We start from the raw sequence: 107318 nt of genomic DNA, 5'->3' as shown, positions 1-107318 counted from the left end.
TCGACCAGCGGCAGAAATTCTGACGGGGCGATGATCCCGCGCTCGGGGTGGTGCCAGCGGGCCAAAGCCTCAAATCCGCTGATCTCACCGGTATCGGTGGACAGTTGCGGCTGAAACCACGGGCGGATCTGCCCCTCATCCAGCGCATGTTCCAGACCGGCGCGCAATGCGGCGCGGTCAGCGCGGCGGCGGGCCATATCGGGCTGATAAGCGCGGATTGCGGCGGGACCATTGCGCAGCGCCTCATCCGCCGCGGCCTGAGCCGCATCGAGCAAAGGGCCGCCCAGCGGGGCGGGGGCACGATCTGCCAGACAGAACCCGACCGACAGGGACGGATACACCGTCATGTCATCCACCGCCAAAGGCGCGCTGACTGCCGACTGCAACCGCACCGCCATCTGTACCGCCGCTTCCAGATCAAACCGGCGCACCGGACCCAGGCTGACGGCAAAGCCATGGCCTGCCAGCCGCGCCACTACGTCGCCTTCGCGCAGCGACAGGCCCAGCCGTTCCCCCGTGCGCATCATCACACGGTCAAAGGCCAGCCGGCCGTGCCGGTCCACCAGCATGTCCAGTTCATCGAACATCAACACGAAACACGCCGTGGTGCGGCCATGGATCGCCACACCGGCAAGCACCTGATCAAGATTGGCGACAAACCGCGCCTCGGTCGCGAATCCATCATAGCCGGGCGCAAGGTCGGGCACGCGCGACCGCATCCGGCGCAGCCCGATCAAGGCAAAGGCCACCGGTACAGCGATGGCCAGCGTCAGCAAGGCCACCTCCCCCCCGAACCAGAAGGCGGCAACGGAAACGGCAGGCAACAAAACCAGACCATCCCCCCCTGACACCCGGCGCAGCAGAGCCCGGACCGAAAATCTGGCTGAGGAAGTCCTGTTCATGGTGCCCCCGTCGTAACGTGGGCCCGTCACCCTCGTCCACTCAGGCTAGGCGGCCAAGGGTATCCGAATGCTTAATCCAAATCCCGAAGTTGCGGAAGATTTTCTGCATTTGTTCCTGCCTGCTGCATCAAGCCGGCAAAATCGAACAGGCCGGGGTCAGCCAGATGCGAGGGGCGCACATTCATCAGCGACCGGAACATCACCTGCCGCCGCCCCGGCACCCGCGCCTCCCATTCATCAAGCAGCTTTTTCACCTGCGCGCGCTGCAACCCTTCCTGCGAGCCGCACAGATCGCAGGGAATGATCGGATAGCCCATGGCCCGGGCAAAACGGTCACAATCCGCCTCGGCGACAAAGGCGAGGGGCCGGGCAACGAACAGATCGCCATCCTCATTCAGCAGACGCGGCGGCATCGAGGCCAGACGCCCGCCATGAAACAGGTTCATGAAGAAGGTCTCAAGAATATCATCGCGGTGATGACCCAGAACGACGGTCGAGCACCCCTCTTCCCGCGCGATGCGGTACAGGTTTCCGCGTCGTAGCCGCGAGCACAGACTGCACATCGTGCCGCCCGGCTTGATCTTGTCGATCACCACCGAATAGGTGTCCTGATATTCGATCCGGTGCTCCACCCCCATGCGGGTCAGAAATTCCGGCAAGACGGTGGCGGGAAAGCCGGGCTGGCCCTGATCCAGATTACAGGCCAAGAGGTCCACCGGCAGCAGCCCGCGCCATTTCAGCTCGTGCAGCACTGCCAGCAGCGTGTAGCTGTCCTTGCCGCCCGACAGGCAGATCAGCCAACGCTCTCCCGGTTTGGCCATGCCATAGGTGTCAATCGCTTCGCGCGCCTGTTGCACCAGCCGCTTGCGCAGCTTGCGGAACTCCAGCCCTTTGGGCGCGCCGTAAAACAGCGGGTGAATGTCGTCGGCATCGTCAAGCATGCTGGCCTCCGCAGGGTTGCCCGGATATGCGGCCCAAGGGGTCGCGCGTCAAGCGGTCCCGCTGGCCGCGCCGCGCAACCAGCGACCACAAGCGGGGGATGCTGCCGGTCAGACATGCTGCGCGCCGTTCACCTCGATCTCGGCGCCCGAGATATAGCTCGACTGGTCCGAGCACAGGAACCAGATCACATCGGCCACCTCTTTCGGCTGACCCAGACGCTGCATCGGCAGCTTTTCGACAATCTTGTCGGTGCCCGGTGACAGGATCGCGGTCTCGACCTCGCCCGGCGCAATCGCGTTGACCCGCACCCCCAAGGGCCCGAAATCATGCGCCATCTCGCGCGTCAGGGCGGCGAGGGCCGCCTTTGACGTGGCATAGGCCGCGCCCGCAAACGGATGCACCCGCACCCCGGCGATTGAGGTCACGTTGACCACCGATCCCTTGGCCGCCGCCAGCTCATCCTTGAGCCCCCGCGCCATGATGACGGAAGAGAAGAAGTTGACATGAAACACCTGACCCCAGGTCCGCAGATCGGTGTCCAGGGTGTTCAGCCGCGCGCCATCCGGCCCTTTGGGGCTGATCCCGGCGTTGTTGACCAGCGCATCCAGCCGGCCGTTGATCTTGCTCTTGATGGTCTCGATCGCCGCGATGGTCTTGTTCGGGTCGGACAGATCAATCTGGATATGGTTCTCTTCGCCCCCCGGCCAGGGACAGCGCGCATCAAACGGCTGGCGTGAGCAGGTCAGCACCCGCCAGCCCTCGGCTGAAAACCGCTTGACCGTGGCATGCCCGATCCCGCGCGATGCGCCGGTCAGGACGATGGTTTTCGGTTCGGACATGGCTGTCTCCTTGAGTTGAACAAACCCTACGCTTACGGTCGGGAAAGACAAGCCGGGACACGGCGCTTGGCAGGTGGAGCCAAAGACGCTACCAACCACGCAACCCCGGAGGCCCCATGAAACAGCAGACCCTGACCATGCAAGATGCCCTGAACACCGCCAAGATGCTGTCCGAAGCCCTGCCCTATCTGCAACGCTACGCCGACTCGGTCGTGGTGGTGAAGTTCGGCGGCAATGCCATGGGCGATGATGCCGCCATGGCCGAATTCGCCCGCGACATCGTGCTGATGCGTCAGGTGGGCGTGAACCCGGTCGTGGTGCATGGCGGCGGGCCGATGATCAACGACATGCTGAACAAGCTGGGCATCAAGTCTGAATTCGTGCGCGGCAAGCGGGTGACCGACAAGGCCACCGTGCAGGTGGTCGAGATGATCCTGTCGGGTCTGGTCAACAAGCGCATCGTGCAGGCGATCATGGATGCCGGTGGCCGCGCCGTCGGCATTTCCGGCAAGGATGACGACCTGATGGTGTGTGAGGCCGATGACCCGGAGCTGGGCTTTGTCGGCCGTCCGGTCGAGATGAACGTGCAGGTGCTGCGCGATCTGTACAACGCCGGGATCATCCCGGTGATCGCGCCAGTGGGCACCGGCATGGCCGATAACGAGACCTTCAACGTCAACGGCGATACCGCTGCCGGGGCGATTGCCGGCGCGTTGCAGGCCGACCGCCTGCTGCTGCTGACCGATGTGCAGGGTGTCAAGAATGCGGCGGGCGAGGTGATGACCCAGATCACCCCGGACGAGATCCGGCAGATGACGGCGGATGGCGTGATTTCGGGCGGGATGATCCCCAAGACCGAAACCGCGCTGCTGGCGATCGAACAGGGCACGCGGGCGGTGACCATTCTGGATGGCCGCATCCCGAACGCCTGCCTGCTGGAGTTGTTCACCGATCACGGCGCGGGCAGCCAGATCCGATCAACCGAACCGCGGGTGAAACCGCTGGTGCGACGGTGATCTGACCGTTGCTTTGGGGGCTGTCGCGGGACGCCTCCGGCGGGAGTATTTAGGAAGCAGCAAATGCCAGAGCCGAGCCCTGACCTTCTGACCGCATTGCTGGAACCGCACTGCCTGGAAGTTCTGGGCGGGTTTGACTGTACGGGCGAGCCGGGGTTTCCGGCCTGGGCGCGGACCCTGATCCTGCTGGGGCCGCGCGAGCCGGGGTTCTGGCCGCACCTGAAGGCGCAGCCGGAATGGGGCGGCCCTGATCCGGTCGACCGTTGGTCGCGGCGGGTGATCGGGCGGCTGGCCTGTGATCTGGATGGCAAGGCGCGGTTTCCCTTTGGCGGGCCGCCCTGGCACCCGTTTTATGGCTGGGCCTTGCGGACCGGGCGGATCTGGGAAAGCCCGGTCAGGGTTCTGGTGCATGACACACAGGGGCTGCTGGTCAGCATGCGGGGGGCACTGATCGTGCCGCAGGCGCTGGACTGTGGTGCTGCGTCCCGCCCCTGTGACAGCTGTGCGCAGCCCTGTGTCACGGCCTGCCCGGTCGGCGCGCTGTCCGTGGGTGGCTATGACGTGGCGGCCTGCCACGCATTTCTGGATCAGCCCGATGGCGCCGATTGTCTGGCAGCGGGGTGCAGGGTTCGGCGCGCTTGCCCGGTGTCGCAAGGCTATGCAAGACTTGCCGAACAGTCGGCCTATCACATGGGGCGATTCCACAGGGCGGGATAACCGCCTGTATTCGGGGGGAGTAGGAATGAAGCGCCTGATCTTGACGCGGCATGCGAAATCGAGCTGGGATGATCCTCTGACGCCGGACCATGACCGCCCTCTGAACGAACGGGGCCGGGCGGCGGCGGCGGATCTGGGGCAATGGCTGGCGAGCCGGGGCTATGTGCCCGGACAGGTGCTGTGCTCGGACAGCTTGCGGACCCGCAAGACCTGGGCCGGGATCGCGCCCGCGCTGCCGGGGACGCCGGAGCCGGAGCTGAAGCCTGCGCTCTATCATGCCGGGGCGGAGGTGATGCTGGCGGTGCTGCGCCATGCGACGGCGGATACGGTGATGATGGTCGGGCATAACCCCGGCATCGCGGAATTTGCGGCGCGGATCGTGGCGCATGCCCCGGTCAATCCGGAGTTCAGCCGCTATCCGACCGGGGCGACGCTGGTGGTCGACTTTGTGGCCGACACCTGGGCGGATGTGGGCTTCGGGCAGGGGGTGGTGGATGATTTCATCGTTCCGCGCGAGATCATGGCCTGACAGCTGCCCATGGGTTTCCCCCTGTGTTACACGGGCGGGAAGCCCATGAAATCAAGGGCTTGACCCTGTGGGATTTACCAATTCTTAACGGTTTCCCGCACAGAGCCACCCTTTGGGCACCGCTTGCGGCGGTGCCCGGTTTCAGGCATGACGCATGATCAGGATCTAAAACAAGGCGACAGCCCATGGACTACGCGAAATCAGGCAACCCGAAACTGAGCAAGGATCAGGGCCGCCAGAAAGACCCCAGCGCCAAGCCGGGCAAGGAATTGAAGGCCAAGGCCCCGACCAAGACCCCGAACCTGCGGCCCAGCAAGGAAGAACTGCTGGAGCGGATGAAGGCCAAGGCGGCGGGCAAGACTGAGGAATAAGTCCCTGCCCTGCTGCCCCTGCCGAAGCGGGGGTTTGTGACGCGAGGAACAGGGCTGATGCGGTATGACTCCTATATCATCTGCACCGCGCCGCGCAGCGGCAGCACATTGCTGTGCAGGCTGCTGACCGATTGCGGCGTGGCCGGGCGGCCAGACTCCTATTTCTACGAGCCCTCGGTTGCAGACTGGATGGAAGAGCTCGGCATTCCACCGGGCAACCTGCCGGAAACCGAGGCGATCCGGGCGGTGATTGCCGCCGCGATGGTCAGGGGGCGCGGCACAACCCCGCTCTTTGGTCTGCGCCAGCAACGGTCTGGCTTTGGGTTTCTGTGTGACAAGCTGCGGCAAGTCAGCCCGGCGGGCCTGTCCGACAGGCACTGTCTGGAGCACGTGTTTGGCCGCATTCTTTTTATCCACCTGTCCCGCGAAGACAAGCTGGCGCAGGCGGTTTCGCTGATCAAGGCAGAGCAATCGGGCCTGTGGCATGTTGCGGCGGACGGATCGGAACTGGAGCGGTCGGCACCGCATCAACCGCCGGTCTATGATGCGAGAGCGATCAGAACACAGATCGACGCCCTTACGGAGCAGGATGCCGGCTGGCGCGACTGGTTTACGCAGCAGGGGATTGCCCCGCTGCGCCTGACGTATGACGCGCTGTCTGCGGCCCCGGTTGATACGCTGCGCAGCGTGTTGACGGCGCTTGGACTGGACCCGGCCCACGCCGATCCGGTCCGGCCCGGTGTGCGGAAGCTGGCGGATCGGGTAAGTGAGGACTGGATCGCGCGGTTTCGGGCTGAGGAACGCTTTCGGGATCAGTCATAAGGCGACAGGTTCTGGACTTAGCGCAATCAGGCAGCCCGAAACGACTCAAGGATCAGGGCCGCCAGAAAGACCGCAGCGCCAAGCCGGGCCAAGAGCTGAAGGCCAAGGCGGCGGACAAGAGCGCCGGATAAGGCGCTTGCGACCGGCAAGGCGTCGGCCGGCGTCGGCCCCTGATCATGCAAAGATCAGTGCGATCTGGTCATCGTTCAGCAGCGTCCACTGACCGGGCGCCAGGCTGTCCGGCAGGGCCAGAGCCCCCAGGCTTATCCGGTGCAGGTCTTCAACGTGGTTTCCGGTGGCGGCGAACATGCGGCGCACCTGATGATAGCGGCCTTCGGTCACCGTCAGCAGCGCCTCGGTCTCCGAGATCACTTGCAGCTGCGCCGGAGCCAGCGGCTTTGCTTCGCCTTCCAGCATCAGTTCCCCTGACGCGAACAGCGCGGCTTCCGTCCCGTTCAGCGGGCGGGCCAGCCGGGCGCGATAGGTTTTTGCGACATGGCGGCGCGGGCTGATCACGCGGTGCAGCAGCGCGCCGTCATCGGTCAGCAGAAGCAGGCCCGATGTCTGCTTGTCGAGCCGACCGATGGTGGAAATCGCCGGGCTGCGCTGCCGCCAGCGGGGCGGCAGGATGTCATAGACCAGCGGACCCGCCTCTTTGTGCGAACAGGTCATGCCCAGAGGTTTGTGTAGCAGGATGACCAGACCCACAACCGGATCAATCGGTTGACCGTCGATCTGCATGCGGGTGGGCAGATCGGGGGTCACGCGGATGCGCGCGGACGCGTCTGACAGTACAGCCCCGTCCAGCGTGATGCGCCCGCCCTTGGCCAGTTGCGCCATTTCGCTGCGCGAGCCATAGCCCATGGAGGACAAAAGCCTGTCCACGCGGGAGGTCGGGGGGGTGGCCATGTGCTGTTTGCCTTCCGGAACGGTCATGACCCCAGTTTTCAGACCGGCCGCGCTTGCACAAGATGCAAAAAGGGCCCCGGAGGGCCCCTTTCCGAAACATCCGGCGCGGATCAGTGTCCGAGGATCTGCGACAGGAACAGTTTTGTCCGGTCCGATTGCGGGTTGTTGAAGAACTCTTTGGGGGAGTTCTGTTCGACAATCTGGCCTTGATCCATGAAGATCACCCGGTTCGCCACCGCCTGCGCAAACCCCATCTCGTGGGTGACGCAGAGCATGGTCATGCCCTCTTCGGCCAGTTCGATCATGGTGTCGAGCACCTCTTTGATCATCTCGGGGTCGAGGGCGGAGGTGGGTTCGTCGAACAGCATGATGCGCGGTTTCATGCACAGCGAGCGCGCAATGGCCACGCGCTGTTGCTGGCCGCCCGACAACTGGCCGGGGTATTTGTTGGCCTGCTCGGGGATTTTCACCTTGCGCAGGTAGTGCATCGCCACCTCGATCGCTTCGGCTTTCGGGGTCTTGCGGACCCAGATCGGGGCGAGCGTCAGGTTTTCCAGAATGGTCAGATGCGGGAACAGGTTGAAGTGCTGGAACACCATGCCAACCTCGGACCGGACCTTGTCGATGTTTTTCAGGTCAGAGGTCAGTTCGGTGCCATCCACGATGATCTGGCCCTGCTGGTGTTCCTCCAACCGGTTGATGCAGCGGATCAGGGTGGATTTGCCCGACCCGGAGGGGCCGCAGATCACGATCCGCTCCCCCCGGTTGACGGTCATGTTGATGTCGCGCAGCACGTGAAAGGTGCCGTACCACTTGTTCATCTGGCTGATCTGGATGGCGACTTCGTTGCTGACCTGCATGTGGCTGCGGTCAATTTCGCGCGCGATGGCTTCGGACATGTTCCGGCTCCCTTAGCGATGATCGGTTTTCAGCTTGGATTCCAGGTACATCGAGTACCGGGACATGCCAAAGCAGAAGAGGAAAAAGATGGCGCCGACAAAGATGTAGGGTTCCCAATAGATCCCCTTCCAGTCGGTGGAGGCGCGGACGGCGTCGGTGATGCCCTTGAGCGGGTCCAAGAGGCCGACGAAGACAACGAGGGTGGTGTCCTTGAACAGGCCGATGAAGGTGGAGACGATGCCGGGGATCGAGATTTTCAGCGCCTGCGGCATGATGATCAGGCGCTGCGCCTTCCAGTAATCCAGCCCCAGAGCGTCGGCGGCTTCATACTGGCCGCGTGGCAGGGCGGCGAGACCGCCGCGCACCACTTCGGCGATGTAGGCGGCGGCGAACAGCACCACCATGATGATGACGCGCAGGATGATGTCGAAATCAGTGCCCGGCGGCAGGAAGTAGTTCAAGAGCAGCGAGGCGGTGAACAGCAGGGTGATCAGCGGCACACCGCGGATGAACTCGATGAAGCCGACCGACAGTTTGTTGACAATGAACATGTCGGACTGGCGGCCAAGCGCCAACATCACGCCAAGCGGCAGCGAAAAGGCGATGCCGGTGAAGCCGATGGTGAAGGCGAGGACAAAGCCGCCGAACTCACGTGAGCGCACACCTTGCAGCGCAATCGGGATGATGGATTGCAGCGCATCAGCGACAGGACCAGCGAGGAACAGCCACCACAGCACCGGGGCCAGCACGGCGGCGATGGTGGCGAGGATGGTTCCGGCGACGGGTTGCACCAGTTTGGCCGCAAAATAGCCGATGGCGAAACCGGCAAGCGCGGACACCGGCACCCAGACCGAGCCGCCCCACAACAGCCAGAAGCCCACCGCCGGGTAGACCAGCGAGAACCACAGCATCTTGCGCGGAAGCTTGTCAAACAGCACCGGCGCCACGGCGACGCACAGCAGGGCAAAGGCCAGAACCGGGCGCCAGTACAGGTGCGACGGGTAGAAGCCGAACAGGTATTGCGGCCAGCGTTCGCGGATCACCGCCCAGCAGGCGCCGGTTTGTCCGTCACCCCAACGCTCGGCGATGATCTGACGGCATTGGGACAGGCTGCCCGCGTTCCAGACCGAGCGGGACAGCCAGGGCGCGATGCCGACGATGATGTAGGCGACGACAGCGATGCCCAGAATGGTCAGGATGCCGTTGAGGACGGACGAGAACAGGTTCTCGCGCACCCATTTGACCGCGCCCGCTTCGGTGATCGGGGGCGATTGTTCGGGCAGCATTTCGGTGCGGACGAAGGTGCTGGTACTGGTGTTCATCTCAGCGCTCCTTCAGCTTGACGGAATTGTTGTAGACGTTCATCGCAGACGAGATCAGCAGGCTGATGATCAGGTAGATCAGCATCAACAGCATCATCGCCTCCAGCCCGCGCCCGGTCTGGTTCAGCGTGATGCCGCCCAGCGTGCCGCGCAGGTCCATGTAGCCGACGGCGATGGCCAGCGACGAGTTCTTGGTCAGGTTCAGGTATTGCGAGATCAGCGGCGGGATGATGACCCGCAGCGCCTGCGGCAGGATGATCAGGTTCATCGTGCGGCCGGGGCGCAGGCCGAGGGCAAAAGCGGCCTCGGACTGCCCGCGTGAGATGGCGTTGATCCCGGCGCGGACGATTTCGGCGATGAAAGCCGCCGTATACAGCGTCAGCGCCAGCCACAGCGCCACCAGCGAGTTCGACACCTGCAAGCCGCCGGTGAAGTTGAAGCCTTGCAGCGAGGGGCTGTCGATGTGGGTGCCAAGCGCCAGAAACACCACAATGATCGGCCCGAACAGCGCCAGAAGTGACTGCCACCAGGTGGTTGGGCGCAGGCCGGTGGCCTCTTGGATCCGGGTGGCGCGGCGCAGGATGGTGCGGTTGATCAGGAAACCGCCGACCAGAGCCGCGACGATCAGCGCAAGGTCAAGGTTCAGCCACAGCGGGCCCAGGGGCAGCCAGCCCAGCGAGCGGTCAAAGATCAGCCAGGGAATGGCGGTGTAGCGGTTGGTAAAGGCCACCGTGTCAAACAGCACCATAGACGCCGCCGGAGTGTCGCCGCGAAAGGCGTTCGGGGCGGGCAGCGCCTCGGTAAAGACGGTGTAGATCATGAGGATCCACAACAAGAGCGGGATGTTGCGGAAAACCTCGACGTAGATTGTCATCAGCCGGGCGATCACCCAGTTTTTCGACAGCCGCAGCACCCCGGCGATCACGCCCACCACCGTCGCCGCGATACAGCCCAGAACGGCGATCAGCAGCGTGTTGAGCAGACCGACCAGCGTGGCGCGGGCGTGGCTGCTGTCGTTGGTGTAGTCCACCAGCGTCTGGTTGATGTCGTAACCTGCCCGGTTCCACAGGAACCCGAACGAGATGCCACGCCCCAGCGCATCAAGGTTGCGCAACAGGTTGTCGATGAGCCAGGCAGCCCCCAACATCACCAGCATGAGCACAACGATCTGAATGGTTATGGAACGGTAGCGGGTGTCATAGATTAGCATCCCGAGCCGAAAGCCAGCTTTCGGTTCTTCCGTGACTACGGCCATTTATTTTCCCCTGAAGTCCGCGCGCCCCCGGGCTTTGCCCTTATGTGTGGGGGTGTTCCCCCGACGCTGCGGATAACCCTGTTCTCTATTTGGAAGGGGCGCGCCTTGCTGGCGCGCCCCGGTCGTTTCAGCCGATCAACGGAACGGCGGGGTGTAGAGCAGACCGCCCTGGGTCCACTGGGCGTTCAGACCGCGCGCCAGACCGATCGGGGTCGATTCCCCGATGGTGGCCGCAAAGATCTCGCCATAGTTGCCACCGGCTTTGATCGCGTTCTTCGCCCATTCGGCGTCAAGCCCGATCATCGCGCCCAGATTGTCCGACGAGCCCAGCAAACGCTGCACTTCCGGGTTCTGCGACGAGGTCGCCAGTTCGTCGATGTTTGCCGAGGTGATGCCGAATTCTTCAGCAGCAACCAGAGCGTTCATCGTCCAGCGGATCACGTCGCCCCAGGCGCTGTCGCCGTGGCGCACTGCAGGCCCAAGCGGTTCTTTGGAGATGATTTCCGGCAGGATGATGTGGTTTTCCGGATCGGCAAATGCCGCACGGGTGGCAGCCAGACCCGAAGCATCGGTGGTGTATGCGTCGCAAGCGCCAGCCAGATACTGCTGTTCGCCTTCGGCGTTGGTTTCGATCGGAACCGCCGTATAGGTCATGTTGTTGGCTTTGAAGTAGTCAGCCAGGTTCAATTCCGTGGTGGTGCCGGTCTGGATGCAGATCGTGGCGCCGTTCAGCTCTTTTGCCGAAGACACGCCCAGATCGGTGCGGACCATGAAGCCCTGACCGTCATAGTAGTTCACGCCGACAAAATCCATTTTCAGGTCGGTATCGCGTGAGAAGGTCCAGGTGGTGTTCCGGATCAGAAAGTCGATCTTGCCCGAAGTCAGCTGTTCAAAGCGGTCCGACGAGGTGGTGGGGATATAGACCACTTTCGACGCATCGCCAAAGATCGCGCCGGCGACGGCTTTGCACAGGGCAACGTCAAAGCCCTGCCAGTTGCCGCTTGCATCCGGGGCGGCAAAGCCGACCAGCCCGGTGTTGACGCCGCAGTTCAGTTCGCCACGGGCCTTGACGGTATCAAGCGTCGAGGTGCCCTGCGCCAGTGCCATGCCTGCGAACAGGGTGGTGGCCGCGAGGGTGCCGAGGAATACGGATTGTTTCATTCTTACCTCATCCTGAGTTGTCGGCCTTGTGCCGACGTTTTTTATGCCCCGAGGCCGGTTGATGGGCGGGCGGGGACGAAACTAGTGGAGGTGAGCCTCTCCCAGTCAGGACAGTTTCCTCCGAAGCGGTTTGAAAGGTCAAGCATATCACATAAAATTGCCTAAATTCTTTGCATTCAGGCAGTTTAGAGGCTGTCACGGGCAAGTTGGCATCGTACCGCCTGCGTTTTGAGCAGGATTGTTACCCGCACAATGCAAAGAATCGCTCTGCGGTCAGGAACGCGTCGCGGCGCAGCGCCTCCAGCCGGGCGGCATCTTCGTCCTCACCCCAAAGCTCGTTTTGCCACGCCTCATCGATTCGGCTCAGGGCAAAGGCTTCGGCGCCGGAAAGCCTGCGTCGAGTCACAGCAAGCCCCAAAATCAGTGAACCGGAAATGGCAACAAGGTCATGCAGCGCCGCCAGCTGGAACGGGCTGTGCGCGGCCACATGCGCCCGCAGGGTCGTCAGCGAGACGGCGGGCTGCGGCACCGGGATCACCCCTTGGGTCACGACAAGCGGCGCGTCCAGCGTGTCGCGCGCCCAGTCAAGCAGCGGGGTCCATCGCGCGGCTTGCCGGTCGATCAGCGGCTGCGGACTGGTGGCGTGATAGCACAGCAGGTCGGTGGTGCCGTAATTGGCAATCTCGTCCACCACGCCGTCGATCTGCGGGGCCACCTTGTCGATGGCAGAGTTCGCAGCGCGGGTCAGCGGCATGGTGTCCGGCTTGATCAGCCCCTGCTGCTGGTCCCACTCGGCGGCGATCTCCTGCGCCATCGCAAACGTGGGCAGCACCAGCGGCTGCTTGGCCGGGGTCTTCACCGCCCGGGCATCGAGCCGGACGGTAAAGCCGCCGTCACACGGCTCTGGCTGCGCCGATTTCCAGAACCGCTTTGCCGCCCAGGCGCTCACCGCAGGCTCTCAAACGGGTCGGCGGGTACGTCTTTTTCGTTCCAGTCCAACAGCTTCCATGTCCGCGCCATGTGTTCGGGCAAGGGTGCGGTAAAGGTCATCATTTCCTTGGTGATCGGGTGCTGGACCGACAGGCTGCGGGCATGCAGGTGCATTTTCTTGGACATCTCGCCCCCCGCCTGCGCGCCCCAGCCATCGCCCATGTTTTCCTGCGCGGTGCTGCCGTATTTGCCATCACCGATGATCGGATGGCCCAGTTCGGCCAGATGCGCGCGCAACTGGTGGGTGCGGCCCGTCACCGGCTCCAGCGCCATCCAGCTCATCCGGGTGCCGAGGAACCAGAGCGTGAAAAAGTCGGTGTGGGCGCGTTTGGCATCGGGGAACTCGGCCATCTTGGCGGGATGGATGCAGAGCATCTTTTCGCCCTCGCCGCCGCGCCCGCCACCGGGGGCCTTCAGCAGCCCATATTTGATGCTGCCCTGACGCGGGTGCGGAACGCCCGCGACCAGCGCCCAATAGATCTTGCGGGTGTTGCGATGGCGCAGCGCCTCGGACAGCGCCCGCGCCACCCGGTCGGTGCGCGCCAGCATCAAGAGGCCCGAGGTGTCCTTGTCCAGCCGGTGCACCAGTTTGGGCTTTTCCTTGTAGCCGAACTTCAGCGCCTCGGCCAAGCCATCCACATGCCGGTCGCCCTGCCCCGAGCCGCCTTGCGACGGCAGGCCGGCGGGTTTGTTCAGGATGATGATATGCTCATCCTTCCACAACACCGCGTTCTGGATCAGCTTGGTATCCGCCGCCGAGATCCGGCTTTCGGGCGAGCGGCTGGGCGCTTCGGTATCGGGCAAGGGCGGCACGCGGATGGTCTGGCCGGGGGCGATGCGATCGGCCGCTTTCGCCCGCGCGCCATCGACCCGGATCTGCCCGGTGCGGCACATCTTTTCGACATGGCCTTGGGTCAGCTGCGGAAAGCGCCGCTTGAACCACCTGTCCAGCCGCTGTTCACCCTCATCTTCAGACACCGTCAGGTTCAGTACGCCACTCATGTCAAAGACCTTGCAAGTTGGAGGCCCGCCAGAAGTGCGGCAAGCGAGAGAAAGACTGAGGCCCCGACATAGCCCAGCGAAAGCCAGCTTTGCCCACGCTCCCACAGGGTAACGGTGTCGAGCGAAAAGGCCGAAAATGTGGTGAAACCGCCAAGGATGCCGGTCATCAGAAACGGCGCAAAGCGCATGCCGCCCTTTTCCGCCAGCATTACGACCAGAATGCCCATCAGGAATGATCCCGCAATATTCACCGCCAGCGTACCATAGGGAAAGCCCGGCCCAAACAGCCGCATGCTGGCGACATTCACCAGATAGCGCAGGCAAGCGCCAATGGCCCCACCAAGGGCAACATGAGACAGGGTCAGGATCATTCCCCGGTCTTTGCGTGTGTTGGGCGGAATTGTCAACGTGCGCTCACGAGCCGGAGCTTGCCTGAACACCGCTTGTCCGTTCATCTTGGCAAAAATACTCCCGCCGGAGGCACCCACGGCTGCGGCGCGCGCAGCGCTAACCGCCCTGCCGTTTTGCCCGCAGTTTGGCAAAATACTCTACCCGTTTTTTCAGCTCGCGCTCATACCCGCGTTCGGGCGGCAGGTAGAACACCGGGCGTTTCATGCCCTCGGGGAAGTAGTCCTGCCCGGAAAACCCGTCCTCGGCCTCATGGTCATAGGCGTAGCCCGCGCCATAACCGATATCCTTCATCATCTTCGTCGGCGCGTTCAGAATGTGGCGCGGCGGCATCTGGCTGCCGGTGTCACGGGCACTGGCGCGGGCGGCCTTGTAGGCGACATAGACCGCATTCGATTTCGGGGCGAGCGCGAGGTAGACCACCGCATTGGCCAGCGCCAGCTCTCCCTCGGGGCTGCCCAGCCGCTCGTAGGTGTTCCACGCGTCCAGACAGACCGAATGCGCCTGCGGCTCAGCCAGCCCGATATCCTCGACCGCCATCCGGGTCAGACGGCGGGCCAGAAAGCGCGGGTCTTCGCCGCCCTCCAGCATCCGGGCGAACCAGTAGAGCGCTGCATCGGGGTCTGATCCACGCACGGATTTGTGCAGGGCAGAGATCAGGTTGTAATGCTCTTCGCCCGATTTGTCGTATTTGGCGGCACGGCGCATCAGGCGTGTGGCCAGCTGATCGCGGTCAATCGGTTTGTCGATGCGCCACGCCGCCACCTGCTCGGTCAGGTTCAGGAGCGCGCGGCCATCGCCATCGGCCATTTCCAACAGCGCCTCACGCGCCTCACCGGTCAGCGGCAGGGTGCGGCCAAGTTCCATCTCGGCGCGCTGCATCATCCGTTCCAGATCGGCGAGGTTCAGCCGCTCCAGCACGATGACCTGCGCCCGGGACAGAAGCGCTGCGTTCAGCTCGAAACTGGGGTTTTCGGTGGTGGCCCCGACCAGAAGGATGGTGCCATCCTCCATATGCGGCAGAAAGCCGTCTTGCTGCGCCTTGTTGAAGCGATGGATTTCATCAACAAACAGCAGCGTGCCCTGCCCGTTTTGCCGCCGGATTTTGGCGGATTCGAACACTTTGCGCAATTCCGGCACGCCGGTGAAAATGGCGGATATCTGGACAAACGCCAGATCGGTCTCGCGCGCCAGCAATCGCGCGATGGTGGTCTTGCCGACGCCGGGCGGCCCCCACAGGATCAGCGACGACAGCGACTTTGCCGCCAGCATCGCCCCCAGCGGCCCCTCGGGGCCCAGCACATGCGCCTGCCCGATCACCTCGGCCAGCGTTTGCGGGCGCAGACGGTCGGCCAAGGGCCGGGGGCCTTCGGCTTTGGGGGTTGCGCTTGCGGTGTCAAACAGGTCTGCCATGGGTCTACGTTACGCCGCTGCGCCCCCAAGAGCTAGAGGCGGAAGCGCAGCCGCACGATCTGGCCGCCCCGGTTCACGTCGATGGCCCAGCGGCGGGTCTGCTCTTGCGCCGCTGCGGCCACATCCTGTGGGGCGGCGACCGGGCGGCCATTGATTGCCAGCAGCACATCGCCGGAGCGCAGGCCGATCTGCGCGGCCAGGTCCTGAGCGGCGGTCACCACCACGCCCTCCGCCTCGGTCGCAAGCCCGATCTCGGCGCTGAGGGCCGGGTTGATCCGGGCGACACTCAGCCCGCGCAGCGCCACCGGGTCGGTGATGGAGACGGGATCGCGCGGCGGGCTGTCCGGCGGGGCAATCAGGGTGACATCAACGGTCGAGGTGCCATCCTCGTCCAGATAGGTCACCGGCACCGTGGCCCCGATGCCAAGTGCTGACAGACGAAAGATCATTTCCTGCGGGGTGTTGGTCGGCTCGCCCGCGACCGACAGCACCACATCACCGGGGCGCAGACCTGCCTTGCCGAACGGGCTGTCGGGGTGCAGATCGACCAGCAGCACCCCGTCAGGCCGCGGCAGGTTCATCGCCGCCGCCAGCCCGGCATCCACCGCTTGCCCCTGCACGCCCGCCCAGGGCCGTTCAAACCGCGCGCCGCCCGCGACGGCCTGCGCCACCACGGTCTGCACCAGATTGGCGGGGATCGCAAAGCCGATGCCGTTGGAGCCACCCGAACGGGTCAGGATCGCGGTGTTGATGCCGACCAGCCTGCCTTTCATATCCACCAGCGCGCCACCGGAATTGCCCGGATTGATCGCCGCATCGGTCTGAATGAAATAGCCGCGCCCCAGTTCGACCGAGCTGCGCGCCAGACCCGAGACGATGCCGGAAGACACGGTCTGCCCCACCCCGAACGGATTGCCGATCGCCAGCACCAGATCGCCGACCTCGACCTCATCAGAGTTGCGGAACTCCAGCGCGGGCAGATCTTCGGCGTCCTGCAGGCGCAGGATGGCCAGATCGCTTTCCTCATCGCCCAGGATCAGCTCGGCGGCATATTCGCGGCGGTCGTTCAGCACGACGCGGATTTCGGTCGCCTGACCGACCACATGGTAATTCGACACCACGATGCCATCGGCGGACACAATCACCCCGGAGCCGAGCGAATTCTGCACCCGGGGCTGGGACTGGCCGTAGCCGCTGAAGAACTGGTCAAAGAACGGATCGCCGGCAAACGGCGACAGCTGTTCCTCGACCACCCGGCTGGCGTAGATGTTCACCACTGCCGGGGCGGTCGATTTGACCACCGGGGCAAAGCTGAGGCTGATTTCGGCAGTTGATGCCGGGGGGCGGGTCTCGGTCTGGGCGGCGAGCGGGGTGGCACAGAGAAGGCTCAGGGGCAGGATCACGGCGACAAGGCGGAGCATGGGGCATCCCTTTGTGGTGGTGCATCTGGATATGGCAAAGCGAACCACAGTTTCAACCAGCCCCCTCGCGCAAGACAAAGCCCGCCGCTGTTTCCAGGGCGGGCTGTGCCGTAAACTTGGCCGGAAGGCCGGGCTTATTCTGCCTCGAACGCTTCGGTGCGGGCGTGGTCGGCGGCACCCTTGGCATTCGGATCGCGGTCAACGAACTCGATGATCGCCATCGGCGCCATGTCGCCATAGCGGAAGCCCGCTTTCAGCACGCGCACATAACCGCCCTGACGGTCCTTGTAGCGGGGGCCGAGGATTTCGAACAGGCGCGCGGTGTGCATGTCCTGCTTGAGCTGCGAATGCGCCTGACGGCGGGCGTGCAGATCGCCGCGCTTTGCCAGCGTGATCAGCTTTTCGATGATCGGACGCAGTTCTTTGGCTTTCGGCAGGGTGGTCTTGATCTGCTCGTGTTCAATCAGCGAACCGGCCATGTTGGCGAACATCGCTTTGCGGTGTTCGTGGGTCCGGTTCAGTTTGCGGTAGCCGTTTGAGTGACGCATGGAAATCTCCTGATCGCGTGTTTTGCTTTGTCCGGTGCGGCCTACGTGCGGCTGCACTCACCTTGGGGCTTGTGGCCCAGTTGTTCCCCGGCGGTCCGGGCATTTGTGGTTGGGGGGCATCGCTGCCCCCCGTATTCTTAGAACTGGTCCTCGAAGCGCTTGGCCAGATCTTCGATGTTCTCTGGCGGCCAGTCTTCGACTTCCATGCCCAGATGCAGACCCATGCCCGACAGCACTTCCTTGATTTCGTTCAAGGACTTGCGGCCGAAGTTCGGGGTGCGGAGCATTTCGGCTTCGGTTTTCTGGATCAGATCGCCGATATAGACGATGTTGTCGTTCTTCAGGCAGTTGGCCGAGCGGACCGAAAGTTCCAGCTCGTCGACTTTCTTCAAGAGCAGCGGGTTGAATTCCAGACCCGCATCGACTTCGCCCAGTTTCGCCGATTCTGGCTCGTCGAAGTTGACGAAGATCGACAGTTGGTCTTGCAGGATGCGCGCGGCATAGGCCACGGCGTCATCCGGCGTAAGGCTGCCGTCGGTTTCAACCTTCATCGTCAGCTTGTCATAGTCCAGCACCTGGCCCTCACGGGTGGGCTGCACTTCGTAGCTGACTTTTTTCACCGGCGAATAGATCGCATCAATCGGGATCAGCCCGATCGGCGCGTCTTCGGGGCGGTTCTTGTCGGCGCTGACATAGCCTTTGCCGGTGTTGACGGTCAGTTCCATGAACACATCCGCACCATCATCAAGATGGCAGATCACGTGTTCACGGTTCAGAATCTCGATGCCGTTTGACTCCGAGATATCCGCCGCCGTCACAACGCCCGGCCCCTTGGCCGAGATCGACAGGCGTTTCGGCCCTTCGACATCCATCTTGATGGACACGCCTTTGAGGTTCAGCACGATGTCGGTCACGTCTTCGCGCACGCCAGCGACGCTGGAAAACTCGTGCAGCACGTTGTCGATCTGCACCGAGGTGATGGCCGCGCCCTGCAGGCTCGACATCAGCACGCGGCGCAGGGCATTGCCCAGCGTCAGACCAAAGCCGCGCTCCAGCGGTTCGGCGATCACGGTCGCCACGCGCGCCGCATCCGATCCCGGTTTTACAACCAGTTGGGTCGGTTTGATCAGTTCTTGCCAGTTCTTATGGATCATGCTGTCGCCTCCATCCTTGTCCCATTGCCCATGTCCAGCAAGCGGTGGGACGCCCGAGGGTCCTTAAATGCCGAAATCGGGCCGTGCGATGTCGCACGGCCCGACAGTATATCTGCCGATCAGACGCGGCGGCGCTTTGGCGGGCGGCAGCCGTTGTGCGCCAGCGGAGTCACGTCGCGGATCGAGGTGATGTTCAGGCCAACAGCCGCCAGCGCGCGCAGCGCCGATTCGCGGCCCGAACCCGGACCCTGCACTTCGACTTCAACAGTCTTCATGCCATGTTCCTGAGCTTTGCGGGCGGCATCTTCGGCAGCCATCTGAGCGGCATAAGGCGTCGACTTGCGCGAGCCTTTGAAGCCCATGGTGCCCGAGGACGACCACGAAATCGCATTGCCCTGAACATCGGAGATCAGGATCTTGGTGTTGTTGAACGAAGAGTTCACATGAACCACGCCAGCGGCGATGTTCTTGCGCTCTTTTTTCTTGGTGCGGGATGCTTTGGTATCGCGTGCCATATCGGAATGCTCCCCTTACTTCTTCTTGCCAGCGATGGCTTTTGCGGGGCCCTTGCGGGTGCGAGCATTGGTATGGGTACGCTGACCGCGGACCGGCAGGCCCTTGCGGTGACGCAGGCCGCGGTAGCAGCCAAGGTCCATCAGACGCTTGATGTTCATCGAGGTTTCGCGACGCAGGTCACCTTCGACGGTGAAGTTCGCGTCGATGAATTCGCGGATCGCCAGCACTTCAGCATCCGACAGTTCATTGACGCGACGGGCGCGGTCGATGTTCAGCGAAGAGCAGATGGCTTCGGCGTTGGTCGGGCCAATACCGGTGATGTAGGTCAGGGCGATCGGAACCCGTTTCTGGGTCGGAATGTTAACGCCAGCAATACGTGCCAAACGTGTGTCCTTTTCAATGTTGCGGTTCCGTGGTGCCAGAACCTTTTTTCACAACTCCGCCAAGGCACTGTGCCCTGATGGTGCTTTTCCCGAAAATGGGAAGCCCGGCACGATTCCATGCCGGGACGCTGTGCTTTATGGGCAAATGCCGCGCCCGTCAAGGGCAGCGGCGGTGTTTTTACCGTTTGTCAAGAATTTTCGCGATATCCGCGCTGACCCTGTCCATGTCGGCCAGACCGTCCACCGTGGTCAGGTTGCCCTTGGCGTAATAGTAGCCGGTCAGGGGGGCAGTGTTCTTGTAATACTCGCGCAGACGCACCTCGAATACCTCGGGGGTGTCGTCGCGCCGCACCGGCTGGCCATTGGCGCGGGCCTCTTCGGCGCGCTTGACGATCCGTCCCACGAGGGCTGCATCATCAACCACCAGCTCGATCACCGCGTCCAGGGTCAGCCCCTTTTTCGCCAGCAGCACCGCCAGAGCATCAGCCTGTTTCAGCGTGCGGGGAAAGCCGTCAAAGATGAAGCCGCCGGTGGCGCCCTTGGTCAGCTTTTCCTCGATCAGACCAATCACGATCTCATCGGTGACCAGCGACCCACGTTCCATCACCTCGGCAACCCGCAGGCCCATTTCGGTGCCGCTGGTCTTTGCCTCGCGCAGCATGTCGCCGGTCGAAAGCTGGACCATGCCCCGCCCCTCTTCCAGCCGCTTGGCCTGCGTTCCTTTACCGGCCCCCGGGGGCCCCAGAAGAATGATGTTTGCCATGTGTCAGCGCCGTGTCGGGGTCTTGGGCGTGGTCTTTTTACGACCGCGCAGTTGCGATTTCTCGATCAGGCCTTCGTATTGATGCGCCAACAAATGCGACTGCACCTGATTGATCGTATCCATCGTCACCGACACCACGATCAGCACCGAGGTGCCGCCGAAGTAAAAGGTAAAGCCGAACTGGTTGCGCAGGATTTCGGGCAGCAGACAGACCGCAGCGAGATAGGCCGAGCCGAGCACCAGAATGCGGGTGACCACATATTCCAGATACTCTTCAGTCTTTTTGCCGGGACGGATGCCGGGGATGAACCCGTTCTGGTTCTTCAGGTTATCCGCCACATCCTCGACCTTGAAGGCGACGTTGTAGGTATAGAAATAGCTGAAGAACACGATCATGCCGGTAAAAAACAGCAGATACAGCGGCTGACCGGGGCCGAAATAGGCCAGAATGGTCGACATCACCGGGCCGGTCTGCTGACCCGAAAAGGTGGAAATCGTGACCGGCAGCAACAGCAGGGACGAGGCAAAAATCGCCGGGATCACGCCCGCCGGGTTCACCTTGACCGGCAGGTGGCTGGACCCGCCGTCATAGACCTTCATGCCGACCTGACGCCGGGGGTACTGGATATGGATCTTGCGCAGCGCGCGTTCCATGAACACCACAAAGGCGATCACGGCGATCACCATCACGATCACCCCGATGATGACCGCAGGCGAGATCGCGCCGGACCGGCCCTGGCTCAGGAACTGGGCGATGGCGGCAGGCAGTTCGGCGACGATGCCGACAAAGATGATCAGCGAGATGCCGTTGCCGATGCCGCGCGCGGTGATCTGCTCACCGATCCACATCAGGAACATGGTGCCGCCGACCAGCGTGATCATGCAGGCCGCCTTGAAGAACAGGCCCGGATCATGGGCCAGACCACCCGCCTCAAGACTGGCAGCGATGCCCCAGGCCTGAAACGTCGCCAGAAACACCGTGCCGTAGCGGGTGTACTGGTTGATCTTCTTGCGGCCCTGCTCGCCCTCTTTCTTCAGCTGCTCCAGCGCCGGCACCATGGCCGTCATCAGCTGCACGATGATCGAGGCCGAGATATAGGGCATGATCCCGAGGGCAAAAATACCCATCCGGCTGATCGCGCCGCCGGTGAACATGTTGAGAATGCCCCCGATCCCCGCACCGGCATCCTCCATGAAGGCGCGCAGTTGCACGCCATCAATGCCGGGCACCGGAATATAGGTGCCCAGGCGATAGACGATCAGCAGGCCGATGGTAAAAAAGATGCGTTGGCGCAAGTCGGTTGCCTTGCCAAGGGCGCCCCAGCTGAGGTTCGCCGCCATTTGCTCTGCAGCAGATGCCATGTCCGGTCTCTTTCAAAGACAGCGCCGCCAAACCGTTCTCCGGTCGGCGGCGCGGGAAAACTAAAGGTGATGTAAGCGGTCTGAAGGCCGCTCACAACTCCTATTTGGCTTACTCAGCCGCTGACGCCGGAAGGGTGATCGACCCGCCCGCCGCTTTGATGGCCTCAACAGCAGCTGCCGAGGCACCCGAAACCACCAGTTTCACAGCCGACTTGATCTCGCCCTTGTTCAGGATGCGGATGCCGTCACGCTTGTGGTTGGTCAGGCCAGCGGCCACCAGCATGTCTTCGGTCAGGTCAAGCTTGATGTCCAGCTTGCCGGATGCCACGAATTTCTCGATCAGGCCCAGGTTGACGACCGCGTATTCCTTGCGGTTCGGCTTGGTGAAGCCGCGCTTTGGCAGGCGGCGGTACAGCGGCATCTGGCCGCCTTCGTATCCACCGATCGCTACGCCCGAACGCGATTTCTGACCCTTGATACCACGGCCAGCGGTCTTGCCCTTGCCCGAACCGGGGCCACGGGCAACGCGCTTTTGTTTCTTGTTCGCGCCGTCATTGTCACGAAGTTCATTCAGTTTCATGTCGCACTCTCCATCGCCGGAACATCCCCGCCTGCGACGGGAGGGGACAACACGGCATTTCTTGTTGATTCTGCGGACCGCAAGCGGCCACGCGTTTTGATTCTGCAGCCCGCAAGGGGCCACCGGGGGCGTATAATGGCTGTGGGGGTGTTAGGCAAGGGGATTGGCCGGGCAAGAGCGGCGGGGTGAACCCCGCCCTACCGCCGCCCCCCAAAGCTGCGCATCCCTCGCCAGGTCAGGTGTAGGGCGGGGTTCACCCCGCCACCCTTCGTCATCCCCTACCCCGCCGCCGGATAACTGCCCGAGGCGTCGTGCTGTTCCTGTCCGGTCAGCGCCGGGGTAAAGACACAGATGATGCGCAGGTCGGTCTGGGCGCGCAGGAGATGCGCTTCGTGACGGTCCAGCACATAAACCGTGCCGGGACCAAGTGGAAAGACCTCGCCCGTGGCCACGTTCTGCACGCTGCCCTGCCCTTCGATCACATAGTTCGTCTCGACATGGTTCTTGTATTCCAGCACCTGCTCTGACCCCGCCTTGCAGATCGTGTCATGCAGGGAATAGCCAAGGCCGTCGGCGGCCAGCAGGATGCGGCGGCTTTCAAACGCCTCCCCTTTGACATGGGCGGCGGTGTCGAGGATGGAGGCGAGGGTGCGGACGATCATTCTGCGGTCCTTTCGGCAGGGGCTGCCGCACCCTAGCGGATCGCAGACGAAAGAAAACGCCCCGTGGTGTCCCACGGGGCGCTATTCAGTCGGTACGGCGGGGGTACCCCCGCCAGACCTCAGCCGCGCTCTTCGATGATCTTCACAAGATGCGAGATCTTGTTGACCATGCCGCGCACGGAAGGTGTGTCTTCCAGCTCACGGGTGCGGTTCATCTTGTTCAGGCCCAGACCCTTGAGGGTCGCGGTCTGAATGGCCGGGCGGCGGGCGGCGGACGCCACCTGCTGCACGACGATGGTTTTCTTGGTCTCGGTCATGATCAGGCCTCCACTGCTTCAGCTTCGGGCTTCTTCAGGATCTCGGCCACCTTTTTACCGCGACGTGCGGCAACCTGGCGGGGCGAGGTCTCTGCTTTCAGACCGTCGATGGTGGCGCGGATCATGTTGTAGGGGTTCTGCGAGCCGATCGACTTCGCAACAACGTCCTGGATCCCCAGCATTTCGAACACGGCGCGCATTGGACCACCGGCGATGATGCCGGTACCAGCCACTGCGGTCCGCATCACGACTTTTCCGGCGCCATGGCGGCCTTCCATGTCGTGGTGCAGGGTGCGGCTGTCCTTCAGCGGCACACGGATCATCTGGCGCTTGGCCTGTTCCGTCGCCTTGCGGATCGCCTCGGGCACTTCTTTCGCTTTGCCCTTGCCGAAGCCTACGCGACCACGCTGGTCGCCGACGACGACGAGTGCTGCAAAGCCAAAGCGCTTGCCGCCCTTGACGGTTTTCGAAACACGGTTGATCGCGACCAGACGGTCAGCGAATTCGGGCGTTTCCTCACGGGAGTCCTGACGACGATCTCCGCCGCGGCCCCGATTTTCACGTTCTGCCATATCCAAACTCCTCAGAACTTCAGGCCGCCTTCACGGGCAGCGTCGGCCAAAGCCTTGATCTTACCGTGAAAGAGGAAACCACCACGATCGAAATAGACGTCTTCGACCCCTGCCTTCTTCGCCCGCTCTGCAATCGCAGCGCCGATTTTGGCCGCAGCCTCGACGTTGTTCTTACCGATCAGACCCAGGTCTTTCTCCAACGTGGAGGCGGACGCAACGGTCACACCTTTCACATCGTCGATCAGCTGGGCGCTGATGTTCTTGGACGACCGATGCACGGACAGACGCAAGCGCCCGTTCGACATCGCCTTGATTTTGTTCCGGACGCGCAGGCGGCGCTTGAGGAACAGCTCTCTTTTGTTCAAAGCCATTTTGCCACCCTTACTTCTTCTTACCTTCTTTGCGGAAGATGAACTCACCCTTATAGCGGATGCCCTTGCCCTTGTACGGCTCGGGCTTGCGCCATTCGCGGATGTTTGCTGCGACCTGGCCAACGAGCTGCTGGTCGATCCCTTCCACAACGATTTCGGTTTGCTTCGGCGACGTGACGGTCACGCCAGCCGGAACGGCGAAGTTGACTTCGTGGCTATAGCCAAGCGACAGCTTCAGAACATTGCCGGCGACCGCAGCACGGTAACCAACGCCCTGAATCTCAAGCTCTTTCTTGAAGCCAGTGGTGACGCCCTGAACCAGGTTCTCCACCATCGACCGAGCCATGCCCCATTGCTGACGGGCGCGTTTCGAGGTGCCGCGAGGCGTCACCTTGATCTCTTCGCCGTCGATGGTGATGGTCACATCGTCGGTTGCGGTAAAGCTGCGGGTGCCTTTCGGCCCCTTCACTTCGACAGTCTGGCCGGACACCGACGCCGAGACGCCTTTGACCAGAGAGACGGGTTTCTTGCCGATACGAGACATTGCACCCTCCTCAGAATACGGTGCAGAGCACTTCGCCACCAACATTGGCGGAGCGTGCAGCTGCATCGGACATGACGCCTTTGGGCGTCGACACAATCGAAACACCCAGGCCATTACGGACCGAGGGGATTTCCTTGACGCCCATGTACACACGGCGGCCCGGCTTCGACACGCGTTTGATTTCGCGGATCACAGGGGTACCTTCGTAGTACTTGAGCGAGATCACGAATTCGCCCTGACCGTTGTCGGTCGGGTTCTTTTCGTAACCGCGGATGTAGCCCTCGGACAGGAGCACATCCAGCACCCGGCCGCGCAGCGTGGACGCTGGGGTCGAGACAGTGGATTTGCCGCGCATCTGAGAGTTACGGATACGGGTCAGCATATCGCCGATAGGATCATTCACAGGCATGTCTGCTCTCCCTTACCAGCTGGACTTGACCATGCCCGGGATCTGGCCAAACGAGGCCAGTTCACGCAGCATGATCCGCGACAGTTTCAGCTTGCGATAATACGCATGCGGGCGGCCCGTCAGCTGGCAGCGGTTGTGAAGCCGTGTTGCCGACGAGTTGCGGGGCAGTTGTGCCAGCTTCAGGGTCGCGCCGAAACGCTCTTCCATCGGCTTGGTTTGGTCTTCGATCACCGCTTTGAGCGTCGCACGCTTGGAAGCATATTGCTTCACCAGCTTGGCGCGCTTCACTTCGCGGTTCACCATGGATTTCTTTGCCATTACTCTGGTTCCTCGCGCTTACGACGTGAAGGGCATGTTGAAATGCTTCAACAGCGCCTTGGCTTCCGCATCGGTTTTCGCGTTCGTGCAGATGATGATGTCCATACCCAGAACTTCATCAACTTTATCGAAGTTGATTTCCGGGAACACGATGTGTTCTTTCAGGCCCATGGCGTAGTTGCCACGGCCGTCGAACGACGAGCCCTTGACGCCGCGGAAGTCGCGGACGCGGGGCAGAGCCACGTTGATCAGACGGTCCATGAATTCGTACATCTTGTCACCGCGCAGGGTGACTTTGCACCCGAGCGGCATCAGTTCCCGCACACGGAAGCCCGCGATGGACTTCTTGGCATGGGTGATGACAGCTTTCTGACCAGCGATCAGCGACAGCTCTTCAGCAGCCTGTTTCACCTTTTTGGTGTCTTTGACCGCTTCGCCGACACCCATGTTCAGGACGATCTTGTCCAGACGGGGGATCTGCATGTCGTTCTTGTACGCGAACTCTTCTTTCATCGCAGCGCGAATCCTGGAGCCGTACTCGCCTTTGAGGCGCGGTGTGTATTGAGCAGCGTCCAACATCAGATCGCATCCCCTGTGGTCTTGGCAAAACGCACCTTCTTGTCGCCGTCCATACGGAAGCCGACGCGGGTGGGTTTGCCGTCCTTGTCCACGATCGCCAGGTTCGACAGGTCGATCGGCATGGACTTGGCCACGCGACCGCCTTGCGATCCGGCGGATTGCTTGGTGTGACGGATGGCGACGTTGATACCTTCGACGACGGCTTTGTTGGCGGTCGGGTTCACAGAGGCGATTTCGCCCTGTTTGCCCTTGTCCTTGCCGGTCAGCACGATGACGGTGTCACCCTTTTTGAGTTTCGCAGCCATCAGAGCACCTCCGGAGCCAGCGAGATGATCTTCATGAAGTTCTTGGCGCGCAATTCACGGACAACCGGCCCGAAGATACGCGTGCCCACTGGTTCACCCTGGTTGTTCAGGATGACAGCGGCGTTGCGGTCAAAACGGATGGCGGTGCCGTCTTCACGACGAACCTCTTTGGCGGTGCGCACGACAACGGCTTTACGCACGTCGCCCTTTTTCACGCGGCCTTTTGGAATAGCTTCCTTGACCGACACCACGATGATGTCGCCCACGGATGCATAGCGGCGGTGTGAACCGCCCAGAACCTTGATGCACTGAACTCGGCGAGCGCCGGAGTTATCAGCAACATCCAGATTGGTCTGCATCTGGATCATTTGGTTTCTCCCGACCTTTGGGGACGGTCATGCAGATGACGCCCCAGGGTTTCGATTATCGCAAAACGAAAACTGCCCCGGCCTTAAGCCGAGACAACCACCGTCCAACGCTTGGTTTTCGAAATCGGCGCACATTCCTCGATACGGACGGTGTCACCAATCTTGAATTTGTTCTCTGCATCATGTGCGCGGTATTTTTTCGACTTACGCACAGTCTTTTGCAGCAGCGGGTGCTTGAAGCGACGCTCGACCAGAACCGTGATGGTCTGTTCGTTCTTGTCCGAGGTCACAACGCCTGAAAGGATACGCTTGGGCATGATAAACCTCTTACTTCGCCGCTTCGGCGGCTTTTTGGTTGAGAATGGTCAGAACGCGTGCTGCGTCACGACGCACAACGCGCATGCGCGCGGTGTTCTCAAGCTGGTTCGTGGCGGCTTGGAAGCGCAGGTTAAAGGCTTCCTTTTTCAGTGCAACGAGCTGGTCGCGCAGCTGATCAGGGGACTTGCCCCGGAGTTCGTCGGCTTTCATGCCGTATTCCTTTTTTCAATCACCAGAAGGCCCCGTTAAACGCAGGGTAACCTTTAACCCGGTGGATCAATGCAAAACCAACGATTCCGAGTCGCCCGGGAACCGCAGGATGCGTTCCATTACAGGCGTTGCACGGGCAGGGCAAGGGAAACTTGGGGGCGTTGCACCGAAAGACTCAAAGCGCGGCGGTGTGTGATCCCCAGCCGCAGATCTGCCTCCCCTGCTCTGCCGCAGCCCCTCACGATCCGCCCGCGCAACGCTGATGCCCGATGCCTCCCTCCCCCCTCGTGGGGGAGGGCCGGGGTGGGGGGGGCCGCGACGCCAGCCCCCGCAGCCTTCAGACCCGCTCGATCCCCAGCGCAATCCCCTGCCCGCCACCAATACACATGGTGATCAGCGCGGTGCGTTTGCCGCTGCGCTCCAGCTCGTACAGCGCCTTCACCACCAGCAGCGCCCCGGTCGCCCCCACCGGATGGCCCAGGGCAATCGCGCCGCCGTTCGGGTTCACACGGGCGGGGTCCAGCCCCAGCTCGCGGCTCACCGCAATGGCCTGCGCGGCAAAGGCCTCGTTCGACTCCACCACGTCGAAATCGCCCGGCTTCATCCCGAGCTTGGCGCACAGCGCCTCGACCGCCGGAACCGGGCCGATGCCCATCACCTTCGGGTCCACCCCGGCATGGGCATAGCCCATCACCCGTGCGCGTGGCTTTGCCCCCGGGAACAGCCCGCGCGACAGCACCAGCGCGGCCGCGCCATCATTGATGCCGCTGGCATTGCCGGCAGTCACCGTGCCATCTTTCTGAAACACCGGGCGCAGCCCCGACAACGCCTCCAGCGAGGTGGCCTTCGGGTGTTCATCCACCGCAAACTGCACCGGGCCCTTGCGGGTCTCGACCGTGATCGGCGTGATCTGGCGGGTGAACAGCCCGCCCTCAATGGCCCGTGCCGCGCGTTTCTGGCTTTCCAGCGCAAAGGCATCCTGCGCCGCGCGGCTGATGCCGTGCTGGGCCGCGACATTCTCGGCCGTCACCCCCATGTGCCCGGTGCCGAACGGGCAGGTCAGCGCGCCGGTCATCATGTCCAGCGCCTTGGTATCGCCCATCTTCTGCCCGAACCGCGCGGCGGGCAAAATATAGGGTGAGCGGCTCATGCTTTCGGCCCCGCCCGCCACCGCCACGGCGCAATCGCCAAGCATCAGCGCCTGCACCGCCGACACCACCGCCTGCGCGCCCGATCCGCACAGCCGGTTGACGTTCATCGCCGGCACCGTGTCGGGAATCCCGGCCTGCATCGCCGCTACCCGGCTCAGATACATGTCGCGCGGTTCGGTGTTGATGACATGGCCCATCACCACATGTCCGACCTGCGCCCCGCCGATCCCGGCCTGCCGCAGGGTCGCCGCGATCACCTGCGCCGCCAGATCAATCGGCGGCACAGATGCCAGGGCCCCGCCAAAGCCGCCAATCGCGCTGCGCGTGGCGGAAAGGATAAACACATCATTCGAGTCGCTGACCATCGGAGCCTCCTGAAATTCAGGCAATCCTAACGGTATTTGTCCGCGCGAGGAAAGATGGCGCAGCGTCGATTGACACTCCCTGCGCGCCAAGAGATGGAGGGCGGCCAAACCCCCCAGCCGCAACCCCATCCGAGGCCATGATGACAGACCAGAACCGGGCGACCACGGGCCTCCTCTTTGCGGGAATCGCCACGTTCATCATGATGGGGGCCGGGCAGTCGCTGTATGGCCCTGCCCTGCCCGCCTTTGGCCGCGCGCTGTCGCTCAGCGCGGCGCAGGCCGGGTGGCTGGTCTCTGCGCATTGGATCGGCTGCGCCATCGGCGTGGCGCTGATGTATCGTTGGGGGCCACGGGTATCGCCCCGGATCGCGGTCAGCATCATGGCCGCCGGGGCCGCCGCCATCGCCTTCGGGCTGGGGACCATTGCCACCTTTGCCGGTGCGCTGATCTTTGGCACCGGCTACGGGCTGGCCACGGTGGTGTTCAACCCGCGCATCCTGCGCGCTTACGGCGCACGCGGCACCGCCATGGTCAGTCTGGTCAACGCGAGCTTTGGCCTTGGCGCCATCGCAGCCCCCCTGATCTTTGTCTGGCTCGGCTCCGACCCGGCGCTGGCCTATGCGCTGGTGGCCGGGCTTGCGGTGGTGATCTGGCTGGGCGCGGGCCCCGCCGGTCAGGCCGCCCCGCCGCCTGCGGCCGGGGCCACCGGCCCGTTCCGCCCGATGCTGGCGTTTCAGCTGTTTGCGGTCGCCGGGATCGGGATCGAGGCGACGCTGATCGGCCTTGGCCCCAGCGCCCTGATCCGCTCGGGCCTGTCCGAAACCGCAGCGGCCCAACTCCTGAGCGCATTCTTTGTGGCCTTTCTGGGCGCGCGCACCGTGCTGATCTTTACCGCCCATCTGGTGCCACCCTTCCTGCTCTATGCCGGGGCGATGATTGCGGCAGCGGTCTCGGGCGCTCTGGCGGCCTTTGTCAGCCCCGGCGTGTTTTTTGTCGCGATGGGGATTTCGGCCGGGCTGTTCTTTCCCGGCTTCTACGTCGCCGCCAGCCGGTTGATGGGGGATGACCCGCGCACCGCCCCCACGATCATCGCCGCCGGTCTGGTCGGCGGCATCTGCGCGCCGGTGGTGCTGGCTCCGCTGCTGGAGCCGCTGGGCGGCACCGGGTTTTTCGCCATCCTCGCCGCCGTCGCCACGATCTGCGCCCTCCTCAGCCTCCGGCTCTATCGCCGCTTGCCAGAATTGCGCCACTAGGCCAGTCTTGGACTTATGGCAAAGGGTGCAAACAAATACGGCCCGACCCGGGGCGAGTATATGATCCGGCTGGCGATCTCGCTGGGCGGGCTCGGCCTTTTGGCCTTTGCCATCGCCTATCGCGGCTGGCCCGAAGGCCCGGGACTGGTCGAGGTGGTGGGCTTTGCCGGGCTGTTCTTTGGTGGCTCTGCCGTAATGGCCCTGCGGGGAGTGCGCCGGTGACCGCGACCACCATCGCCTTTCTGTCCGTGCAGGGCAGTGTCTTCGCGGTCTGGGCCTTTGTCGCCTTCCGCAGCCTGTTCCGGCTGCTGGCGCTGCTGCGGCACCGCAGCGGGCAGGCCATCCCCGGCGCGCGCGCCACCCTGTCAGCGCCGCGGCTGTTCCTGACCGACCCGCGCTTTGGCCCTGACCGCAAGGCCCTCGCCTTGCTCACCCCGCTGCTGCTGATCCTGTCGTTGACCTTCGCTGCCAGCCGTTAAGGCCGCAGCGGCACACGGCCCTTGTCGGTCAGGTGAAACACCTCACCCTCCTCGACCACGATCACCGAAAGCGGCCCACCATAAGCGGCGGAAGAGTCGATATTGACCCGGTTGCCGTAATGCATCGGGGCCTCAATCGCAGTGTGGCCATGCACGATCAGCGCCTCGAACGGTCCCTCGTGATCGAGAAAGCCTTTGCGGATCCACAGCAGATCATCCTCGGCCTGATCCTCGATGGCGATGCCGGGCCGCACCCCGGCATGAACAAAGATCGCCCCGTTCGCGCGGTGCCAGGTCGGGCGGCTGGTCAGAAAATCGAGATGCTCTTGCGGCACCGCCGCCAGCGCCTCTGCATGGACCTTCGCAATCGGCCGGTCTGACGCATTTGGCACGCCATAAGACCCCAGCGTCACCCCGCCGCCCAGCTTGGGATGCAGCCAGCTGAGGTCAGAGCGCAAGCCCGGATCGCTGGCCAGCGGGTCATCCATGAACATCGTGAACAGCCGGTCATGGTTGCTTTTCAGCACAATCCAGTCCTGCCCGTCTGCAATGCCCTGCCGCAGATACTCCACCACGCCCCGGCTGTCCGGCCCCCGGTCCACCAGATCGCCGACATGCAGAACCTGCCCCGCCCCATGGCGCGCCATGTCGTCGGCCACCAGATCATGCACGCCGCGCAACAGATCCAGATGGCCGTGAATGTCACCGATGGCATAGGTCTGCGCGGATGAGGTCTGCATTATCGGGCCTTTCGAATGTGGAAAGCCCGGGGGCCTTCACGTCCCCCGGACCCTCTGTGGGATATTTATGAACAGATGAAACTGCAAGCAGCTCATCCCATCGCTTTATGCGCCTTCAAACACCAGCGGTTTGACCTGAAGGAACATGCCGGTGTTATCCAGCGTCTCAACAACCTTCGGATTGATCGGCTGATCCAGATACAGCAGAGCAATCGCATCCTGACCGATGGACGACCGGCCAAGGGTAAAGTTGGCGATGTTCACGCCGTTCTTGCCCAGCGTCATGCCCAAGAGGCCGATGATCCCCGGCACGTCTTCATTGGTGGTATAAAGCATGTGCTCGCCCACCTCGGCGTCGATGTTGATGCCCTTGATCTGGATGAAGCGCGGCTTGCCATCCGAGAAGCAGGTGCCCGCGATCGAGCGCTCGCGCTTGTCGGTCACCATGGTGACCTTGATATAGGCGTCAAACACGCCGGACTTGTCCTGCCGGGTGGTCGAGATCTGGATGCCCTTGTCCTTGGCAACAACCGGGGCCGAAACAAGGTTCACATCCGGGTTCTGCGCTTTCAGCACGCCCGCAATCACCGACTGGTTCAGCGCGGCGATGTTCATCTCGGACACGCGGCCATCATACAGGATGTTGATCGCCTTGATCGGCTCGTCGGTCATCTGGCCGATGAAGGCCCCCAGATGGCCGGCCAGCTTGACCCAGGGGCCCATCACGGCGGCCTCTTCTGCCGTCACATTCGGCATGTTCAGCGCGTTGGTGACAGCGCCGGTCAGCAGGTAATCCGACATCTGTTCGGCCACCTGCAATGCCACATTCTCCTGCGCTTCGGTGGTCGAGGCGCCAAGGTGCGGCGTCACCACCACATTGGGCAGGTTGAACAGCGGCGAGTCCGTCGCCGGTTCCACCTCGAACACATCCAGCGCCGCGCCGGCAACATGGCCCGATTGCAGCGCATCGCGCAGCGCCGCCTCGTCAATCAGACCGCCCCGGGCGCAGTTGATGATGCGCACGCCCTTTTTGGTCTTGGCGAGGTTCTCGCGGCTCAGGATATTGCGGGTCTTGTCGGTCAGCGGCACATGCAGGGTGATGAAATCGGCCCGCGCCAGCAGCTCTTCCAGCTCGACCTTGGTGACGCCCATCTGCACGGCGCGCTCTTCGGACAGGAAGGGGTCATAGGCCACCACCTTCATGTGCAGGCCCAAAGCGCGGTCGCAGACGATGCCGCCGATGTTGCCTGCACCAATCACGCCAAGGGTTTTGTTGAACAGCTCCACCCCCATGAAACGGGATTTCTCCCATTTGCCGGAATGGGTGCTGGCATTGGCCTCGGGCAATTGCCGCGCCACGGCAAACATCATCGCGATGGCATGTTCGGCGGTGGTGATCGAGTTGCCGAACGGCGTGTTCATCACGATCACGCCCTTTTTCGACGCCGCCGGAATGTCGACATTGTCGACACCGATCCCGGCGCGGCCGATCACCTTCAGCCGGGTTGCCGCCGCCAGCAGCTTTTCGGTGGCCTTGGTGGCCGAGCGGATCGCGAGGCCATCATACTGGTCGATGACCGCCAGCAGCGCGTCTTTGTCCTTGCCCAGCTTGGGCATGTAATCGACCTCGACGCCACGGTCGCGGAAGATCTGGACGGCGGTTTCAGAGAGTTCGTCGGAAACGAGAACCTTGGGGGCCATTTGGGAAGTCCTTGAAATATGAATGGGGGCGGCGGGGAGACCCCCGCCCTACGGATTGGGGTAGGGCGGGGGTCTCCCCGCCATCCCGGTCAGGCAGCTTTGGCAAGCGCGGCGATTTCCGCTTCGAACGCGTGGGCAATCCACGGCATCAGCGCTTTCACGTCGGCGGTTTCCACCGTCGAGCCGCACCAGATCCGCAGGCCCGCAGGCGCATCGCGATAGGCGCCGATATCATAGGCGACCCCGGCCTTTTCCAGCCGCTTGGCCACCGCCTTGGCAAAAGCCTCGCCATCCGTGATCCGCGCGTCGGCGAACTTCAGGCACACCGACGTGGTCGACGCGATCTCAGGCGTCTCCGCCAGATTCTGCAGCCAGGGGTTCGCGGCGCAGAAGTCCCAGACCACCTGCGCATTGGCCGTCGCCCGGTCCACCAGACCCTGCAACCCGCCCACAGATTTCGCCCATTTCAACGCGACCAGATAATCTTCCACCGCCAGCATCGATGGGGTATTGATGGTCTCGCCGACAAAGATGCCCTCGATCAGCTTGCCCTTGGCCGTCAGCCGGAAGATCTTTGGCAGCGGCCAGGCCGGGACATAGCTTTCCAGCCGCTCCACCGCGCGGGGGCTCAGGATCAGCATGCCATGCGCGCCCTCGCCGCCCAGCACCTTTTGCCAGCTGAAGGTCACCACATCCAGCTTGGCCCAGTCCATCTCCATCGCAAAGGCCGAAGAGGTGGCGTCGCAGATCGTCAGCCCCTTACGGTCCGCCGGAATGGCATCGGCATTGGGCAGGCGGCAGCCGCTGGTGGTGCCGTTCCAGGTGAACACCACATCCTTGTCGAAATCGACGGTCGAAAAATCCACGATCTGGCCGTAGGGGGCCTTTTTGACCACAGCATCCAGCTTCAGCTGCTTGACCACATCGGTCACCCAGCCCTCGCCAAACGACTCCCATGCCAGCATCTCAACGGGACGCGCGCCCAACAGCGACCACATCGCCATTTCCACAGCGCCGGTATCGGAACCGGGGACGATGCCAATGCGGTACTCCGCAGGCACGCCCAGAATCTCGCGGGTCAGCTCGATAGCTTCTTTCAGCTTGGCCTTGCCGACGGCAGCACGGTGCGAGCGGCCCAAGGGCGCATCGTCAAGCATATCAAGGGAAAAGCCGGGAACCTTGGCGCAAGGGCCAGAAGAAAAGCGCGGGTTAGCCGGGCGCAACGCCGGGGCGATCAGATCAGCCATGGTATCCTCACAGATAAATGCCCTTCGTTGGGGAAGGGTGTCCCACTGCCGCATCTACAGCTCCGCCCCCTCTGGCACAAGAGGAAAAATCGTCGTAATGCGGCGCATCACCACGCGAAAGCGACGCCTCCCACCCAGACGGAAGACCGCCCATGTTCACAGCCACCCTGCTGACCAACCCGGCCACGCCGGTCCTTGACCGCGCATGCGTGGAATCGCTGCGCAATGCCTGGGGCGGCGGCGATGCGGTTTGGCTCGACCCCGGCGTGGCCGCCGAGTTTCCAATGGAATCGCTGCCTGCGAACCTGTGGGAGGCTTGGGCAGGTCTGCAAACCATGCGGATTGATCTGGCGGTGCAGCCCAGCCAGAACCGCAAAAAGCGCCTGCTGATCGCCGATATGGACAGCACCATGATCCGGCAGGAATGCATTGACGAGTTGGCCGATGAGGCGGGTGTCGGGGCCTATGTCGCGGGCATCACCGCCCGCGCGATGAACGGCGAGCTGGATTTTGAGGCCGCCTTGCGTGAGCGCGTGGCCCTGCTGCGCGATCTGCCCGCCGCCACCATCGCCCACGTCATCCGCGACCGCATCACCCTGATGCCGGGTGGCCCTGCCCTGCTGGCCACCATGCGTGCCAATGGCGCCTATGCGGCGCTGGTGTCGGGCGGGTTCACCGCCTTTACCGCCAGCATTGCCGAAACGCTGGGCTTTGACGAGAACCGTGCCAACACCCTGCTGGTCGAAAACGGCAAGCTGACCGGCCATGTCGCCGACCCGATCCTTGGCAAACAGGCCAAGCTCGACGCGCTGCTGGAAATCACCGCCCGCCTCGGCCTCACCCCCGAGGATGCCATTGCCGTCGGCGACGGGGCCAACGACCTTGCCATGCTCAACCGCGCCGGTGCTGGCGTGGCGCTGCATGCCAAGCCGGTTGTCGCGGCGCAATGCGATCTGCGCGTGAACCACGGCGATCTGACCGCGCTGCTCTATCTGCAAGGCTATACCCGTGAGGAGTTCGCCGCATGATCATCCGCCCCGCCCTGCCGCAAGATGCCAAAGCGATGGCCGACCTGCTCAACACCATCATCGCCATTGGCGGCACCACCGCGCATCAGACGCCCAAAACCGCTGACACCGTGCGTCACGACTATATCGACGGCCCCAACAGCATCACCTGCGTCGTGGCGGAAGACGCGGGCCAGATCCTCGGCTGGCAGTCGATTTGCTGGGACCATGGCGACCCTCATATCGGCAGCTTTGTCGATCCGCACACGCAGGCCAAAGGCATCGGCGCCCAGCTTTTCGCCGAAACGCTGAAACTCAGCCGCGCGGCGGGCCTGACCGAGATTTTCGCCACCATCCGCGCCGACAACGTGCCGGGTCTGGCCTATTATGCGCGGCAGGGCTTTACCGACATCGCGTCAGAGCCGGATTTTGCGTTGAAGACCGGCGAGGTCGTCGGCCGGGTCCACCGCAAGCTTACCCTGCGCTGACGCAAAACCCATGTCAGCCTGCGCTGACGCAAACCATTTGCCAGCCTGCGCTGACGTGGCCAATCGGTCAGCCTGCGCTGACCGAAAGCCCTCCGTCCGCGTCCAGAAACGCAAAGCCGTTCGGCCCCAGCACCAGCCGCCCCGCCTCAAGATGTGCGGCGTGGCAGGGCGCGCCCTCGGTCAGCACCCCCTCCACCGTCAGCACCACCGGGCGCGGTGACAGGTTGAACACGCAGGCCAGCGCATCGCCGCGCGCAAAGGCCAGCACCGGCTCTGGCACCTCAAAGAACCGCGTGCGCCCCAGCCGCAAGGCCGGGTGCATACGCCGGAACGCCAGCATCTCGCGGTAGAATTCGAGCACCGAGCCCGGCACCCCCTCTTGCGCCGCCAGATTGCGCGCCAGTTGCGGGGGTTTGACCGGCAACCATGGCTTCACATCGGAAAACCCGCCGTGTTCCGACACATCCCAGACCATTGGCGTGCGGCAGCCATCGCGCCCTTTGTAATCGGGCCAGAACCGGATTCCCGGCGGGTCGGTCAGCTCATCAAAGTCTATATCCGTCTCGACCTGCCCCGCCTCTTCCCCCTGATACAGACAGACCGAGCCTTCGAACGAAAGCAGCATCGCCGCCGCCAGCTTGACCACAGCATCCGCCGCGCCGTGTTCCGCCCAGCGCGTTGCGTGGCGGATCACATCGTGATTGGAGAACGCCCACATCGGCCAGCCCTCCGGCGCGCCCTGAAAGAACCCTTCGATCTTTTCGCGGAAATGCGCGGCGGTGAATTCCGGCCCCAGCATGTCGAAACTATAGGTCATGTGCAACCGCCCCGGCTGGGTATACTCTGCCATGATCGCCACATTGCGCCACGGCGCATCGCCCACCTCGCCCACCATGGTGCGGTCGGGGTATTCATCGGTCAGCGCCCGCATCCGCTCCAGCCAGCCCGGATTTTCGGGGCGCGATTTGGAATACAGATGATCCTGCATGTCATAGGGGTTCACCGGCGGCCGGTTTTCCTTTTGCGGCATCGGCCCGTTCGAGCGCAATTCGGTGTCGTGGAAGTAGTAATTCACCGTATCCAGCCGGAACCCGTCCACCCCGCGCTCCAGCCAGAACCGCAGCACCGAAAGCGCCCAGTCCTGCACCGCCGGATTGTGAAAGTTCAGATCCGGCTGGCTGGGCAGAAAGTTGTGCAGATAATACTGACGCCTGCGCGAATCCCACTCCCAGGCCGAGCCGCCAAACACCGACAGCCAGTTGTTCGGCGGGCTGCCATCGGGTTTGCCATCGGCCCAGACATACCAGTCAGATCGCGCATTGTCGCGGCTGACCCGGCTTTCGCGGAAAAACGGGTGCTGGTCGGATGAGTGTGAAATCACCTGATCAATGATCACCTTCAACCCCAGCTCATGCGCACGGGCCACCATCGCATCAAACGCGGCCAGATCGCCGAACAGCGGATCGACATCCATGTAATCCGATACGTCATACCCCATGTCGGCCATCGGGCTTTTGAAAATCGGGCTCAGCCAGACCGCATCCACCCCCAGCGCCGCCAGATGCGGCAGCCGCGCGGTGATCCCGGCCAGATCACCGATCCCGTCGCCGTCCGAGTCCTGAAAGGACCTTGGATAGACCTGATAGGTCACCGACCCGCGCCACCATTCAGCCATCGCCATCCCTCATGCCGTTTGCGCCACTCAAACCGTTTTGAATCCCGCCTTCAACCCGAAATGCACACAATCGCGCTGTTGCCCGCTCACCGCATACCGATGTACACAGACGCCCATGCGCCAGACCCTGACCCAGATCTACGACGCCCGCATCGCCGCAGGCACCCTGCGCCCCGACCCGGCGCAGCACGCCGTACTGCCCGAGCTGGAGGTGTTGCGCAGCTGGCTGGAGGACAACGCCACCCGCCGCACCGGGCTGTTCGCGGGCCTGTTCGCCCGCCCCCTGACCCCGCCAAAGGGCCTGTACCTGTGGGGCGGTGTCGGGCGCGGCAAATCCATGTTGATGGACCTGTTCACCGAGGCGACCGACATCGCGAAAAAGCGCCGGGTGCATTTCCACGCCTTCATGCAGGAAATCCACCACGGCATCCACGCCGCCCGGCAAAAAGGTGTCGAAGACCCGATCGCCCCGGTGGCCGAGGCGATCATCCGCGACACCCGCCTGCTCGCCTTTGACGAAATGCAGATCACCGACATCACCGATGCGATGATCGTGGGCCGGCTGTTTGAAAAGCTGTTCGCCGCCGGGGTGGTCATCGTCACCACCTCGAACCGCCCGCCCGAAGACCTGTATCTCAACGGCCTCAACCGGGCGCTGTTCCTGCCGTTCATCGCCATGCTGCGCGACCGGCTGACGATCCACGAGCTGGAAAGCCCCAACGACTACCGCCAGCATCGCCTTGCCGGGGCGCAGGTCTATTTCCACCCCGCAGGCAAGGCCCGCCCGCAGATAGATGCGATCTGGGCCGACCTGACCGGCGGCATTCCGGGCGTGCCACTGAAGCTGCCGGTCAACGGGCGTGAGGTCGAAATCCCCCGCTTTGCCAATGGCATCGGCCGCGCCAGCTTTTGGGAACTCTGCGCCCGTCCGCTGGGGGCCGCCGATTTCCTCGCCATCGCCGCCGCGATCCGCGTCCTGATCGTTGAGGACATCCCGCAGCTTTCGGCCAGCAACTATAACGAGGCCAAACGCTTCGTTCTGCTGATCGACGCGCTGTATGAGGCGCGCGTACGCCTGATCTGCTCGGCTGCGGATGAACCCGAACGGCTTTACACCGAGGGCACCGGGTCATTCGAATTTGAACGCACCGCCAGCCGCCTGCGCGAGATGCAAGGCGCAGACTGGGGTCAGTAGCAGGCCGGGGCCAACGGCATACCGGGGCCAATAGCAAAGGCCCGGATCTTTCGATCCGGGCCCCGACCTGCAACAAACGCCTTACTTGAACCGCTTGATTGCGCCCGACTCCAGCCGTTCCAGATAGCTGTTCAGCTCGCGCTTCACGACTGGCATCAGGAAATACAACCCGACAATGTTTACCACCGCCATCGCAAAGATCGCCGCATCCGAAAAGTCGATCACCGGCCCCAGTGACGCCGCAGCACCGATCACCACAAAGATGCAGAAAATCACCTTGAACGTGATTTCTTGTTTCCTGCCCTCACCAAACAGATAGGTCCAGGCTTTCAGCCCATAATAAGACCATGAGATCATGGTCGAAAACGCGAACAGCAGCACCGCCACCACCAGCACATAGGGAAACCACGGCAAAGCCGCGCCAAACGCCGCCGAGGTCAGGCCAACCCCCGTCGCACCCGAAGCGGTCACGATCTGCCCGTTCTCGCCCAGCACATACAGCCCCGTGGCCGCATCCGTGGTCAGCTGCCCGGTGATGATGATCACCAGCGCCGTCATCGTGCAGATCACCACCGTATCAATGAACGGCTCCAGCAGGGACACAAAGCCTTCGGTGATCGGCTCCTTGGTCCGCACCGCCGAATGGGCAATCGCGGCAGAGCCAACGCCCGCCTCGTTTGAAAACGCCGCCCGGCGGAACCCCTGTATCAGTGCCCCGATCATGCCGCCGGCAATGCCGTTGCCGGTGAACGCACCGTCAAAGATCTGCCCGAAGGCCCAGCCGATCCGGTCATAATACATCACCAGAATGATCAGCGCCGTGCCGACATACAGCACCCCCATCAGCGGCACCACACGCTCGGTCACCTGCGCGATCGACTTCAGCCCGCCGATGATCACCGCAAACACGATGGCCGCAAACACCACCCCAGTGATCCAGCCCGGATATTGCCCCAGCACCCCGGTCAGCTGCTGATGCGCCTGATTGGACTGGAACATATTGCCGCCCCCCAGCGACCCCAGCACACAGAAAATCGCAAACAGCACCGCCAGCGGTTTGCCCCCCGGCAGCCCGCGTTCGGCAAACCCCTTGGTGATGTAATACATCGGCCCGCCCGACACCGTGCCATCGGGGTATTCGTTGCGATACTTCACGCCCAGCGTACATTCGGTAAACTTTGATGCCATACCCAGCAGCCCGGCCAGGATCATCCAGAACGTTGCCCCGGCCCCGCCAATGGTGACGGCCACGGCCACCCCGGCGATATTGCCCAGACCCACCGTCCCCGACAGCGCGGTCGCCAGCGCCTGAAAATGGCTGACCTCCCCCGCGTCATTCGGGTCGGAATACTTGCCGCTGACCAGCTGGATCGAATGCCGCCAGACCCGGAACTGGATAAAGCCGAAATACAGCGTGAACACCGAGGCCGCGATCACCAGCCAGGCCACGATCCACGAAAAGCCGGTGCCCGGGATCGGGGCAAAGATGAAGTTCACGAACCATCCGGTCGAGGCCAGAAAGATCTGGTTCACCGTCTCGTCAATGCCCTGCGCCTGCGCCGCAGACCCAAGGGCCGCGGTAGTCGCGACAAATGCGGCAACAGCCGCGCCAAAGCGGGTAAATATGCTTGTCATCAGGGGGTCTCCTTACGGGACAATGGTGCAAGGCACCGGCGCAATCTGCGCCAGCGTGCCTGCGACAGAACCAAAGACGCGCGACATCACGCCCGAATTGCCGGTGCGGCCGGTGACAATCTCGGTCGCGCCGATTTCGGTGGCGACATCACAGATCGTTTCGGTCACATGGCCGTATTTGATCGCGGTCTCGATCCCGACACCCTGACCTTCATACTTCGCGGCCAAAGGCGCGATAATCGCCGCCTCTGCCCGCGCCAGTTCCTGTTTGCGCCGCGCATGGCGCTCTTCCAGCTCTTCCTTGGTCAGAAAGGTATAGGGCGACCATTCCAGCACATGCACCAGCATGAGCGATCCCCCGTCCTGACGCGCCCGCGCATGGGCAAAGGCCAAAGCCCGCGCCCCCGCGTCGCTGCCATCTACGGCAACCAGTATTTTCCCCGGCATCTTGTTCTCCTTTGTTGGCAAGTGGCACTGATCTGAGGTGTCAGCTTGGGGCGTCAGCACGCCGCCCATGCCCAAAGGATAACGGAATTGTGACAGTCAGGTCGCCTGAAAATTGCAAATGCGCAGGTCAACTCGCCCGCATTTGCGATCGTTCTGCATCATTTGGTCGCAAAAGAGCCCTTTGGCAGGCAGCCTAGCACTTCTCTTTACGCCCCTTCCCGCTTGCGCCTGGCCTTGGGCACAGGCTTGTACGCCCGCGCCGGATCGTACCGGGCCGCCCCCTCCGCAGGCTTGCATCCCGGCCATGACTTTCCTAAATTCTCATTCGGGCGACGACACATTGCGTCGCCGGGACAACGGAGCCTTTATGTCTGAGCTTGTGACCTAAGGCTCTCTGAGCCTCAGAGAGCCGCGTGAAACCAAAGCCGCCGGGTGCCTGAACGCCCGAAGTTTTTTCACGTCTTTCACAAGAGACTCCCATGAATATCTCAAAGAATGAACAGCGTGCCCTGCACGTTCTGGCCCTTGGTGGCCGCATCCTGCACGAGCGGGACAATGGCCGCAAAATTACCGCTGTGACCTGCGTCACGCGCGAAGGAATGATCCTTTCCGATTTCGATCTGACGGTTTTCGGCAAATTGTGGCGAAAGCGGCTGATCGAATCCCACTCCGGCAGTCCTTACCGCATCTCGAAACGCGGCCGGCTTTCGGTGCGTGCTCAACTCGACAATCAGGGCACATGACAGGCTGATCCGCTGACATTGACGAAGGACCGGGCCGCGCGGCTTTGACTGTGCGGCCCGGCCAAAGGTTAAAAATTCATTAATCCCGCACCGTCAACCCATTGAAATCTTGCGACTTCACAATCTTCCCCCTGTGTTACACTACCCCCAGACCTGCCACAGCAGCCGGGCCGCCATCAGGGTAGAGGTGGTCACCAGCAAGGGCTTGATCAGCCGCGCCCCGACCCGCATCGCCAGCCGCGCGCCCAAGACCGCCCCCGCCGTCTGGGCCAGGGCCATCGCCAGCCCCACCGCCCACCAGGTCGCGCCCGAGAACACGAACACCGCCAGCGAGCCCAGGTTGGAGGCAAAGTTCAAAAGCTTGGTATGGGCGGTGGCCTTGAGCACCCCGTACCCCGCCAGCATGATGAACCCGATCATGAAAAAGCTGCCCGTGCCGGGGCCGAAAAACCCGTCATAGGCCGCGATCAACGGCACGGCGGTAAAGGTGAAAACCCCCGGCCCCATCCGCTGCACCCGGTCCAGATCGGTCAGCCCCGGCTTGATGGCAAAGAACAGCGCCACCGCCACCAGCACCACCGGCATGATCACCCGCAGCACCTCTGCCGGGATCAGATGCGCCACCAGCGCCCCTCCCGCCCCGGCCAGCAGACTGACCAGCGCCATCCCCGCCTGATCGCGCAGCCTGACATGCCCCGCGCGGGCATAGCTGATCATCGCCGTGCCCGACCCGAAACTGCCCTGCAGCTTGTTGGTCGCCAGTGCCTCCACCGGGTTTGCCCCGGCCAGCAGCAGCGCCGGCACCGTGATCAGCCCGCCGCCGCCCGCAATGGCATCGACAAAGCCGGCGACAAAGGCCGCCAGGATCAGCAGGGCCACAAGATCGGCGGTCACTTCAAACATATCGGCCCCACAAGGAATGCGGGGCCGTTCTGATCGGGCAGGCAGCCGAAGTAAAGAGCACGACGCCCACCCGCCCGCCGGGTCAGAGCAGAACGCGCGGCTCGGCACGGCCCCTGATGCCGGTATCCAGCACAAAGGTCTGGCCATTGGCCGGGTTGCCGTCGGTCAGATCCCGCGCAGCAGAGGTGCAATAAAGCTGGCTGAAGTCAGCCCCCCCCAGCGCCGGGCAGGTGGTTTGCGGGCAGGAAAATGCATGCGTGGCCAGCTTTTCCCCGGCGGGCGTATAGCCCTCGACACAGCCGCGCCCCCAGAATGCGATCCACAGATTGCCCGCCGCATCGGTCACCGCCCCATCCGGATACCAGCCCTGCGCGGTGAAGTCCAAAGCGATCTCGGGTGCCGCACAGGGCCAGCCCTCGGCATCGAGTGCCACGCGCATCACCTGATGCGTGGGCGTGTCGCTGAAGTATGCCGTGCGGCCATCGGGGGCAAAGCACTGGGCGTTGGTCACCGTGATCCCGCCCCACAGCTTGCGCAGCGCGCCCTTGTAGTAGCGGTAGAACGCCCCTGCGCCCTTGCCCTCGGCCTTCGCCATGGTGCCGATCCAGAACCCGCCCATCGGGTCGGCGCGGCCATCGTTCGAGCGGGTGGCGGGAGTGTCCGCCTCCAACGCGCACAGCGTTTCTTCGGCCCCGGTTTCCAGATCATAGCGGAACAACCGCGACTCGGACGCGATCACCAGCTCATCACGGCTGACCCAGCCCGCCGCGCTGACCATTTCGGCAAAGTCCCAGTGGCGGCTGGCCGAATGCAGGCGGCAGCCGACAATGTCGAACCACAGCAGCTCACCGCGTTCGGGATGCCAGAGTGGGCCTTCGCCAAGGGTGCATCGGGTGGCGTTGAACAGGGTCATGCGACGGCCTCATCATAAGCTTTGACAATGGCCTGCGCGCGCGCTGCGACATCGGCAGCCGACAGGCCGGGATTATAGATCGCGGTGCCAATGCCAAAACCATCGGCCCCGGCGCGGAGCCAGTCGGCAAAATTATCGGCCCCCGCGCCGCCGACAGCATAGACCGAAGTGTCGGGCGGCAAAACCGCCCGCATCGCCCTGACCCCTTCGGGGCCGATCAGCGAAGCAGGAAAGATCTTCAGCCCATCCGCCCCGGCCGCCAGCGCGGCAAAGCATTCGGTGGGGGTCATCGCACCGGGCCACGAGGCCATGCCGCAGGCCTTGGTGGCGGCGATGACATCCGGGTTGCAATTGGGCGAGACGATCAGCGTGCCGCCCGCCTGTTGCACCGCATGCACATCCGCCACGCTCAGCACGGTGCCCGCCCCGATCTGCGCCCGACCGTGCATCGCCTGCGCCATCGCGGCCACCGACATCAGCGGGTCGGGCGAGTTCAGCGGCACTTCGATCCGGGTGATCCCGGCAGCCACCAGCGCCTCGGCCACCGGCACGGCGTCGCGCGGGGTGATGCCGCGCAGAATGGCGATCAGATTGCGATGGGTCATGACTTGGCCTCCAACGGGCGGGCAAGGCTGGCCAGCCCGGCCAGAGTGCATTCAGTGGCGGGCAACAGCCGCGCCTCTACCCCCTGCACCGACAGCGCGCGGGCGTAGAGGCGGCACAGCGCCTCGTCGCCGATCAGCGTGACCGGCTGGCCCAGCCAATAGGGTTTGGCCGCGGCCAGTTCGACACCGATCAGCAGGCCCGACAGCCGCGCCCGCTCCTGTTCGGGGGACAACCCGGCCAGCAGCCCTTCGGCGCGCAGGCTGAACAGTTGCGCGCCGATCCGGTCGGGACGGGACAGGGCGGCGGACAGGCCAGCCTCAAACCCGGCGTCATCCCAGCCCTTGCCCGCCATCCCATGCCGCAGCACAGATTTCTCCGACAACAGCGCAAACAGCTCGCCGGTCATGTAGGTCTGAAAGCTGACCACCTCGCCCGCGCTGATCTGCGCCCATTTGGAGTGCGTGCCGGGCAGGCACATCACGCCATCAAACGCCGGGTGCAGCGCCAGAGCCCCGGCAATCTGGGTTTCCTCACCGCGCATCACATCGGCGGGTTTCATCTGCTTCAGCCCCGGCACCAGATGCAGCGTGATCCGCGCTTCCTCCACCGGCACCTGCACCAGCCCGGCGCGGTCCAGCGGGGTGCAGGGCACCGCGCGATAGGGCGCTTCGTGCCAGCCTTCACGGCTGCCGACCATGCCGCAGGCGATCACCGGCGTCACCCCCGCCCCCAGCCACGGCGCGATCAGCGCCAGCAAAGCCGGTTCAAACTGGTCCGGGGCCAGTTGCCCCATGCCATCCTCCGAGTCCGCATGCGCCACAATACCCGTCGCCCCCATGGCCCAGACCCGCAGGTTGGACGTGCCCCAGTCCACGGCGATCCAGTCCACGCCAGTTCGGTCCGGTGTCATAGCCGCTCTCCCTCTGTCACCCACATCGTTGCGGGCCATGCCACGGGCAGCAAAATGCCCTGCCCCATCAGCGCCCGCCCGGTCAGCGTCAGCGGACCGGCTTTCAGCGCATTCGGCCCGCGCGATTGCGGCGGCGCATCAACAGCGTTGCGCAACGTGATCCGGTAGCGCGCCGCCGGGTCCAGCCCGGTCAGCCGCAACGGGCGCGGCAGGCTTTGCACGCTTTGCGCATTCTGCCCGGCAAAGACCACAAAGCGCCCGCCATCCGCCGCCAGCTGCATCTCGGCCGTGACACTCGGGTCGGCACTGTCCAGCCGCAGGATGGTGCCGGCCATCATCCAGTCGCGGTTGGCCTTGTACCACGCCGTCACCTCGGTCAGCACCGCAGCATCGGCGTCAGAAATCCGGCGCGGGTCCATCTCGAACCCGAAATGCCGCTGCGCCGCGACCCATGCCCGGAAAGCCATAGGCAAGGCACGGCCCGTGGTGTGGCTGTGTTCTGCGCCGACATGGCTGCCGGTGACACAGGACGGCAGGAACAGCGCGGCATCATGCTGCATCCGCAACCGCTCTTCGGCATCAATGCAATCCGACAGCCAGATCCGGTGGGTGCGTGCCAGGATGCCCGCATCAATCCGCCCACCCCCCGATGCGCAGCTTTCGATCTCCACCCCCGGATGGGCCGCGCGCAAGCGGTCGAACAGATCATACGCGCCATGGGTCTGGGCGGTATCCACCACCGGCAGCAGGCGGTTGTGATCCCATTTGATGTAGTCGATGGCATGGTCGGACAGGATCGCCGACACCGCGTCGAACAGATGGTCGCGCACCTCGGCCCGCCCCAGGTCCAGCACCAGCTGATTGCGCCCGGTCACCTGATCCAGCGGCCCCAGCACCCAATCGGGATGGGCGCGGCAGAGGTCAGAGTCGGGGTTGACCATTTCCGGCTCGAACCACAGGCCGAAGGTCATGCCCAAGGACCGCACATGCGCAATCAGCGGCTGCAACCCGTCAGGCCATTTGCTGCGGTCCACGGTCCAGTCGCCCAGAGACCGGGTGTCATCATCCCGCCGCCCGAACCAGCCGTCATCGAGCACGAACCGCTCTGCCCCCAGTGCGGCCGCGCGGTCGGCAATCTGCGTCAGATCGGCGAGGCTGTGGTCAAAATAGATCGCCTCCCAGCAGTTGTAATGCACCGGGCGCGGGCGGGCGGGGTTGGGCCAGCTGACCACTCGGTCGCGAATGTCGCGTTGAAACGCGGTAGCGATGCCGTTCAGCCCGGTGTCAGAGTATACCGCCACCAGCTCTGCCGTTTCAAACCGCCTGCCAGCTGCCGTTTCCGCGCCCAAGGGCGCGCCGAACTGCACCTGACGGCGGCCATCGGGCAATTCTTCGGCCAGCATCCTGTGGCCCCCTGACCACGCATAATGCAGCGCAAAAGCAGCGCCTTGGGTATTGGAGCACCCGGTTTCCGGCAGGATCAGATAGGGCGGATGCTCATGCCCAGACCGCCCGGTGCGCGCCTCGCGTGCGCGGATGCCGGGGGTCCAGGCCACGTGGTTCAGATGAAACTCGCGCACCCAGCGGCCATGCACGTCGATCATGTGATCCGCCGCCTGCGGCGCAGGCAGCACCGGCGCGGCCAGCCACTGCACGCGAATGTCGCGCGCGGCCTCCAGCACCGTTTGCAGGGTGAACACCCCGGTCGCCTGCGCGGTGATCCGGTGAGTCAGGGTCAGACCGGGGGCCCGGCTGATCAGGGTCAGGCTGTCCGCCTGCCGCTCCGCCCGGTCAAAGCGGAACAGCGCATGCAGCGGCGTGCCGTCGGCTTCGGCGCAGATCAGCCCCGGCTGACCGGCAAAGGCACGGCCCGACTCCGGCGTCAGGGTCAGCGGGGACAACTGATCCAGCATGCCGCCGGTCAGGTCGTGCCGGGCCGAGGCGGCAAGTTGCGCCAGATCTTCGGCCTCGGGCAGCCGCGCGCCCCAGTAGATCACCGAAGGCAGGCCGCCCTCCGAGGTCAGCGCAAGGGTCTGCCCCCCGGCATCCATCCGCCAGAGTGCAGCGACACGGCTGCGTAAATCCTCGGTCATGGCCCGACGCTCCGACGCGCCACGCCGTGTGCTGCTGTTCCGGCCATTGTTGCCCCCCTCTTTAGTTCCAATATTTGAAACTAAGTCTTGAATAATGAGAATTATGGCTGCTATCCTGCCCAGTGTCAACGGCAGCAGGGTGAGGGGAAGCGGATGGCAGGCGACAAGCAGGCAGACGGGGGGCAGGCAGACGGAACCGTCGGCAAAGCGCTGGATGTGCTGGATATGGTGGCACGCCATGGCCAACCCGTGCGCTTTTCCGAGCTGCTGGACACCGCGCCCTACCCCAAGGCGACGCTCTACCGCTTTCTGCAAACGCTGACGAACCAAGGCATGCTGAGCTATGACAGCGATCGCGGCACCTATACGATGGGCATGCGGCTGGTGCGGCTGGCCCATGCGGCCTGGGCGCAAAGCTCGCTTGCCCCGATTGCCCGGCCTTTCATCACCGATCTCGCCCGCCACACTGGCGAGACGGTGCATCTGGCACAGATGGATCAGGGGCAGGTGCTGTATGTCGACAAATGCAACGCCGCCAAACCGGTCGAGATGTTTTCACAGGCCGGCAAGGTCGGCCCCGCCTATTGCACCGGGGTGGGCAAGGCGATGCTGGCCTTCATGTCCGACAGCGCGGTAGAGGCCGCGCTTTTGCGGCAATCGTTCCACCGCTTCACCGAACAGACGCTCGACACCCCCGACCGGCTGCGTGCCGAACTGGCCGCGATCCACGCCCGTGGCTATGCCTTTGACCGCGAGGAGCATGAGCCGGGGATCATCTGCTGCGCCGCGCCGATCCTGACCCGAGCCGGGCGGGTGCTGGGCGCGCTGTCGGTGACATCGACCACCGCGCGCACCTCGCTCGAAGCGCTGGAGGCAGAGGCCGGGCAGGTCATGGCCTGCGCCGCCCGGATCGCCGCCGAGGCGGAAAACTGGCGCTTTCCCGAGCAGGGCTGACTAGAACATATCCAGCAGGCGGCGCAGATAGTCGCGTTCCGCCTCTGGCCGCAGCTGATCGCCGGTGCGGCGGCGGATTTCGTCCAGCAAATCCTGCGCGCGGCGATATACGTCCTCGCCCTGCAGCATGTTGCGGTCCGATCCGATCCGTGCAGAATCGCCCGGCTCGCGGCCCAACGGGTCACGCTGGCTGTTGGGGTCGGCACGGCCAAAGGCCTCGCCCTGATCGGCCCCGTTCTGCTGCTCGCGCTGCTCTTCGGCCAAGGCTTCGCCAAAGTTGCGCATGCCCTCGCGCAGCGCTTCCATCGCTTCGGCCTGCCGGTCCAGCGCGCCGGGCAGATCGCCGCCGCGCAGTGCCTCTTCAGCCTCGCGCATGGCGCGGCCGGCGCGGTCCATCTGCTGGCGTCCAGCTTCGCCACGCTCGCTGCCCTCGCCGGGCAGCTGGCCCCGGCCAAGCTGGCCCAGCCGGTCGCGCAATTCCTGCTGACGCTGAGCCAGACCCTCGCCGCCCTGGCCTTCGCCTTCGCCTTCGCCCTCTTGCCCCGGCTGCTGGCCACCCGGCTGGCCATGCTGCAGATCGCGGAACGCGTCATCCGACAGCCCCTGCTGATCGCGCAGGGTCTCCCCCAGATCGCGCATCGCCTGATTGCCTTGACCCTGGCCCTGCCCTTGGCCCTCGCCTTGAGTGACCTGCATGTTCTCCATCAACTGGCGCAGCATCTCCATCAGCTCTTGCGCCTCGGCCATCCGGCCCTCTTCCATAAGCTTTTGCAGCTCATCCAGCATCTGTTGCAGCTGGTCGCCCGACATTTCCATGCCTTCCATGTTCTGCGAAAGCTGGCTGTCGGGGTTGCGCTCTGACTCTTCGGCCAGTTGCTGCATGTAATCGGCAAGTGCCTGCCGCATTTCCTGCATCAGCTGGTCAATCTCTTCCGGGCTGGCGCCGTTGCGGATCGCCTCGTCCAGCCGGTCCTGCGCGCGGCGCAGGCGTTCCATCGCAGACGCCAGATCGCCCTCTTCGACCAAGAGCGCGATCTGCCACAGCTCTTCGGCAATCTCGTCGCGGATTTCCGGCGTCAGGCTGGCCTTTTCGGCATCCAGCTGCCGCATCACCACCCGCAGCCGCAAATAGGCGCGCTGGTTGCGGATGAATTCCTCGGGCTGGTGCGTCACCGCCTTGAGCACCTGAGCCGACCGCGCGGCATTGGCGCGGGTCCACAACAGATCGCGACGCATCTCGATCAGCGCCGCCGCCAGCGGGTCAAAGAACCGCTTGCCCGGCAGGGTCACGTTCAGCGGTGCAGCCTGCCCCGACTGGCCAGCGGCATCGGTGGCCGAAAAGGTCATCACGACGGGCAGATTGGCAAAGGGATGCTGCGACAGATCGTCGATCAGGGTTTCCGAAAACGCGGCCCGATCCCCGGTCACCGGCATCGGCAGATCCAGCACCACCGGCTCGCGCGCCTCTGGCTCGGTCTCCAGCCCATAGCGGCGGTCGATGCCGGGCAGATCCAGCGCAATGCTGACCTGCCCCTGCACCACGCCGTAGTCGTCGCTGGTGGCAAAGCCCTGCTTGAAACGGCCATCCGCCTCACGCCCGATCTCGCCCTCGGGCGTGATCGTCGGCGCCCGGTCTGGCGTGGCGGTAAACGCCCAAGCGCGCCCGCCCGGCCCATCGATGGTCACCGTGCCAGAGCTGTTCAGCACAAAATCGCGCGCCACACTTTGCACGCCATCCGCCGGCACTTCGGTCGCGCCCGAGACGGTTTCAGTCAGGGACAGCGCGCCAACCTCGCCATACAGGCGAAACTGCAGCCGGGTGCCGACAGGCACTTCGACGGCCTCTGCCGTCACATCATTCAGATACAGCGTCGGCTTGCCGGTATAGGCGGGCGGTTGCGCCCAGCCCTCCCACGTTGGCCCCGCCGCCAGCGAGCCTGCGGCCCCCGGCGCAAGCGCCGCCACCGAAGTCACCCGCCACAAAGAACCGAACATCAGCGCCATGACAAACGCGGTCAGCGCCACATAGCGCAGCGCAAACGGATCACGCGACGACAGCCGCAGATCGGGTTCCACCGCCCGCGCCTGCGCCGCCCGTGCCGCCATCCGCGCCTGATGCGCGCGCCAGACTGCTAATGAGGCCGGATCACCCGCACCAATCGCCTGCACATCGGTCAGCGCGGCAATCGGATTGCCGGGCAGCCGCGAATCAAGCCGCACCAGCGCCTCAGCCCGGGTTGGAGTGCGAAATGTGCGCAGGCCCAGCCCCAGCGCAAACAGCGCACCAACCGCGACCAGCGCGGCTGCCCCCCAGACATATTCAATGGCAACATGGTCCTGCACCCCAAAGGCCAAGGCCGCCAGCACCGCCAGCACCAATGTCCACAGCGGCCAGAACGCCCGCGTCAACCGCTCTGCCCACAACCCGATATGGGTCAGACGCAGCGGCAGAGCGATGCTTTTCAGAATGTCGTATGGGTCGGAAACCGCCATGCCAGCCTTTCCACGGGCTGCACGGGGTGTCACAGCCATGTGGGGATGGTATCGCGCGAAAGGATTTCGTCAAAGGTCGGACGCGCCCTTATGACAGCGAAGTGATCCCCCTTGACCAGAACCTCGGGGATCAGCGGCCGCGTGTTGTATTCCGATGCCATCACTGCGCCATAAGCCCCCGCACTGCGAAACGCCACCAGATCGCCCTCGGCCAGCGTGGCCAGTGCGCGCTGCTTGGCAAAGGTATCCCCCGTCTCACACACAGGGCCAACCACATCATAGGGCTGCGGCTCGTGGCCCGGCGCAGGTTCCACAACCGGCACGATGTCATGATGCGCGCCATACATCGACGGGCGCACCAGATCATTCATCGCGGCATCCAGAATCAGAAAATCCCGGCCCTCGCCGTTTTTCACATAGATCACCGACGATACCAGAATGCCCGCATTGCCAGAGATCAGCCGCCCCGGTTCAATCTCGATCTCGCAGCCCAGATCGCCCACCGTGCGCTTGATCAACGCGCCATAATCAGTCGGCAACGGCGGCGCCTCGTTCGAGCGGGCATAGGGAATCCCGAGACCCCCGCCCAGATCCAGCCGTTCGATGCTGTGCCCTTCGCTGCGCAAGCGGCGGGTCAGGTCGGCAACCTTGAGGTAGGCCTGCTCGAACGGCTCCAGCTCGGTCAGCTGGCTGCCGATATGCACGTCGATGCCAATGACCCGCAGGCCGGGCAGCGCCGCCGCCTCGGCATAGACCTCGGATGCGCGGGCGATGGGGATGCCGAATTTGTTCTCGCTCTTGCCGGTCGCGATCTTTTCGTGGGTTTTCGCATCCACATCCGGGTTCACCCGGATGGTGATCGGGGCCACCACGCCCAAAGACACCGCCACTTCGGACAGCGCCCGCATTTCCGGCTCGGATTCCACGTTGAATTGCCGGATACCCCCGGTCAGGGCCAGCCGCATTTCCTCGCGCGTTTTGCCGACCCCGGAAAACACGATCCGCTCTCCCGGCACACCCGCCGCACGGGCGCGGCGGTATTCGCCGCCCGACACCACATCCATGCCCGCGCCCAGATCGCCCAACAGTTTGAGCACCGCGACATTCGACAGCGACTTGATCGCAAAGCACACCAGATGCGGCAGCGGCGACAGCGCTTCGGTGAACAGGTGATAATGCCGGGTCAGCGTGGCCGCCGAATAGCAGTAAAACGGCGTGCCAACCGTGGCCGCTATATCGGCAATCGCGACATCTTCGGCATGCAGCAGGCCGTTTTGATACAGAAAATGGTCCATGTGCCCCGCAACCCCGGTTCTCTTTGCGCGCCAGCATCTACCCGCTGCCGCGCCCAACTTCAAACGGAACGTGTCTCAGCGCGACCGCAGGAACAGATAGAGCGGCAAGCCACAACTGACCCCGATGCAAAAGGTGGCCGGAACGGCAATCAGGTTGACCCAGGCCTTGCGCTGCACCGTCTCGGCCAGCACCCAGACCGTCAGCGCAATCGCCGCAATCGTCAGATCCCAGGTCAGCCCGGTGGTCGAGGCATTGACATACCAGGCATCAATCAGCCCCGACAACCCGGTGCCGGTTTCCCGCATGTACCTGACAAACCAGTACATCGGATGCACCGCGCCCCAGATCGCCAGTGCCAGATAGATCATGCGCAGCGGTGTCATGCTTGCCCCCTTGGTCTCACCAGAAAGCTAGCGCGCCACCGCCCCACGGCCAGTAGCAGGATCAGTTCAGCACAACCCCGACCCGCGCGTCCCCCGTCACCGCAACTCCCGGAGTGGGGCGTTCCGGCGCCCCATCCGCCCCGCAGGCGGCAAGGGCGCCAAGCGCCAAAACTGCAAAAACCAGACGGGTCATGCCAAAATCTCCTTCCAGCGCGCCACCTGCGCGCGCACCTGATCCGGTGCGGTGCCGCCATAAGACTGCCGCGAGCGGACCGAATTTTCCACCCCCAGCACATCAAACACATCGGCGCGGATGCCCGCATGCACGCCCTGCATCTGCGCCAGCGACAGATCCGGCAGATCGCAGCCCGCGCTTTCCGCCAACGCCACCAGCGTGCCCGTCACATGGTGCGCGTCACGGAACGGCAGGCCCAGCTCGCGCACCAGCCAGTCTGCCAGATCGGTCGCGGTGGAGAACCCACTCGCCGCCGCCTGCGCCAGCACGGGGCGGTTGGCGGTCATGTCGCCCACCATCCCGGTCATCGCGGCCAGACCCAGCATCAGCGTATCGGCGGCGTCAAACACCTGTTCCTTGTCTTCCTGCATGTCCTTGGAATAGGTCAGCGGCAGACCTTTCATCACCGTGAACAGCGCCACCGTCGCCCCCAGGATCCGCCCGATCTTGGCGCGGAGCAGCTCTGCCGCGTCAGGGTTTTTCTTTTGCGGCATGATGCTGCTGCCCGTCGTCCATTTGTCGGACAGGCGCACGAAACGGAACTGGGCGCTGGACCAGATCACCAGCTCTTCGGCAAACCGGCTCAGGTGCATCGCACAAATGCTGCTGGTCGCCAGAAACTCCAGCGCGAAATCGCGGTCGCTGACCGAATCGAGGCTGTTGGCGGTCGGCCGGTCAAAGCCCAGCGCGCTTGCGGTCATCTGCCGGTCAATCGGGAACCCGGTGCCCGCCAGCGCCGCTGCCCCCAACGGGCATTCGTTCATCCGCCGCCGCGCATCTTCGAACCGCGACCGGTCGCGGGCGAACATCTCGACATAGGCCAGCATGTGATGCCCCCATGTCACAGGTTGCGCGGTCTGCAGATGGGTGAAGCCCGGCATCACCCAATCGGCCCCCGCTTCGGCCTGTGCGACAAAGGCTCGCATCAGCGCGGTCAGCCCGAGGGTCGCCGCATCGCATTGATCGCGCACCCAAAGCCGGAAATCGACCGCCACCTGATCATTCCGGCTCCGCGCCGTGTGCAACCGCCCCGCCGGCGCGCCGATCAGCTCTTTCAGCCGGTTCTCCACATTCATGTGGATGTCTTCCAGATCGGTGCGGAACGTGAAGCGCCCCGTTTCAATCTCTGACAACACGGTGAGCAGGCCTTCCCCGATCGCCTCGGCATCGCTAGGTGTCAGGATACCCGTCGCGGCCAGCATCGCCGCATGGGCGCGCGACCCGGCAATATCCTGCGGGTACAGCCGCTGGTCGAACCCGATCGAGGCGTTGATCGCCGTCATGATCGCGTCCGGCCCTTCGGCAAAACGCCCGCCCCACATCTGGTTGGCGGTTTTTGGGTCTGCGGGTGCGGTCATGGATGCGTCTTTCGGAGGGGTTATGCTGCGGAAATCTCTGGCTGTCCTTTATACGGCCTTGGCGCTTGGTGCAAATCCGGTGGCGGCCGATGTGGCCGCGCTGCGCGATGGCGATATGAAAAAGCTCGCCCTGCATTCTGCCCCGGTGGATCTTGCAGAGGTCGCCTTGCTGGATGCTGACGACAACCCGGTGTCGATGGCCGATTACCACGGCAAATGGGTGGTGCTGAATTTCTGGGCCACCTGGTGCGCGCCATGCCGGCACGAGATGCCCTCGCTCGACCGCTTGCAGGCCGCCCTGCCCGACATCGCCGTGGTGCCTGTCGCCACCGGGCGCAATGCAGTGCCGGGCATTCAGAAATTCTACGCCGAGGCTGGCATCACCAACCTGCCGGTGGTGCGTGACCCGAAATCGGAACTCTCCCGCTCTGCCAGTGTGATGGCCCTGCCGGTGACGCTGATCCTGAACCCCGAGGGGCAGGAAATCGCCCGGCTGATCGGTGATGCAGACTGGGACAGCGACAGCGCCAAGGCGGTTCTGTCGGCGCTCGCGGCACAGTGACAGCGTGTTCTATCATAAATAGGACCGTACCAGAGCCTGCGCGATCAGGCTCCAGCCATCGGCCACCACAAAAAACGCCAGCTTGAACGGCAACGATACGACCGCCGGCGGCACCATCATCATGCCCATCGACATCAGCACCGCAGCCACCACCAGATCAATGATCAGGAATGGCAGAAACACCAGAAACCCGATCTGAAACGCCAGCTTGATCTCGCTCAGCATGAAGGCGGGCACCAGAACCGACAGCGGCGCATCGGGCAAGGCGGCGGGCATCGGATCAGGCCGCAGCTCTGCCAGATGGGCAAAGGTCGCCGGATCCAGCCGCGCCGCCATGAACTCACGGAACGGGGCCAACGTGCGCGTGATCGCCGGGGCCAGCTCCAGCTCTTCGCGGCTGAGCGGGCCAAGCCCGTTGACCCAGGCCTCGGTAAACACCGGGTCCATCACATACCACGTCAGGAACAGCGCCAGACTGACGATCAGCATGTTGGGCGGCGCCTGTTGCAACCCGATGGCTTGCCGCAAAATCGACAGGACCGTGACGACAAAGGGAAAGCAGGTCACCATCACTGCCAGACCGGGGGCCAGGCTGAGCACGCTCAGCAGCAGGATCAGCTGTACAGAACGGGCCGAAAGCGAGCTGCCATCGCCAAGGTTCAGCGTGACTTCCTGCGCCAGAGCCGGGCCGGTGGCCCCCAACATCAGGATCAGAAACAGAAAAGACCGACAGCCCAGCATCGCGCCCTACAATCCGCCGCGCAGATTGGCGACTTCGATAAGCCGCACCGCCAGTTGCCCGGCCTGCTCGCCCTCAAGCTCCTGCAATTCGCCGCGCGCGATCAGGCGGTCACCGATATACAGCTCCACCGGATCTTCGACCCGTCGGTCCAGCGGCAGCACCGCATCCTGCCCCAGCTTCAGCAGGTCGCGCACCAGCGGCCTTGCCTTGCCGACCGATATCATGATCTCGATCGGCACCTGAGCAAAAGGGTTCGCATCGGTCGGGTCATCCATTGCCGCCATCCTTTTCGGAATATTCAAAGAAATCATGCACCGCCCGGGTCAGTTCGGCGACCGCGAGATCCAGATCAACGCGGTGCTCCACCTCGCCCAGGCGCAGATAGACCTGCCCCTCCCCCAGCGTCGGCTCTTCGACAATCACCAGCGGCAGACCTGCCGCCTGTGACAAAAACCGTTCCACCGCCGGGCGGGCAGCAGGGTTCAGCACCACATGCACCGGCGTGTCGGCCAGATCGTCGATCAGTGGCATGATTGTATCCAGCACCACAGGCGACAGCACCTCCCGCGCGAGCGGGGGCAGCAGTTGCGTGCAAAGCTGTGTCAGCACCGGCTGCACGGATTTGAGGATATGCGACCGGGCTTCCTGAAAGGTAAACGCCATCTGTTGCAGATTATTGGCGAGTTCTGACCCGATCCGGGCCTGATCATCCCGTGTTGCCGCCGCCGCATCCTCCCATCCGGCCGCGTATCCTGATTCGTAGGCTTGCAGCCGGGTCTCCTCGATCGCGGTGCTGTCCATCACGATGGTCTGGCCCTTGCCACGCAGCGACGGAGATTCAAACACCTCAAGCTTCAGCGGCGGCATCAGCTCCGCTCCTCTTCTTTTTCCATCCAGTTGCGCAGGATTTCGACTGATTCGCTCTGACGTTCGTCGATCAGGCGGCGCAGCCGCGCCACAGGGTCATTCGACGGCTCGCCGTACATGCCACTGTCGTCAAAATTCACCATCGGCATCGCCGGAAGCTCAAAACCGTCAGAGATCTCCCCGGTCAGCGCCGTTTGCATCCGGCTCTCCGCCGGGCCGGGCAGTGACAACGCACCGCCCGCCATCGCTGGCGGTGCCCTCCCGCCCCCGCGCTGGGTCAACAACGGGCGCAGCACAAACAGGCCCAGCACCAGACTGACCAGACTTAGCACCAGAATCTGGATGACCGACATCACGTCCACCGGCCCCAGCTGAGACAAAAAGCCTGCCTCTGCCACAACACCTTCGGTCGGCACGGTCTGAAATTCCAGTGATTTCAAGGTCAGAACATCGCCGCGCGCTTCGTCCAGACCGGCGGCAGAACTGACCAGCTCGCGCAGGTCGGCCAATTCGGCCTCTGCCCTTGGCTCCCAGGTCCGAGTGCCGTCTGCCGCCGTACCCGGCACGCCATCGACCAGAACCGCGACCGTCAGCCGCCGGATTGCACCGGGTTCACGCAGCACGTCACGTTGAGTCTGTGACACCTCGAAGTTCAGCCGCTCCCGGCTGGTCGTGCTCTGGCTTTCGCCCGAGGCGCCGGCAGCCCCGTCGCCATCGGGCAGGTTTGACGCCACTGTCACATCGGCCTGCCCGTCTTTTGACGATTCGCTGGTCTGTTCACTGTCGGATGAGATTGCCACCCGCGCCTGCGGATCAAAGGTCCGCTCTGAAATCGCCTCGCGCTCGCGCAGGATATCAACCGACACCTCAACAATAGCCCGCCCCGGCCCCACCCGTGCCGCCAGCAGCCGTTCCACATTGCGCTTGATCTCCAACGCGCGCGTATCGCCGGAGGCGAGGGCGGCAGAGTCAGTCTGCCCGCCGATCAGACCCGCGACCGAATCAATCACAGACACATCCTCAGGCTTCAGATTGCCGGTCGCACTGGCCACCAGATGACGCAAGGCATTGGCCTGTTCCGCCGAAAGTGACCCTGAAGACGTTGTCACCGTAACACTGGCTGTCAGGCTCTGATCACGCAGAAACCCGCTTTTGTTGCCCTGCGAGATATGTACGCGCGCGGCCCGGATCTGCGGCATCGCCAGAATGGTCCGGGCAAGTTCTCCCTCTTTTGCCCGCCAATAGGCCGCGTCGAACATCTGTGAGGTGGTGCCAAAACCGGACAAACCGTCCAGCAGTTCATACCCGGCACCGCCCGTGGCGGGCAGCCCCTGACCGGCCAGCTGCATCCGCAGCCCGTCGCGCGCGGCCGTCGGCACATAGATCGAATCGCCGCGCACATCATAGGTAACCCCCGCCTGATCCAGCGCCGTGATCACATCCCCCGCCGTCCGCCCGTCCAGCCCCGCATAGAGCAGGCTTTGCCCACCGGACGGACCCATCCGCGCCAAAGCCAGCACTGCCAGAAACATCCCGACAGTGGCAGCCACCAGCACCATACGCTTCGCCAGCGTCAGGCCCAGCCACAAGGAAACGAGATTGTTCACACCATGCCTCCGTCTTGCAGACATCCGCCTGCCTTGAGCTGATCAATGAAGGAGGCGTCTTAACAATCGGTTAGTGACCTTTGATCTATTTTGGTCCGTGCCAAAGAAATGCGAGCCCGAGATGACCCAAGCTGACGCTACGACCGAAGCCCCGCCCAAAAAGAAAGGCAAGCTGCCGCTCCTGATCGGGCTGGCAGGGGCCCTGCTGCTGGGGGGCGGCGGGTTTTATGCAACCTATTCAGGCATGATCCTGGGCTCACATGCGGCAGACACCGCCCCTGACTCCCACGCCGGTGCCTTGCCCGACATCACCTTTATTCCGGTCGAGCCGATCACGATCAGTCTTGGCCCCCAATCCCGCGCACGGCATCTGCGATTCGCATCGCAGCTGGAGGTGGGCACGGCCCATGCCGCCGAGGTGCAGCTTTTGCTGCCGCGCATCTCGGATGTGCTGAACAGCTACCTGCGCGCGGTAGAGCTTGTGCAGCTCGAAGATCCCGCCGCGCTGATGCGACTCAAGGCGCAGATGCTGCGCCGGGTGCAGATTGTCACCGGGCAAGACCGGGTGCGCGATCTGCTGATCTCTGAATTTGTCCTGAACTGAAGGGAGCGGGTCATGAACCTGATTGCCGATTTTCTGCTGGCTGCCGGGGCGTTTTCCACCGCAGTCTATTGTCTGGTCCTGTCCCGGCGGCTCAAGCGGTTCACGACGCTGGAAACCGGGATGGGGGGGGCCATTGCGGTCCTTTCGGCGCAGGTCGATGACATGACAAAAGCGCTCGAACGCGCCCGCAGTTCGGCCCAGACCTCTTCTGCCGCGCTGGACGAACAGGTGTCGCGGGCCGAAACTGCGGCTGCACGGCTTGACCTGATTCTGGCCTCTCTGCACGATCTTCCGCAAGAGCCGCCTGCACAGGACGAGGCAGAGGACGAACGGCGGCCCCGGTTTGTCCGCCGCAGACCCGACCGCGCCGGGCTGAGGCTTGCAGAATGAAGCTCCGCCGCAGTCTGAGCGGGGGCGGAACCCTTGCATTGCTGGCACTTGTACTGGCAGCGGGCGGCGCCCTGCGGCTGGGGCATGGGATAGGCGGGGCCATGGCGCTGGAGGCCGCCGAAGACAACACAGAAGGCACAGTGCCCTTGCAGTGCCCTGAGCCTCCGGCCGCACTGGCGCAAGCTCTGCGCGAACGCGATGCCGCCGTAACTGCGCGCGAGATCGCCTTGCAGGACAGGATGGCCGCGCTGACCCTTGCCGATACGGCCCTGACTGCGCGCCTTGCAGAACTGGAAGACGCCGAAACCCGGCTGCGTGAGACTCTCGCCATCGCCGATGGGGCTGCCGAAAAGGATCTGCAACGGCTCACTGCAGTGTATGAAGCGATGAAACCTGCCGAAGCCGCCGCGATCTTTGAAACCATGGCGCAGGAATTTGCTGCCGGTTTTCTGGGCCGGATGCGCCCCGATGCCGCCGCCGCAATCCTCGCCGGGATGAAACCCGAAACCGCTTACTCGGTCAGTGTGCTGATCGCCGGGCGCAATGCACTGGCCCCAACGGAGTAAGGTCAGCCTTTCTTTACGCTTGGGTGCCATGGTCTGGCAAAGCAGGAACAGGATGGGAACCGGATGTTTGGGTTCATAGGCATTGGCGTGATCTTTGTAATGGTGTTCGGCGGCTACATGCTGGCGGGCGGAAAACTTGGCATCATCCTGAAATCACTGCCCTTTGAAATGATGATGATCGGCGGGGCCGCCGCTGGTGCCTTTCTGATCTCGAATGATATTTCGGTGGTCAAGCACACCGCCAAAGACGTGGGCAAGGTGTTCAAGGGTGCCCATTGGAAACCGGGCGACTACCGTGATCTGTTGTGCCTGCTGTTCGAACTGATCCGCCTTGCCAGATCAAATCCCGTGGGCCTGGAAGAACACGTTGAAAACCCCGGCGCATCCACCATATTTGGCCGCTATCCCAAGATTCAGAAAGATCATGAAGCGGTTGACCTGATCTGCGACACTTTCCGCGCCGCCTCGATGAACTACGACGATCCGCATCAGGTTGAAGAGGTGCTCGACAAACGGATGGAGGCGACACAGCATCACGCGCTCCATTCCAGCCATGCGCTGCAATCCATGGCTGACGCACTGCCCGCACTCGGAATTGTGGCGGCTGTTCTGGGGGTGATCAAGACGATGGGGTCTATTGATCAACCACCTGAAATTCTGGGTAAAATGATTGGTGGGGCGCTTGTCGGAACCTTTCTGGGCGTGTTTTTGGCCTATGGCATAGTCGGTCCCTTTGCCACACGGGTCAAAGCTGTGGTCGACGAAGACGCCCATTTCTACCAACTGATCCGGGAGGTGCTGATTGCCAATCTGCACAACCATCCGGCCAATATCTGTATTGAGGTCGGGCGTCAGAACACCCCACATGCTGTCCGCCCCAGCTTTGGCGACCTTGAAGAGGCGCTGCGCGGCCTGAAGCAGGATGCGGCATGAGATATATACTGATCCTGCTCGTGTTTCTGGCCGCACCGGTGCAAGCGCAGACCGGCGCAGTATCGGTGAAATCCGGTGATCACAGCGATTTTACCCGGCTGGTGCTGACCTTTCCCGCTCCGGTCGACTGGACCCTTGGCCGCACCGGTGGCGGCTACGGCCTGCGGCTCGCGGAACCGGGTCTGCGCTATGATCTGGCCTCGGTCTACCGGGTGATCACCAAAGAGCGGCTGCGCTCTGTCTGGGTCGATCCGGCCATGGGTGACCTGATACTAGGGGTGGACTGTCCCTGCCACGCCGTTCCGTTTGAACTGGATCCCCGAACATTAGTGATCGACATCAAGGATGGCCCCCCGCCGCAGGGCTCCAGCTTTGAACTCAGCCTTGGCGAGGGCACAATCGCAGCGCCGATCCAGCCAGTTCCGGTTCAGCGGCCACGACAGAATACACGCAGGGACGGTGGCTATGATTGGCTGAAGCCGGACGCTGCATCAACCGGCCGCGAAACGCCCCCGGAGGTGGCGGCGTCCGGGCTGGAGCCTGACCTGAAGCTGGAAGATTTCCGCTCCATGCTGATTGACGAGGTTGGTCGTGGCGCGACCGAGGGCGTGGTCGAGATGGAACAGCGCCTGCCCCCTCCTGACCCGGTGACCGGTCCGCTTCCGGAGACCATCGAAACAGCCCTGCCCGAAAATGCCCGCGCCGCAATCAACGCATTGCCGGGTATCGGAATTACATCGGATGCGGACGATCCTCCCGATCTGATGGTCAGGGGGGATACTTGCCCGAAGGCCGCTGATCTCGATTTGGGCAGTTGGGCCGGGTCCGGCGATGCGGCCAGTGAACTGGCCCTGGCCCGCGCTGCCGTGTTGACGGAATTTGACGTACCCGATCCCCAGAGTGTCACTCAGGCTGCCAATACCCATCTGCACTTTGGCTTCGGAGCCGAAGCGCGCCTGCTGATGCTCAGTTTTCTTCCCTCTGGAGAGGCCGATCGTCTGCGCGTCGCACTGTCTTATCTGGTTGATGGCGACACCCCGCCAGACAATCCCTTTCACAATATGCAAAGCTGCGATTCGGGTGCCGCACTCTGGGCACTCCTCGCCGCCCCCGCAGGCGAGGCGCTCTCTTTTGTCAACGGTGCCGCTGTCAGCCGGTCTTTTCTTTCACTGCCCGCACCCCTGCGCGCGGCAATCGGGCCGGAAACTGCCAAACGACTGCTCACCTCGGGTGACAGCGCCAATGCCGAGGTGGTCCGCCAGTCTTTTGAGCGTGCTGTGGCGCCCGACGACCCGACGGTCGAACTGCTCACGGCAGATCAGGCGCTGCAAAAAGGAGATCCTGCCGGTGCAGAAGCGGCGCTGCCCACTTCTGCAACAGGAGAAACTGCCATGGGGGCTTTGTTCACTCTGGTTGAAGCACGGTTTCAACAGCTCGAAGCGGTTGATGGCAAAGATATACTGGCGTTGGAGGCGTTTGCTTTCGAACACGGCAGCGGCCCGCTGCGCCCCCGGCTCGACCGGGCGCTGGCCCATGCCAAGGCCCTGAGCGGCGACTTTGCAGCCGCCTTTGCCATTGCTGGAGAGAACGCCGCGCTGGAACAGGATCTCTGGATGCTGCTGGGCGAGACCGGCCCTGAGTCGCAGCTTCTGGTTTTTGCGGTCGGGCTTGCCCCCGATCGCCGTGCAGCTTTGCCGGTGGCGACCCGCAGCAAGATTGCCGAGCGGTTGATAGGGGCTGGCCTGCCCAACGCCGCCGCAGAGTGGGCGCAATCCGGCGATCTTGATCCTGAGCTTACCGCCCGTATCGCCTTGGCCAACGGCGATCCGCGTACGGCGATGCGGCTGCTCGCTGCCCGGCTGCCGGATGCAGATCCTGATCTGCTGGCCACCTCTTACACGGCCTTGGGGGATTATGATACGGCAGCCACCACCTATCAGACCGCAGGCAACACCGACGCAGCGACACGCTTGCAGCGTTGGGCTGGTACCTGGACCGCACCAGCAGAGACGGTCGTGGACACTCCCCCTGAAGATCCGGCAACAAGCTCCTCGGCGGAAGGTTCGGGCGGCCTGACAAGCGGAGCCACGGCTGTTGGAACCACCGATACGGCTGACGGAGCGTGGGGCGCGGTGTCAGACCTGCTTGCCCCGCAGGTTGACCAGAGCATCACTCCGCCACTGGCGGCCAGTCAGGCGCGCCTGACACAAAGCGCCGCCACCCGGGAGGCGATTGCCGCTTTGTTGGCAACGGCACCCATGGTTGACCAACCTTGACCGAGACACCGGCCATGTGCAGACGACAGGAGACCCATTCATCAAAAATCCGCCGGCCGCATCGGCCCGCCGCAAAAACGATACTCTTCAACGCCCCAGAGGGCTGGGACAGCAGCTGTCGAGGGGGTATTCTCGACACATCGTTCGGTGGACGACAATGCCCCTCCTGAAGAATGCCTCTCTTCGCAAAAGAATCCGTTCCGTCAACCGGCGACCGAGTGAGGGAATTCCGGGATGGCACCCGCAAAACCCATGGTGACGCGCTTGTTACCCCTTGGCGTCCACCCGGATCTGAGACAGGCACCATGCCAGCACCGCATTTTCATCACTCGGCAGTGTATTGGCGAACTCTGCGGCGAACAGGTCAAAGCCGGCCCGGTTTTTCGCCGATACGCTGGTCAGCACCGGCACGCCGAGGCTCAGCGCCTGTGCGATCACCGGACGAAAGCCCCGACCCTCGGCCTCTTGCTTGCCAAACTTGTTCAGGATCAGCAGGTGCGGCGGCGCGGCCAACAGCGCAGAAGCAACCCGCCCGACCGCCTCTTCCAGACCAGCGGCATCAAGTCTGCAGCCCTGGGAATGGCGGCCAAGGCTTTGGCTGATCCGGAAAACGCTGCCATCGCTCAATACCCGCAGGTCCATCAGGCAGGGGCGATCAGGGTCGGTTTCGGTATTGATCTGGACCACGCCACCCAGCGCAATCCCCGTCGCCGTCAACCGCTCTGCCACGCGCGCCAGCAGCCGGTCACCGTCTCCCCGCTCCGGGGCCGAGACAAAACCCAGCATCGTTGCGCCTCCCGTCCCCCGGCCATGCGGCTTGTATCCCGCCTGCCCTGCTTACATGATGTCCCCTGACCGCGAAAGCGCCACCTTTGGACGGGACAGATCATGCAGCGGGCCGGGCGATTTGGGGTCATTCTGGCGGGCGGGCAGGCCCGGCGGATGGGCGGCGGTGACAAGGGCCTGCTGATGCTGAACGGGCAAAGCCTGATGCAGCGGGTCATTGCGCGGCTCGCGCCGCAGGTAGAGCGGATGGCGATCAATGCCAATGGCGACCCGTCGCGCCTGTCCGGCTTTGCCCTGCCGGTGCTGCCCGACCCGGTGCCGGGGTTTCCCGGACCGCTCGCAGGGGTGCTGGCGGCGATGGACTGGGCGGCGGGCCTTGGCGCTGATGCGGTGGTCACTGTGGCCGCCGACACGCCGTTCTTTCCCGCCGATCTGGTCGCCCGCCTGCGAGCGGCGGGCGGGACTGCCGGGTTCAGCCTTGCCGCGACTGGCACGGATGCAGCGCCCGACTGGCACCCGACCTTTGGCCTCTGGCCCACCGCCTTGCGTAACAAGCTGCGCCGCGATCTGCTGGCGGGGCAGCGCAAAGTGATTGACTGGGCGGTGCAAAACGGGGCCCGGCCTGCGCTGTTTGACGCGCAGACGGACCCGTTTTTCAACATCAACACGCCCGAAGATCTGGCCGCCGCCCGGTTGCGCGATGATCTTTGACCGCGTTGCCATCCTCGACTGGTCTGCCGCCAAAGGGCCAAAGCGCGGCAAGGATTCGATCTGGCTCGCGACCGCCACGCCCGCGGGTTGCATGGCACAGAACCTCGCCACACGGGCAGGTGCCGAAACCGCCCTCGAGGCCCTCATCACCGACAGCCTCGCCCATAACCACCGCCTGCTCCTTGGGGCCGACTTTGCCTTTGGCGCGCCCGCCGGGTTTGTCGCGCGGCTGACCGGGCAGGCAACGGCGCTGTCGTGGTGGGGTTGGCTGGCCCAGCGCACCACCGACTCGCCCGGAAACCTCAGCAATTACCGGCAGATCGCGGCGCAGATGAACAGCGTCTTTCCCGGCGACGGGCCGTTCTGGGGCAACGGAGAGCGCGCGCCAACCCCCGGCCTGCCCCGGCTGAAACCGGCACTGCCGCCCGGTCTGACCGCGCATCGCGCCACCGATCTGGCAGCGCGCGGGCCGGGGTCGTCGCCCAAGCCGGTCTGGCAACTGGCGGGCGCAGGCGCGGTCGGCGCGCAGGTTCTGACCGGCCTGCCAGTGCTGGAGCGGTTGCGGCAGCGCTTTGCCGGGCAGCTTTCGGTCTGGCCGTTCGAGGCCCCCACCACCCAGATTGTGCTGGCCGAGGTGTACCCGTCCCTGCTGGCCGATGCGGTCCGCCGCTACACCTCAACCACAGGACTGGTCCCCGATGAGGCGCAGGTCCGGCTGCTGGCCACCGCGCTGCACCGCCTGAGCCCCGCAGACATGAACCAATTGTTCACCCTGCCCCACCCGTCACCGGAGGAGGGCTGGATTCCGGAGGAGGGTTGGATTTTGGGCGCAGGTCACGCGACCCTGTTGCAGGTCGCGCTAGGCTGAGCCCTTGCGGATCAGAAATACCCGCGTCATGCCATCCTGCTCTGCCGAAACCAGAGTATCCCCTGACTGGCCGCAGAAATGCGGGATGTCGATGACCGAGGCCGGGTCGGTCGCCACCACCCGCAGCACCTGCCCCGGCTGCATGGCCAGCAGCCGCTTGCGCGCCCTCAGCACCGGCAGCGGGCACAACAGCCCTGCGGCATCAATCTCGACGTCCCAAGCGGTCAATCCCAGCCCATCCGCGCCAGATAGCCCTCGATCAGCGGCGCATCGCTGGGGTTGTTCAGCTCCCAGAACACCGCGCCGGGGGCCGAAACCTCGACCATGCGGATCGGATGGCCGTTTTCCAGAAACCGCAACTGCTCCAGCCCCTCCAGCGCCTCCAGCGGCCCGGGCTCCCAAGCCTGATAGGCGGCCAGAGCGGCGGGGCGATAGGCGTAGACGCCGACATGGTGAAACACCGGCACCTTGCCGTTCACGATACCGCGCCCGTTGGTGAAGGGGATCACCTCTTTGGAGAAATAGAGCGCCCGCCCGGCGCGGTCAGCGACCACCGTGGTGGCCCCCACGCGCCCGGCGCGGCGGTCCATCAGCAGGTTTTCCACCGTTTCGGGGTCACAGCGCAGGAACGGCGTCGCCATGCTGCACTCAGGGTCAGCGCGCATCGCGTCGATCAGCGCGGTCACGAAATGAGCGGGCGTCAGCGGCGCATCGCCTTGCAGGTTCACCACAATATCCGCCGTGATACCCGCCACCGCCACCGCTTCGGCCACCCGCTCGGTGCCATTGCGACAGGTGTCAGAGGTCATGATCACATCGGCCCCGATCCGCCGCGCCTCATCGGCGATGCGCGCGTCGTCGGTGGCGACATAAATCGGGATCTGCCCGCAAGACGCCGCGCGCCCCGCCATCACCGAGCGTTCGATCAGGCTGCGCGCCACGCCTTTGGCCCCGGTCAGCGCCACCAAAGGTTTGCCGGGATAGCGCGTGCTGGCATAGCGGGCGGGAATGATGATGCAGGCGTCCATGCTCAAAGCCCCTTTGCCAGACGGTCAAAGGCGCAGAGCGTGCCGATCAGCGCCTTCATATCATGCAGATGAATCATGTTTGGCCCGTCACTGGGCGCAGTGTCGGGGTCTTCATGTGTCTCGATGAACAGCGCCGACACCCCCACCGCACAGGCCGCCCGTGCCAGCACCGGCGCAAACTGCCGTTGCCCGCCCGAGCTGCCGCCCAGCCCGCCGGGCTGCTGCACCGAATGGGTGGCATCAAATACCACCGGCCAGCCGGTTTCCGCCATGGTCGGCAGACCCCGGAAATCGGTCACCAAAGTGTTGTAGCCAAAGGAGGTGCCGCGCTCACACAGCATGATCCGCCGGTTGCCGGTGCTTTCCACCTTGGCCGCCACGTTTTTCATATCCCAGGGCGCCAGAAACTGCCCCTTCTTGATGTTGATCGCCAACCCGGTCTCGCCCGCCGCCAGCAAAAGATCGGTCTGGCGGCACAGAAAGGCCGGGATCTGCAACACGTCCACCGCTTCGGCCGCAATCGCGCAATGCCCCGGTTCGTGCACGTCGGTCAGCACGGGCACGCCATATTCGGCGCGGATGTCGGACAGGATGCGCAACCCCATCTCCATCCCCAAGCCCCGGTTGGTGCTCAGCGACGAGCGGTTGGCCTTGTCATAGCTGGCCTTGAAGATGAACTTGGTGCCGGTGGGCGCGCAGGCCTCCAGCAGCCCTTCGCAGATCATCCTTGCATGGGCCGAGCTTTCCAGCTGGCATGGGCCGGAAATCAGCGCAATTGGCGCGCCTCCCCCGATCGCGATATCGCCCACGGTTACGGTTTGCTGATCCATCAATCCCTCACATCACGCCAATGCGCAAAAGGTCGTGCAGATGCACGATCCCCACCGGCCGCCCGTCTTCGCAGACAAACAGCGCAGAAATTTTCGACTTGTTCACAATGGCCAGGGCCTCGGCGGCCAGGGTCTGCGGGGCCACGGTTTTCGGGCTGCGCGTCGCCACATCGCCCGCCACCCGGTCTAGCAGCCCGACAATGTTGCGCCGCAGATCGCCGTCGGTCACCACCCCCGCCAGCAACCCCTGCGCATCGACCACGCCGGTCACCCCCAGACCGCCCGCCGTCATCGCCCGCACCACTTCCTGCATCGGCGCGTCCAGCGGCACCAGCGGCACCTGCGGGTGCATCACCTGCCGCACCAGCGTCAGCTGCGCGCCCAGTTTGCCGCCGGGGTGATAGGTGCGGAACTGATCCGCCTCAAACCGCCGTGCCTCCATCAGCGCCACCGCCAAAGCATCGCCCAACCCCATCATCAGTGTCGTCGAGGTGGTGGGGGCCATGCCGATGGCACAGGCCTCGGGCAGGTTGGGAATGGTCAGCCGGTAATCCGCCGCCCGCATCAGGGTGCTGCCCGCATCGCGCGACATGCCGATCAGCGGAATGTCAAACCGCGCGCAATGCGCAATCAGATCGCGCAATTCCGTCGTCTCACCGCTGTTTGACAGCAAAATGCACAGATCGTCCGGCGTCACCATGCCCAGATCGCCATGGCTCGCCTCGGCCGGATGCACGAACAGCGACGGCGTGCCGGTCGAGGCCAGTGTCGCGGCAATCTTGCGCGCCACATGGCCCGATTTGCCGATCCCCGACAGCACCGCCCGGCCCCGCACCTCCAGCAGCGCGGCCACCGCCCCGGCAAAATCGTCGGGCAGCGCGCCCGCCAGCGTCAACAGCGCCTCGCCCTCGATGCGCAGCACCCGTTCGGCGGCGCGGCGATGCGCCTCCGGCGTCAGGGAGCTTGGCGTCAGGGCTTCAGGCGTCGGGGCGTCGGGGGTCAACACGGTCGATCTCATCTCTGCCCTGCGCGCGGGCTTTCCTTGGGTCGCACCTCTAGTGCCACGCACGGCCCCCCCTGTCCAGAACCGCGCCTAACCCCTGGCAAACCACCGCGCGCCGATCTGCGCCGCGACCACCGCCATCGCGATCCGCACCACGTGATGCGTGGTGACGTAAATCGCGCTGATGTTCAGGCTCAGCGCGATCAGGCTCATCTCGGCCAGACCGCCGGGGGCAAAGGCCAGAAACACCGCCGCCACCGGCTCTCCCACCAGCGCATGCAGCGCCATCGCAAAGCCAAAGGCCAGCGCCATCACCCCGGCCCCGTTCAACACGGCAAGGCCCCCCGCCCGCCGCAGCATCGCCCCGCTCACCCCGGCAAAGCGCGCGCCAAGGCCGGTGCCCAGCACCACCTGCGTCAGCGAAATCAGCCAGCCCGGCGGCACCCCCTCGACCCAGCCCAGCGCATGCGCCAGCGCCGACAGGATCAGCGGCCCGGTGATGATCCAGGCCGGAATCCGGCACAGCCGCGCCAGCCAGACGCCAAAGGCACCGCAGGCCAGCAGCACCAGCACATCGCGCAAGGTCAGCGCCACATCCGCGCCTTGCATCTGCACCCCGGCGGCAGAGCCGACCGCATGGCCGGTCACCCCGGCAAAGATCAAGGGCACCGCGATGATGGTCAGGATCAGCCGCAAAAACTGCAACACCGTCAGCAGCCGCACATCAGCCCCGGCCTCTTCGCCCAGTTGCACGCTTTCAATCAGCCCGCCCGGCAGCGCGCTGAAATAGGCATCCACCCGCCGCAATCCGCCCCGGCGAAAGATCATGTAGCCCAGCCCATGCGCCAGCGGCACAAACAGCACCAGCGCCAGCAGGCTGCTGCCCCAGCCCAATGCCTCCTGCGCGACCTCTGGCGTAAACGCCCCGCCGATCGCCACTCCGATCACCGGCACAAAGGCCATCCGCAGCCGCATCGGCATCGTCACCGCGCGCCCCAGCGGCCGCCAGCCCGCCGCCGCCGTGACGCCAACCGCCAGCAGCGACCCCAGCAGATAGCCCAGCGGCACGCCCAGCGCCGCCGCCAGAATCCCGCCCAGCGCGCCGATCGTCAGCGTCACCGCCAGCGCTGGAAGATCCACGGTCAGCCTCACCAATGCGGCGGCCTCACATCGGCGGCGGGGGCCTCGCCAGACCCCGCCTCGCGCTCGGCCTCGCGTTCGACCAGCAGGCCAACCAGCCGGGTCAGCCGGTCCACCTCGCGCCGCTGCGCCGTCACCACGTCCGACAGATCATCGACCGCCCGTTGCAGGTGCGCCACCCGCTCCTCGATCCCGTCAACCCGATCCATCATCCGTACCCCGTGCCGCTTGCCGCCATGCCGCCCTTCCGTTACAGCAAGCCCGGCAAAGATCGAAGGGCCAAACCGCCATGTCCGACGCGAAAATCCGCCGCCCAAGGGCCGAAACCCCCAAAGGCTTCCGCGATTACTTCGGGACCGAAGTGACCACGCGCAAAGCCATGCTGGACAAGATCGCCGAGGTGTACCACCGCTACGGCTTTGATCCGCTGGAGACGAGCGCGGTGGAAACCGTTGAATCGCTTGGCAAATTCCTGCCCGACGTAGATCGCCCGAATGAGGGCGTGTTCGCCTGGCAGGATGAGGATGCCGACTGGCTGGCCCTGCGCTACGACCTGACCGCCCCCCTTGCCCGGGTGGCCGCGCAATACCGCAATGACCTGCCCTCCCCCTATCGCCGCTATGCGATGGGGCCGGTCTGGCGCAACGAAAAGCCGGGGCCGGGTCGATTCCGCCAGTTCTATCAATGTGATGCCGACACCGTCGGGTCGGGTTCGGTCGCCGCCGATGCCGAAATCTGCGCCATGCTGGCCGACGCACTGGAAGCCGCCGGGATCGAACGCGGCGACTATGTGGTGAAGGTCAACAACCGCAAAGTGCTGAATGGCGTGATGGAAGTCGCGGGCCTGTCCGGCGATGACAAGGAAGCCGAACGCGGCATCGTCCTGCGCGCCATCGACAAAGTCGACCGTCTGGGCGCTGAAGGCGTCCGGGCTTTGCTGGGCGCGGGCCGCAAGGATGAGTCCGGCGACTTCACTAAAGGCGCGGGGCTTAACCCAGGACAGTCTGCTTTGATCCTCAAGTTTGTCACTGCGAGCGAAATAGTTGGTCTAGAGCTAGAGGGAATGGCTCAGGCCATCTCGACCCGTGGAGGCAATGCAAGCGATATCTTCAAAGCCAGTTGGGTTCGCGATCCAGTAAGTCTTGAGATAATGCAAAGTCTCGGCTTGAAGTTTCAGGCTGATCCAGCGGCTTCACACATTTACAATAGTGCAGTTCTCGATTTCCTTGATAGCTTGGTAAGCGGTTCCAAGGTCGGAGAAGAAGGCGTCGAGGAACTACGTTCAATTTCTTCCCTCCTGTCCGCCCAAGGCTACGGCCCCGACCGCATCGTGATCGACCCCGGCGTCGTCCGTGGCTTGGGCTACTACACCGGCCCGGTCTATGAGGCGGAACTGACCTTCCAGATCACCGACGAAAAAGGCCGCCCCCGCAACTTCGGCTCCGTCGCGGGCGGCGGGCGCTATGATGACCTTGTGAAGCGCTTCACCGGCCAGTCGGTCCCCGCCACCGGCGTCTCCATCGGCGTCGACCGCCTGCTCGCCGCCCTGCACGCCAAGGGTCGCATCAGCACCGACAGCGCTGGCCCCGTGGTCGTCACCGTGATGGACCGCGACCGGATGGCTGATTACATGGCCATGGTGGGAGAGTTGCGCAGCGCGGGCATCCGCGCCGAGGTCTACCTCGGCAATCCAAAGAACTTCGGCAACCAGTTGAAATACGCCGACAAACGCAACTCCCCCATCGCGGTCATCCAAGGCGGGAATGAGGCAGCGGCAGGCACCGTCATCCTCAAGGACCTGATCCTCGGCGCAAAGATCGCGCAGAACGCCACGCTGGAGGAATGGAAAGACCGCCCCGCGCAGGTCGAAATCCCGCGCGCCGAGCTGGTCACCGCCGTGCGCCGGATGCTGGACCAAGCCTGATGCGCACAGGGGCCGAACGCGCAACCTCTGACCGCCTCGCCGCATGGTTCACCGATCAGGGCGCCACGCTGGTCGAGGCGGATATTCTGTTGCCCGCCGAAACCCTGCTGGACCTTTACGGCGAAGACATCCGCGCCCGCGCCTATATGACGGTCGATCCGGTGCAGGGCGAAATGATGCTGCGCCCCGACTTTACCGTGCCGGTGGTGCAGCAGCACATGGCGGGCGGCGCAGACCCCGCCACCTATGCCTATTCCGGCCCGGTGTTCCGCAAACAGGACCATGCCGGCGACCGCCCGTCAGAATACCATCAGGCCGGGATCGAGATTTTCCGCCGCGACCAGCGAGAGGCGTCCGACGCCCGTGTCTTCGCGCTGATCAATCAGGTGCTGCACGAAAACGGCCTGACCCTGCGCCCGGTCACCGGCGACATCGGCATCCTGATGGCCGCCGTGCGTTGTCTTGCCACCACCGATCGCCGCAAACAGGCGCTGCTGCGCCATATCTGGCGGCCGCAACGCTTCCGCGCGCTGCTCGACCGCTTTTCGGCCCGCGCACCCGTGCCGCAGGCCCGCAAGCACCTGCTCGACCGGCTGGCCAAAGGCTCCCCCGCCGATCTGATCGCGCAGGCGGGCAGCTTTACCGGGCTGCGCAGCGAGGCTGAAATCGCCGCCCGTGTGCAGGCGCTGACCGAAGACGCGCAAACGCCCCCCCTCAACGCGCCCGAGGCGGCGCTGCTTTATGACCTCCTGTCGTTGCAGGCCCCGTCGCGTGCGGCGCTGCAACACCTGCGCGGCATAGCACCCATGCTGCCCGCCATCACCCCGGCGGTGGACCGGTTCGCCGCCCGGCTCGACGCGCTCCACGCCCAAGGCATCGACGTTGAGGCCCTGCCGTTCGAGGCCAGCCACGGCCGCACCAGCCTGGAATACTATGACGGTTTCGTCTTCAGCTTCCACGCCGACGATCCTGCCCTGCCCCCCGTCGCCAGCGGCGGGCGCTATGACGCGCTGACCGCCGTGCTGGGACAGGGCAAGTCCATCCCCGCCGTCGGCGGCGTGATCCGCGCCGGGCTGATGGCCCGCCTGATGGGGGCAAAACCATGATCAAGATCGGCGTGCCGTCCAAAGGGCGGCTGATGGAGAAAACCTTTGACTGGTTCGGCGCGCGCGGCATCACCCTGCGCCTGTCGGGGGCGGAGCGGGAGTACGCCGGCCGCGTCGATGGCATCGCGGGTGTTGAGTTGGTGCTGCTGTCGGCGGGGGAAATTCCGCGCGAACTGGCTGCCGGGCGCATCCATCTTGGCGTCACCGGGTCCGACCTTGTGCGCGAAAAGCTGGCTGACTGGCCCACGCAGGTGGCCGAACTCGCGCCGCTGGGTTTTGGCCATGCCGATCTGATCATCGCGGTGCCGGTCGCGTGGATCGACGTTGACACGCTGGATGATCTGGACGCCGCCGCCGCCGCGTTTCGCCGGACCCACGGGTTCCGGTTGCGCATCGCCACCAAATACCACCGTCTGGTGCGCGATTTCCTGACCACCCATGGCGTCGCCGATTACCAGCTGGTCGATTCTCAGGGGGCCACCGAAGGCACGGTCAAGAACCTGACCGCCGAGGCGATTGCCGATATCACCTCCTCGGGCGAGACCCTGCGCGCCAACCACCTCAAGATCCTGTCCGACGCGCTGATCCATTCCAGTCAGGCGGTGCTGTTCCTGTCGCATCGCGCCGACTGGGATGCGGACAACCGCAAAACCCTGTCCGATCTGGCGCGGCAACTGGATGTCACAGTGCCGAAAACCTGACCTTGCCGGGTCTTTGAAACCGGCCCGGTATGCGTTAACGTTTGCGCAACCCAAGGAGGGTGTCGATGAAACTGTCCCGCATCCTGCTGTGCGTTGCCGCCCTGCTGCCCCTGCCCACTCTGGCGCAGGATCTTGCCCCGGCGGACGCGATCCGCGCCGCGATTGTCGGCAATACCGTGCAAGGCGCGATGGTCGCCTCGGGCGGCTTTACCGAATATTACGCCCCTGACGGTGCGATCCGTGGCCCTGATTACGCTGGGCAATGGTCGATTGATGGCAACCGCATGTGTTTTGGCTATGACGGCAACCCGGCCAGCTGCTGGGCCGTGCGTCTGAACGGGCAAAGCATCGTCTGGGTCGGCGCGGCCGGGGATGAGGGCACGGGCACAATCCTGCCCGGAAACCCAAACAATTACTGACGCTTACAGCCGCGCCGCCAGCCGCGCGCCCTGATCAATCGCGCGCTTGGCGTCCAGTTCCGCCGCCACATCAGCCCCCCCGATCACATGCGGGGTGATCCCCGCCGCCACCAGCGCCTCGGCCAGCCCGCGTTCGGGCACCTGACCGGCGCACAGAATCACGTCATCCACCGGCAACAGCTGCTCCACCCCGTCACGCTCGATGACAAGGCCCTCGCCGGTGATCGCCGTGTAGCTCACGCCGCCCAGCATCTTCACGCCTTTGGCCGCCAGCGCCGCGCGGTGAATCCAACCCGTGGTCTTGCCCAAGCCCCGCCCCGGCTTTTCCGCCTTGCGCTGTAGCAGCCAGACCTCGCGCGCGGGCGGCTCCGGCGTGGCAACGGCCAGCCCCCCAGCAACCTCTGCCGGGTCGCCGACACCCCATTCCCGCCGCCACAGCGCGAAATCCTCAGTCGGGCTCTCCCCGGAGTGCACCAGATATTCGGCGACATCAAAGCCGATGCCCCCGGCCCCGATCACCGCGACACGGCGGCCGACCTTGGCCCCGCGCAGGGTCTCCAGATAGCCCAGCGCCCGCTCCTGCCCCGGAATGCCCGGATCACGCGGCGCGACGCCGGTGGCAATCACCACCTCGTCAAACCCGGCCAAGGCCTCTGGCTCCGCCGCTTCCCCCAGCCGCAGCACCACCGAAGACCGCTCCAGCATGGTGCCAAACCACGCGATCAGCCCGCGAAATTCTTCCTTGCCGGGGACCGAGGCCGCCAGATGCAGCTGCCCGCCGACGCGATCCGCCCGGTCAAACAGCACCACCTCATGCCCGCGCTCTGCCGCCACCAGAGCCGCCATCATCCCCGCCGGGCCAGCGCCGACCACCGCCACCCGTTTGCGCAGATCGGTGGGCGCATAGACCAGCTCGGTCTCATGACAGGCGCGCGGGTTGACCAGACAGGTGGTCAGCTTGCCGCTGAAGGTGTGGTCCAGACAGGCCTGATTGCAGGCGATGCAGGGCGCAATCTCTGCCGCGCGCCCCGCCGCCGCCTTGGCGACGAAATTCGCATCCGCCAGAAACGGCCGCGCCATCGACACCATATCGGCCTGCCCCGCTGCCAGCACCGCCTCGCCCACCTCGGGGGTGTTGATCCGGTTTGAGGTGATCACCGGAATCCCCACCTCCGGCCGCAGCCGCGCCGTCAACCACGTGAAGGCCGCCCTTGGCACAGATGTGGCAATCGTCGGCACCCGCGCCTCGTGCCAGCCGATGCCGGTGTTCAGCATCGTGGCCCCCGCCGCCTCCACCCGCTTTGCCAGCAACACCACCTCATCCCAGGTCGAGCCATCGGGGATCAGGTCGATCAGGCTGATCCGGTAGATCAGAATGAAATCGGGCCCCACCGCGTCGCGCACCCGGCGCACCACCTCGACCGGCAGGCGCATGCGGTTTTCATAGCTGCCGCCCCAGTCATCTTCGCGCCGGTTGGTGTGGCGCACCAGAAACTGGTTCAGGAAATAGCCCTCCGACCCCATCACCTCCACACCGTCATAGCCCGCTTCCCGCGCGCGCACGGCAGCGGTCACGATGTCGGAAATCTGCGTCTCGATCCCCGCCGCATCCAGTTCATGCGGCACAAACGGCGAAATCGGCGATTTGATCGCACTTGGCGCCACGCAGCCCTTGCCATAGGCATACCGCCCGGCATGCAGGATCTGCATCGCAATCAGCCCGCCCGCGTCATGCACGGCATCGGTCACCCGGCGATGATTGGCGATATCCGCGTCGGAGAACAGCCCCGACGCGCCCGGATACACCCCGCCTTCACGGTTCGGGGCCATGCCGCCGGTTACGATCAACCCGACCCCGCCCGCCGCGCGCGCCGCATAGAATGCTGCCACCCGGCCCCAGTCGCCAAGTTCCTCCAGACCGGTGTGCATCGACCCCATCAGCACGCGGTTGCGCAGGCGGATGTGGCCCAGATCCAGCGGGGCAAGCAGATGGGGATAGGTGGTCATGATGTCCTCCGGCAATCTGGCCGCAGAATGGTCGCCGGCTGCGAGCTTGTCACCCGCAACGCCGCGTCACGCGCAGCAGACGCTCCTGCCAGACAAAAAGGCTCAGCCCCCGGTCAGGCCGTTCACCGCCCCGGTTGCCCGCTGCATCAGCGCGTCCACCGACAGCCGCAACCCGTCGACCGCCCCCACATAAGACGCCATCGCATCCGCCGTGCCCGGAATCTGCGACGAGATCTGTGGCGCCATCACATAGATCAGCACCGCCACCGCTGCCAAAATCAGCACCAGCGCAAAGCCCGACCGGAACCCCGACGCAGACGCGGCCGGTCTGGGCACCGCCGACTCCACCAGACTGGCCGCCATGTCATTGGGCCGCAGGCTGGAATTGATTTCTTCGATATCGGGCAACAGATCCCGCCGCGCCGCAGCGCGTGGCGGTACCCCCGGCACGCCCTTCATCGTCGCGATCCGCTTGTCGGTGTCGGTCCGCGCCGCAGCCGAGGCGGCCGCAGCCGCCGCCGCAGACCCCACGACCGGCGACACCGGCGGCGGCAGGCCAAGGTCGCCCTGCATCTCTATCCCGGTGGCTTCGGCCTTGCGGGCCGCCATCTCGCGTTCAGCCTCTTCGCGCAGGATCGCCAGCACGCTGTCATCCAGTGCCCGCTGCACCGGCACAGCCCTGCCCGGAGGCGCAGCCATCGGCGCCTCATCTTCCTCGTCTTCCGCATCTGTCTGCGCCACAGCGGCGGGCACTTCGGCCACCGGCTCCGGCTCGCGGTACAGATCGTCGCTCAGATCTTCGGCCACGGGTTCGCGGGTCTGAAACCACGCGTGGCCACAGTTGGAACATTGCACGTCGCGCCCGGCGTCCGGAATGGCACCGTCATCGACCTCATACTGGGCGTCACAATTCGGACAGATCAGGCGCATAGCGCATACCCTTTCCCGGTTCTCCCGGATTTTCACCGGACACTAGCAACGAACCCGCCCAAGGCCAAGAGTTTGTGGCTGTTTTCGCAACACTGGTGCTCTGGCTGTCATTGTATCCGCCGACACTTTGCGCAATTCTGCCACAGCGCCAGTACAGTGCCACCGGCACGGCCAAAGGGGACGACTGAGTGATCGCGTTCGAGAATGTAGGTTTCAACTACGGCGGGGGCGAACTGCTCTCGGATGTCACCCTGCGCCTTGCGCCGGGGTCGTTCCATTTCCTGACCGGGCCTTCGGGGGCGGGCAAATCGACGTTCCTCAAGCTCGCCTATGCCGAGCTGCGCCCCACGGCAGGCCGGGTCACGATCTTTGACCGCGACGCACGCGTGATGTCACGCGATGATGTCGCCCTGTCGCGCCGTCGCATCGGCGTGGTGCATCAGGATTGCCAGTTCCTTGACCATCTGCCGCTTGCCACCAATGTCACCTTGCCGCTGACCGTTGCCGGCCGCAAAGGCGACACTCAGGATCTGACCGCGCTGCTCGACTGGGTGGGCCTTGGCAAACTGGCCGATGCGCTGCCGCCACAGCTTTCCGGGGGCGAGCGTCAGCGCGCCGCCCTTGCCCGCGCCATCATCATGTCGCCCGATGTCATCCTCGCCGATGAACCCACCGGCAACCTGGATTGGGAAATGTCGCTGCGCCTGCTGACCCTGCTGGTCGAGCTCAGCCGGATGGGCAAGACCATTCTGGTCGCCACCCATGACATGAACCTGATCCGGCAGGCGAAATCGCAGCTGGCGGCGCGGGTGCTGCGCATCCAGAACCGGCGGATACAGCTTGCGGGGGCCGATCTGTGAAATTCACCCTCCCCGCGCTTCTGGCTCCCGACCGGCAGGCTGACCGCGTGGTGCCGCCCTCGGGCTTCACCGCGCAGCTGACGCTGTTCACTGCGGGCGCAATGGCCTTTCTGGCGGTCTTTGCCCTCGCCCTGTCGCTGGCCTCCGGGCGGCTGGCCGACCGCTGGGCCTCGGCCCTTGCCGGCACCGCCACCATCCGCATCTCTGCCCCGCCGGAGCAGCTGGATACCCAGGTCGCCGCTGTCCTCGCGCTGTTGTCCACCACGCCCGGCATCGCCTCTGCCCGCGCGCTCGACACCGAGGAACAGCGCGCCCTGCTGGAGCCGTGGTTCGGCCCCGACCTGCCGGTCGATGCCCTGCCGCTGCCGCGTCTGATCGAGCTGACCGAAGCCTCGCCGGGCTACGACAGTCAGGGCCTGCGCCTGCGTCTGGCGGCCGAGGCCCCCGGCGCGGTGCTGGACGATCACACCCGCTGGCGTCGGCCAATGGCGCAAGCGGCCGAGCGTTTGCGCCTGCTGGGCGCGCTGTCGCTGATCCTGATTGCCGGGTCCACCGCCGCGATGATCACGCTGGCCGCCAATGCCGCCCTGTCGGCCAACCTGCCCGTGATCCGCGTGTTGCGGCTGGTGGGGGCCAAGGATGCTTATATCGTGCGCGCCTTTGTCCGCCGTTTCACCCTGCGCGCGCTGACCGGGGCCACGATCGGCACCGGGATCGCCATGATCGGCGTGGCGTTGCTGCCCAGCGCCGATGAGGCCGGGGCTTTTCTCACCGGCCTCGGGTTTCAGGGCGCAGGCTGGCTTTTGCCGCTGCTGTTGCCCCCACTCACCGCCGTTGTGGCCTTTGCCGCCACCCGCACCGCCGCCTTCCGCACCCTGAAAGGGCTGACCTGATGCTTGCCGTCCGCTGGACCCTGTCGCTGCTGTTCAACATCCAGATGTATCTGGCCATGGCAGTGATTGCCGTAGTCTTTGCCCCCTGGGCGTTGTTCTCGCGCAGTGGCGCCTTTGCCGCCTGCCATACCTATTGCCGCTGGGTGATCTTTACCGCCCGCATCCTGCTGGGGTTAAAGGTCGAGGTGCGTGGCACGCCGCCGACAGATGAGGTGGTGGTCGCCGCCAAACACCAGAGTTTTTTCGACATTCTGGTGATCTTCAACGCCATCCCGCGCGGCAAGTTCATCATGAAGCGCGAGCTGATCTATGCCCCGTTTCTGGGCCAATACGCCAAACGTATCGGTTGCGTGTTTGTTGATCGCGGCAAACGCGGGGCTGCGATTGCCCGGATGAAAGCCGATGTCGCCAGATCCGCCGCCGACCCCGGCCAGCTGGTGATCTATCCGCAGGGCACCCGCGTCGCCCCCGGCGTCGTGAAACCCTACAAGGTGGGCTCGGGCCTGCTGTATGAACAGCTCGGCCAGCCCTGCGTGCCGGTCGCGACCAACATCGGCGTGTTCTGGCCAAAGCGCGGTATCCTGCGCAAGCCCGGCACCTGTGTCGTGCATTTCCTGCCCCGCATCGAACCCGGTCTGCCGGTCGGGCAATTCATGAAACGGCTTGAGCAGGACATCGAGACCACCTCCGACGCCTTGCTGATCGAAGCGGGATTTCACAGGCCATAACCGAGTTTCAGATCTACCCCTCTCTGCAAACAGGATCACCGGCGCTGGGAACCCGATGTGCCCCCAGCGGGTTGCTGCAAGATGACTTTTGACAGCCTGTACGCCACCCTTTTCACCGCCCCCCTGATGCTGCCCTTGCTGGGCAGCCTGATCACGGGTGTCCTGATCGGGGCCGAGCGTGAGGCGCAGGGCAAACCGGCGGGGCTGCGCACCCATACGCTGGTGTGCTTTGGCTCTGCCCTGATGATGCTGATCGCGGCGCGCCAGATCTCCTGGGACACGTCGATGATCGCAGGCACCCAGATTGTCAGTGATATGTCCCGCATGCCGCATGCGATTCTGACCGGCATCGGCTTTCTCTGCGCGGGCGTGATCTTTCGCGAAGGTCTGTCGGTACAGGGCCTGACCACCGCCGCCTCGCTCTGGGTCACGGCGTCGCTTGGCATCGTCTATGGCGCGGGCATGCTGGAGTTGGCCACCATCAGCACCCTGATCGTGCTTGCGGTACTCGTTGCGCTGCGCGTGATGCAATATGTGCTGCCCGCCCATAGCAGCCTGCGTATCAGCGTGCTCGCACAGTCCGGCTACCGCTGTGCCGATCTGGCGGCGCAGCTTTCGGCCCGACAGCTGCGGCCCGGCAGCATTGCCATGATCCAAAGCGCCCGGTCTGTCACGCTGACCACAACTGTCACCCAGCCCAAGAGCGGCCTTGATCTGGATGCCCTGTGCGCCGGATTGCAGGAAAACCCGCTTGTAAGAAGAGTCTCGCTTGACCCGGTGGACTGACCTTTGCATCACCATCCCGCGCGCTGCAACCCGCCGCGGAGGATGCCCGATGACCCCGATCACCGATCTTGAAAGCCTCCACGCGCTCTACGGTACAGCGGGCGAAGCGGCGTCGCGCAAGGTCACGCCCCGGCTGACCACCGCATACCGCACCTGGATCGGGCGGTCGCGCTTTTGCGTGCTTACCACCGTCGGGCCAGAGGGCACCGATGGCAGCCCGCGCGGCGATGAGGGGCCGGTGGTCTGCATCCTCGACGACCGCACCCTTGCCCTGCCCGACTGGCGCGGCAACGAGCGCATCGACAGCCTGCGCAACATCGTCCGCGATGGTCGGGTCAGCCTGATGTTTCTGGTGGCCGGCAGCACCAATGCCATGCGCGTCAACGGCACGGCCATCGTCACCGCCGACCCCGCCCTCTGCGCCCGCTTGGCGCGCGAGGGCAAACAGCCCCGCAGCGTGATCGTGATCTCGGTGGCCGAAGTCTATTCGCAATGCGCCCGCGCCCTGATCCGCTCCGGCCTGTGGTCAACGGGCGACCAGTCAGCGGGCCTGCCGACTGTGGGCGACATGATGCGCGAAATCACCAGCGGCGACATCGACGGCGCTGCCTATGACGCCGCATGGCCCGCCCGCGCCGCCGCGACCATGTGGTAGCGGCAGGGGCGCGCCGCCGCAGTCCCGGCCAGCCGTGATCAGGCCAGTTTCAGCGCGATGATCCCGCCAAGGATCAGCAGGATGCCCAGCACCCGCACCAGATTGACCGGCTCGTTGAACAGCATCACCGCCAATATGGCCGTGCCCAAAGTGCCGATGCCGACCCAGACCGCATAGGCGGTGCCGACCGGCAGATCTTTCATCGCCAGCGACAACAGCCAGAAACTGGCCAGCGCCCCGATGAGGGTCAGTCCCGTCGGTACCGGACGGGTAAAGCCATTGGAGTATTTCAGCCCGATCGCCCAGCCGGTTTCCAGCAGACCGGCGATCGCCACCAGAATCCAAGGGTTCACGCCGCCAGCCCCTTGGACCCCATCTCAATGAACTTGGACCGGCGATCCTTGATCAGCGCCTCGGGCTTTTTACCCGACAGCTCTTTCAGCATCGCCTCGATGCCCTTGCCCACTGCGTCAATCGTCTCACGCCGGCCGCGCTGCGCGCCGCCCACGGGTTCCTTGATGATCCGGTCGATCACGCCCAGCTTTTGCAGATCCTGCGCCGTCAGCCGCAACGCCTCGGCGGCTTCACGCATCTTTTCGGCATCCTTCCACAGGATGCTGGCACAGCCCTCGGGCGAGATCACCGAATAGACCGAATGCTCCAGCATGGCGACGCGGTTTGCGGTGGCAAAGGCCACTGCCCCGCCCGACCCGCCTTCGCCGATCACCACGGAAATCAGCGGTACGCCGATTTCCAGACATTTCTGCGTGCTGCGGGCAATCGCCTCGGCCTGCCCGCGCTCTTCCGCGCCCTTGCCGGGATAGGCGCCGGGCGTATCCACCAGCGTGATCACCGGCAGGCGGAACCGGTCCGCCATATCCATCAGCCGGATCGCCTTGCGATAGCCCTCGGGCCGCGCCATGCCGAAATTCCGCTCGATCCGGCTTTTGGTGTCATTGCCCTTTTCATGGCCGATCACCATCACCGGAGAATCGTTGAACCGCGCCAGCCCGCCCATCACCGCATGGTCATCGGCAAAGTTCCGGTCCCCCGCCAGCGGCGTGTACTCGGTGAACAGCGCATCAATGTAATCCTTGCAATGCGGCCGCTCCGGGTGGCGGGCGACCAGACATTTGCGCCAGGGCGTCAGATCCTTGTACAGATCGCGCAGAAGCGTCTCGGCCTTTTTATCAAGCGCCTCGGCTTCCTTGGCAATATCCATCCCCGGATTGCCGCGCCCCATCGCCCGCAACTCTTCGGCTTTGCCTTCGATCTCGGCGAGGGGTTTTTCAAACTCAAGGTAATTCATCGGGCACTCCGTGAAGGACAGGGCACTATATGCCTCTGCCCGCCGGGCAATGCAACTGTGGGGCCGAAAATGCGCCATCAATCGCAACCGACCGCCAGAAACAGCAGCGCCCCGAACCGCTGGTTCGGGGCGTGCATCCTCCCCTTGATGCTGCGCGGGGGCCTCCTCTCCCCTGGTGCGCAGCGCGGGTATTCTTTTCAAAACGCCAGTATTTCAGGCGCTGATAACGAACCATTGACCAGACTGTGGCAGCTTGTCAACGATTCCGGTGTAACGCTGCGTCATCCGGCAATCATTTCTGCCTGACGCACCACCACCTCGGCCTGCTTGATGCTGGCGATGTCCACCAGACGGCCTTTATAGACCGTCGCGCCCTCGCCCCGCGCCTTTGCCGCCTCCATCGCGGCCAGAATCTCGCGCGCTTCGGTCACTGCCGCCTCGGACGGGGTAAACACCTCATTGGCCAGCGCCACCTGCTTGGGGTGGATCGCCCATTTGCCCACCATCCCCAGCGTGGCCGAGCGCCAGGCCTGCGCGCGGAACCCCTCCTCGTCGGAAAAGTCGCCAAACGGCCCGTCCACCGGCAAAATGCCATGCGTCCGGCAGGCCGCCACAATCGCCGCCTGCGCCCAATGCCAGGGGTCAGACCAATGCCTGACCCCTTCGCGCAGCATGTAATAATTCTCCTGCGTGCCACCGATCCCGGTGGTCTGCATGCCCATGCTGGCCGCAAAATCCGCAGCCCCCAGGCTCATCGCCTGCAAGCGCGGGCTGCTGGCGGCAATCTCTTCGACATGCGCAATCCCGGCGGCGCTTTCGATGATCACCTCAAAGCTGATCGGCTTTGCGCGCCCCTTCGCCCGCTCCACCGCCGTCACCAGCGCATCGACCGCATAGACATCCGCCGCACAGCCGACCTTGGGGATCATGATCTGGTCCAGCCGGTCGCCCGCCTGTTCCAGCAGGTCCACCACATCGCGATACCAGAACGGCGTATCCAAGCCGTTGATCCGCACCGACAGGGTTTTCGTGCCCCAGTCCACCGTATTGATCGCGGCAATGATATTGGCCCGCGCCGTATCCTTGTCACCGGGCGCCACCGAATCTTCCAGATCCAGGTTGATCACATCCGCCGCCGACGCCGCCATCTTTTCAAACAAGGCCGGGCGCGATCCGGGGCCGAACAGCTGGCAGCGGTTCGGGCGGGCGGGGGGCGCGGGTTGGACACGAAAGCTCATCAGGGGCCTCGGCAAGTTAATTTCACGACTCTGCATCGCAGCGATAGATTATTGCGCGCAAGCCTGCAATCCCCAGTTTGCAGATGCAGCAACTGGCGCAGTTTGTCCCATGCCAACGCGCCTCCCTTGACAGTGGACCCCTTGCAGGAGCCATGTCGCGACAGCCACGCAACAGGAATGCACGCCATGTCCACCGCCACTGTCCCCCATGCGCCCGTTAACCAGAAACGGCGCATCGCCGCCCTGCGAGTCGCTTTTCTGGTGGCCCTTCCCCTGATCCTGTTCTCAAAATCCGTCTGGATGGATCAGCACTGGGTGTTCGAGGTGATGGAGGTGACGGGCATCGCCCTGATCATCCTTGCCGTGCTGGGCCGGTTCTGGGCGGTGCTTTATATCGGCGCGCGCAAGAATGCGGTGGTGATGCAGGATGGCCCCTATTCGATGATGCGCCACCCGCTTTACCTGTTCTCCACCATTGGCGTGGCAGGCTTTGGCATGATGCTTGGGTCAATCGTTTTGACACTGGTGATGACAGCGCTTTTCTTCGCGATCCTCTCCATCACCGCTTCCAAGGAAGAAGCGTTCCTGCGCGCCGAATTTGGCCCGACCTATGACGCCTACGCCGCCCGTGTGCCCCGGATCATCCCGCGCCCGTCCCTGTTCCGCACCGAGGGGGAAGTGACCTTCAACGTCCGCACGCTCCGGGTGAACCTGCAGGATGCATTGGTGTTTCTGGCTCTGATTCCGCTCGCCGAAGCATCGGAAATGATCAAAGACTACGGCCTGATTCCAACTTTCCCGCTGTTCTGAGGGATCACAATCACCGTCTTGGCGTGACCCCCGCCACGATCCTTGCTCAACGCACAGCCTTCACAGACCTTGACGGACCGCTCGCGCTGGCCCAAACCCGCGACAACCCGCTGTTGTTCGATGAGCACGGCATCCACCCGCCGCATCCGGCCCTATGGGGATAGCACCATGACCCGCACCGTCTATGTCAACGGCCAATACCTGCCCGAACACGAAGCCACCGTCTCGATCTTTGACCGGGGCTTTCTGATGGCCGATGGCGTGTATGAGGTCACGTCGGTCCTCGACGGCAAGCTGATCGACTTTGACGGCCATATCAAACGCCTGCACCGCAGCCTTTCCGAACTCGACATGGCCGCCCCCTGTTCGGACGAAGAGCTGATCACCATGCACCGCGAGCTGGTGAAGCTGAACAGCATTGATCAGGGCATGATCTATCTGCAAGTCACGCGCGGCAACCCCGGCGACCGCAGCTTTGTGTTCCCGCCCGCCGATCTGCCGCCGACCATCGTGGCCTTTACCCAAGACATCCCCAACCTCGCCGACGCCCCCGCTGCCAAAACCGGCTTCCGCGTGATCTCGATCCCCGACTTGCGTTGGGACCGTCGCGACATCAAGACCGTGCAACTGCTGTACCCCTCGATGGGCAAGATGGCCGCGAAAAAGGCCGGGGTCGATGACAGCTGGTTTGTCGAGGATGGCAACGTCACCGAAGGCACCTCGAACAACGCCTATATCGTCAAGGGCAACCGCATCATCACGCGGGCCCTGTCGACCGACATCCTGCACGGCATCACCCGCGTCGCCGTCCTGCGCTTCGCCGCCGAGGCGCAGTTTGAGGTGGAAGAACGCCCCTTCACCGTTGAGGAGGCGCAAAACGCGGATGAGGCCTTCTCCACCGCCGCCAGCATCTTCGTCATGCCCGTGGTGGAAATCGACGGCAAACCCGTAGGCTCGGGCAAACCCGGCCCCGTCGCCCAGCGCCTGCGCGAGCTCTATCTGGACGAGATGCGCAAGGCCGCCGTGTAAACGGCGGCCCTCCCTTTCAGATCAAGCCGATGGCCGGGTCAGGCCATCGGTGCCGTCAGCACGATGCTGGATGGCAGCAGCGCACCGGGTGCCACACCGGCCAGAAACGCCACATCATCGGTGCCGAACCGGATCATCGTTCCGCCATCGACAGGCACAAGTTCGGGCGTAGCATCGTCGGGTGAGCCGGAAATGTCGATCTCGATCCGGTCCACGCCGGGGGTGAAATCCGTCACCAGAACCGGATCGTCACGCCATTCCAGACTGATGCCACCCAGTCCCGACAGGTTGTCGTAATAGCCCAACCGGACCACATCGGCGCCTTCGCCGCCGGTCACGCTGTCGCCATCATCCGCCAGAATGGTGTCATCCCCCAGCCCGCCGACGATGGTATCCCGACCTTCGCCCGGAATCACCGACGCATCGTCGCTATAGGCGGCTTCGGTGCCATCCAGAACGTCATCGCCCGCACCACCGAACAAACCGTTCGCGCCTTCGCCCGCGTCAATCGTATCGTTGCCGTTGCCGCCATAGATCGTATCGGCGCCAAAACCGACCACATCACCATTGGCACCGTATGGATTCGACCGGCCGATGTAGCTGTCATTGCCGTCGCCCAGATCGACCTCACGCCCTGTGCTGAAGCCACCTTCAACCAGCACGCGGTCATCGCCTGCCCCTGCGTTGATCGTGTCATTGCCGAACTGAGGCGACAGCTGCGGATCACCCACGCCATAGACTTCCGGATACAGAAACAGGTCATTTCCCGCACCCCCGTCCAGCAGATCATCCCCTTCATCCCCGTACAATGTGTCGTTGCCATGCCCGCCGTACATCAGGTCACTGCCCGAACCACCATTCAGCCTGTCATTCCCCCAACCACCGAACAAAGTGTCATCGCCTGCATCACCGAACAGGAAGTCACCACCTGACCCGCCGCTGAGCAAATCCTCGCCCGCGTTGCCAACCAATCTGTCTCTGCCGGCGCCGCCCAGTATCGAATCGTTGCCGTCTCCTCCGCCCAGGGTGTCGATCCCGGCCCCCCCGTACAGAGTATCCGCCCCATCGTTGCCAGATATCCTGTCGTCGCCGGTCCCGCCGCGGACCAGATCATCGCCGCTGCCCCCAAAGAGATTGTCCTGATCGCCACCGCCGATCAGCGTGTCATCACCCGCGCCGCCGTCAAGCAGATCAGCACCACCACTCCCGTAAAGAGTGTCGTCGCCGTCGGACCCCACCAACGTGTCGTTGCCCGCCAAGCCGCTGATCACGTCATCACCTCCCAGACCATCAATCAGATCGGGCCCGTCGGTGCCGGTCAGGGTGTCATCCCCTTCGGTCCCTTGCTCGAAGAGATCAGGATCATCTGTGGGATCCGGGTCATCCGGGATGTCCGGGTCATCCGGAGTGGCCGGTTCATCTGCGGTGTCCGTGCCACTGGTAAACAGCCCCGCCAGCAAAAGCATGGGAAGCAGGAAAAGCAGTTCCATTTCAAATACCTTAACGCGCCCCCCCGGCAAATCGCCATGGGCCAATCGTTAACCTTCAGTTAACGAACAACACCTCAAATCCGAAACTTGTCAAACACTTGCCTTCGAATTGCCACAATTGTTGACAGTGCAAGGACAATGCGGCCCCGGCGGGTCACTGCGTGCCGTCAGAAGACAATGACAGTCAGCCCCGGTCGGATGGCTCGGCATTCCGCGCAAAAGCCTCGGCAAAGGCCGCCTGCTTGTCCGCATCCGCCGGGGCCTGATGCGTCGCCACCCACTGCGCGTAAGGCATCCCATAGACAATCTCGCGCGCCTGCGCCTTGTCCATCTCAATGCCCCGGGCATTCGCCGCTTCCTGATACCAGCGGCTCAGGCAGTTGCGGCAGAACCCGGCCAGGTTCATCAGGTCGATGTTCTGCACATCGGGGCGCTTCTCAATCAGATGCTGCATCAGCGCGCGGAACGCGGCGGCCTCCAGTTCGGTGCGGGTCTGGTCGTCCTCGGTCATGGTATCCTCCTGCCCGGACAGCATGTCCGATCCGGGCCAAGGCATCAAGCCAGCGTCACAGCGGTTCCAGGAACAGCCATGACGAAGTGTCTGCCGACAGATCTGCCGCAGACTGGCCGGTCAGCCGGACCACCACCTCACCATCGACAAGTACCACGCTGTTCTCGGGGCCATCCGCCCGGATCAGGATGGTGGCAGCATCCGGGTTATCCAGCACCAGTGTCAGCGTTTCCGTCTGATGGTCAAAATCGGTGACAAGGCTGGCATCATCACCAGAGGTGAAGACCACGCCGAACTCATCCGTGCCCGCGCCGCCGGTCATCGTATCGCCATCATCGCCAATCAGCAGATCATCGCCGCCGCCGCCTTCCAGCAGATCAGGGCCGCGCTCTGCCACATCGCCCGATCCCGCCGCACCGGCAATCCGTGCCGCAAGCTGACCCGCCGCCGGATCATCTGTGGTGCTGGCAACCACTTCCGTGATCTCATCCGCCACGTCTGCAAGCTCTTCCGCGATCAGGTCATATTCCACCCCGATCAGCGTATCATTGCCTTCACCCCCCATCAGCGTGTCCGACCCGCTGGACCCGATCAGCAGATCGGCACCAAAGCCGCCGTTCAACAGGTCATCCCCGGCCCCGCCGATCAGAATATCGCGGCCCGTACCGCCCGACAGCACATCATCGCCCGCACCGCCCAGCAGAATATCGTTGCCCGCGCCGCCGGTCAGACTGTCAGGCCCGGCCTCACCGGAAAGGATGTCATTGCCCTCCAGCCCGTCGATCAGATCAGCCCCTTCGCCGCCCAGCAGAATATCTGCGCCAGAGGTTCCGGTCTGGCTTTCTTCGGCCGCATCTGCCGGTGCGTCATCGCCATCACTGGCGTCATCGGTGTCGCTGCCCCCACCAAAAACCAGACCACCCACCAGCAAAAGGGGAAGAAAAAGCAAAAGTTCCACAGACAGCTCCGCAACGATGAGGGTGTTTCAAGCAAAATTTACCGTCATCTGCATGCTCGCACACAGGCAGGTCAAGTAATTTGAAACATTGATGAAAATGTCATACCAATAGGTATGACGGCACCCGGATTGTCGACAGTCTGCTCCTGGCCGGGCCGGTGGTCAGCCCGCGACGGCCCTCAGCGCCGCTGACAGTACCGGGGCCAGACGGGCCGCCCAGTCGACCTGCTCCGCCTCGGTGACAATCAGATCATTGCGCAGCTCGATCAGCGTATTATGCCGCCCCTTTTGCAAGCCATGCCGGTCAATCGCATCGCCCGGCAGATGGCCGGAATAGGGCTCATTGTCACCCACGCACCAGTCCGGCACCGCCTGCAACCCGGCAATCACTGCCCGCGACAGCCGTTCATCCTCGGGGCTGTGCAGCACGCCGATATGCCAGGGCCGGGGCGCGCGGCCCTTCAGGCAGGGGGTAAAGGAATGGATCGCCAGAATCGCCCGCTCCCCCGCCAGCGCCGCATAGGCCGCGTGATAGGGCCGGTACAGCCGCTGCAACCGCTCTTCCACCTCGGGCGGGCCGACATGGCGGTTGGCGGGAATGATGGTGCCGTCATACAGCTTCATCACCAGCGTCGGGTCATCCTCGCCCCGGTTCGGGTCGATCACCAGCCGGCTGAAATCGGAACACAGCACCGGGCTGTTCAGCGCCGCACCCAAGGCAATCGCCAGACCGCGCGCGCCCACATCATAGGCAATGTGCCGCGCCATATCCTCGGGCGCGATCCCCAGACTGCCGCCAAGCCAGTCCGGTACCCGGTTTGTGGCGTGATCACAGGTCACCAGCCAGGGGCCGGGACGGTCGGTTCCCAGCACTTCAAACGCCTCATGCCTGATTTCCGGGCGCATGTCCGTCATGTTTTCTTTACCCCACCGTGCTTTTAAGCCATTAGGCCATTTAGCGCTAACGCGCCAGTTGCTCCGGGCATCCGATTGCTCTATTCCCACCCGTGGCCCACCACGAAGTGATAACTGAAGAAGGAACAAGGCATGAGACGCCTTCGGAATGTTAAGATCGTGGCCACTCTGGGGCCCGCATCCAACGACTATGAAATGATCCGCGCTTTGTTTGAGGCAGGGGCCGATGTGTTCCGCCTGAACATGAGCCATGGCACGCACGATGATATCCGCGCGCGCCACGCCATCATCCGGCAGGTCGAAGCCGACACCGGGCGGCCGATCGCCATTCTGGCCGATCTTCAGGGGCCAAAACTGCGCGTCGGCACCTTTGCTGACGAATCCTATGATCTGGCCGACGGCGACAAGTTCCGCCTTGATCTGGACCCGACCCCGGGCGACGCCAGCCGCGTGCAGCTGCCGCACCCCGAGATTTTTGCGGCCCTGGAACCCGGCGCATCGCTTCTGGTCAATGACGGCAAGATTCGCCTGATCGTCGATGAGTGCGGCACGGATTTCGCCAATTGCACCGTCACCGTCGGCGGCGCGATCTCCAACCGCAAGGGCGTGAACGTGCCTGATGTGGTGCTGCCACTGGCCGCGCTGTCGCAAAAAGACCTCAAGGATCTGGAATTCGCCTGCAGCATCGGCGTCGACTGGGTTGCCCTGTCCTTTGTGCAGCGCCCCGAAGACGTGACCGAGGCCAAAGCGCTGGTCAAAGGCCGCGCCGCCGTGCTGTCGAAAATCGAAAAGCCCGCCGCCGTCAAAGCGTATGAGGCCATCCTCGCCGTCTCTGATGGCATCATGGTCGCCCGGGGCGATCTTGGTGTCGAGCTGCCGGTCTATTCGGTGCCGCCGATCCAGAAACGGCTGGTCCGCATGGCCCGTGCCGCGGCCAAGCCGGTGATCGTCGCCACCCAGATGCTGGAATCGATGATCGAATCGCCGATGCCGACCCGCGCCGAAGTGTCCGATGTCGCCACCGCCATCTATGAAGGTGCTGATGCCATCATGCTGTCGGCCGAATCCGCTGCCGGGAAATTCCCGATCGAGGCGGTGACGACGATGAACAACGTCGCCATGTCGGTCGAAAAAGACCCGACCTATCGCCAGATCATCGAGGCCAGCCGCACCGTCGCCCGGTCCACCGTGGCCGATGGCATCGTGTCTGCCGCCCGCGAAATCGCGGAATCCGCCGATATCAAGGCCATCGCCGTGTTCTCGCAATCGGGCACCACGGTCAGCCTTGTCGCGCGCGAACGCCCCCGCGTTCCGATCATCGCGCTGACCCCGCTGATGGACACCGCCCGCAGGCTCTGCCTGACCTGGGGTACCCATTGCGTGATCACCGAAGAGCAGGACCGCTTCAAGGGCGCTGTCATCTCTGCTGTCCGCGCCGCGCGCCAGCACGGCTTTGCAGCGGAAACCGACCAGATCGTGCTTACCGCCGGTGTGCCGTTCAACGTGCAGGGCACCACCAACATCCTGCGCGTGGCCCCCTGTGATGAGCGGTTGATTTACAAAGCCGATCCTGAGTAAATCCACTCAGGGTAGTGTATGGGGTGGCGATGGACTCTGATCTGATGTTCGTCACGGGGGTCGTGCTTCTGGCCCTCTCTATCCCGGCGATCTTTTCCGCCCTTTCCGACAGCCGCCCACCCCGGGCGGCTGCCATCATTCTGCTGATCGGCGGCACCCTTGTCGTCATCGCGCTCAGCCACAAACCCGGTGGCATTGCCCTTGCCGAAATCCCCGACATCTTTTTCCGCGTCATCGGCCGCCTTGTGAACTGACCCTTTTGCCCGACACTCAAGCCCGCCGACTCTTTTGCCTTGCGCCCAAAGCGCCTCCCCCCTATAGGAGCCGTTCTGGAAAGCCTGCGGGGCCGGCCAACTTAGGCATGCCGAGTCGCGCATATGACGATTGGAGATCGAAATGCCCAAGATGAAGACCAAATCCGCTGCGAAGAAGCGCTTCAGCTTCACCGCGTCCGGTCGTGCAAAAGCTGGCGTCGCCGGCAAGCGTCACGGCATGATCAAGCGTACGACCAAGTTCATTCGCGATGCTTCTGGCACGATGTTGCTGTCCGCTTCGGACACCAAGATCGTCAAGAAGTACATGCCCTACGACCGCTGAGGAGAGACACCCATGTCCCGCGTTAAATCTGGTGTTGTCACCCACGCACGTCACCGCAAGGTCATCAAGAAAGCCGCCGGTTACTACGCCGCCCGCTCGACCAACTTCCGCACCGCCACGCAGGCCGTCGACAAGGCCCAGCAGTATGCGACCCGTGACCGCAAGGTCCGCAAGCGCCAGTTCCGCGCCCTGTGGATCCAGCGGATCAATGCTGCCGTGCGTCTGTTCGATATGGAAATGACCTATTCGCGCCTGATCAACGGCCTGACCAAAGCCGGCATCGAAGTCGACCGCAAGGTTCTCGCCGATCTCGCCGTGCACGAGCCCGAGGCGTTCAACGCCATCGCGGCACAGGCGAAATCCGCTCTGGCCTGATCTGGCCACCACAGATTGCAAAAGCCCCGCCTCAGCGGGGCTTTTTTCGTTTCACCCCGGGTGTCACCTCATCCCGCGGCCTCACCCGGCCCGCCCAATCGCCGTGGTTCAGCCATCGCTCTGTCAAACCCGCCCTATGGGACAACACCGCCCAGCTGTGCTAAACAGCCCTGACCCACTTCGCGCAACGCTTTTCCCGGACCAGACCCATGACCATCACCCAACAGGACGATCTTGACGGGCTGCACGTGATTGGCCGCATCGTCGCCAACACGATGCAGGCCATGGCGCAGGCGATGGAGCCGGGCATGACCACGCGCGAGCTTGATCAGATCGGGCGCGCGCATCTTGACCGTGAGGGCGCGGTTTCTGCCCCGGAATCGACCTATGATTTCCCCGGCGCGACCTGCATCAGCGTGAATGAGGAAATCGCCCATGGCATCCCCGGCGACCGCATTCTGCGCGCCGGTGATCTGGTCAACATCGACGTGTCCGCCTCCAAAGCCGGGTATTTCGCCGATACCGGCGCCAGCTTTCGCCTTGGAGCCGTGCCGCCCGCGCTGGACCGGCTGTGCCGCGATGGCAAGCGCGCGATGCAGATCGGCATCGCGCAGGTTGGCCATGACAAGCCCATCGCCGGGATCGGCACCGCCATCGGCCGCTTTGCCTCGGCGCGCGGCTATACGCTGATCCGCAATCTGGCCAGCCATGGCATTGGCCGCGCCCTGCACGAAGACCCGGCAGAGGTGCCGACCTGGCCCAGCCGCGGCGACCGGCGGCGGATGCACAAGGGGCTGGTGCTGACGGTAGAGCCGTTCCTGTCCACCGGCGGCAAATGGGCCGAAACCGAGGGCGATGATGACTGGACCCTCTACAGCCAGCCGCCTGCATGGGTGGTACAGTATGAGCATACGGTGGTTGCCACCGAACGCGGCGCGATCATCGTGACGCTGCCGGGGTAAGATCGGGTGTCCATGCTGGGCTGAAGTGTTAAAAGTTGGTTAATCCCGCAGCATCAAAGCATTGATATCGTTATATTTCGAAATCTTCCCCCTGTGTTACAGCCCAAAGCCAAAGGTCCGCCCTTGCAGTTCCGCTTCCCTGACCAGACCATCACCGTGAACATGCCCGACCAGCCCAGCCTGCTGGCCGAGATCCGGTCCCGGTTCCGGGGCGGGCGCGGCTTTTCGCTGGCCACCCTGAACCTCGATCATCTGGTCAAACTCCGCGCCTCTACCAGCTACCGGGCGACCTATGCCGCGCAGGATCTGATCGTGGCCGATGGCAACCCCATCGTCTGGCTGTCCCGCCTCGCCCGCCGCCCCGTGGCCCTTGTCCCCGGCTCCGACCTGCTGCGCCCCCTGCTGCAGCTGGCGGCGGATGAGGGCATGCCGGTGGCCTTCTACGGCTCCTCGCCAGAGGTGCTGGCACAGGCCGCCACCCGGCTTGCCGCCGAACTCCCCACGCTGCGGCTGGTCTGGACCGGCGCGCCCGCCATGGGCTTTGACCCGACCGGCCTTGAGGCTGACGCGGCCCTGCACGCCATGCAGGCCGCCGGGGCGCGGCTGTGCATTGTTTCGCTCTCCGCCCCCCGGCAGGAGACGTTCGCCGCCTATGGCCGCCGCCACGCGCCTCAGATCGGGTTTTGCGGCTTTGGTGCGGGCCTCGACTTCATCGCCGGTCAACAGGTGCGCGCGCCGACATGGGTCCGCAGGCTGGCGCTGGAATGGCTGTGGCGCGCCCTCTCGGCCCCGCGCCGCATGATCCCGCGGTACACCGCCTGCATTGCCATCCTGCCCGAGCAGATCGCTGCGGCCCTGCGCCAGCGCCGGGCCTGAGGCTATTTGTACTCGATCAGCCCCCGCCGCCGCCCCAGCACCCGGTTGAAGTGATAGCCCAGCGCACCCCGCGCCTCGGCAAAGCGCCCGACCACGGTCAAGAGCCCCCAGCGCCAGCCACCGCGCCGCGCCAGCCGGGCCATCTGCGCCGGATAGACCAGCGCCAGCAACAGGCCCAGCGGATGGATCAGCGTCGCCGCGATCACGATCACCGGCCCGGCCGCTCCCCACAGCAAAGCCCGGCGGGTTTCAACCATCCAATACCGCTCAGGCCCCGCGCCATGCAGGTCGGCCCCTTCGGCAAAGGCGTGGCCCGACCGCACCATCCGGGTCCACCATTGGCCAAAACGCAGCAGGGCGGCGTCATGCAGGGTCATCTCGGCATCGATCCGCCAGATCGTCCCCCCGGCGCGGCGCAGGCGCAGGCAAAGTTCCGGCTCTTCGCCAGCGATCAGATCATCCCGGTAGCCGCCAACTGCCAATACCGCCGCAAAGCGCATCAGCGCGTCGCCCCCGCAAGCCGTAGCCGGGCCCACGGGCGTATTCCACTCCCGGTCCGCCATGCTGTTGAAAATTGACGCCTCGGGAAACCGCTCCCGCCGCCGCCCGCAGACCACGACGGCATTCGGCTTGCCGTGAAACGTCCGCAGCGCCGCCGGGATCCAGCCGGGGTCCAAAACGCAATCGCCATCGACCAGTTGCACGAAATCGGGCGGGGCCTCGGCCAGCGCCAGCAGCCCCGCGTTGCGGGCCCGTGCGGCGGTAAAGGGCAGGCTCATGTCAAGCGCCACCACCTCTGCCCCCGCCGACCGTGCCGCCGCGACCGAGGCATCGGTGGACCCGCTGTCGACATAGACCACCCGCCGGACCTGTCCGCGCAACGCGGCCAGACAGGCCACCAGCCGCGCGCCCTCATTCCGGCCGATCACCACCGCATCCACGATCAAGGTCATCTGTGCTGCCCCTGTTTGTCCCGGTCCGACCCTAGAACCGACAGGCGGCAATGGCCATGCCCCGCGAGGCTGCGCAAAGGGGCAAAGCCTTTCATTTAGGAAGATAATCTGCTAACCAGATCAGAACTGGACGGGGGTCCGGCGAGTCTGGCACAATCACACTGCGCCAAAAGGCATGTGTATTGCGGCAGACAAGCCTTGAGTCGTGGCCTGCTGACGCGCAGGTCTGTTTTCGGCAAGCAGCCCCCGCGCTGCGCTTTTCAGGAGCGTGCCAGGTGATGGCCCGACACAATAATTTGGCGTTACCATCTGACAATGCACTGGATATGGGAATTTTGCCGATGACCGAGCAGGGAGATGGCGCATCACGGCGTGACCGTGGCCTGTCTGTTTCGGTCTTCCGCCCCGGCCGCATCGCCGGGCGTGACCCTGATCCGCTGGAAGTGGATCTTGACCGGGACATCTTTACCGATAGCTATCCTTTGGCCCTGCTGAACCCGGCACGGATCTGGGAATCGCTGAATGCGATCACCCTGGATGGCGACCATCTGGCGGGAAACGGTTTGTTTACCAATCCGGACCAAAGCCTCGCCGGGCCCGCCTTTGACATTTTGCGCACCCGTGTGTCGCAGGCGATGGCCGAGCGGGGCTGGCGTCGGATCGGCATTACCTCACCCACCCATGGGTGCGGAAAGTCGTTTACTGCCGCCAATCTTGCGATGGCGCTTGCCCGCCGGCCCGGCAGCCATACGGTGCTGATCGACCTGGATCTGCGCCGCCCGAACCTGCACACCCTGTTCGGGGCGACTCCCTCCGGGGCCTTGCGTGACTTTCTCAACGGCAGTCAGCCGATGGAAACGCTGTTTCAGCGCGTCGGCAGAACGCTCGCCATCGGGTTCAATGGCGAAGCGGTGCCTGATGCAGGTGACATCCTGCACAGCGCCGATACCGCGCAGGCGCTGGAAGCGATGGAGTTGCAGCTTGACCCTGAAATCACGGTGATGGACCTGCCGCCGGCGCTGGTCAGCGACGATGTGCTGGCGATGAAGGACAAGGTCGATGCCGTGCTGATCGTGGCGGATGGCACGCAGACCACCGCCAAGGACATTCGCGCCTGCGAAGCTCTGTTCGAGAACCGTATCCCGGTGATGGGCGTTGTGCTGAACCGTGCGCAGGAACGTGGCCTGGGCCGTCTGCGCTATGGGCGGGGCTAGGGAATGGGTCCGATCCTGACTGTCGAAGATCTGCTGGGTCTGATCCGCCGCCGCTTCTGGCTGATCGTGGCCGTCAGCGTGATCGGCACGCTGTTTGCCATCTGGTACGCCAAAACCCGCCCCGATGTGTTCGAGGCGACAGCGGTGTTGCAGGTGGAACTGCCCATGGTGACCGATGGCGGGCAGGCCCCGGCCCTGCCTGTCAACGTGCTGCAACTGGTGACCAGCATCGAACAGCGCCTGACCGCCCGTGACAACATGATCGCGCTGATCGAACGGCACGATCTGTTCGCCGATGCCCCCGCCCTGTCGGTCGAAGACCGGCTCGTTGCGATGCGCCGCTCTGTCAGCTTTCAGAGTGTAACCGGGCCATCTGGTGCGCTGTCGGCCATGATCATCACGGCACGCGCCGGCCATGCGGACAATGCCGCGCGCATCGCCAATGATCTGGCACAAAGCGTGCTCGACATGGGGGCCGAGGGCAAACGGGCAACCGCCGAGGCAAGTTTCGGTTTTTTCAAGGAACAGGAAAACCGGATCTGGGCGCAGATTACCGCATTGGAAGCGGAAATCGCCGCCTATCGCGACACGAACCGCAACACCCTGCCGGGTGTACGCGAGGCGCGGCAGGATGAGATTGCAGAACTGGAAACCTCGTTGCGGGCGCTGGAACAGGAAATCACCGGCCTGCGCAGCGAAGAGGCGCAGATCAGGGCGTTGCAGACCCAGCGGGCAACCGACCGGCGACGGCTGGACGACATCAGCCAGCGGCTGTCGGTTCTGACCGCTCAGAGCACGCCTTTGGCCGAACGCAAGGCGACGCTGGAGGCCACGCTGGGCAACACGGCCGAGGTTGAACGGGCACTGTCTGCCTATGACCGGCAGATGCGGCAGTTGCAGGATCAGTACACCGTCGTCTCGCAACGGATGGCCGAGGCAGAAACCGCGCAAAGTCTGGCCTCGCGCCAGCAGACCGAACGGTTCTCGATGCTGGAACGGGCGATCACGCCCGACTATCCTCTGGGGTCGGGGGCAAGAAAGATTGCCATTGCCGGGTTATTCGGCAGCGCAGCTTTGGGGTTGGTGATCGCCTTCCTGCTGGATGTGATGAACCCGGTGATCCGCACCGCCGCGCAGATGGAGCGGGAGCTGAACCTGCGTCCGGTTGTGTCGATCCCCGAAGTGCATCGTCGCAGCCGCAAACCGCTGGGGCGCAAGATGATCAGTTCGCTGATCGGGAATGAGGCGGGTCACCTGCCCGATATGACCGGTCGGCGGGGCAAGCTGATTTTGGGCGGTGCGGTGCTGCTGGGTGCAGCGGTGCTTGTCACGCTGCTGTAAGGGGTTGACCGGAAAGCAAAAGGCCCGCCCATCTTGGGCGGGCCTTTTGGTTTCCGGGGCGCTCTGGTCAGCAGCCGGTGCCGTTCATCACCACGCTGACCGTGCGCCACAGGATTTTCAGATCCGCGGTCAAAGCCAGACCTTCCTCATACACGGTGTCGTATTCCGCGCGAGCCCGAAAGGTCGTGCGGTTGCGGCCAGCGGTCTGCCAGTATCCGGTGATGCCGGGGCGCAGCGCATAATAGGCGGTGCCGGGATACAGTGATTTCTGATCCACCATCATTGGCCGCGGGCCGACCAGACTCATGTCGCCGGTCAGCACGTTCCACAGCTGCGGCAACTCGTCCAGCGAGGACCGGCGCAGAAACTGGCCAAACCCCGTGATCCGCGGGTCATTGCGCAGCTTCTGTGTCGCATTCCATTCCTCCCGCGCGACCGGATCGCGGCTCAGCAAATCCGCCATCTGCGCATCGGCGTCGCGGACCATTGACCGGAGTTTCCACATCCGAAAGATCTTGCCGCCCTTGCCCAGACGCAGCTGACTGTAGAACGGGCTGCCGCCATCCAGCGCCACGCAGACCGCCAGACCGGCCACCACCGGCAGCACGACAGGTGCAGCCGCAAGGATGGCCGCAACGTCCAGCACCCGTTTGAACAGGTTCCGGTACAACCCGAACGGGCGCGCCGGCGGCAACAAAGGCAGACCGGTGAAATCCGGCGGAGATTTGACAGGTTCTGAAGACCGGGCCTGAAATTCGGGAAATGTAATTGACATCAAATAGCCCCTCCGGTTGCCCGTAGCTCAGACCGCAACAATTGAACTCCGATATATCCCTGCCCAAGGCCTGGGCCGTTTGTCCGGCCCAGCCGGATCAGCAGCAAAAAAAACAACATCTTCAGCACTCGGATCAAGCGCCCCCACTTTGTATTTTACGGGCTGTCGGGCAGGATTGACGACTGACATTCGACAGGGGCTGGCCCTTTTCAGACCATATTCGGGCGTTAATTTCGCCGCATCGCCGACAATGCATCGCCTCATTCTCCTTAGGCGTGCATTATGGCGGTATACTTCCCTCAGGGGTTTTAAAACCACTGTGAAGCTGATTCGGCGCTTTCAGCCAGATCAGAGCCGGCGGTGCAATACTTTGCCTGTCAAATTCAGGAAACGGCGGTCCGAAAGCGCCTAAAGATTAGCGAAAATTCAGAAACAATGCCGATCAATTCTGGCGGTGGCCCCTGCGGCGTTTTGGAACGATCATTGCCAGAACAAAAATGCAGATCACGCCGGACATGGAATACACCAGCAAGATATCAATCGCCGTGCGCCCCATGACAAAGGAAGATATGGCAGCGATGACACCGCCGAGGATGCCCGACATCAGATACACCACTGGCATCCGGACCCCCGCTGCCGCACACGGGTCTATCCCCGCAAAGACAAGCTATGCGAAACAAGCGGAATTGGCAGCATCAGACCAATGAGCAATCGGCGCGGTGGTGCAATTCTGCCGCGCCTCGGTCTGCACGTCCTGATGCGCCCTCTCTGCCACCGGCGGCCGCCACGGCAGTGGTGTGATCTTGTCAAACACCTTGCATCCCCGGAGTGCATTGACGATCCTGTGCCGGTGGTGCCCGGAGAGGCGCTGTGTGGTGCGGAGCCTCTGTTGAAGATCGCCTATCTGGTCAACACCTATCCACGCGGGTCGCAGACCTTTATCCGGCGCGAGATCATGGCGCTTGAGCGGCTGGGGTGGGACATACACCGCTTTGCCTTGCGATCGGACCGTGCGGCGCTGGTGGACCCGGCAGACATGGCCGAAGACACGCGGACCGAGCATATTCTGGAACTCGGGGCGGGCAGACTGGCGCTGTCTGCACTGGACTGGATGGTCAGGCACCCGAAGGGGGCGGCCCGTGCGTTTGCCATGGCGCTGCGCTGTGGCATTGAAGGCGCAGGAAAAACGCCGGGCACCGGCGGGTGGCTGCGGCACATGATCTATCTGGCCGAGGCGGCCCATCTGGCCCGCCGCTGCCATGACCTGCGCCTGCCGCATCTGCATGCGCATTTCGGGACCAATTCGGCAACCGTTGCGATGCTGTCGTCGATGATGGGCGGGCCGGGGTATTCGTTTACCGTGCATGGCCCCGAAGAATTTGACGCACCGCGCGCGCTTTCTCTGGGCGCAAAGACCGATCAGGCGCTGTTTGCCGTCGCGATTTCCAGCTTTGGCCGCAGCCAGCTGTACCGCTGGGCCGCGCCCGAAACATGGCCGCGCCTGCATGTGGTGCATTGCGGGATCGAGCCCTGGCGCTTTCCCGACCCCGCCCCGATGCCACCGGGCGGGCCGCATCTGGTGGCAATCGGGCGGCTGTCAGAGCAAAAGGGCTTTGCCCTTCTGATCGAGGCGATGGCCCGCGCCGCGCCATCTTTGCCCGGTCTGCACCTGACGTTGGTGGGAGATGGCGAATTGCGCCCGCAGATCGAGGCGGCGATTGCCCGGCACGACCTGTCCCGCCATGTCACCCTGACCGGCTGGCTGGATGAGGCCCGGGTGCGCGAGGCGCTGTCTGCCGCGCAGGCCCTGATTGTGCCCTCGTTTGCCGAAGGCTTGCCGGTGGTAATCATGGAAGCCATGGCCGCCGGTCGCCCGGTGATCGCCACTGCCATTGCCGGGGTGCCCGAGCTGGTCACGCCCCAGACCGGCTGGCTGGTTCCTGCGGGCGACGCAAGCGCGCTGGCGCAGGCGATTGGCGACATTGCCGTAACGCCGGTTGACCGGCTGGCGCAGATGGGCCATGCCGCGCGACAGCGGGTGTTTGACCGCCATGACATCAACCGCGAGGCCGAGAAACTGACCGTCCTCTTTGCCAGCAAGGGCAACCCGTGATGCCAACGCCGTTCGTCATTGCCTGCGCCAGCAATTCCGACGCGATCCTGTCGGCAAACCTCGCCGCCTCTCCGTGCCTGATCGGCGGGGCGCTGCTGCATGTCGAACGCGATGCCCCCTCTGCGGCCACCGCCTATAACCGGGCGATAGATGCCACCGACAGCGATGTGATCGTCTTTGCCCATCACGACGTTTATCTGCCCCGCGGCTGGGAGGCGCTGCTGGCCGCCCGCCTTGCCGATCTGACCCGCCGCCAACCGGATTGGGGGGTGGCGGGCGCGTTTGGTGTGGCCGCCGACTACCGGCAGTTCGGGCCGGTCTGGACTTCATCACTGGGTCAGATCATCGGGCGGGTGCCGTTGCAGCCGGAGCGGGTGATCAGCTTTGACGAAATGCTGATCGTGCTGCGCCGGGCGTCCGGCCTGCGGTTCGATGACACGCAGCCCGGTTGGCATATGTATGGCACCGATATTGTCTGCCGCGCGCGCGCGGCTGGCAAGGGGGCCTATGCCATCGGCCTGCCCTGCGTTCACAACGACCGCTTTCATGGGGCGCTGGGGCCGGATTTCACCGAAAGCTATCGCTGGATGCAGGCAAAGTGGCCGCAGTTCCTGCCGATCCAGACCCCGGTGACAAAGATCAGCCGCTCGGGTCTGCACCTGATGCGGGAACGCTGGAACATGCGCAAATCGCTGGCCCTGCGCGCAGGCGATGCTGTGGATACCGGCGCGCCTGCGGCAGAGCTTGCGGCGCGCTGCGGTTGGGCCGACCTGACCCCGGCGGCGGGCTAAAGCCGCCCGATCGCCTCGGCCACGGCAAGGCCAAGGGTGGTATGGGCCTCGGGTTCAAAGTGGATGCCATCCTGCGGGCTGACCGCGATGATCTCGCCCGCATCCAGAAACCCGATGCCACGCGCCTCGGCCAAATCCCGGTAGCGGGCGGCAAGGCCCTGGCTGCGCGCGGTTGCCCCCAGAAACTCGCCCGCAATCGGCCCGACCTCGGCCACCGGCGGCGGGCAGATCAGCAGCACCTGAAACCCGCCATGGCGGGCCTGCATCTCCAGGCTGAGAGCGATATCGACCAGCCCGGCCACGCCTGCCGTCACCGCCTCGGGCGTGGCCGAGAACCGCGCCTTTACGTCATTGGTGCCCAGCATCAGCGTCAGAACATCCACCGGACCATGGCTTTGCAGCGCGATCTTGAGCCCGTCCTGCCCGTTCATGTGCGCGCCCATCACCGGGTCGGGAAACTGTGCCGTGCGCCCCGGCAGCCCCTCTTCGGCCAGCTCCCAGCCGACCCCCAGCGCCCGCCAGCAGACGTGCGGCCACCGCACCCCCGGCCCGAACCGATGATATTCGCCCCGCGTGACAATCGGCGGGGTGCCATGCGTATTGCTGTCGCCAAAGGTCATCAGAAACGGCATCACATCCTCCCTGTCGTGCTGCGCGCAGGCTACGGCGAGAAACTGGCGGCGTAAATGCCCCTTCCCCCTTGGCCTTTGCGCCCCGTGTGCGCATATAAGGGGCAAAGTTTCAGCCGGATGAGGGATCAATGTTCAGCCTTGGTGAAAAGCCTGCAACCGCACCGAAAAACGACCTGATCAAGGATACCACCGAGGCCACGTTCATGGCCGATGTGATCGAGGCCAGCCGCGAGGTGCCGGTCATCGTGGATTTCTGGGCGCCATGGTGCGGCCCGTGCAAGACGCTTGGCCCCGCGCTGGAGGCGGCGGTGATGGCCGAGGGCGGCAAGGTCCGCATGGTCAAGGTCAACGTGGACGAAAACCAGATGATCGCGGGCCAGCTGCGGGTGCAGTCGATCCCGACCGTGTTTGCCTTCTGGCAGGGCCAGCCGGTGGACGGGTTTCAGGGCGCGGTGCCGGGGTCGGAGATCAAGAAATTCATCGACCGGATCAAGGCCCTTGGCGGCGATGGCGGTCTGGCCGAAGCCATCGAGGCCGCCGAGCAGATGCTGACCGAAGGGGCTGCGGTGGATGCGGCCGAAACCTTTGCCGCCATTCTGGAGGAAGAGCCGGAAAACGCCGCTGCTTATGGCGGGCTGATCCGCAGCCATCTGGCGCTTGGCAATCTGGACCAGGCCGAAACCTTTGCGGCCAACGCCCCCAAAGCCATCGCCACGGCCAAAGAGGTCGAGGCCGCGCGCGCCCAGATCGAGCTGGCCAAACAGGCCGCAAAGGCCGGACCGGAACAGGATCTGCACGACGCGGTCGAGGCAGACCCGACGGATCATCAGGCCCGGTTCGACTATGCCGCCGCCCTGCTGGCGGCGGGCAAGACCGAAGCGGCGGTGGACCAGTTGCTGGAGCTGTTCCGGCGGGATCGCGAATGGAATGAGGGGGCCGCGCGGACCCAGCTTTTCACCATTTTCGACGCTCTGGCGGCCAAAGACCCCATCGTCATGAAAGGCCGCCGCAAGCTGTCGTCGATGATATTTGCCTGACGCCATTTGCGGCCTAGGTAACTGGACATGATCACAGCATCAGACTTGCCAGACACGATCCCGGTCTTCCCGCTGCCCGGCGCATTGATGCTGCCGCGCGCGCGTCTGCCGCTGCATATCTTTGAGCCGCGCTATCTGGCGATGATCGAGGATTGCATGAAAACCAAGACGCGGCTGATCGGCATGATCCAGCCGCGCGAAACCCCCGGCGGGGAAAAGCGCCTGCAGGCCATCGGCTGCGCGGGCCGTCTGACCGGATTTTCCGAGACCGAAGACGGGCGTTACATGGTCACCCTGTCGGGCATGTCGCGGTTCCGCGTTCGCGCAGAGGTGCAAGGCTTTACCCCCTATCGCCGCTGTCTGGTCGAGTGGTCGCCCTTTGGCCGCGACCTCAGCCGCGAAGATGAAACCGACCCCGGTTTTGACCGCCCGGCCTTTCTGGCGGTGCTGGGGCGGTATCTGACCACGCTGAACCTGGCCACTGACTGGGACAGCCTGAAAGAAGCCGAGACCGAGCTTTTGATCAACTCGCTGTCGATGCTCTGCCCCTTTACCCCCGAAGACAAACAGGCCCTGCTTGAGGCACCCTCGCTGTCGACCCGGCGCGAAACGCTGGTGACGCTGATCGAATTTGCTCTGCGCGGCGGGGCCAATGATGAGGTGATGCAATGACCGAAAGCGTGGCCCCCGAACCCGGCCCGGCGGAAGCAACGGCGCGGGATACCCCGTCCGGCACAACGCAGGCGTTTGACCCGCGCATGCTGGAAAGTCTGGTCTGCCCGGTCAGCAACGCCATTCTGACCTATGACGCCGCGGCGCAGGAACTGATTTCCAAAGCCGCGCATCTGGCGTTTCCGATCCGCAACGGCATTCCGGTCATGCTGGTAAGCGAGGCGCGGGCACTGGAATGATGCCAAAACGGGCGATGACGTTCACGTGATCGGAGCCGGTTCAACAACAACGTCACTTTCGCGACTCATGGCCGCGCTTATACTGCGACATATTTTCCAGCTGGGAGCCAGAAAACATGAAGTTGATGACCAAAAGCCTGATTGCCGGACTTGTGCTTATGGCCGGTGTTGCCGTCGCGAAAGAGGGGGTCCAGGACCCCACCGTCAAGGCCCGCATGGACCTGATGGTCACCATTGGCATGAACGTCAAGGTTCTGGGCGACATGGCAACCGACAAGGTGGCGTTTGACGCCGCCGCCGCTCTGGCCGCGCAAGAGGCGCTGGTTGCGGCATCCGCCGACATCCCGGCCAAGTTCGAACCGCAGGCAACCGATCCGGTGGCCGAAGCCAAGCCGGAGATCTGGACCAACTGGGAAGATTTCGTCACCAAGGCAGGCGCTTTGAACGCCGCCGCGACCGCGCTGGACCCGACATCGCTCGACAGCGTCAAGGCCGGAATGGGGGCTGTCGGCGGCGCTTGCCGCGATTGCCACACCACCTATCGCATGTAAGCCAGCCTGACCGCAGCAAAGCAAGGCCCCCGACGTTCGGGGGCCTTTGTCATGTCAGCTGCAATGGACGCGCGAAATCCGCTCGGCCCGGTCAATCTCGATGTTCAGCCGGTCGGCCCGGAAATCCATCGTCACTGCGGTATCGGGCCGGATGATGCGGGTCTCTTGCCCGAACTTCATCGTCTGCAAGACCGAGGCGGGCTGACCCACCAGCCCCTGCAAGGCATCGGCCCCACAAGTCGCCAGATCCGGGCCATCAGGCGCATCCGGAACCACGGGCTGACAGGCCGCCAGCACGGCAATCAAACTTCCGGCAAGGGCTGTCTGTTTCATGACATTCTCCGTTCTTCATCCGCAAAACAGGTGCAGGATCACACCCGAGCCATCTACTTGGGCATTCAACCGGTCCGGCATCAAGTCCCGCGTCACGCCCTGACCGGGGCGCAGCACGCGCAGATGGCCGGGCAGGCGATAATTCGCCAACTCGGTAAAAGGCTTCCCCGAAAGATGCGTCAGCTGATCCTGCCCGCAGCCCCGCACCTGACCACTCGCCAGCATCATCGGCGGCACGATCGCAGGCCCGACGCGCGACAGCGGCGGCACAAAGCACCCGGCAAGAGCGCTGCACAGGATCAGCGCATGCGCTAACCGAAAACCCGAAGGATAGCCGATATCTGACAAAAACCTGATCACTCGTAAACCGCTTCAGGGGGATAGCCACACCTAACCCCGGCGACGGGCTGCTTGCAAGGATGGCCGGTGAAATTCCCCGCGCAGGGTCTTGCCTTGGTCAGCAGTTTCCCCCAGCCTGCGCACAAATGATTAAGGAGAAGCCAATGCGCACCCGTGCCGCCGTAGCCCTTGCCCCCGGCAAACCTCTGACCGTGATGGAGGTCAATCTGGCCGACCCGAAAGATGGCGAGGTTCTGGTCGAGATCAAGGCCACCGGCATCTGCCACACCGATGAATTCACATTGTCGGGCGCTGATCCCGAAGGGCTGTTCCCCGCCATTCTGGGGCATGAGGGCGCGGGCGTGGTCATCGCCTGCGGGCCGGGGGTCAAAAGCCTGAAACCCGGCGATCACGTCATTCCGCTTTACACGCCCGAATGCCGCGAATGCCCCAGCTGTCTGAGCCAGAAGACCAACCTTTGCACCGCGATCCGCTCCACCCAGGGGCAAGGGCTGCTGCCAGACGGCACCACGCGGTTCTCGATGCTGGATGGCACCCCGATCCACCATTACATGGGCTGCTCGACCTTTGCCAACCACACCGTGGTGCCGGAAATCGCGCTCGCCAAGGTGCGCGATGACGCGCCGTTCGACAAGATCTGCTACATCGGCTGCGGCGTCACCACCGGCATTGGTGCTGTGCTGAACACCGCCAAGGTGGAGATCGGCGCCAAGGCCGTGGTCTTTGGTCTGGGCGGGATCGGGCTGAACGTGATTCAGGGCCTGCGCATGGCCGGCGCCGACATGATCATCGGTGTCGATCTGAACAACGACAAAAAGGAATGGGGTGAAAAGTTCGGCATGACTCATTTCGTCAACCCCAAAGAGATCGAGGGCTCGGTCGTTCAGCATATCGTCGATCTGACCAAGACGCCATTCGATCAGATCGGCGGGGCGGATTACTCGTTCGACTGCACCGGCAACGTCAAGGTGATGCGCGACGCGCTGGAATGCACCCACCGGGGCTGGGGCGTGTCGGTGGTGATCGGCGTGGCCCCCGCAGGGGCCGAGATCCAGACGCGGCCGTTCCAGCTGGTGACAGGCCGGGTCTGGAAGGGCACCGCCTTTGGCGGCGCGCGCGGCCGCACCGACGTGCCCAAGATTGTCGACTGGTACATGGATGGCAAGATCGAGATCGACTCGATGATCACCCATATCCTGCCGCTGGAAGACATCAACAAGGGGTTCGACCTGATGCACGAGGGCAAGTCGATCCGGTCCGTCGTGGTGTTCTGAAACGACCGTTGCACAGGGGGGCTTTCTGCCCCCCGGCTCAGCGGTTTCTCGAACCGATGGCGAAACCGCCGAGCTCCCCCGAGAGTATTTTTGCCAAGATAAAAGTCGCCAGTGAGAGGCAGTCAAAGCGATGACATCCACCCCCGGCCTGCGGGCTCTGGCGCAGCAAGGGGTCGAGGTGAGCCTGCACCCCTACATCTACGATCCGGATGCTGATGCGGTGGGTCTGGCGGCAGCGCGGGCCCTCGGGCTTGATCCGGCGCTGACCCTGAAAACCCTGATGGTCGAGGTTGATGGCAAGCCCGCCTGCTGCGTCATCCCTTCCGACCGTCAGCTTTCGATGAAACGGGTGGCGGCGGCGTTTGGCGGCAAAACCGCCGCGATGATGCTGCCCGCAAAGGCCGAGCGGCTGACCGGCTACCGGGTCGGCGGCATCAGCCCGTTTGGCCAGAAGCGCCCCGTTCCCACCGTGATCGAGGCCACATCCTGCACGGCGGAAAAAGTCTGGATCAACGCGGGCGCGCGGGGCCTGTTGCTGGGCATCACCCCACAAGCCGCGCTGCGCGCACTGGCAGCGCGCTCCGCCGATCTGATGGCGTGACCTGATCTTTTCGTGAGCAGGGGTCAGGCATCGTGATTTGTGAATGTCTTGCGCATTGGCCATAGCTGACCCGGCAGCAATAAAAACAAGGCAGGCCCATGACATATCTTCCCCCCCTCACCCGGCGGCGTCTTTTGACGGGGGCTGCGGCGCTTGCCGCAACGCTTTGCACTCCGGCAATCCTGCGGGCGCAGACCGCGACCGGTTCGGTGCGCAACAACGTCTCCAGCTTTCAGATGCAGGATTGGCGCGACCATTTTGACGCTTTGGGCCAAGGTGTCATTCTGGCCGATACAGTCTCGCGCGCGGTGCATTTCTGGTCGGCAGACGGGGCCGACCATCGCATGTGGCCTTCCTCGGTGCCGATTTCAGAAGAGCTGACCCGGCGCGGCATGACCGAGGTGATCAGAAAGGTTGATGGCCCCACCTGGACGCCGACACCGTCGATGCGCGAGCGTGATCCGTCACTGCCGGCGATGATTCCCGCCGGGCCGGAAAATCCGCTCGGCACGCATGCCCTGTACCTGTCCTGGCAGTATTACCGCGTGCATGGAACGCATGACACCCGCAAAATCGGCCGCCGTTCCTCCGACGGTTGCATCGGACTCTATAACGAACACATCGCAGAGTTGTATGCCTTGACCAAAGTCGGCACCAAGGTGAAATTGATCTGATCCGCCGCCACCTTACCGTGCTTTCCTGATGACGCCGCAGCGGTGCGTTGTCACAAAGGTGTATGGCCGGGTGTGTGAAGGACGACGATCTGATTGAGACGGCAGTGCGTGTCCTGCTCTCGGACGAGCGGGATACAAAGGGTCTTGTCCGGCATTTGGTGACCGGCTGGCCCGAAGCCTCGGCCCTGCAGATCATCCATGTGCTGGTCATGGCGGCCGGAGCGGTGGAGCACATGCTGGCCGCACCGGCCGCGACCGAGGCGGCGCAAGATGCGTGGCGGATGGCCGGGCTGGTCGGGGTGGATCTGCGCATGATGGAGCATCTGGCGCTGCCACGTGACACGGCAGGCGATCTGCTGGCCTACTGGCTGGCCCATGATCGCTTCTTCCTTGACCCGACAGCTTGAGGCTTTCCTTGACCGCACCAAGATGCGACAAGCGGGGAGATGGAGAAATCAATGGCCGAACCCCGTACCCCCCGCCTCTGCGTCCTGATCGACGCCGACAATGTGCCCGCCAGCTATGCCGAAGCGATCTTTGAAGAGATAGCCGCATTGGGCGAAGCCTCGGTCCGCCGGATCTACGGCGACTGGTCGGCGCAGCGACTGGCGGGCTGGGCGAAAAAGGTGGCGGCGCTGGGTCTGGTCGCCGATCAGCAGTTTTCCAACACCAAGGGCAAGAACGCCTCTGACATCGGGCTGGTGATTGCCGCGATGGATTTCCTGCACTCGGGCCTGTTTGACGGCTTTGTGCTGGTGTCTTCGGACAGCGATTTCACCCGTCTGGCCGCGCGTATCCGCGAGCAGGGGCTGGATGTCTATGGCATCGGGGAAAAGAAAACCCCCGAAGCGTTCCGCATGGCCTGCAAACGGTTCATCTATGTTGAAAACCTGAATGCCCCCGCCGAGGAATTGCCGCGCAGCACGATCCGCAGCGACGTGACCGAAGGCGTGGTGGCGGCAAAGCCCGGCACCAAAGAAGCGCCGTCCAAGGCCATTCCGCTGATCGTCGCCGCGATGCGGGCGATCGACCCGGATGGCGAATGGTATACGCTTGGCCCGCTGGGTCAGTTCATCACGCAGGCCAACCCCGATTTCGACACCCGCACCTATGGCGCGGCGAAACTGTCAGATCTTGTCCGCCGTCTGCCGCGGTTCGAGGTGCGCCAAGGCCCCGGTGGCCAGCTGGAGCTGCGCGACATCTCCTGACCGCGCACAACAGCCGTGCAAGGCTGCGCCTTTGCGCGGGCAGATGCATCGCCTATGTTGACCGAAAGAACAGGAGGCCGGTATGGGCGAGATTTCCTTGGGTTTGGACACGTTCGGCGATGTGAATCGCGGCGCGAACGGGCAGATGCTGCCGATGGATCAGGTGTTGCGCGATGTGGTGGACCAAGCGGTGCTGGCCGATCAGGTGGGCATCGACTTTATCGGGTTGGGTGAACACCACCGCGACGATTTCGCCATTTCCGCGCCCGAGATCGTGCTGGCGACCATCGCCGGCCGCACGCAGCGCATTCATCTGGGCACCGCCGTGACCGTGCTGTCCTCGGATGATCCGGTGCGGGCGTTTCAGCGCTTTTCCACGCTGAACGCCGTGTCGAACGGCCGGGCCGAGGCCATTCTGGGCCGCGGCTCGTTTACCGAAAGCTATGCGCTGTTTGGCTATGACATGGCCAATTACGATCAGTTGTTCGAGGAAAAACTGGATCTGTTCGCGC

Annotated in this window: 127 protein-coding genes (2 of these 127 cut by a window edge); 52 read left to right on the top strand and 75 right to left on the bottom strand. The window is 64.0% G+C overall.

Translation table 11 applies throughout. The annotated features are described in order from the left end of the window. From J2X53_RS15600 to J2X53_RS15590, 3 genes are all read right to left on the bottom strand, one after another. Nucleotides 1-902, bottom strand: partial view of a GGDEF domain-containing phosphodiesterase gene (locus J2X53_RS15600; RefSeq protein ID WP_349038407.1) — the 5' portion only. The gene continues 634 nt to the left of window position 1, outside the view; 902 of the gene's 1536 nt are visible here — the first part of the coding sequence; the start codon lies at nt 900-902; its stop codon lies off the left edge, out of view. Between the two features lie 71 nt (nt 903-973). Beyond that, nucleotides 974-1843, bottom strand: coding sequence for a tRNA 2-thiocytidine(32) synthetase TtcA (ttcA, locus tag J2X53_RS15595; protein ID WP_349038406.1), 870 nt, complete (start codon nt 1841-1843; stop codon nt 974-976). 108 nt (nt 1844-1951) lie between these two features. Continuing rightward, the gene (locus J2X53_RS15590; RefSeq protein ID WP_349038405.1) at nt 1952-2683 is read right to left on the bottom strand and encodes an SDR family oxidoreductase; all 732 of its coding nucleotides are present in this window, start codon (nt 2681-2683) and stop codon (nt 1952-1954) included. 116 nt (nt 2684-2799) lie between these two features. Here J2X53_RS15590 and argB point away from each other — a divergent pair, with 116 nt between their 5' ends. From argB to J2X53_RS15565, 5 genes are all read left to right on the top strand, one after another. Next, entirely contained in the window at nt 2800-3699 is a 900-nt protein-coding gene (argB, locus tag J2X53_RS15585; RefSeq protein WP_349038404.1) for an acetylglutamate kinase, read from the top strand. A 63-nt stretch (nt 3700-3762) separates the two neighbouring features. Beyond that, nucleotides 3763-4416 carry a ferredoxin gene (locus J2X53_RS15580; protein WP_349038403.1) on the top strand — a complete coding sequence of 218 codons (654 nt, stop codon included), beginning with the start codon at nt 3763-3765 and terminating at the stop codon, nt 4414-4416. A gap of 25 nt (nt 4417-4441) precedes the next feature. Next, nucleotides 4442-4945, top strand: a complete 504-nt coding sequence (locus tag J2X53_RS15575; protein WP_349038402.1) for a histidine phosphatase family protein — start codon at nt 4442-4444, stop codon at nt 4943-4945. A 185-nt stretch (nt 4946-5130) separates the two neighbouring features. Then, on the top strand, nt 5131-5316 hold the full coding sequence (locus tag J2X53_RS15570; protein ID WP_304876452.1) for a hypothetical protein: 186 nt from the start codon (nt 5131-5133) through the stop codon (nt 5314-5316). 57 nt (nt 5317-5373) lie between these two features. Next, nucleotides 5374-6138 (top strand): Stf0 family sulfotransferase, encoded by a 765-nt coding sequence (locus J2X53_RS15565; RefSeq protein ID WP_349038401.1) that lies wholly within the window; start codon nt 5374-5376, stop codon nt 6136-6138. Between the two features lie 174 nt (nt 6139-6312). Here J2X53_RS15565 and J2X53_RS15560 read toward each other — a convergent pair whose 3' ends face one another. The 30 genes from J2X53_RS15560 to bktB form a co-directional block, all read right to left on the bottom strand. Continuing rightward, entirely contained in the window at nt 6313-7074 is a 762-nt protein-coding gene (locus J2X53_RS15560) for a 16S rRNA pseudouridine(516) synthase (protein ID WP_349038400.1), read from the bottom strand. A gap of 83 nt (nt 7075-7157) precedes the next feature. Then, nucleotides 7158-7946: an amino acid ABC transporter ATP-binding protein gene (locus tag J2X53_RS15555; RefSeq protein WP_349038399.1), complete on the bottom strand. Its 789-nt coding sequence runs from the start codon at nt 7944-7946 to the stop codon at nt 7158-7160. Nucleotides 7947-7958: 12 nt separating this feature from the next. Continuing rightward, nucleotides 7959-9269: an amino acid ABC transporter permease gene (locus J2X53_RS15550; protein WP_349038398.1), complete on the bottom strand. Its 1311-nt coding sequence runs from the start codon at nt 9267-9269 to the stop codon at nt 7959-7961. A gap of 1 nt (nt 9270) precedes the next feature. Beyond that, complete coding sequence (locus J2X53_RS15545) at nt 9271-10524, bottom strand: ABC transporter permease subunit (RefSeq protein WP_349038397.1); 1254 nt, start codon at nt 10522-10524, stop codon at nt 9271-9273. A gap of 135 nt (nt 10525-10659) precedes the next feature. After that, nucleotides 10660-11685, bottom strand: coding sequence for an amino acid ABC transporter substrate-binding protein (locus J2X53_RS15540; RefSeq protein ID WP_349038396.1), 1026 nt, complete (start codon nt 11683-11685; stop codon nt 10660-10662). 241 nt (nt 11686-11926) lie between these two features. Further along, complete coding sequence (locus J2X53_RS15535) at nt 11927-12634, bottom strand: ATP12 family protein (protein ID WP_349038395.1); 708 nt, start codon at nt 12632-12634, stop codon at nt 11927-11929. Next, complete coding sequence (locus J2X53_RS15530) at nt 12631-13677, bottom strand: RluA family pseudouridine synthase (protein ID WP_349038394.1); 1047 nt, start codon at nt 13675-13677, stop codon at nt 12631-12633. Before J2X53_RS15530 ends, J2X53_RS15535 begins: the two co-directional genes overlap by 4 nt. Next, on the bottom strand, nt 13674-14048 hold the full coding sequence (crcB, locus tag J2X53_RS15525; protein ID WP_349038393.1) for a fluoride efflux transporter CrcB: 375 nt from the start codon (nt 14046-14048) through the stop codon (nt 13674-13676). The genes J2X53_RS15530 and crcB overlap by 4 nt, the downstream gene beginning before the upstream one ends. A gap of 136 nt (nt 14049-14184) precedes the next feature. Continuing rightward, the gene (locus J2X53_RS15520; RefSeq protein WP_349038392.1) at nt 14185-15498 is read right to left on the bottom strand and encodes a replication-associated recombination protein A; all 1314 of its coding nucleotides are present in this window, start codon (nt 15496-15498) and stop codon (nt 14185-14187) included. Nucleotides 15499-15530: 32 nt separating this feature from the next. Further along, nucleotides 15531-16919, bottom strand: coding sequence for a Do family serine endopeptidase (locus J2X53_RS15515; protein ID WP_349038391.1), 1389 nt, complete (start codon nt 16917-16919; stop codon nt 15531-15533). Between the two features lie 134 nt (nt 16920-17053). Beyond that, a complete protein-coding gene (gene rplQ, locus J2X53_RS15510) occupies nt 17054-17467 on the bottom strand; it encodes a 50S ribosomal protein L17 (protein WP_103334367.1) in 414 nt (137 codons plus the stop codon). Nucleotides 17468-17604: 137 nt separating this feature from the next. Beyond that, nucleotides 17605-18621, bottom strand: a complete 1017-nt coding sequence (locus J2X53_RS15505) for a DNA-directed RNA polymerase subunit alpha (protein ID WP_135433348.1) — start codon at nt 18619-18621, stop codon at nt 17605-17607. A gap of 119 nt (nt 18622-18740) precedes the next feature. After that, nucleotides 18741-19136 carry a 30S ribosomal protein S11 gene (gene rpsK, locus J2X53_RS15500; RefSeq protein ID WP_103334365.1) on the bottom strand — a complete coding sequence of 132 codons (396 nt, stop codon included), beginning with the start codon at nt 19134-19136 and terminating at the stop codon, nt 18741-18743. Nucleotides 19137-19151: 15 nt separating this feature from the next. Continuing rightward, nucleotides 19152-19520: a 30S ribosomal protein S13 gene (gene rpsM, locus J2X53_RS15495; RefSeq protein ID WP_349038390.1), complete on the bottom strand. Its 369-nt coding sequence runs from the start codon at nt 19518-19520 to the stop codon at nt 19152-19154. Between the two features lie 178 nt (nt 19521-19698). After that, on the bottom strand, nt 19699-20283 hold the full coding sequence (locus J2X53_RS15490) for an adenylate kinase (RefSeq protein WP_349038389.1): 585 nt from the start codon (nt 20281-20283) through the stop codon (nt 19699-19701). Nucleotides 20284-20286: 3 nt separating this feature from the next. Continuing rightward, on the bottom strand, nt 20287-21645 hold the full coding sequence (gene secY / locus J2X53_RS15485; protein WP_349038388.1) for a preprotein translocase subunit SecY: 1359 nt from the start codon (nt 21643-21645) through the stop codon (nt 20287-20289). A 109-nt stretch (nt 21646-21754) separates the two neighbouring features. Then, nucleotides 21755-22225, bottom strand: coding sequence for a 50S ribosomal protein L15 (rplO, locus tag J2X53_RS15480; RefSeq protein ID WP_349038387.1), 471 nt, complete (start codon nt 22223-22225; stop codon nt 21755-21757). A gap of 278 nt (nt 22226-22503) precedes the next feature. Beyond that, complete coding sequence (locus tag J2X53_RS15475; RefSeq protein ID WP_349038386.1) at nt 22504-22887, bottom strand: ectoine synthase; 384 nt, start codon at nt 22885-22887, stop codon at nt 22504-22506. Nucleotides 22888-23006: 119 nt separating this feature from the next. Beyond that, entirely contained in the window at nt 23007-23204 is a 198-nt protein-coding gene (rpmD, locus tag J2X53_RS15470) for a 50S ribosomal protein L30 (RefSeq protein WP_118149536.1), read from the bottom strand. Between the two features lie 2 nt (nt 23205-23206). Further along, nucleotides 23207-23776, bottom strand: a complete 570-nt coding sequence (rpsE, locus tag J2X53_RS15465; RefSeq protein ID WP_349038385.1) for a 30S ribosomal protein S5 — start codon at nt 23774-23776, stop codon at nt 23207-23209. 11 nt (nt 23777-23787) lie between these two features. After that, entirely contained in the window at nt 23788-24147 is a 360-nt protein-coding gene (rplR, locus tag J2X53_RS15460) for a 50S ribosomal protein L18 (protein WP_118149535.1), read from the bottom strand. Nucleotides 24148-24157: 10 nt separating this feature from the next. Next, entirely contained in the window at nt 24158-24691 is a 534-nt protein-coding gene (gene rplF / locus J2X53_RS15455) for a 50S ribosomal protein L6 (protein ID WP_349038384.1), read from the bottom strand. Between the two features lie 10 nt (nt 24692-24701). After that, a complete protein-coding gene (gene rpsH, locus J2X53_RS15450) occupies nt 24702-25100 on the bottom strand; it encodes a 30S ribosomal protein S8 (protein ID WP_118149533.1) in 399 nt (132 codons plus the stop codon). A gap of 12 nt (nt 25101-25112) precedes the next feature. After that, nucleotides 25113-25418 (bottom strand): 30S ribosomal protein S14, encoded by a 306-nt coding sequence (rpsN, locus tag J2X53_RS15445; RefSeq protein ID WP_118149532.1) that lies wholly within the window; start codon nt 25416-25418, stop codon nt 25113-25115. A gap of 18 nt (nt 25419-25436) precedes the next feature. Beyond that, on the bottom strand, nt 25437-25997 hold the full coding sequence (gene rplE, locus J2X53_RS15440) for a 50S ribosomal protein L5 (protein WP_349038383.1): 561 nt from the start codon (nt 25995-25997) through the stop codon (nt 25437-25439). Next, nucleotides 25997-26302, bottom strand: a complete 306-nt coding sequence (rplX, locus tag J2X53_RS15435) for a 50S ribosomal protein L24 (protein ID WP_349038382.1) — start codon at nt 26300-26302, stop codon at nt 25997-25999. The genes rplE and rplX overlap by 1 nt, the downstream gene beginning before the upstream one ends. Further along, nucleotides 26302-26670: a 50S ribosomal protein L14 gene (gene rplN / locus J2X53_RS15430; protein ID WP_013066055.1), complete on the bottom strand. Its 369-nt coding sequence runs from the start codon at nt 26668-26670 to the stop codon at nt 26302-26304. Before rplN ends, rplX begins: the two co-directional genes overlap by 1 nt. Before the next feature lie 83 nt (nt 26671-26753). Next, entirely contained in the window at nt 26754-26987 is a 234-nt protein-coding gene (gene rpsQ, locus J2X53_RS15425; RefSeq protein WP_103334352.1) for a 30S ribosomal protein S17, read from the bottom strand. A 10-nt stretch (nt 26988-26997) separates the two neighbouring features. Beyond that, on the bottom strand, nt 26998-27198 hold the full coding sequence (rpmC, locus tag J2X53_RS15420; RefSeq protein WP_103334351.1) for a 50S ribosomal protein L29: 201 nt from the start codon (nt 27196-27198) through the stop codon (nt 26998-27000). Nucleotides 27199-27535: 337 nt separating this feature from the next. After that, complete coding sequence (gene bktB / locus J2X53_RS15415) at nt 27536-28714, bottom strand: beta-ketothiolase BktB (protein WP_349038381.1); 1179 nt, start codon at nt 28712-28714, stop codon at nt 27536-27538. A 137-nt stretch (nt 28715-28851) separates the two neighbouring features. On the opposite strand from bktB, the gene J2X53_RS15410 reads away from it, so the two are divergent. Genes J2X53_RS15410 through J2X53_RS15400 form a run of 3 tightly spaced genes read left to right on the top strand, consistent with a single transcriptional unit; the run spans nt 28852 to nt 30446 of the window. Then, nucleotides 28852-29967 carry an MFS transporter gene (locus J2X53_RS15410; protein WP_349038380.1) on the top strand — a complete coding sequence of 372 codons (1116 nt, stop codon included), beginning with the start codon at nt 28852-28854 and terminating at the stop codon, nt 29965-29967. 15 nt (nt 29968-29982) lie between these two features. After that, nucleotides 29983-30189 (top strand): hypothetical protein, encoded by a 207-nt coding sequence (locus tag J2X53_RS15405; RefSeq protein ID WP_349038379.1) that lies wholly within the window; start codon nt 29983-29985, stop codon nt 30187-30189. Then, nucleotides 30186-30446 carry a hypothetical protein gene (locus tag J2X53_RS15400; protein WP_349038378.1) on the top strand — a complete coding sequence of 87 codons (261 nt, stop codon included), beginning with the start codon at nt 30186-30188 and terminating at the stop codon, nt 30444-30446. The genes J2X53_RS15405 and J2X53_RS15400 overlap by 4 nt, the downstream gene beginning before the upstream one ends. Here the strand turns inward: J2X53_RS15400 and J2X53_RS15395 are convergent. From J2X53_RS15395 to J2X53_RS15385, 3 genes are all read right to left on the bottom strand, one after another. After that, nucleotides 30443-31186, bottom strand: a complete 744-nt coding sequence (locus tag J2X53_RS15395; protein ID WP_349038377.1) for a metallophosphoesterase — start codon at nt 31184-31186, stop codon at nt 30443-30445. The genes J2X53_RS15400 and J2X53_RS15395 overlap by 4 nt on opposite strands. A gap of 105 nt (nt 31187-31291) precedes the next feature. Next, the gene (gene serA / locus J2X53_RS15390; RefSeq protein WP_349038376.1) at nt 31292-32887 is read right to left on the bottom strand and encodes a phosphoglycerate dehydrogenase; all 1596 of its coding nucleotides are present in this window, start codon (nt 32885-32887) and stop codon (nt 31292-31294) included. Between the two features lie 89 nt (nt 32888-32976). Beyond that, on the bottom strand, nt 32977-34134 hold the full coding sequence (locus J2X53_RS15385; protein ID WP_349038375.1) for a phosphoserine transaminase: 1158 nt from the start codon (nt 34132-34134) through the stop codon (nt 32977-32979). Between the two features lie 152 nt (nt 34135-34286). Here J2X53_RS15385 and serB point away from each other — a divergent pair, with 152 nt between their 5' ends. Together serB and J2X53_RS15375 are read left to right on the top strand one after the other, a co-directional pair. Then, nucleotides 34287-35162: a phosphoserine phosphatase SerB gene (serB, locus tag J2X53_RS15380; RefSeq protein ID WP_349038374.1), complete on the top strand. Its 876-nt coding sequence runs from the start codon at nt 34287-34289 to the stop codon at nt 35160-35162. Next, a complete protein-coding gene (locus J2X53_RS15375) occupies nt 35159-35629 on the top strand; it encodes a GNAT family N-acetyltransferase (protein ID WP_349038373.1) in 471 nt (156 codons plus the stop codon). Before serB ends, J2X53_RS15375 begins: the two co-directional genes overlap by 4 nt. A gap of 67 nt (nt 35630-35696) precedes the next feature. On the opposite strand, the gene J2X53_RS15370 is transcribed toward J2X53_RS15375, so the two are convergent. Continuing rightward, the gene (locus tag J2X53_RS15370; protein ID WP_349038439.1) at nt 35697-37304 is read right to left on the bottom strand and encodes an alpha-glucosidase; all 1608 of its coding nucleotides are present in this window, start codon (nt 37302-37304) and stop codon (nt 35697-35699) included. Between the two features lie 115 nt (nt 37305-37419). On the opposite strand from J2X53_RS15370, the gene zapE reads away from it, so the two are divergent. Then, the gene (gene zapE / locus J2X53_RS15365) at nt 37420-38499 is read left to right on the top strand and encodes a cell division protein ZapE (RefSeq protein ID WP_349038372.1); all 1080 of its coding nucleotides are present in this window, start codon (nt 37420-37422) and stop codon (nt 38497-38499) included. 81 nt (nt 38500-38580) lie between these two features. Here zapE and J2X53_RS15360 read toward each other — a convergent pair whose 3' ends face one another. After that, nucleotides 38581-40134, bottom strand: a complete 1554-nt coding sequence (locus J2X53_RS15360) for an alanine/glycine:cation symporter family protein (protein ID WP_349038371.1) — start codon at nt 40132-40134, stop codon at nt 38581-38583. Between the two features lie 12 nt (nt 40135-40146). Further along, nucleotides 40147-40581 (bottom strand): universal stress protein, encoded by a 435-nt coding sequence (locus tag J2X53_RS15355; protein ID WP_349038370.1) that lies wholly within the window; start codon nt 40579-40581, stop codon nt 40147-40149. 479 nt (nt 40582-41060) lie between these two features. On the opposite strand from J2X53_RS15355, the gene J2X53_RS15350 reads away from it, so the two are divergent. Next, a complete protein-coding gene (locus tag J2X53_RS15350) occupies nt 41061-41324 on the top strand; it encodes a YjhX family toxin (RefSeq protein WP_349038369.1) in 264 nt (87 codons plus the stop codon). 141 nt (nt 41325-41465) lie between these two features. Here the strand turns inward: J2X53_RS15350 and J2X53_RS15345 are convergent, their stop codons facing one another. From J2X53_RS15345 to J2X53_RS15325, 5 genes are all read right to left on the bottom strand, one after another. Then, complete coding sequence (locus J2X53_RS15345) at nt 41466-42227, bottom strand: TSUP family transporter (protein ID WP_349038368.1); 762 nt, start codon at nt 42225-42227, stop codon at nt 41466-41468. 82 nt (nt 42228-42309) lie between these two features. Then, on the bottom strand, nt 42310-43140 hold the full coding sequence (locus J2X53_RS15340) for an SMP-30/gluconolactonase/LRE family protein (RefSeq protein WP_349038367.1): 831 nt from the start codon (nt 43138-43140) through the stop codon (nt 42310-42312). Beyond that, complete coding sequence (locus J2X53_RS15335; RefSeq protein WP_349038366.1) at nt 43137-43745, bottom strand: 2-dehydro-3-deoxy-6-phosphogalactonate aldolase; 609 nt, start codon at nt 43743-43745, stop codon at nt 43137-43139. Before J2X53_RS15335 ends, J2X53_RS15340 begins: the two co-directional genes overlap by 4 nt. Beyond that, entirely contained in the window at nt 43742-44656 is a 915-nt protein-coding gene (locus J2X53_RS15330; protein ID WP_349038365.1) for a 2-dehydro-3-deoxygalactonokinase, read from the bottom strand. Before J2X53_RS15330 ends, J2X53_RS15335 begins: the two co-directional genes overlap by 4 nt. Next, nucleotides 44653-46749: an alpha-galactosidase gene (locus tag J2X53_RS15325; protein ID WP_349038364.1), complete on the bottom strand. Its 2097-nt coding sequence runs from the start codon at nt 46747-46749 to the stop codon at nt 44653-44655. The genes J2X53_RS15330 and J2X53_RS15325 overlap by 4 nt, the downstream gene beginning before the upstream one ends. 153 nt (nt 46750-46902) lie before the next feature. On the opposite strand from J2X53_RS15325, the gene J2X53_RS15320 reads away from it, so the two are divergent. Further along, nucleotides 46903-47703, top strand: coding sequence for an IclR family transcriptional regulator (locus J2X53_RS15320; RefSeq protein WP_349038363.1), 801 nt, complete (start codon nt 46903-46905; stop codon nt 47701-47703). Here J2X53_RS15320 and J2X53_RS15315 read toward each other — a convergent pair whose 3' ends face one another. The 5 genes from J2X53_RS15315 to argH form a co-directional block, all read right to left on the bottom strand. Then, nucleotides 47704-50196 (bottom strand): TIGR02302 family protein, encoded by a 2493-nt coding sequence (locus J2X53_RS15315; RefSeq protein WP_349038438.1) that lies wholly within the window; start codon nt 50194-50196, stop codon nt 47704-47706. 29 nt (nt 50197-50225) lie between these two features. After that, nucleotides 50226-51491, bottom strand: a complete 1266-nt coding sequence (gene lysA / locus J2X53_RS15310) for a diaminopimelate decarboxylase (RefSeq protein WP_349038362.1) — start codon at nt 51489-51491, stop codon at nt 50226-50228. Between the two features lie 75 nt (nt 51492-51566). Continuing rightward, complete coding sequence (locus tag J2X53_RS15305; protein WP_349038361.1) at nt 51567-51875, bottom strand: DUF2834 domain-containing protein; 309 nt, start codon at nt 51873-51875, stop codon at nt 51567-51569. Nucleotides 51876-51936: 61 nt separating this feature from the next. Then, nucleotides 51937-52068 carry an argininosuccinate lyase gene (locus J2X53_RS15300; RefSeq protein WP_349038360.1) on the bottom strand — a complete coding sequence of 44 codons (132 nt, stop codon included), beginning with the start codon at nt 52066-52068 and terminating at the stop codon, nt 51937-51939. Then, nucleotides 52065-53468 carry an argininosuccinate lyase gene (argH, locus tag J2X53_RS15295; RefSeq protein ID WP_349038359.1) on the bottom strand — a complete coding sequence of 468 codons (1404 nt, stop codon included), beginning with the start codon at nt 53466-53468 and terminating at the stop codon, nt 52065-52067. The genes J2X53_RS15300 and argH overlap by 4 nt, the downstream gene beginning before the upstream one ends. A gap of 22 nt (nt 53469-53490) precedes the next feature. On the opposite strand from argH, the gene J2X53_RS15290 reads away from it, so the two are divergent. Beyond that, a complete protein-coding gene (locus J2X53_RS15290) occupies nt 53491-54030 on the top strand; it encodes a TlpA disulfide reductase family protein (RefSeq protein WP_349038358.1) in 540 nt (179 codons plus the stop codon). Nucleotides 54031-54042: 12 nt separating this feature from the next. On the opposite strand, the gene fliP is transcribed toward J2X53_RS15290, so the two are convergent. From fliP to fliF, 4 genes are read right to left on the bottom strand one after another with little or no spacing between them, the layout of a single operon-like run. Beyond that, nucleotides 54043-54771 carry a flagellar type III secretion system pore protein FliP gene (gene fliP / locus J2X53_RS15285; protein WP_349038357.1) on the bottom strand — a complete coding sequence of 243 codons (729 nt, stop codon included), beginning with the start codon at nt 54769-54771 and terminating at the stop codon, nt 54043-54045. Nucleotides 54772-54777: 6 nt separating this feature from the next. Next, nucleotides 54778-55047, bottom strand: coding sequence for a FliM/FliN family flagellar motor switch protein (locus J2X53_RS15280; protein WP_349038356.1), 270 nt, complete (start codon nt 55045-55047; stop codon nt 54778-54780). Continuing rightward, nucleotides 55040-55639: a flagellar biosynthesis protein gene (locus J2X53_RS15275; RefSeq protein WP_349038355.1), complete on the bottom strand. Its 600-nt coding sequence runs from the start codon at nt 55637-55639 to the stop codon at nt 55040-55042. Before J2X53_RS15275 ends, J2X53_RS15280 begins: the two co-directional genes overlap by 8 nt. After that, the gene (gene fliF / locus J2X53_RS15270) at nt 55639-57270 is read right to left on the bottom strand and encodes a flagellar basal-body MS-ring/collar protein FliF (protein ID WP_349038354.1); all 1632 of its coding nucleotides are present in this window, start codon (nt 57268-57270) and stop codon (nt 55639-55641) included. The genes J2X53_RS15275 and fliF overlap by 1 nt, the downstream gene beginning before the upstream one ends. A 97-nt stretch (nt 57271-57367) precedes the next feature. Between fliF and J2X53_RS15265 the strand changes: the two genes are divergently transcribed. From J2X53_RS15265 to J2X53_RS15245, 5 genes are all read left to right on the top strand, one after another. Continuing rightward, nucleotides 57368-57850, top strand: coding sequence for a flagellar basal body-associated FliL family protein (locus J2X53_RS15265; RefSeq protein ID WP_349038353.1), 483 nt, complete (start codon nt 57368-57370; stop codon nt 57848-57850). A 12-nt stretch (nt 57851-57862) separates the two neighbouring features. Beyond that, on the top strand, nt 57863-58240 hold the full coding sequence (locus J2X53_RS15260) for a hypothetical protein (protein ID WP_349038352.1): 378 nt from the start codon (nt 57863-57865) through the stop codon (nt 58238-58240). Next, the gene (locus tag J2X53_RS15255) at nt 58237-58806 is read left to right on the top strand and encodes a hypothetical protein (protein ID WP_349038351.1); all 570 of its coding nucleotides are present in this window, start codon (nt 58237-58239) and stop codon (nt 58804-58806) included. Before J2X53_RS15260 ends, J2X53_RS15255 begins: the two co-directional genes overlap by 4 nt. Before the next feature lie 63 nt (nt 58807-58869). After that, entirely contained in the window at nt 58870-59739 is an 870-nt protein-coding gene (motA, locus tag J2X53_RS15250) for a flagellar motor stator protein MotA (protein ID WP_349038350.1), read from the top strand. Continuing rightward, nucleotides 59736-62015 carry a hypothetical protein gene (locus tag J2X53_RS15245; RefSeq protein WP_349038349.1) on the top strand — a complete coding sequence of 760 codons (2280 nt, stop codon included), beginning with the start codon at nt 59736-59738 and terminating at the stop codon, nt 62013-62015. Before motA ends, J2X53_RS15245 begins: the two co-directional genes overlap by 4 nt. A 267-nt stretch (nt 62016-62282) precedes the next feature. On the opposite strand, the gene J2X53_RS15240 is transcribed toward J2X53_RS15245, so the two are convergent. Then, complete coding sequence (locus tag J2X53_RS15240) at nt 62283-62801, bottom strand: DUF2478 domain-containing protein (protein ID WP_349038348.1); 519 nt, start codon at nt 62799-62801, stop codon at nt 62283-62285. A 102-nt stretch (nt 62802-62903) separates the two neighbouring features. Between J2X53_RS15240 and mobA the strand changes: the two genes are divergently transcribed. Both mobA and J2X53_RS15230 read left to right on the top strand, forming a co-directional pair. After that, nucleotides 62904-63512, top strand: a complete 609-nt coding sequence (mobA, locus tag J2X53_RS15235) for a molybdenum cofactor guanylyltransferase MobA (protein WP_349038347.1) — start codon at nt 62904-62906, stop codon at nt 63510-63512. After that, entirely contained in the window at nt 63502-64380 is an 879-nt protein-coding gene (locus J2X53_RS15230; RefSeq protein ID WP_349038346.1) for a molybdopterin guanine dinucleotide synthesis, read from the top strand. Before mobA ends, J2X53_RS15230 begins: the two co-directional genes overlap by 11 nt. Here the strand turns inward: J2X53_RS15230 and J2X53_RS15225 are convergent. The 6 genes from J2X53_RS15225 to J2X53_RS15200 all read right to left on the bottom strand — a co-directional run bounded on the left by J2X53_RS15225 (nt 64372) and on the right by J2X53_RS15200 (nt 68593). After that, complete coding sequence (locus J2X53_RS15225; protein WP_349038437.1) at nt 64372-64614, bottom strand: sulfurtransferase TusA family protein; 243 nt, start codon at nt 64612-64614, stop codon at nt 64372-64374. The genes J2X53_RS15230 and J2X53_RS15225 overlap by 9 nt on opposite strands. Further along, complete coding sequence (locus tag J2X53_RS15220; RefSeq protein WP_349038345.1) at nt 64605-65408, bottom strand: manno-octulosonate cytidylyltransferase; 804 nt, start codon at nt 65406-65408, stop codon at nt 64605-64607. The genes J2X53_RS15225 and J2X53_RS15220 overlap by 10 nt, the downstream gene beginning before the upstream one ends. A 2-nt stretch (nt 65409-65410) precedes the next feature. After that, nucleotides 65411-66238: a 3-deoxy-8-phosphooctulonate synthase gene (gene kdsA / locus J2X53_RS15215; protein WP_349038344.1), complete on the bottom strand. Its 828-nt coding sequence runs from the start codon at nt 66236-66238 to the stop codon at nt 65411-65413. Between the two features lie 7 nt (nt 66239-66245). After that, complete coding sequence (locus J2X53_RS15210; protein WP_349038343.1) at nt 66246-67256, bottom strand: KpsF/GutQ family sugar-phosphate isomerase; 1011 nt, start codon at nt 67254-67256, stop codon at nt 66246-66248. 75 nt (nt 67257-67331) lie between these two features. Further along, on the bottom strand, nt 67332-68381 hold the full coding sequence (locus J2X53_RS15205; protein ID WP_349038342.1) for an AbrB family transcriptional regulator: 1050 nt from the start codon (nt 68379-68381) through the stop codon (nt 67332-67334). Between the two features lie 8 nt (nt 68382-68389). Further along, nucleotides 68390-68593 (bottom strand): SlyX family protein, encoded by a 204-nt coding sequence (locus tag J2X53_RS15200; RefSeq protein ID WP_349038341.1) that lies wholly within the window; start codon nt 68591-68593, stop codon nt 68390-68392. Nucleotides 68594-68670: 77 nt separating this feature from the next. On the opposite strand from J2X53_RS15200, the gene J2X53_RS15195 reads away from it, so the two are divergent. From J2X53_RS15195 to J2X53_RS15180, 4 genes are all read left to right on the top strand, one after another. Next, a complete protein-coding gene (locus J2X53_RS15195) occupies nt 68671-70305 on the top strand; it encodes a HisS family protein (RefSeq protein WP_349038340.1) in 1635 nt (544 codons plus the stop codon). After that, nucleotides 70305-71411 carry an ATP phosphoribosyltransferase regulatory subunit gene (locus tag J2X53_RS15190; protein WP_349038339.1) on the top strand — a complete coding sequence of 369 codons (1107 nt, stop codon included), beginning with the start codon at nt 70305-70307 and terminating at the stop codon, nt 71409-71411. Before J2X53_RS15195 ends, J2X53_RS15190 begins: the two co-directional genes overlap by 1 nt. Continuing rightward, on the top strand, nt 71408-72112 hold the full coding sequence (gene hisG, locus J2X53_RS15185; RefSeq protein WP_349038338.1) for an ATP phosphoribosyltransferase: 705 nt from the start codon (nt 71408-71410) through the stop codon (nt 72110-72112). The genes J2X53_RS15190 and hisG overlap by 4 nt, the downstream gene beginning before the upstream one ends. A gap of 65 nt (nt 72113-72177) precedes the next feature. Next, nucleotides 72178-72531 (top strand): hypothetical protein, encoded by a 354-nt coding sequence (locus J2X53_RS15180; RefSeq protein WP_349038337.1) that lies wholly within the window; start codon nt 72178-72180, stop codon nt 72529-72531. A 3-nt stretch (nt 72532-72534) separates the two neighbouring features. Here the strand turns inward: J2X53_RS15180 and J2X53_RS15175 are convergent, their stop codons facing one another. After that, complete coding sequence (locus J2X53_RS15175; RefSeq protein ID WP_349038336.1) at nt 72535-74538, bottom strand: NADPH-dependent 2,4-dienoyl-CoA reductase; 2004 nt, start codon at nt 74536-74538, stop codon at nt 72535-72537. Nucleotides 74539-74640: 102 nt separating this feature from the next. Continuing rightward, nucleotides 74641-75468 carry a zinc-ribbon domain-containing protein gene (locus tag J2X53_RS15170; protein ID WP_349038335.1) on the bottom strand — a complete coding sequence of 276 codons (828 nt, stop codon included), beginning with the start codon at nt 75466-75468 and terminating at the stop codon, nt 74641-74643. A 188-nt stretch (nt 75469-75656) separates the two neighbouring features. Between J2X53_RS15170 and J2X53_RS15165 the strand changes: the two genes are divergently transcribed. The 5 genes from J2X53_RS15165 to J2X53_RS15145 all read left to right on the top strand — a co-directional run bounded on the left by J2X53_RS15165 (nt 75657) and on the right by J2X53_RS15145 (nt 79390). Then, entirely contained in the window at nt 75657-76328 is a 672-nt protein-coding gene (locus tag J2X53_RS15165; RefSeq protein WP_349038334.1) for an ATP-binding cassette domain-containing protein, read from the top strand. Beyond that, nucleotides 76325-77221, top strand: coding sequence for a cell division protein FtsX (locus J2X53_RS15160; protein ID WP_349038333.1), 897 nt, complete (start codon nt 76325-76327; stop codon nt 77219-77221). The genes J2X53_RS15165 and J2X53_RS15160 overlap by 4 nt, the downstream gene beginning before the upstream one ends. Beyond that, nucleotides 77218-77949, top strand: a complete 732-nt coding sequence (locus J2X53_RS15155) for a lysophospholipid acyltransferase family protein (protein ID WP_349038436.1) — start codon at nt 77218-77220, stop codon at nt 77947-77949. Before J2X53_RS15160 ends, J2X53_RS15155 begins: the two co-directional genes overlap by 4 nt. An 81-nt stretch (nt 77950-78030) precedes the next feature. Next, entirely contained in the window at nt 78031-78735 is a 705-nt protein-coding gene (locus J2X53_RS15150) for an MgtC/SapB family protein (RefSeq protein ID WP_349038332.1), read from the top strand. Nucleotides 78736-78784: 49 nt separating this feature from the next. Continuing rightward, complete coding sequence (locus tag J2X53_RS15145; protein WP_349038331.1) at nt 78785-79390, top strand: pyridoxamine 5'-phosphate oxidase family protein; 606 nt, start codon at nt 78785-78787, stop codon at nt 79388-79390. Between the two features lie 38 nt (nt 79391-79428). On the opposite strand, the gene J2X53_RS15140 is transcribed toward J2X53_RS15145, so the two are convergent. From J2X53_RS15140 to J2X53_RS15130, 3 genes are all read right to left on the bottom strand, one after another. Continuing rightward, a complete protein-coding gene (locus J2X53_RS15140; protein ID WP_349038330.1) occupies nt 79429-79743 on the bottom strand; it encodes a multidrug efflux SMR transporter in 315 nt (104 codons plus the stop codon). Next, entirely contained in the window at nt 79740-80699 is a 960-nt protein-coding gene (locus tag J2X53_RS15135) for an acetyl-CoA carboxylase carboxyltransferase subunit alpha (RefSeq protein WP_349038329.1), read from the bottom strand. Before J2X53_RS15135 ends, J2X53_RS15140 begins: the two co-directional genes overlap by 4 nt. 281 nt (nt 80700-80980) lie before the next feature. Next, a complete protein-coding gene (locus J2X53_RS15130; RefSeq protein ID WP_349038328.1) occupies nt 80981-81937 on the bottom strand; it encodes an L-malyl-CoA/beta-methylmalyl-CoA lyase in 957 nt (318 codons plus the stop codon). A 186-nt stretch (nt 81938-82123) separates the two neighbouring features. Between J2X53_RS15130 and J2X53_RS15125 the strand changes: the two genes are divergently transcribed. Both J2X53_RS15125 and J2X53_RS15120 read left to right on the top strand, forming a co-directional pair. Next, nucleotides 82124-82747 (top strand): isoprenylcysteine carboxylmethyltransferase family protein, encoded by a 624-nt coding sequence (locus tag J2X53_RS15125; protein ID WP_349038327.1) that lies wholly within the window; start codon nt 82124-82126, stop codon nt 82745-82747. Between the two features lie 168 nt (nt 82748-82915). After that, a complete protein-coding gene (locus J2X53_RS15120) occupies nt 82916-83776 on the top strand; it encodes a D-amino-acid transaminase (RefSeq protein WP_349038326.1) in 861 nt (286 codons plus the stop codon). 38 nt (nt 83777-83814) lie between these two features. Here the strand turns inward: J2X53_RS15120 and J2X53_RS15115 are convergent, their stop codons facing one another. The 4 genes from J2X53_RS15115 to J2X53_RS15100 form a co-directional block, all read right to left on the bottom strand. Continuing rightward, nucleotides 83815-85266, bottom strand: coding sequence for a calcium-binding protein (locus J2X53_RS15115; protein ID WP_349038325.1), 1452 nt, complete (start codon nt 85264-85266; stop codon nt 83815-83817). 184 nt (nt 85267-85450) lie between these two features. Next, nucleotides 85451-85777 (bottom strand): DUF1244 domain-containing protein, encoded by a 327-nt coding sequence (locus tag J2X53_RS15110; protein WP_349038324.1) that lies wholly within the window; start codon nt 85775-85777, stop codon nt 85451-85453. Nucleotides 85778-85832: 55 nt separating this feature from the next. Beyond that, nucleotides 85833-86735 (bottom strand): calcium-binding protein, encoded by a 903-nt coding sequence (locus J2X53_RS15105; RefSeq protein WP_349038323.1) that lies wholly within the window; start codon nt 86733-86735, stop codon nt 85833-85835. Between the two features lie 162 nt (nt 86736-86897). Beyond that, complete coding sequence (locus J2X53_RS15100) at nt 86898-87641, bottom strand: N-formylglutamate amidohydrolase (RefSeq protein WP_349038322.1); 744 nt, start codon at nt 87639-87641, stop codon at nt 86898-86900. A gap of 141 nt (nt 87642-87782) precedes the next feature. Between J2X53_RS15100 and pyk the strand changes: the two genes are divergently transcribed. From pyk to J2X53_RS15070, 6 genes are all read left to right on the top strand, one after another. Beyond that, a complete protein-coding gene (gene pyk, locus J2X53_RS15095) occupies nt 87783-89228 on the top strand; it encodes a pyruvate kinase (protein WP_349038321.1) in 1446 nt (481 codons plus the stop codon). 29 nt (nt 89229-89257) lie between these two features. Further along, on the top strand, nt 89258-89482 hold the full coding sequence (locus tag J2X53_RS15090; RefSeq protein ID WP_349038320.1) for a hypothetical protein: 225 nt from the start codon (nt 89258-89260) through the stop codon (nt 89480-89482). A 142-nt stretch (nt 89483-89624) separates the two neighbouring features. After that, nucleotides 89625-89825 carry a 50S ribosomal protein L35 gene (gene rpmI / locus J2X53_RS15085; RefSeq protein WP_100196796.1) on the top strand — a complete coding sequence of 67 codons (201 nt, stop codon included), beginning with the start codon at nt 89625-89627 and terminating at the stop codon, nt 89823-89825. 12 nt (nt 89826-89837) lie between these two features. After that, nucleotides 89838-90200, top strand: coding sequence for a 50S ribosomal protein L20 (gene rplT / locus J2X53_RS15080; RefSeq protein ID WP_118149450.1), 363 nt, complete (start codon nt 89838-89840; stop codon nt 90198-90200). Nucleotides 90201-90409: 209 nt separating this feature from the next. Beyond that, nucleotides 90410-91162: a type I methionyl aminopeptidase gene (gene map, locus J2X53_RS15075; protein WP_349038319.1), complete on the top strand. Its 753-nt coding sequence runs from the start codon at nt 90410-90412 to the stop codon at nt 91160-91162. A gap of 93 nt (nt 91163-91255) precedes the next feature. Continuing rightward, a complete protein-coding gene (locus tag J2X53_RS15070) occupies nt 91256-92038 on the top strand; it encodes a WecB/TagA/CpsF family glycosyltransferase (protein ID WP_349038318.1) in 783 nt (260 codons plus the stop codon). A 2-nt stretch (nt 92039-92040) separates the two neighbouring features. On the opposite strand, the gene J2X53_RS15065 is transcribed toward J2X53_RS15070, so the two are convergent. Continuing rightward, on the bottom strand, nt 92041-92991 hold the full coding sequence (locus tag J2X53_RS15065; protein WP_349038317.1) for a glycosyltransferase: 951 nt from the start codon (nt 92989-92991) through the stop codon (nt 92041-92043). A gap of 341 nt (nt 92992-93332) precedes the next feature. Between J2X53_RS15065 and J2X53_RS15060 the strand changes: the two genes are divergently transcribed. Then, entirely contained in the window at nt 93333-94205 is an 873-nt protein-coding gene (locus J2X53_RS15060) for a CpsD/CapB family tyrosine-protein kinase (RefSeq protein ID WP_349038316.1), read from the top strand. A gap of 3 nt (nt 94206-94208) precedes the next feature. Next, nucleotides 94209-95546, top strand: a complete 1338-nt coding sequence (locus J2X53_RS15055; RefSeq protein ID WP_349038315.1) for a Wzz/FepE/Etk N-terminal domain-containing protein — start codon at nt 94209-94211, stop codon at nt 95544-95546. Between the two features lie 67 nt (nt 95547-95613). Here the strand turns inward: J2X53_RS15055 and J2X53_RS15050 are convergent, their stop codons facing one another. After that, on the bottom strand, nt 95614-96321 hold the full coding sequence (locus tag J2X53_RS15050; RefSeq protein WP_349038314.1) for a sugar transferase: 708 nt from the start codon (nt 96319-96321) through the stop codon (nt 95614-95616). A 442-nt stretch (nt 96322-96763) separates the two neighbouring features. Further along, entirely contained in the window at nt 96764-96943 is a 180-nt protein-coding gene (locus J2X53_RS15045; protein WP_349038313.1) for a hypothetical protein, read from the bottom strand. 267 nt (nt 96944-97210) lie between these two features. Between J2X53_RS15045 and J2X53_RS15040 the strand changes: the two genes are divergently transcribed. After that, entirely contained in the window at nt 97211-98434 is a 1224-nt protein-coding gene (locus tag J2X53_RS15040; protein ID WP_349038435.1) for a glycosyltransferase family 4 protein, read from the top strand. Next, nucleotides 98434-99225 carry a hypothetical protein gene (locus tag J2X53_RS15035; protein ID WP_349038312.1) on the top strand — a complete coding sequence of 264 codons (792 nt, stop codon included), beginning with the start codon at nt 98434-98436 and terminating at the stop codon, nt 99223-99225. The genes J2X53_RS15040 and J2X53_RS15035 overlap by 1 nt, the downstream gene beginning before the upstream one ends. Here the strand turns inward: J2X53_RS15035 and J2X53_RS15030 are convergent. Next, nucleotides 99222-99857, bottom strand: coding sequence for an SGNH/GDSL hydrolase family protein (locus tag J2X53_RS15030; RefSeq protein WP_349038311.1), 636 nt, complete (start codon nt 99855-99857; stop codon nt 99222-99224). The two genes, J2X53_RS15035 and J2X53_RS15030, sit on opposite strands and share 4 nt — an antisense overlap. A 128-nt stretch (nt 99858-99985) precedes the next feature. On the opposite strand from J2X53_RS15030, the gene trxA reads away from it, so the two are divergent. The 4 genes from trxA to J2X53_RS15010 all read left to right on the top strand — a co-directional run bounded on the left by trxA (nt 99986) and on the right by J2X53_RS15010 (nt 102356). Beyond that, on the top strand, nt 99986-100894 hold the full coding sequence (gene trxA, locus J2X53_RS15025) for a thioredoxin (protein WP_349038310.1): 909 nt from the start codon (nt 99986-99988) through the stop codon (nt 100892-100894). Nucleotides 100895-100921: 27 nt separating this feature from the next. Continuing rightward, a complete protein-coding gene (locus tag J2X53_RS15020) occupies nt 100922-101566 on the top strand; it encodes an LON peptidase substrate-binding domain-containing protein (protein ID WP_349038309.1) in 645 nt (214 codons plus the stop codon). 86 nt (nt 101567-101652) lie between these two features. Beyond that, the gene (locus J2X53_RS15015; protein WP_349038434.1) at nt 101653-101805 is read left to right on the top strand and encodes a Trm112 family protein; all 153 of its coding nucleotides are present in this window, start codon (nt 101653-101655) and stop codon (nt 101803-101805) included. Nucleotides 101806-101930: 125 nt separating this feature from the next. Then, nucleotides 101931-102356: a cytochrome c gene (locus J2X53_RS15010; protein WP_349038308.1), complete on the top strand. Its 426-nt coding sequence runs from the start codon at nt 101931-101933 to the stop codon at nt 102354-102356. 54 nt (nt 102357-102410) lie between these two features. Here J2X53_RS15010 and J2X53_RS15005 read toward each other — a convergent pair whose 3' ends face one another. Both J2X53_RS15005 and J2X53_RS15000 read right to left on the bottom strand, forming a co-directional pair. Beyond that, entirely contained in the window at nt 102411-102689 is a 279-nt protein-coding gene (locus J2X53_RS15005) for an I78 family peptidase inhibitor (protein WP_349038307.1), read from the bottom strand. 15 nt (nt 102690-102704) lie between these two features. Further along, entirely contained in the window at nt 102705-103049 is a 345-nt protein-coding gene (locus J2X53_RS15000) for an I78 family peptidase inhibitor (protein WP_349038306.1), read from the bottom strand. Nucleotides 103050-103192: 143 nt separating this feature from the next. On the opposite strand from J2X53_RS15000, the gene J2X53_RS14995 reads away from it, so the two are divergent. The 6 genes from J2X53_RS14995 to J2X53_RS14970 all read left to right on the top strand — a co-directional run. Further along, the gene (locus tag J2X53_RS14995) at nt 103193-104323 is read left to right on the top strand and encodes an S-(hydroxymethyl)glutathione dehydrogenase/class III alcohol dehydrogenase (protein WP_349038305.1); all 1131 of its coding nucleotides are present in this window, start codon (nt 103193-103195) and stop codon (nt 104321-104323) included. A 130-nt stretch (nt 104324-104453) separates the two neighbouring features. Then, on the top strand, nt 104454-104924 hold the full coding sequence (locus J2X53_RS14990) for an aminoacyl-tRNA deacylase (protein WP_349038304.1): 471 nt from the start codon (nt 104454-104456) through the stop codon (nt 104922-104924). 98 nt (nt 104925-105022) lie between these two features. Then, a complete protein-coding gene (locus J2X53_RS14985) occupies nt 105023-105598 on the top strand; it encodes a L,D-transpeptidase family protein (protein ID WP_349038303.1) in 576 nt (191 codons plus the stop codon). A gap of 74 nt (nt 105599-105672) precedes the next feature. Next, the gene (locus tag J2X53_RS14980; RefSeq protein ID WP_349038302.1) at nt 105673-106005 is read left to right on the top strand and encodes a hypothetical protein; all 333 of its coding nucleotides are present in this window, start codon (nt 105673-105675) and stop codon (nt 106003-106005) included. A gap of 51 nt (nt 106006-106056) precedes the next feature. Beyond that, nucleotides 106057-106806, top strand: coding sequence for an NYN domain-containing protein (locus J2X53_RS14975; RefSeq protein WP_349038301.1), 750 nt, complete (start codon nt 106057-106059; stop codon nt 106804-106806). 82 nt (nt 106807-106888) lie between these two features. Continuing rightward, a protein-coding gene (locus tag J2X53_RS14970; RefSeq protein WP_349038300.1) for an LLM class flavin-dependent oxidoreductase crosses the window boundary here: on the top strand, nt 106889-107318 show its 5' end (the start). 617 nt of this gene lie beyond the right edge of the window; the window shows 430 of its 1047 coding nt (coding positions 1-430); the start codon lies at nt 106889-106891; the stop codon falls past the right edge of the window.

This window comes from Pseudotabrizicola sp. 4114, assembly GCF_031457365.1.
Lineage (GTDB): Bacteria > Pseudomonadota > Alphaproteobacteria > Rhodobacterales > Rhodobacteraceae > Pseudotabrizicola.
Note: the sequence above shows the minus strand (reverse complement) of the source record. Positions and strands in the feature narration are given on the sequence as shown.

What these genes read in the sequence shown, in the direction of transcription:
- crcB (WP_349038393.1), bottom strand. Translation starts at nt 14,048, where the DNA reads ATGATCCTGACCCTGTCTCATGTTGCCCTTGGTGGGGCCATTGGCGCT.
- J2X53_RS15565 (WP_349038401.1), top strand. Translation starts at nt 5,374, where the DNA reads ATGCGGTATGACTCCTATATCATCTGCACCGCGCCGCGCAGCGGCAGC.
- rplF (WP_349038384.1), bottom strand. Translation starts at nt 24,691, where the DNA reads ATGTCTCGTATCGGCAAGAAACCCGTCTCTCTGGTCAAAGGCGTCTCG.
- rplO (WP_349038387.1), bottom strand. Translation starts at nt 22,225, where the DNA reads ATGAAACTGAATGAACTTCGTGACAATGACGGCGCGAACAAGAAACAA.
- J2X53_RS15130 (WP_349038328.1), bottom strand. Translation starts at nt 81,937, where the DNA reads ATGAGCTTTCGTGTCCAACCCGCGCCCCCCGCCCGCCCGAACCGCTGC.
- J2X53_RS15175 (WP_349038336.1), bottom strand. Translation starts at nt 74,538, where the DNA reads ATGACCACCTATCCCCATCTGCTTGCCCCGCTGGATCTGGGCCACATC.
- J2X53_RS15395 (WP_349038377.1), bottom strand. Translation starts at nt 31,186, where the DNA reads ATGCAGACCTCATCCGCGCAGACCTATGCCATCGGTGACATTCACGGC.
- J2X53_RS15110 (WP_349038324.1), bottom strand. Translation starts at nt 85,777, where the DNA reads ATGACCGAGGACGACCAGACCCGCACCGAACTGGAGGCCGCCGCGTTC.
- J2X53_RS15115 (WP_349038325.1), bottom strand. Translation starts at nt 85,266, where the DNA reads ATGGAACTGCTTTTCCTGCTTCCCATGCTTTTGCTGGCGGGGCTGTTT.
- J2X53_RS15530 (WP_349038394.1), bottom strand. Translation starts at nt 13,677, where the DNA reads ATGAGTGGCGTACTGAACCTGACGGTGTCTGAAGATGAGGGTGAACAG.
- J2X53_RS15195 (WP_349038340.1), top strand. Translation starts at nt 68,671, where the DNA reads ATGTCCGACGCGAAAATCCGCCGCCCAAGGGCCGAAACCCCCAAAGGC.
- J2X53_RS15015 (WP_349038434.1), top strand. Translation starts at nt 101,653, where the DNA reads ATGCTGGAAAGTCTGGTCTGCCCGGTCAGCAACGCCATTCTGACCTAT.
- rpmC (WP_103334351.1), bottom strand. Translation starts at nt 27,198, where the DNA reads ATGAAAGCCGACGAACTCCGGGGCAAGTCCCCTGATCAGCTGCGCGAC.
- rplN (WP_013066055.1), bottom strand. Translation starts at nt 26,670, where the DNA reads ATGATCCAGATGCAGACCAATCTGGATGTTGCTGATAACTCCGGCGCT.
- J2X53_RS15050 (WP_349038314.1), bottom strand. Translation starts at nt 96,321, where the DNA reads ATGTCAATTACATTTCCCGAATTTCAGGCCCGGTCTTCAGAACCTGTC.
- J2X53_RS15290 (WP_349038358.1), top strand. Translation starts at nt 53,491, where the DNA reads ATGCTGCGGAAATCTCTGGCTGTCCTTTATACGGCCTTGGCGCTTGGT.
- J2X53_RS15245 (WP_349038349.1), top strand. Translation starts at nt 59,736, where the DNA reads ATGAGATATATACTGATCCTGCTCGTGTTTCTGGCCGCACCGGTGCAA.
- argB (WP_349038404.1), top strand. Translation starts at nt 2,800, where the DNA reads ATGAAACAGCAGACCCTGACCATGCAAGATGCCCTGAACACCGCCAAG.
- zapE (WP_349038372.1), top strand. Translation starts at nt 37,420, where the DNA reads ATGCGCCAGACCCTGACCCAGATCTACGACGCCCGCATCGCCGCAGGC.
- J2X53_RS15560 (WP_349038400.1), bottom strand. Translation starts at nt 7,074, where the DNA reads ATGACCGTTCCGGAAGGCAAACAGCACATGGCCACCCCCCCGACCTCC.
- J2X53_RS15260 (WP_349038352.1), top strand. Translation starts at nt 57,863, where the DNA reads ATGAACCTGATTGCCGATTTTCTGCTGGCTGCCGGGGCGTTTTCCACC.
- J2X53_RS15325 (WP_349038364.1), bottom strand. Translation starts at nt 46,749, where the DNA reads ATGACCGAGGATTTACGCAGCCGTGTCGCTGCACTCTGGCGGATGGAT.
- J2X53_RS15145 (WP_349038331.1), top strand. Translation starts at nt 78,785, where the DNA reads ATGACCCCGATCACCGATCTTGAAAGCCTCCACGCGCTCTACGGTACA.
- J2X53_RS15370 (WP_349038439.1), bottom strand. Translation starts at nt 37,304, where the DNA reads ATGGCTGAATGGTGGCGCGGGTCGGTGACCTATCAGGTCTATCCAAGG.
- J2X53_RS15520 (WP_349038392.1), bottom strand. Translation starts at nt 15,498, where the DNA reads ATGGCAGACCTGTTTGACACCGCAAGCGCAACCCCCAAAGCCGAAGGC.
- J2X53_RS14985 (WP_349038303.1), top strand. Translation starts at nt 105,023, where the DNA reads ATGACATATCTTCCCCCCCTCACCCGGCGGCGTCTTTTGACGGGGGCT.
- J2X53_RS15060 (WP_349038316.1), top strand. Translation starts at nt 93,333, where the DNA reads ATGACCGAGCAGGGAGATGGCGCATCACGGCGTGACCGTGGCCTGTCT.
- map (WP_349038319.1), top strand. Translation starts at nt 90,410, where the DNA reads ATGACCATCACCCAACAGGACGATCTTGACGGGCTGCACGTGATTGGC.
- J2X53_RS15275 (WP_349038355.1), bottom strand. Translation starts at nt 55,639, where the DNA reads ATGCCGCCGCTGAAGCTTGAGGTGTTTGAATCTCCGTCGCTGCGTGGC.
- fliP (WP_349038357.1), bottom strand. Translation starts at nt 54,771, where the DNA reads ATGCTGGGCTGTCGGTCTTTTCTGTTTCTGATCCTGATGTTGGGGGCC.
- argH (WP_349038359.1), bottom strand. Translation starts at nt 53,468, where the DNA reads ATGACCGCACCCGCAGACCCAAAAACCGCCAACCAGATGTGGGGCGGG.
- J2X53_RS15540 (WP_349038396.1), bottom strand. Translation starts at nt 11,685, where the DNA reads ATGAAACAATCCGTATTCCTCGGCACCCTCGCGGCCACCACCCTGTTC.
- J2X53_RS15210 (WP_349038343.1), bottom strand. Translation starts at nt 67,256, where the DNA reads ATGAGATCGACCGTGTTGACCCCCGACGCCCCGACGCCTGAAGCCCTG.
- hisG (WP_349038338.1), top strand. Translation starts at nt 71,408, where the DNA reads ATGATCAAGATCGGCGTGCCGTCCAAAGGGCGGCTGATGGAGAAAACC.
- J2X53_RS15330 (WP_349038365.1), bottom strand. Translation starts at nt 44,656, where the DNA reads ATGACACCGGACCGAACTGGCGTGGACTGGATCGCCGTGGACTGGGGC.
- rplQ (WP_103334367.1), bottom strand. Translation starts at nt 17,467, where the DNA reads ATGCGTCACTCAAACGGCTACCGCAAACTGAACCGGACCCACGAACAC.
- J2X53_RS15045 (WP_349038313.1), bottom strand. Translation starts at nt 96,943, where the DNA reads ATGCCAGTGGTGTATCTGATGTCGGGCATCCTCGGCGGTGTCATCGCT.
- pyk (WP_349038321.1), top strand. Translation starts at nt 87,783, where the DNA reads ATGAGACGCCTTCGGAATGTTAAGATCGTGGCCACTCTGGGGCCCGCA.
- J2X53_RS15180 (WP_349038337.1), top strand. Translation starts at nt 72,178, where the DNA reads ATGAAACTGTCCCGCATCCTGCTGTGCGTTGCCGCCCTGCTGCCCCTG.
- J2X53_RS15490 (WP_349038389.1), bottom strand. Translation starts at nt 20,283, where the DNA reads ATGGCAAACATCATTCTTCTGGGGCCCCCGGGGGCCGGTAAAGGAACG.
- J2X53_RS15375 (WP_349038373.1), top strand. Translation starts at nt 35,159, where the DNA reads ATGATCATCCGCCCCGCCCTGCCGCAAGATGCCAAAGCGATGGCCGAC.
- rpsH (WP_118149533.1), bottom strand. Translation starts at nt 25,100, where the DNA reads ATGCCTGTGAATGATCCTATCGGCGATATGCTGACCCGTATCCGTAAC.
- J2X53_RS15280 (WP_349038356.1), bottom strand. Translation starts at nt 55,047, where the DNA reads ATGGATGACCCGACCGATGCGAACCCTTTTGCTCAGGTGCCGATCGAG.
- J2X53_RS15030 (WP_349038311.1), bottom strand. Translation starts at nt 99,857, where the DNA reads ATGCCGTTTCTGATGACCTTTGGCGACAGCAATACGCATGGCACCCCG.
- J2X53_RS15200 (WP_349038341.1), bottom strand. Translation starts at nt 68,593, where the DNA reads ATGATGGATCGGGTTGACGGGATCGAGGAGCGGGTGGCGCACCTGCAA.
- motA (WP_349038350.1), top strand. Translation starts at nt 58,870, where the DNA reads ATGTTTGGGTTCATAGGCATTGGCGTGATCTTTGTAATGGTGTTCGGC.
- J2X53_RS15090 (WP_349038320.1), top strand. Translation starts at nt 89,258, where the DNA reads ATGGACTCTGATCTGATGTTCGTCACGGGGGTCGTGCTTCTGGCCCTC.
- J2X53_RS15100 (WP_349038322.1), bottom strand. Translation starts at nt 87,641, where the DNA reads ATGCGCCCGGAAATCAGGCATGAGGCGTTTGAAGTGCTGGGAACCGAC.
- J2X53_RS15305 (WP_349038361.1), bottom strand. Translation starts at nt 51,875, where the DNA reads ATGACACCGCTGCGCATGATCTATCTGGCACTGGCGATCTGGGGCGCG.
- J2X53_RS15475 (WP_349038386.1), bottom strand. Translation starts at nt 22,887, where the DNA reads ATGATCGTCCGCACCCTCGCCTCCATCCTCGACACCGCCGCCCATGTC.
- J2X53_RS15150 (WP_349038332.1), top strand. Translation starts at nt 78,031, where the DNA reads ATGACTTTTGACAGCCTGTACGCCACCCTTTTCACCGCCCCCCTGATG.
- bktB (WP_349038381.1), bottom strand. Translation starts at nt 28,714, where the DNA reads ATGGTCAGCGACTCGAATGATGTGTTTATCCTTTCCGCCACGCGCAGC.
- ttcA (WP_349038406.1), bottom strand. Translation starts at nt 1,843, where the DNA reads ATGCTTGACGATGCCGACGACATTCACCCGCTGTTTTACGGCGCGCCC.
- J2X53_RS15580 (WP_349038403.1), top strand. Translation starts at nt 3,763, where the DNA reads ATGCCAGAGCCGAGCCCTGACCTTCTGACCGCATTGCTGGAACCGCAC.
- J2X53_RS15335 (WP_349038366.1), bottom strand. Translation starts at nt 43,745, where the DNA reads ATGACCCATCGCAATCTGATCGCCATTCTGCGCGGCATCACCCCGCGC.
- J2X53_RS15005 (WP_349038307.1), bottom strand. Translation starts at nt 102,689, where the DNA reads ATGAAACAGACAGCCCTTGCCGGAAGTTTGATTGCCGTGCTGGCGGCC.
- J2X53_RS15590 (WP_349038405.1), bottom strand. Translation starts at nt 2,683, where the DNA reads ATGTCCGAACCGAAAACCATCGTCCTGACCGGCGCATCGCGCGGGATC.
- rpmI (WP_100196796.1), top strand. Translation starts at nt 89,625, where the DNA reads ATGCCCAAGATGAAGACCAAATCCGCTGCGAAGAAGCGCTTCAGCTTC.
- J2X53_RS15190 (WP_349038339.1), top strand. Translation starts at nt 70,305, where the DNA reads ATGCGCACAGGGGCCGAACGCGCAACCTCTGACCGCCTCGCCGCATGG.
- rpsE (WP_349038385.1), bottom strand. Translation starts at nt 23,776, where the DNA reads ATGGCAGAACGTGAAAATCGGGGCCGCGGCGGAGATCGTCGTCAGGAC.
- J2X53_RS15010 (WP_349038308.1), top strand. Translation starts at nt 101,931, where the DNA reads ATGACCAAAAGCCTGATTGCCGGACTTGTGCTTATGGCCGGTGTTGCC.
- J2X53_RS15230 (WP_349038346.1), top strand. Translation starts at nt 63,502, where the DNA reads ATGATCTTTGACCGCGTTGCCATCCTCGACTGGTCTGCCGCCAAAGGG.
- rpsN (WP_118149532.1), bottom strand. Translation starts at nt 25,418, where the DNA reads ATGGCAAAGAAATCCATGGTGAACCGCGAAGTGAAGCGCGCCAAGCTG.
- J2X53_RS15255 (WP_349038351.1), top strand. Translation starts at nt 58,237, where the DNA reads ATGAAGCTCCGCCGCAGTCTGAGCGGGGGCGGAACCCTTGCATTGCTG.
- kdsA (WP_349038344.1), bottom strand. Translation starts at nt 66,238, where the DNA reads ATGGATCAGCAAACCGTAACCGTGGGCGATATCGCGATCGGGGGAGGC.
- J2X53_RS15320 (WP_349038363.1), top strand. Translation starts at nt 46,903, where the DNA reads ATGGCAGGCGACAAGCAGGCAGACGGGGGGCAGGCAGACGGAACCGTC.
- J2X53_RS14975 (WP_349038301.1), top strand. Translation starts at nt 106,057, where the DNA reads ATGGCCGAACCCCGTACCCCCCGCCTCTGCGTCCTGATCGACGCCGAC.
- J2X53_RS15315 (WP_349038438.1), bottom strand. Translation starts at nt 50,196, where the DNA reads ATGGCGGTTTCCGACCCATACGACATTCTGAAAAGCATCGCTCTGCCG.
- rpmD (WP_118149536.1), bottom strand. Translation starts at nt 23,204, where the DNA reads ATGACCGAGACCAAGAAAACCATCGTCGTGCAGCAGGTGGCGTCCGCC.
- J2X53_RS15340 (WP_349038367.1), bottom strand. Translation starts at nt 43,140, where the DNA reads ATGACCCTGTTCAACGCCACCCGATGCACCCTTGGCGAAGGCCCACTC.
- J2X53_RS14990 (WP_349038304.1), top strand. Translation starts at nt 104,454, where the DNA reads ATGACATCCACCCCCGGCCTGCGGGCTCTGGCGCAGCAAGGGGTCGAG.
- J2X53_RS15575 (WP_349038402.1), top strand. Translation starts at nt 4,442, where the DNA reads ATGAAGCGCCTGATCTTGACGCGGCATGCGAAATCGAGCTGGGATGAT.
- J2X53_RS15035 (WP_349038312.1), top strand. Translation starts at nt 98,434, where the DNA reads ATGCCAACGCCGTTCGTCATTGCCTGCGCCAGCAATTCCGACGCGATC.
- trxA (WP_349038310.1), top strand. Translation starts at nt 99,986, where the DNA reads ATGTTCAGCCTTGGTGAAAAGCCTGCAACCGCACCGAAAAACGACCTG.
- rpsQ (WP_103334352.1), bottom strand. Translation starts at nt 26,987, where the DNA reads ATGCCCAAGCGTATCCTTTCAGGCGTTGTGACCTCGGACAAGAACGAA.
- J2X53_RS15055 (WP_349038315.1), top strand. Translation starts at nt 94,209, where the DNA reads ATGGGTCCGATCCTGACTGTCGAAGATCTGCTGGGTCTGATCCGCCGC.
- J2X53_RS15360 (WP_349038371.1), bottom strand. Translation starts at nt 40,134, where the DNA reads ATGACAAGCATATTTACCCGCTTTGGCGCGGCTGTTGCCGCATTTGTC.
- rplE (WP_349038383.1), bottom strand. Translation starts at nt 25,997, where the DNA reads ATGTTGGACGCTGCTCAATACACACCGCGCCTCAAAGGCGAGTACGGC.
- J2X53_RS15345 (WP_349038368.1), bottom strand. Translation starts at nt 42,227, where the DNA reads ATGTTTGAAGTGACCGCCGATCTTGTGGCCCTGCTGATCCTGGCGGCC.
- J2X53_RS15065 (WP_349038317.1), bottom strand. Translation starts at nt 92,991, where the DNA reads ATGACCTTGATCGTGGATGCGGTGGTGATCGGCCGGAATGAGGGCGCG.
- lysA (WP_349038362.1), bottom strand. Translation starts at nt 51,491, where the DNA reads ATGGACCATTTTCTGTATCAAAACGGCCTGCTGCATGCCGAAGATGTC.
- J2X53_RS15125 (WP_349038327.1), top strand. Translation starts at nt 82,124, where the DNA reads ATGTCCACCGCCACTGTCCCCCATGCGCCCGTTAACCAGAAACGGCGC.
- J2X53_RS15300 (WP_349038360.1), bottom strand. Translation starts at nt 52,068, where the DNA reads ATGACCCGTCTGGTTTTTGCAGTTTTGGCGCTTGGCGCCCTTGCCGCC.
- J2X53_RS15020 (WP_349038309.1), top strand. Translation starts at nt 100,922, where the DNA reads ATGATCACAGCATCAGACTTGCCAGACACGATCCCGGTCTTCCCGCTG.
- J2X53_RS15350 (WP_349038369.1), top strand. Translation starts at nt 41,061, where the DNA reads ATGAATATCTCAAAGAATGAACAGCGTGCCCTGCACGTTCTGGCCCTT.
- J2X53_RS15220 (WP_349038345.1), bottom strand. Translation starts at nt 65,408, where the DNA reads ATGGACGCCTGCATCATCATTCCCGCCCGCTATGCCAGCACGCGCTAT.
- J2X53_RS15355 (WP_349038370.1), bottom strand. Translation starts at nt 40,581, where the DNA reads ATGCCGGGGAAAATACTGGTTGCCGTAGATGGCAGCGACGCGGGGGCG.
- J2X53_RS15545 (WP_349038397.1), bottom strand. Translation starts at nt 10,524, where the DNA reads ATGGCCGTAGTCACGGAAGAACCGAAAGCTGGCTTTCGGCTCGGGATG.
- J2X53_RS15265 (WP_349038353.1), top strand. Translation starts at nt 57,368, where the DNA reads ATGACCCAAGCTGACGCTACGACCGAAGCCCCGCCCAAAAAGAAAGGC.
- secY (WP_349038388.1), bottom strand. Translation starts at nt 21,645, where the DNA reads ATGGCATCTGCTGCAGAGCAAATGGCGGCGAACCTCAGCTGGGGCGCC.
- J2X53_RS15405 (WP_349038379.1), top strand. Translation starts at nt 29,983, where the DNA reads ATGGCAAAGGGTGCAAACAAATACGGCCCGACCCGGGGCGAGTATATG.
- J2X53_RS15120 (WP_349038326.1), top strand. Translation starts at nt 82,916, where the DNA reads ATGACCCGCACCGTCTATGTCAACGGCCAATACCTGCCCGAACACGAA.
- rplR (WP_118149535.1), bottom strand. Translation starts at nt 24,147, where the DNA reads ATGGCTTTGAACAAAAGAGAGCTGTTCCTCAAGCGCCGCCTGCGCGTC.
- J2X53_RS15135 (WP_349038329.1), bottom strand. Translation starts at nt 80,699, where the DNA reads ATGAATTACCTTGAGTTTGAAAAACCCCTCGCCGAGATCGAAGGCAAA.
- rpsK (WP_103334365.1), bottom strand. Translation starts at nt 19,136, where the DNA reads ATGGCACGCGATACCAAAGCATCCCGCACCAAGAAAAAAGAGCGCAAG.
- J2X53_RS15550 (WP_349038398.1), bottom strand. Translation starts at nt 9,269, where the DNA reads ATGAACACCAGTACCAGCACCTTCGTCCGCACCGAAATGCTGCCCGAA.
- rplT (WP_118149450.1), top strand. Translation starts at nt 89,838, where the DNA reads ATGTCCCGCGTTAAATCTGGTGTTGTCACCCACGCACGTCACCGCAAG.
- J2X53_RS15515 (WP_349038391.1), bottom strand. Translation starts at nt 16,919, where the DNA reads ATGCTCCGCCTTGTCGCCGTGATCCTGCCCCTGAGCCTTCTCTGTGCC.
- fliF (WP_349038354.1), bottom strand. Translation starts at nt 57,270, where the DNA reads ATGTCTGCAAGACGGAGGCATGGTGTGAACAATCTCGTTTCCTTGTGG.
- J2X53_RS15385 (WP_349038375.1), bottom strand. Translation starts at nt 34,134, where the DNA reads ATGGCTGATCTGATCGCCCCGGCGTTGCGCCCGGCTAACCCGCGCTTT.
- J2X53_RS15555 (WP_349038399.1), bottom strand. Translation starts at nt 7,946, where the DNA reads ATGTCCGAAGCCATCGCGCGCGAAATTGACCGCAGCCACATGCAGGTC.
- J2X53_RS15505 (WP_135433348.1), bottom strand. Translation starts at nt 18,621, where the DNA reads ATGATCCATAAGAACTGGCAAGAACTGATCAAACCGACCCAACTGGTT.
- J2X53_RS15240 (WP_349038348.1), bottom strand. Translation starts at nt 62,801, where the DNA reads ATGCTGGGTTTTGTCTCGGCCCCGGAGCGGGGAGACGGTGACCGGCTG.
- rplX (WP_349038382.1), bottom strand. Translation starts at nt 26,302, where the DNA reads ATGGCTGCGAAACTCAAAAAGGGTGACACCGTCATCGTGCTGACCGGC.
- serB (WP_349038374.1), top strand. Translation starts at nt 34,287, where the DNA reads ATGTTCACAGCCACCCTGCTGACCAACCCGGCCACGCCGGTCCTTGAC.
- J2X53_RS15410 (WP_349038380.1), top strand. Translation starts at nt 28,852, where the DNA reads ATGATGACAGACCAGAACCGGGCGACCACGGGCCTCCTCTTTGCGGGA.
- J2X53_RS15570 (WP_304876452.1), top strand. Translation starts at nt 5,131, where the DNA reads ATGGACTACGCGAAATCAGGCAACCCGAAACTGAGCAAGGATCAGGGC.
- serA (WP_349038376.1), bottom strand. Translation starts at nt 32,887, where the DNA reads ATGGCCCCCAAGGTTCTCGTTTCCGACGAACTCTCTGAAACCGCCGTC.
- J2X53_RS15170 (WP_349038335.1), bottom strand. Translation starts at nt 75,468, where the DNA reads ATGCGCCTGATCTGTCCGAATTGTGACGCCCAGTATGAGGTCGATGAC.
- mobA (WP_349038347.1), top strand. Translation starts at nt 62,904, where the DNA reads ATGCAGCGGGCCGGGCGATTTGGGGTCATTCTGGCGGGCGGGCAGGCC.
- J2X53_RS14995 (WP_349038305.1), top strand. Translation starts at nt 103,193, where the DNA reads ATGCGCACCCGTGCCGCCGTAGCCCTTGCCCCCGGCAAACCTCTGACC.